Below are 115,343 nucleotides of genomic sequence, written 5' to 3'. Positions count from 1 at the left end.
TGTTCTACAAGTTCTATATAAGCGTTTTCAGGGATTTTTTCATCTGTGCAGCCTTTTACTAAAACCCTTTTGCCAATTAAATTAGAAAAATCATAAGTTTGAATGGCATTGTGCATCAGTAAAACTTCTAAATCTTCACGGTTTCCGAACACTATTTTTTTTGAAACAGCCGTAATTTTTGCTGTAATTAAAAAGTAAGCCCACAAAGGAATTATAGCATCTGTGGAACAAAAAATATTAACATAAGCATCTTTAAAAATAGATAAATCTAAATTTTCCACGTCTGCTCTAAATTCTTTTTCTTTTAAAACCAATCCTTGAAATAAAAAATCTTTCAAATCTATCCCGATTCTTTTTCCTTTGGGTAACAGCGTAGAAATATCAAAATTTACAAGGCCGCTTTCGGCAATTTTATTTTTAATTTGGAATTCTTCTGACATCTTAATAATACTTTTAGCAAATTTAATTTAATTAATTTAACTTTGAAATGCAATAACTCTTTTAAATTTAAAATGATGACAACTTTAGAGCGAAAAAGAAAATTAAAATTTAAGATTGATTTGTCTTGTGAGGAAACTTTAAATTGAAAAAAATTTAGTAGAAGAGGAAGTTTATATTCTCTATGAAGAACAACTTGCCGAAGTAAACGAAGCAAGAGCAAAATATGAAAGAGGAGAAAGTGCTTCCGACAAAGATTTAGAAAAAAAAAATATTAATTCCTGGGATTTAGAGTACACGTCGAAATCCAGAAAATTTAGAAATATAAAAAATTGAAATACTACATTATTGCAGGAGAAGCCTCCGGAGATTTGCACGGCAGCAATCTGATGAAAGCCTTACAAGAAAAAGATCACAACGCAGAATTTAGATTTTGGGGCGGAAATTTGATGCAAAATATCGGCGGAACTTTAGTAAAACATTACAAAGATTTAGCATTTATGGGCTTTTTGGAAGTCGCAAAAAATATTTCAACCATTTTAAAAAACATCAAATTCTGCAAGCAAGATATTTTAGATTATAAACCCGACGTATTAATTTTAGTCGATTATCCCGGTTTTAATCTTAGAATTGCTGAATTTGCAAAAAAAAACCACATAAAAGTCATCTATTACATTTCGCCGCAGCTTTGGGCTTGGAAAGAAGGACGCGTAGAAAAAATTAAAAATTATGTGGACGAAATGCTCGTAATTTTGCCATTTGAAAAAGATTTTTATAAGAAACATTCCGTTAAAACTCACTTTGTAGGACACCCATTGCTAGATGCGATTTCCGACTTACAACCAATTGATCATCAACAATTTAAAATTAAAAATAAACTTAACGAAAAAGAAATAATTGCACTTTTGCCAGGCTCGCGAGAGCAGGAAGTGAAAAAAATGCTAGATATTATGCTTTCTGTGCGTCCGCATTTTAAAGATTATCAATTTGTAATTGCAGGCGCGCCAAGTTTGAGCAAAGAATTTTATCAAAATTTTGTAGATGAAGATGTGCATTTTGTATCCAACAAAACTTACGATTTATTGCGTTGCTCAAAAGCCGCACTCGTTACTTCTGGCACGGCAACTTTAGAAACCGCGCTCTTAAATATACCAGAAATAGTTTGCTATAAAACCAGCCGAATTTCTTATGAAATTGGAAAACGCGTGGTGAAAAATTTGAAATATATTTCTTTAGTTAATTTAATTATGGATCAAGAAATTGTAACCGAATTAATTCAAAATCACCTCAATACAAAAAATTTGGTTAATAATTTAAATGAAATTTTAGAAGGCGAAAAGCGCCAAAAAATGCTTGAAAATTTCGCCATTCTTCGCGACAAATTAGGCGGTAAAGGCGCCAGTAATCATGCTGCCGAAATTATTGTGGATTTTACAAAAAAATAAATGGTGAAAAAGCAACCATTTTCTATATATTTAGTTGCATTAATTCTCGGGATTTTATTTCAAGACCATTTCATCTTGCAAGCAAAATATATCAATATATTGCTCATAATCAGTTTATTTACTCTATTTTTAGTTTTCTTTAAAAATTATTATTCATCAAAATTTAAGGATTTTTTCAGTGTCTTCTTTGTTTTTATTTTAGGTGTATTTTTATTGAATATTACGAAGCAAAAACCACCAAACATTGCTTTAAGTAAGAAAGAAAATATAGTTTTTAGTTTGGATAAAAAATTAAATATTTCCGATAAAAACAGGCGCTATGAAGTTACTTTCTATAAAAATAAAAACAGTTTCAAAAGTATTCTTACCATTCCAAAAAATCATAAACAATTAGATTTCTCTCACTTTTACAAAGCAGAAGTTTATATCAAAAAAACTGAAAAGCCGTATGCAGATTTCGTTTTTAATTATCAAAAATATTTGGCGCGAAAAAATATTTTTTTTGAGGCTTATTTACCACAAAAACTTTACGAAAGTGGTGTAAAAAAACTGACGATTTTAGAACAAATAAAAAATGAGCGTTTAAAACTTTTAAATAAAATTTCAAACAGCAGTCTGGATGAAAAAAGCAGCGCATTCTTGAAAGGCATTATTCTCGCCGACCGCACCAGCATAGATTCTGACACGGTTTCAGATTTTCAAAACAGCGGATTGATTCATCTTTTGGCAATTTCTGGGACGCATATTGGGATTATTTTCGGTCTTATTTACTTGCTTTGTTTAAAAATTTTTCCTATAAAATTTCGCAGTTTTGCTATTATTTTAAGTTTAATATTTATCTGGAGTTTTGCGCTTTTTATTGGTTTAGGAAATTCTGTAGTGCGCGCTTGCATCATGATTTCCGTCTATTTTACTTATATTTTAATAAACAGAAAGCCCGATCTTTTGCATGCAATTTCACTTGCTGGCTTGATGATTTTAATCGTTAATCCACAGCAAATTTTTGATGTTGGATTTCAACTGAGTTTTTGCGCTGTATTTGGGATTTATTGGTTATACGAACCCATTCTCAATCTCATGCCTCGCTCAAAATTGAAAGCCATCAATTTTATAATTGAAATTTTAGCGATTACTTTAACTGCGCAATTAACGACTCTTCCCTTGGTTTTGTTTTATTTTCATCAGTTTTCATTTATTTCCATATTAGCCAATTTAATCGTTATTCCTTTAGCGGAAATTCTTATCGCATTTTCACTATTTTTGAGTGTTATTTTGGGATTTTCAATAAATATTCTTTGGTTTAATACTATTTATGACTTTTTAATTTTAAACCTTTTAAAATTGGTTCATTGGTTTGCAACTTTAGAATTTGCAATGAATAGAAATGTGGCTTTAAATTTTGTGGAAGTTATTTTAATTTTTATTTCGCTCTATTTTTTGAAATTTCTATTAAAACAATTAAACTGGAAAAATCTCTTAAATTTTGGCTTGATTTTCATTATATTTATTGGTTTTAGATTGATTTTTAATTTTCAGCAAACAAGGAAAAATGAAGTTTTAACGCATTTTTACTTTAATAAAAAAATAATTTCAATTAAAAATGCTAAAGACATATGTTTTTTAGTTCCAGAGAAATTAGATCAAAAAAAAGTGGAAAAATATGTAATTAATCCTTATCTAATATCGGTTAGAAATCATCATTACAAAATTAAAACGTTTAATGAAAAAGTGAAATCCGTTACCATAAATAATAAAAATTACCCATTGGAGTAATCTTATTTAGAAAGATTATAAACTAAAAATTTCTGATAATTCTCACTTTCAGTTCCTATTACATTATCTAACTTTGTGGAAATTCAAATTTAATATCTATGGCTGGTTCATCCACATCCTCAATCGGCAGGAAATACGCAATGGCAATTTCAGCTATGCTCTTGCTTTCGTTTCTGATTGTGCACGTTACGCTTAACTCGCTTTCTGTGTTTAGCAAAGCGTCTTTTAATGAAGCGTCCCAATTTATGGGTTACAATCCATTTATACAATTTGTTTTTCAGCCTATTTTGATGATAGGCGTGGTATTTCACTTTGTGATGGGTTTTATTTTAGAAATTAGAAATAACAAAGCAAGGCCGGTAAAATACAGCGTCAATGCAGGATCTGCCAACTCTAGTTGGATGTCTAGAAACATGATTATTACTGGAGCGGTAATTTTGGCATTTTTAGGTTTGCATTTTTATGACTTTTGGCTTCACGAAATGAATTATAAATATATAGAAGTTTTACCAGAGGATCCAAGTAGATATTGGATGGAACTTCATGAAAAATTTTCAGATTTGTGGCGAGTTATCATATATGTCATTTCTTTTATATTATTAGGATTGCATTTATCACATGGCTTTCAATCTAGTTTTCAATCAATTGGAGCGCGTCATCCAAAATATACGCCTTTTATAAAAGGTTTTGGAACTTGGTTTTCTATTTTAGTGCCTTTGGCTTTTATTGCAATCGCTATTTTTCATTTCGTAACTCAGTAATCATCAGTAAATTATGAGCAAATTAGATTCAAAAATTCCTGCAGGTCCGTTAAAAGATAAATGGGAAAATCATAAAGACCACATGAATTTGGTCTCGCCAAATAACCGCGATAAAATTGATGTAATTGTTATTGGAACAGGTTTAGCAGGCGGTTCTGCAGCCGCAACTTTAGCAGAACAAGGTTATAATGTTAAAGCATTTTGTTACCAAGATTCACCTAGAAGAGCACACTCAATCGCAGCACAAGGTGGCATAAATGCTGCGAAAAACTATCAAGGCGATGGCGATTCTATATACAGATTATTTTACGACACTGTAAAAGGTGGAGATTACCGCTCGCGTGAAGCCAATGTTTATCGATTGGCGCAAGTATCTAGAAATATTATTGACCAATGTGTTTCACAAGGCGTTCCATTTGGTAGAGATTATGGCGGCCAACTAGACAATCGCTCTTTTGGAGGTGTTCAAGTAAAAAGAACTTTTTATGCAAAAGGGCAAACCGGACAGCAACTTTTGCTAGGTGCCTATTCTGCTATGAGCAGACAAATCGGTAAAGGAAGAATTAAAATGCACAACCGTCACGAAATGATGGATCTGGTTTTGGTAGATGGAAAAGCGCGCGGAATTATAGCAAGAAATTTAGTAACAGGTGAAATTGAAAGACACTCCGCACACGCAGTTGTAATCGCTTCTGGAGGTTACGGAAATGTTTATTTTCTTTCTACTAATGCAATGGGATCCAATTGCTCTGCCGCTTGGAAAATTCACAAAAAAGGAGCCTATTTTGCAAATCCATGTTTTGTGCAAATCCACCCAACTTGTATCCCAGTTCATGGCACACAGCAATCGAAATTGACTTTAATGTCTGAATCACTCCGAAATTCTGGTAGAATTTGGGTGCCAAAAAATATTGAAGATGCGAAAGCTATCCGCGAAGGAAAATTAAAAGCAAGAGATATTGCACCAGAAAACAGAGACTATTATTTAGAAAGAAGATATCCTGCTTTTGGAAATTTAGTACCGCGTGATGTGGCCTCTAGAGCAGCAAAAGAAAGATGCGACGCGGGTTTTGGAATAGAAAATAATGATACAAAAGAAGGTGTTTATTTAGATTTTCAAACAGAAATTATTAAAAAAGGACACGAAGCGGCTATCGAAAAAAATATTCACAATCCATCAGAACAGCAAATTTATGACCTCGGAAAAGCGTGGATAGAAGAAAAATACGGCAATTTATTTGTGATGTATGAAAAAATTACCGCCGATAATCCTTACGAAACACCAATGAAAATTTATCCCGCAGTGCATTACACAATGGGCGGCGTTTGGGTAGATTACAATTTACAATCCACCATCCCTGGTTGTTTTGTGATTGGTGAAGCCAATTTTTCTGACCACGGAGCCAATAGATTAGGTGCTTCTGCATTAATGCAAGGTTTAGCGGACGGCTATTTTGTATTGCCTTATACCATTGCAAATTATTTAGCAGCAGATATCAGTACAGGGCCAATTCCAACTGAACAAGAAGAATTTGATGCCGCTGAAAATGAAATTAAAGAAAAAATAAATTTCTTTTTAAATAATAATGGAGATCACTCCGTAGATTATTTCCATAAAAAACTTGGAACCATTATGTGGAACAAAGTGGGCATGGCAAGAACAGCGGAAGGTTTAAAAGAAGCCATGAAAGAAATTGAAGAAGTTCGACAAGATTTTTGGAAAAATGTACGCGTACCAGGAAGCGCAGATCAAATGAATGCAGAATTAGAAAAAGCCTTCCGCGTCGCTGATTTCTTAGAACTTGGGCAATTGATGGCCAAAGATGCACTAGAAAGAAATGAAAGTTGTGGCGGACACTTCCGAACAGAATATTCTACACCAGAAGGTGAAGCGAAACGAGACGACGAAAATTATAAATATGTCGCAGCATGGCAATATAACGGAAATGACATCAATTCTGAAATATTGCACAAAGAAGATTTGGAATATGAAAACATTGCAGTGAAAACAAGAAGTTATAAATAATCTCCAAACAATATTATAAGAAAATGAGTACAAAAAAAGGCTTAAACCTGACTCTAAAAATTTGGAGACAGAAAAACAATAAATCAAAAGGACAATTTGAAACCTATAAAATTGCCGACGTTTCTACCGATTCTTCTTTCTTAGAAATGATGGATATGCTCAATGAGCAACTCATCAACGAAGGAAAAGACACCGTTGCTTTCGACCACGATTGTCGCGAAGGCATCTGCGGAAGTTGCGCTATGTATATCAACGGGCGTCCACACGGCCCAGATACAGGCATCACAACTTGCCAATTACACATGCGAAATTTCAAAGATGGCGAAACCATTCATATCGAACCTTGGAGAAGCGCCGCTTTTCCAGTCATCAAAGATTTAGCAGTTGATCGTTCCGCATTCGATAGGATAATGGCAGCTGGCGGATTCATCTCCGTTAACACTTCTGGCAATACGACAGACGCAAACAGTATTCTCGTGAATAAAGAAGATGCAGATCATGCAATGGATGCAGCCGCGTGCATCGGTTGTGGCGCCTGCGTTGCCACTTGCAAAAACGGTTCGGCCATGTTGTTTGTCGGCGCAAAAGTAACACAACTCGCACTATTACCACAAGGCAAAGTAGAAGCCAAACGCCGCGTTTTAAATATGGTAGCCGCGATGGACGAAGAAGGTTTTGGAAACTGCTCAAACACCGGCGCTTGCGAAGTAGAATGCCCAAAAGGAATATCCTTAAGCGTCATCGCAAAAATGAACCGCGAATATTTTTCCGCAAAAATGGATTAATTTTATTTAGAGCCTATTTAAATTTCATTCAATAAATTTTTTATAGCCTTTTCTTAATTTTCTAAATTAAAATAAACTCTGTTTATTCTTAAATTTAACATTAAGAATTTCAGTGAGTTAAGTTTATTCTGATTAAGCAATCAATAAATTGATTTTTATTAAGTTTTTTAAGTGAAAATGGCTTAATTCCTTAATGGTAAAAATAAATTATAAATTTAAACAGGCTCTTAAAATATATTCACAAAGCCTTCCAATTTTTTTGGAAGGCTTTTTCATTATGAAATACGAAAAAATTTTAGAGTTTTGTGACAAATGAGTGTTATACCATCTTATCTTTGAATTTTCCGAAAAATAAAAATGCTCCGTAGGAGCAATATCTGCGTAGAAAAAATGAATAATATTGAAAAGGAACACCTTAGGAGTTCAATCTTTTAAAGTAATTTTAATGACAAAATTATATTACTTTGACAATACATGACTAAACTTTATTAAATTTTTAGAAGCAAGACAAGAATCCATTTTCCGAATACTCGGCGCGCTGTACACTATATCTCGCCAAGGCGAGGATGCCGTTCCCATCGCGGCTAGGTTGAGGCTTGTTTTTTCTGTTTGAAGTGACGCTCACTACCAATAATCAAACGAATCATTTTTAAAAAAATCGAAAAAGAAAACGATAATCTTAAACCTTCTAGCGCCATATATTTCCGAAATGCTAAAATTTCCATAAAATATCTATAAATCTCTCACAATCTAAACTAATTGATTATTTTTGCAAAAATTAAAATCAAATAAATAAAATGATATTTAAAAATTTAAAAAATAAAATTAATTTCTCTACCGCTTTTAAGTTTGTAGCAGTTTTATTTCTCGCACTTTTTATGACTTCTTGCTCCAAAAAAGTAGAAATAAAAGGTCAATTGAAAAATGCAAATCCTTTAGATCGGATAGAATTTATAGAATCTTCTGGCGTTGCCACTTTACCTTTGGTAAATTTGGGTGTAGACAAAAAAGGCAACTTCGAAGGAAGTTTTCAAGCACCAAAAAACGGCATGTACATCATCACTTATGGCGGCAAACAAGGCACCATATATCTTAAAGGTGGCGAAAAAGTAGATATGACTGGCGATGCAACACAGTTCCCTGCCGAATATGCGGTGACCGGTGCAGCGAAAAATAATAACGATTTCCTCAAAAATTGTCAAGTTTTTCTAGAAACTTATGCTACAAAAATCAACATGGGCCAATTAATTTCAAAACCTGAGCCCGATTTTTTAAAACAAGCAAAAAAAATACAAGACGATCTTTTTAAAAACATTGAAGAAAACGCCAAAAAATACAGCGCTGATAAAGACGTCGTGCAGTGGAAAAAAGACGAACTTACCACTAGTTTGCTTGGGCTTTTAAACCAATATGAAGTAAACCATGGCCAATCTGTGCAAGATCCGTCATTTAAAGTTTCTAAAAATTTCACAGAATACCAAACCGAACTCAATAAAAACGTAGATCGATTGGTAGAAAACCATCCACAATACAGAAATTATCTTCTTGGCACGTTGGGTGAAGATTTTCAAAAATATTCAACCGACAAAAATAAAGATCAAAAGCAGACCACTTCGCAAGTATTTAGCGAATTTCTAAAAACAAAAAAAGACCTTTCGCAAACTGCAAAAGATTATTTACTGGCCTATGTAATTGCACAAACCGATCTGAATATGAGTGCAACTAAAGAAGAAAATGAGAAAGTTGACAAATTGATAGAATCCGACATAAAAAATGCAGAAGTAAAAAAAGATCTTAAAAAAATACAATTTGTTCTTGGCGGCCTAAAAGATGGCGACACAGTGCCAGAAAACAGTTTGGTGAAAGCAGACGGCTCAAAGTTTAGCATAAGCGGGTTAAAAGGAAAACCAACTTTAGTGATGTTTTATGCGTCTTGGAACCGAAATGTTTCCACGACTGTTTTACCGATGCTAGAAGAAGAAATTAAATTTTATAAATCTAAAATGAACTTTGTTTACGTGAATTTTGATGATAGCAAAGAGCAATTCGTAAAAACTAGCACAGCAATGTTTAAAGGTTTACCTGGAACAAACGCTTACGCAGAAGGCGGTATGAATTCTGAAGTTGCAAAAAATTTCGGTATTTATGGCTTTAAACTTCCTGGTTTTTTAGTTTTGGATAAAGACGGAAAAATCGCAGGACACTATTATGTGAACCTTGGCGATCCAGAAATTACTGCTACATTAAACAAAGTAACGGGTTTAAATCAAGTAAAAGCGGCTCCACAAATGCCACAACAAATGATGCCGCAAACTGAAAATGCACCAAAACAAGAAGAGGCAAAATAATATTCTTCTTTATAGAAAATAGAAAAACAGGCAAATTTGCCTGTTTTTTTTGTTTAAAGTTTTTGGGAATTGCCAATTATTTTCGAATTAAAATTGCAATCAATTAGCCTATTTGCAACATTTTTTTATTAGAAATCACCTATGATTGGTTAATTCTTTTTATAAATATGATATAATTAAGAAAGAAATTCGTGCACTTTATTCGCACATTGTCGCCCTTCATTTATAGCCCAAACAACTAAAGATTGCCCTCTTCTAGCGTCTCCACAAGAAAAAACTTTTGTTTGGTTGGTTTTATATTCAATGTTATTTCCGATTAAATTTCCGCGCGGATCTAATAAAACTTCCAAATCTTCTACAATTCCTTTTTGTTCTACATGTAAAAATCCCATTGCAAGAAACGCCAAATCGCATTCAATAATAAATTCAGAATCTGGTTTTTCTTGAAAAGATGTATATCTTCCGCTAACTTCATCTTTCGCCCATTCTAATTCTACCAATTTCAGACCTACAAGATTTCCGTTTTCATCTTTCAAAAATTCTTTTGCATTTACGGCCCATTTTCTCTCGCAACCTTCTTCGTGCGAAGTTGTAGTTTTCAGTACCATCGGATACATCGGCCATGGCATAGAATCGTCTCTTGAAACTGGAGGTTTTGGCATAATTTCTATTTGGTAAACTACAGTTGCACCTTGCCTGTTAGAAGTCCCGATACAATCTGAACCTGTATCTCCGCCACCAATCACGAGCACTTTTTTTCCATAAGCGTCGATATTTTCTTCGCTAAAAGGAATATTACTCACTTTTTTATTATTTTGTCTTAAAAATTGCATCGCAAAATAAACGCCTTTTGCATCTCTATTCCGAATCGGCAAATCTCTTGGGATTGTACTTCCCATTGCTAAAACAATGGCGTGAAAATTCCGATTGAGTTCTTCTGCCGAATAATTTTTACCAACTGTAACATTGGTTTTAAAAATCACACCTTCTTGCTCCATTAGGTTTATGCGTCTTTCTACAATGTTTTTTCCTAATTTAAAATCTGGAATCCCAAATCTTAATAAACCACCTACTTTTTCTTCTTTCTCGAAAACGGTCACTTCATGCCCCATTTTGTTTAGTTCGGCGGCGGCTGCCAAACCAGAAGGTCCTGAACCAACGATTGCTATTTTTTTTCCTGTTTTATTCTCTGGGATAGATGGCTTAACGTAGCCATTTTCAAAAGCAATTTCTATGATGTTTTTTTCAATTTCTTCTATTGTTACAGGCAATTCATTGATGCCCAAAACGCAAGAACCTTCACACGGCGCAGGACAAATTCTTCCTGTAAATTCAGGGAAATTATTCGTACTGATTAAAATATCATAAGCTTTTTTCCATTTTTTTTGATAAACAGCATCATTAAATTCTGGGATAATATTCCCGAGCGGGCAGCCACTTTCACAAAATGGAATGCCGCAACTCATACATCTCGCAGATTGCTCATTCAAAACCTCTTCTGTTGGTAAATGTTGAAATTCTTTAAAATTTCTTTTTCTTTCTTCTACCGGATCTTTCGTTGGAAGTTCTCTTTTATATAATAAAAAACCGTCTGTTTTTCCCATTTTTAAATTTTAAAATAAATAATTTTAATTAAAGTTTTCCTTGCAATTGCAGTGCTTTTTTGTAATCTCGTGGAAAAACTTTCTTAAAATATTTCAAATTTTCATCAAAATCTTTGATGAGATATTTGCCTAATTTGCTTTCCGTTTCGTTGATATGCTCATTAATTAAGTTAAAAATTAAATCTCTATCTTGCGCTGTAAGTTCTTCTACATCTGCCATTTCATCGTTAAAATTCTTTTCTAAATCATTCTGAAAATCCCAAATGTAGGCAATTCCTCCGCTCATTCCAGCGCCAAAATTTCTTCCAATTTTTCCTAAAACAAGCACCGTTCCACCTGTCATATATTCACAACCGTGATCTCCAACGCCTTCTACAACGGCAGTTGCCCCAGAATTTCTTACTGCAAATCTTTCTCCTGCCATTCCATTAATAAAAACTTTTCCGCTCGTAGCGCCATAAAGTGCAACATTCCCGATAATGCTATTTTCACTTGCGTTAAAATCTGAATCTTCATCTGGAAAAACGACTAATTTTGCGCCAGAAAGCCCTTTTCCAAAATAATCATTGGCATCGCCTTCCAAAATCATAGAAATACCTTTGTTGCAAAATGCACCAAAACTTTGCCCCGCTGTTCCTCTTAGATGAAATCTCAAAGCATCATCTTTCATACCTTCCGACTTGTATTTTTTCGTCAGTTCATGTGAAAGAATGGTACCAATTGCTCTATCAATATTTTTAATTTTAAAGCAAGATTCTATGGTTTCATTATTCTCAATCGCTTGTTTAGAAACGTCTAGCATTTCCCAAGAAAGCGATGTTTGTAAGCCGTGATCTTGCTCTTCTGATTTAAAAATTGGCAAATCGGTTTCTATTTTTTTAAGAAACTCACTTAAATCTATATTTTGATGTTTCCAATGTTTTAAATCTTCTCGTTTTGTAAGACATTGGTATTGCCCAACCATTTCATTGATGGTTCTGAACCCTAAAACAGCCATTAATTCTCGAACTTCTGTGGCCAAAAATGTAAAATAATTTACCAAATGATCTGCGCTTCCGCTAAATTTTGCTCTTAAATCTGGATTTTGTGTTGCAATCCCAACTGGGCAAGTATTCAGATGGCATTTTCTCATCAAAATACAACCTTGTACAATTAAGGTAGAAGTTGCAACGCCCCATTCTTCTGCACCGAGAAGAGTGGCAATAACAATATCGCGTCCGGTTTTTATTTGTCCGTCCGATTGAATGGTTACTCTTTGTCTTAATTTATTTTTAATTAAAGTTTGATGTGTTTCTACCAAGCCCAATTCCCACGGAAGTCCAGCGTGTCTGATTGAACTTAAAGGCGATGCGCCCGTTCCGCCGTCGTATCCAGAAATTAAAATATGGTCTGCTTTTGCTTTTGCCACGCCAGAAGCAATGGTTCCGACGCCTGCTTTTGAAACCAATTTTACAGAAATTCTTGCGTGCCGATTGGCATTTTTTAAATCAAAAATGAGTTGTGCTAAATCTTCAATAGAGTAAATATCGTGATGCGGCGGCGGTGAGATTAATCCAACTCCTGGTGTTGAATGTCTCGTTTTCCCAATCCAATCATCTACTTTTTCTCCTGGTAATTGCCCGCCTTCTCCAGGTTTTGCGCCTTGCGCCATTTTTATTTGGATTTCGTCCGCTTGAGACAAATAATAACTGGTTACGCCAAATCTTCCAGACGCAACTTGCTTTATTGCAGATCGCATACTGTCTCCGTTTTCTAATAAATTATATCTTTTTTCATCTTCACCGCCTTCTCCGGTATTGCTTTTGGCGCCAATTCGGTTCATTGCAATTGCTAAAGTGGTGTGGGCTTCCCAAGAAATTGATCCAAAAGACATTGCACCAGAAGCGAATCTTTTTAAAATATTTTCTATTGGTTCTACCTCGCTAATGTCGATTGATGGGCGGTCATTTTTTAGTTCCAACAAAGCACGCAGATTTGCAGGTCTATCTGTTCTATTGATGGCTCTAGAATATTTTTTAAATATCTCGTAATCATTTTTCCAAGTTGCTTGTTGCAAAAGATGGACAGTATTTGGATTGTATTGATGGATTTCACCTTTTTTATTCCATTGATATACACCATTTTGTGGTAAAATATCGCTTTCTAAATCGGGATGAAATGCTAAATTATGTTTTGCTAAAACTTCTTCAGCCAATTCATCAAAACCTAAACCATCGATTCTAGAAATTGCACCTGTAAAACAAGTATTTACGACTAATTTATTAATGCCTACAATTTCGAAAACTTGCGAACCTTGGTAAGATGCCAAAGTAGAAATCCCCATTTTAGAGAAGGTTTTCAGCAAACCATCGCCCACAGATTTTATATAATTTTTCTTTAATGTATCTAAATCTGCATTTTCTATTTCTCCAGATTCTACCAAATTTCTAATACTTGCCAAAGCCAAATATGGATTAATCGCTGTAGCGCCAAATGCAAATAAAGTCGCAAAATGATGCACTTCCCAAACATCACCTGCTTCTATTACCAAGCCCACTTTTCTGCGCATTCCTTTTCTAATTAAATGATGGTGCACCGCAGAACAGGCCAAAAGCGAAGGAATTGTGGCATGAAAAGAATCTTCACCTCGGTCTGAAAGTATAATCACATCAAAACCATCTTCTACAGAGTCGGTTGCATATCTGCAAAGACGATCTAAACCAGCTTTCAGACTTCCTGGCTTTCCATCTGCTTTAAAATAAGTATGAAGTGTTTTTGCTTGAAAATTTCCAGAATCTATACTTCGTAATTTTTCTAACTGATTGTTATTTAAAATAGGATTTTTTAAGGTAATTGAATGTGCAAATTTTTTATCTTCCGTTAAGAGATTACCGTTCCCGCCAATAATTGTGGTAAGAGACATCACCAATCTCTCTCGAATTGGGTCAATCGGCGGATTGGTAACTTGCGCAAAAAGTTGTTTAAAGTAATAACTTAAATGTTGTGGTTTTTCACTTAAAACTGCCAAAGGGGAATCAAAACCCATCGATCCGATTGGTTCTTTTCCCGTTATTGCCATTGGTTTTATAATAAAATCAAAATCTTCTCTGGTGTAACCATGCGCTTTTTGATATTTAAAAATATCTTCCGATTGAAGTTTACTGAATCTGATTCTTGGCGGCCCTAATTCTTCAATATTAATTTTATCTTCTAGCCATGTTTTGTAAGGTTGAGAATGGCAAATTTCATTTTTTAATTCATCATCACTTATAATTTTTCCCTTTACTAAATCTACCACAAACATTTTCCCAGATTGCAATCTGCCTTTGCTAATAATTTTTTCGGGGTCAACTGGTAATGCACCAGATTCTGATGCCATAATAACCAAATCATCACTTGTTACACAAAAGCGCGACGGACGAAGGCCATTTCTGTCTAAAGTGGCGCCAATTATCTCACCATCTGTGAAAGAAATTGAAGCCGGGCCGTCCCACGGTTCCATCATACAGGCGTGAAATTCGTAAAAACTTTTCTTGTATTCTTCCATATTTTCGTGCCCATCCCATGCTTCAGGAATAAGCATCATCATTACGTGTGGCAATGATCTTCCAGAGTGGTAGAGTAATTCTACCATATTATCTAAATATGAGGAATCTGATTGGCCGTCTTTCACCAAAGGCAAAAGCATATCCATTTCTAACGGCGTGAAATATGGGCTTTCAAAATTTTTCTGGCTAGATTTTAACCAATTTAGATTTCCTTGCACAGTATTTACTTCGCCATTATGTGCAATAAATCTGAATGGTTGCGCCAAACTCCAAGTGGGAGAAGTATTTGTTGCAAACCGAGAATGAATCATCCCAAAAGCCGATGTAAGCAAAGGGTTTGAAAGGTCTTTAAAATAATTTCTGATTTGCAAACTTCTCAATTGTCCTTTGTAAACCAATTTTTTACACGAAAAAGAAGCAATGTAAAAGCCTATTTTATCATGCTGCACAACATTATGAATTTGATGAGAAGCATAATTTCTTAATACAAATAATTTTCTCTCAAAAGTTTGCTCATCCTCAATATCGAAAGGTCTTTCCACAAAAACCATTTCCATAACAGGCTCTACGCTTTTTGCTAAGTCGCCTATTTCTAAATTATTAACAGGAACTGGTCGGTAACCCAAAATTTTGAGATTCAGTTTTTCTGCAGAATTTTTTAAGGTTCTTTTGCATTCATCGCGAAGTGCACTATTTTGCGGAAAAAAGAGCATTCCAACGCCATAATAATTGGCTTCAGGTAAATCTATTCCGTATATTAGCGCTTCTGCAGCGAGCAATTCGTGTGGGATTTGAATTTGAATTCCGGCACCATCTCCAGTATTGCTTTCGTAGCCAGTTGCGCCACGATGCTCCATGTTTTCTAGCATTGTGATGGCGTCTGAAACTACTTTAAAACTTTTTACGCCTTTTATGTTGGCGACAAACCCTACACCGCAAGAGTCAAATTCAAATTCTGGTCTATATAATCCTTGGTTTTTCATCTATTTTATTCATTTTCAAGAAGCGAAATTACGGATAATATATTCTTTCACAAATTTTAGTTTGAAAAAAATATTTTTTTTAAGAATTTTTTTAACTATTATTAATGATTTTGAAATTTTGTTATTAACTTAATTATTGCAATTTTATTAAAAGATATATTATCCATTATTATAGTATTTTGCTATAATAAATTCGTGTTTATAGCCTTAATTCCGCATAATAATTTTATTTATTGCCTATAACACACTTTTTTTATTAAAATAAATTTTTCAATAAATCCTAAGTTTTTTTACAGAAATTATAAAAAAAATATTAGAGAAAGAATTCTGCAAGTTTTAATTTAATTAATTTTACGCTCTAATTTAGAATGCTTCAAAATTTAAAGTAAATGAAATCGCAGTTAACAAGTTTGCAAACAAAAACTGATGCATTTGGGCGATTGCTTACGACAATTAATAACATTAATTTCATATGAAAAGAAAAAAGCCAAATCCAATTTTAGAAAACATCAGAATATATGGTGCTGGAGCAAAAGGGGTGGCCATCGGGAAAACTGAAGAAGGCAAAACGGTTTTGGTAAAAGGCGCTGTGCCAGGTGATGTGGTAGATGTGCAGGTTAGAAAATCTAAAAGCAAATATTTTGAAGGTGAAGTTTTAAATTTAGTAACGCCTTCAGAATTTCGTGTTCAACCAAAATGCATTCACTTTGGGGTTTGCGGTGGTTGCAAATGGCAAAATCTTTCTTATGAAAAACAGTTAGACATTAAGAACGATGAAGTTTTTAACAATATTAAAAGAATTGGCGGTTTCGATAATTTTGAATCTTTGCCAATTCTTGGTGCAGAAGAGCAATATTGGTACAGAAATAAAATGGAATTTTCTTTTTCTGATGCGAAATGGCTCACTTTAGATGAAATCAATTCTGGCGAAAATATTGAAAATAAAAATGCTTTAGGATTTCATATTCCGGGAATGTGGAGCAAAATTTTAGATTTAAAAGAATGTTGGTTGCAAGAAGATCCTTCTAACCAAATTCGGCTTGCTGTAAAAAAATTCGCGGATGAAAATGGCTTGGATTATTTTGATGTAAAAAATCAATCTGGCTTTTTGCGAACTTTGATGTTACGCCAAAATTCTATGGGTGAATGGATGGTTTTGTTTCAACTTTATCGGGAGGAAAAGGAAAATAGAGAGAAATTATTTAATTTTTTATTAGAAAATTTTGTAGAAATTAAAACCTTGGTTTATGCCATAAACCCGAAACAAAATGATTCTATTTATGATTTAGACATAGAAATTTATCACGGGGACGGTTTTTTAATGGAAGAAATGGATGGTCTCAGATTTAAAATTGGTCCAAAATCTTTCTTTCAAACCAATTATGAGCAAGCCTTAAATCTTTACAGAAAAACTTTAGAATTTGCTGAAATCACGTTAAATGATGTGGTTTATGATTTATACACCGGAACTGGAACTATTGCGCAATATGTTGCTAAAAAAGCAAAACACGTCATAGGAATTGAGTCTGTGCCAGAAGCAATTGCCGCTGCAAAAGAACACGCAAAACTCAATGGTTTAGATAATTGCGAATTTTTCTGTGGCGATATGAAAGATATTTTCACACCAGAATTTTTAGCCAATCATCCAAAAGCAGATGTTTTAATTACCGATCCACCGCGAGACGGCATGCACGCAAAAGTTGTGGAACAAATTTTAAATTTAGCCCCAGAAAAAATTGTTTATGTGAGTTGTAATTCTGCCACACAAGCGCGAGATATGGCGCTTTTAAAAGAAAATTACACTTTAATAAAAATTCTTCCTGTGGATATGTTTCCGCAAACGCATCATGTGGAAAATATTGCATTGCTAATTAAAAAATAAAAAAAATCCCTTTCAAATAATTTGAAAGGGATTTTGCTTTTACTTAAATTTTAAAGCCAAGGTAATATTGTCGGCCGCCAAACCATCGGTTCTTTTATAATGGCTGTAGCGCAAATCTACACTATTAAAAACGCCCCAAGAACCTGGAACAAAGTGAAGATTCACGCCAATATTGTTGCTTTTAAAATCAGATAAATCATAATCTGAAGTATAAAAATCACTCAACGGATTTGCAGTTGCATATTGATTAAAATATTCCGCAGAAGTTTGCTCGTGAAATCTATAAAACGGACTTACGGAAAAGTTAGGGTTTATTTTCACCGGAACTTCTACACTTGCTGTGTTTCCATTTATCTTCCAATCGTCCCAATAATGGCGGTAATAAAATCTAAAAATCACATTATTTCCGGCAAAATAATTGAGCCTCAAACCTACAGGAATTTTCAACCTATTATCTGGCAGTCTTTCACCTCCGACGGTAACATTATTAAAATATACACGGTTATAAGGTGTAGCAAGAATACCTTTTTGGTAAGCAATATCGGCCAAAACTGAAAATTGTAATCTTTGGTTGACGACTTGCGAGTAAGAATTATCTAAACTAAAAGAAGTTTTACTTTGCCAATCTGTTCCTGTATAGTCTGTTGGTCTTACTTCAAACGGTAAAATCATTTCTCTTCTGTCAAAAAAAGCCTGTCCTTTTACGCTGTATTCGCTGTTATTATCTGCTGAAGCTTTTGCGTAAGAAATTTCTGCACCCAAAGAATTATAATCAAATTCATAAGAATAATAAGCGCCCAAACCAAATGTGCTATTATTTTCTAAATTTTTCACACTCCAATTTAATGAAGGATTGAAACGCCATCCGTATAAAGCAGATGCATGAGACTCGGAATCTGAACCGTAATAATTTCCGCCAGACCCAGATGCTCTGGAAGTAGTTGCATATATTGGTTTAGAATTTAATGAATGTACAGATGTTGTTGCGCCATCTGGCGCCTTTTCAATATAAGCGGTGGAAGCGGAAGTTCGGTGTTCCGCAGTTAAACCAAGATCAAATGTATTCACATATTGGTTGTATTTTTTTACGAATTTTAAATCTAATGTATTCGAAAATTCATCTAGTTTCTCCGAACCATTTCCACCCATAATGGCGGAATGATTGCCGTTTTGGTTGTAGTAACCAGAAATAAAATCTGCTTCTTCTAAAGTAAGAGGTTTATTTTCGTATGAACTTGTTGTTTTTTCTTGGCTAAATCCCAAAAAATAGAAAAACAATGCAGCGATGGTAATTTTAACTTTTCTCATTTTAATTAAAATTAATTACAACCACAACCTCCGCCATTTTTCCCACCATTTGCTCCAGAAGTTCCTTCTCTATAAAGCAGAAAATTAGCTTCTGTTTTTTCAACCGTTCGGTTGCCCAAAATCATTTCGCTATCATTAAGATAGGTTTTTTCGTAGGGCTTCACTGCCGTACAACTGGTTACTGAAAGGGAAAGCAACCCAAAAGCGACACACATTTTTTTCATAGTAAATAGTTATTGTTTTTAAAAATCAGATACAATCGCCTCACTTCATTATTGTTGATTTACAAACTTGGTAATAGCGATTTTATAGTAAATTAATGTTTTTTGAGTAGTAGAAATTATTTTGGTCGTCTATAATAATGCAAGAAATATTCTTCATTTGGTTGATCATTCCAAGTCCTGCTTCAATTCCCATTATTGTAACAGGCGTTGCAAGCGCATCTGAAATTTCTGCATTTGGGCAAATTATGGTTACGCTTTTTATGCCTTGCACGGGAAATCCCGTTTTTGGATCGATGGTATGCGAATATTTTTTGCCACCAATCATTACAAATTTTTCATAATTACCAGAAGTTGCCACCGCCAAATCTGCAATTTCTAAATAAGAAAATGGTTCGTCTTTAAAATCTGGATGCACAATTCCTATCGTCCATTTTTCCTTATTTTCGGGTGTTCCCCACGTTGTAAGATCTCCGGAAGCATTTACTATCCCTGCTTTTGCGCCCAAAGATTTCAGCAAAGTTCTACATTTTTCAGCCGCGTAGCCTTTTCCGATGCCACCAAAGCCAATTCTCATTCCTTCATTTTTTAAGAAAACGGTTTTCTTCTCTTCGTTTAGAATGATGTTTTTATAATTAATGAGTCCCACAGATTTTTTCGCCAAATCTTTATCGGGAAGTTTTGTCATTTTGGTGTCAAAATTCCAGAACTTTTTATCTACGGAACCATAAGAAATATCAAAAGCACCTTGTGTGAGATCAGAAATTTTTTTGCTTCTTTCAATTAATCTATATGTTTCTTCCGAGACTTCAACGGCTTGTTTTCCAGCGTTTTCATTAATTCTAAAAGTTTCACTTTCATTATTGAAAGTGGTAAGTTTACTTTCAATTCTTTTGATTTCAGAAATTGCAGTTTCTAGAAAAAAATCGGCTTCGGTTTCATTTTCTGCTTCTACAGTAAAATCAAAACGATTTCCCATCAACTTTTCTATCCGTTTTTTTTGCACTATTAATTGTTGAGATAAGGTTTTATTTGTTGCTCGAAATAGATAGGATCCATTACACCTAATCCTTCCCAATGTTTTAAAACTTTCCCGTTTTCATCCATTAAAACCATTTCGGGAAAAATGCCATCTTTGTTGTACAATTCTGCAAGTTGCCCGTTTATTTTTTGGTTTTCTGGGCTCAATTTATTTTTTTTCAATCTTGGAAAATCTGCTTCCATTAAAACCAAATGCTGATCTGCAAAACTTTGAAATTCTGTGGTATTAATTACTTTTTTCTGAATATTAATACAGGGAATGCACCAATCTGAACCAGAAAATTTTAGCAAAATAAGTTTGTGTTCTGTTTTTGCTTTTTGCTTTGCTTCTTTTAGATTATTAGTAACAGGGCCAATCGCAAAACAATTTACACTTAAGGCTACAAAGGAAATTAGGATGAAATTTTTCATTTTTCTCATTAGAACGCAATAAATATTGTTTAGTATATCAATTAACAAAACTTTAATGTTTTTTAGCAATTTTAACTAATATTTAGCATTCAAACGTCTGCTGCGCAATATTTTTCAACATAATTCTAGTTCCATTTTTAATTAAATAAAAAAACCGACCAAAAATCATAATATAGAAATTATTCTTCTTTTAGTTGGAAAATAAAACACTTTTTTTATCTTTAGCCAAAATAAATTTTATGACTCAATTTAGATTCTTTTTGATTTCACTTTTATTGGTTGCTTTTACGCCATTTTCTGCACAAGAGAAAAAAGCAGCGCCTAAACCCAAAACCGATACTGCGAAAACAAAAACTGCTGACACAAAAGACAAGAAAAAAGAAAAAATAAAACCCTATGCCGAAGTTATAACTGCAAAAGCAGTTACAGACGACGGGATTTTCAAAGTGCATAAAGTGGAAGACAAATATTATTTTGAGATTCCTGATAAAGCGTTAAAAAAAGAATTTTTGTTGGTAAACAGATTATCAAAAGCAGCGGCAGAAATGAGAAGCGGGATGTCGGGCTATGCAGGAGATCAAATCGGGCAAAACGTTATCTCTTTTGAAAAAGGGCCTAACGATAAAATTTTTATCCGCTCTATTTCATTTCAAGATTATGCTAAAGATTCTACGTCGCAAATGTATAATTCTGTGACGCGAAATAATGTGCAGTCTATTGAGGCGTCTTTTGATATAAAAGCTTACGGAAAAGATAAAAAATCTTCAGTAATTGATGTTACAGACCTTTTAAATGGTGATACAGAATTGATTTCGTTTGAACCGTATGCAAAAAAGAATTTTAGAGTTGGGAAATATGATAAAGACAAGTCTTATATTAATTTTATAAAATCTTTCCCCAATAATATTGAAATTAATACCACAAAAACATTTGCAAGAACCTTAGGAAATAGAAAATTTCCACCAGGAATGGATAAGCCAGAAATAAGTGGAAATTATACTGTTGAAATAAATTCTTCTTTGGTTTTATTGCCAGAAAACAAAATGCAAGCACGGTATTTTGATCCAAGAGTGGGCTATTTTACAGTTGGCTACACCGATTTTGATGAAGATCCGCAAGGCATAAAAAAACTAAGACTCATCAAAAGATGGCGATTAGAACCAAAACCCGAAGATTTAGAAAAATATAAAAGAGGTGAACTGGTAGAACCTGCCAAACCAATAGTTTTCTACATTGATCCTGCAACGCCAAAAAAATGGGTGCCTTATTTAATAGAAGGTGTGAATGATTGGCAAAAAGCCTTCGAAAAAGCTGGATTTAAAAATGCAATTATTGCAAAAGTTCCAAACGCAAAAGACGACCCAGAATGGAGCCTAGATGATGCCCGATTTTCTGGAATTGTCTATAAACCATCAGACGTACCAAATGCTTCCGGACCTTCTATTGCCGATCCACGAACAGGTGAAATTTTAGAAAGCCACATCAATTGGTACCATAATGTGATGAGCTTGCTGCGAGATTGGTATTTTATACAAGCCTCACCGAATGATCCTCGTGCAAGAAAAATGGATTTTGATGATGCCTTAATGGGGCAATTAATCCGTTTTGTATCTTCACACGAAGTGGGACATACGCTTGGTTTACGCCATAATTTTGGTTCTAGTTCTACGGTTCCTGTAGAAAAATTAAGAGATAATAATTGGCTAACGAAAAACGGACATACACCTTCTATAATGGATTATGCACGTTTTGATTATGTGGCGCAACCAGAAGATCACATTTCACCCGAAAACCTCATGCCGAGAATAGGCGATTATGATAAATGGGCGATTGATTGGGGCTACAGAAGATTTTACCAATTCAACAGTCCAGATAAAGAAAAAACTTACCTCAACGACTGGGTTATAAAAAATTTAAAAAACCAAAGATTGTGGTTTGGCACCGAAACCAACCCATTTGATCCGCGCTCGCAAAGTGAGCAGGTTGGCGATAATGCAATGTTAGCCAGTTATTATGGGATTAAAAATTTAAAATTAATTGTTAATAATTTACAAGATTGGACGGCAAAACCGAATGAAAATTACGATGGTCTCGCCGATATGTACAAACAACTAATAGGACAATTTTCTAGATATTTAGGGCACGTCTCTAAATATATTGGCGGCGAAATGGAAACCCCAAAAACCATTGAGCAAAAAGGTGATGTGTATGAAGTGGTTTCTACAAAAGACCAAAAAAGCGCTTTGGACTTTTTAGAAAAAAATATCTTTGAAACTCCTGAATGGCTACTGAAAAAAGATATTTTCGAGAAAACGGGTGGCTCGCCAAGTGAAGTGGTAGAAGGACTTCAGAACCGAGTTTTTTCAAGAATTTTGAGCATACCTGTTTTGAAAAAAATGTACCAATCACAATCTGTAGATGCTAAAGCCTACCCTTTAATAGATTATTTAACAGATTTGAAATCTTCAGTTTTTAGAAACAGTACGCCAGATTTATACGAAAGAAATTTGCAAAGAAATTTTGTGGACTCTTTAATTAAAATAAGCACATCTAAAGAATTTACCACCGATCAATCTGATATTGCCGCATTGGTGAGAGGCACGCTGAACGACATCAAAAATGACGAAAAAGCGAAAGGCAATCTTTCAGACAAAGTGCAACAATATCACAACGAAGATTTAGTTTATAGAATAGAAAAAGCCTTAAATCCTGAAAAAAATTAATGAAGATTATCACCTGTTTTGTCGCTTTCTTATTCTGTTTGTCATTAATGAATTGCAGCAATGAAGATGATATTTGCACGAGTGGCGAGGCCACACCGCGCATTAAAATTAAATTCAAATCGCAGGATAATAAATTAAAAACGCTAGATAGTATTTTTGTAAGTGTAGATTTTGGAAGTGGCGCAAAGAATATTCTGTCACAAAAATTTCCTACAGATTCTATACTTATACCGATGCGCGTAGATGATGCGCCGTTTACAGATATTTATGTGAAATTAGCTTCAAAAGCAGATTCCTCAAAAATTAGAATTAATTATACCACAAAATCGCAATATGTTTCGCCTGCTTGTGGTATAAAAAAATTATATGAAAATGTAAATCCCGTGTTAGAAAAAGCCAATCCAGTTTTAAAAATTGAGCAAAACCAAACCCAAATTTTAAATGAAGCAAAAACTTCTCTATATCTTATTTTTTAGCGGTTTGTCATTGTTTGGTTTTAGCCAAAAAAAAACTGACAGTTCTGCGGTAAAATTTCACTATAAACCCAATTTTATGGTGGGTTTTGATGTTGTGAATGCAGGTGTTTCAGCATTTTCTAATCGGAAATTGTTTCAAGGATTTGTTTCTACTAAATACAAAAAACGGCTTTATCTAATTACTGAGGGAGGTTTTGAAAAAAATATTTATCAAAAAAATGGATATGACGTAAAAGTAAGTGGTCCTTTTGCAAAAATAGGTGCCTTTTATATGTTGGCAGCGGATCGAGAAAATGCAGAAAATGGCTTCTACGCTGGCGGAAAATTGGCGGGTAGTTTTTATACCCAACACTATTTTTCTGTGCCCGTTCGTGGTTTTCAAGGTGGCGATATTTCGGTAGCATTTCCCTCGTCTTCACAGTCTTCATATTGGTTGGAAGGCAATATTGGTGGGCGTGTTCAACTTTTTAAATCGCAGTTTTTTATCGATGTAAACCTTCAGCCAAAATATTTAGTATATACTACGAAGCAGGAAGACATCGTACCTTTAATTGTACCCGGTTTTGGGAAAAGTAGCACAAAATTTAATGTTGGTTTTGCTTGGAATTTAGCATATAAGTTTTAATATTTATTTTATACTTTTAAAAACTAAAAGTCTCAATTTTAATTAAATTCACTTTTTATTAATTATTATATTTGCCCTGCAAGGCCAGTCATCATTAACGAAGAAAAATATTTGAATAATTCTAAAAATAAAAAAACATTTTATATGAAAAAATACTTTACCACCTTTTTGCTTAGTGCAATTTTTGCCAATTCATTTGCGCAATGGAGCCCTGTTAAACAAAAAGAAGATAACGCTAAGGCAAATAGTTTGGCTAATTATTATTACACTTTAGATATCAATCAAGTAAAAAGCACCTTAAAAAACGCTGAAGAAACTGGGAAAGGTGCAAAGCCCGTAATCATTAATATGCCCACTTTGGATGGCAAAATTGAGAAATTCGCGGTCTATAGTTTTCCTGTTATGGTAAAATCCTTAGCAGAACAATATCATCTGGGTTCGTATGTTGGCGTAGGGATAGATGATCCTTCAAAATATATTAGATTTTCTGTTGCTCCAAATAATTTTCAATCGATGATTATTCAAAATGGAAAATACCAATTTATTGAGCCTGAAGAAGCCGATAAAACCATCTACCGGGTGCACGCCAAAACTATAAATACTGGCGACAGACCTTTTTTATGTGGCACAAAAGAAACCCCTTTATCTAAAGAACAACTTAATAAATTATTTAAAGAAGGAAATAATTTTAGCAATCAACCTACCAATTTTTCTAAAAGTTCTGACAGAAAGTACCGAACGATGCGTTTGGCAATTTCCGTGACGGGCGAATACACTACGTATTTCGGAAGCGTTGCAAAAGCGTTAGCGCAAATTAATGCAACTATGACACGTGTAAATGCTGTCTTTGAAAATGATTTTGCTTTGCACTTAAATGTCCAAAATTTTCCACAATTAATTTATACCAATCCCGCGACAGACCCTTATTCTCCTGCTAGTTCTGGTGCAAATGGAAATTGGAATGGTGAATTGATGAATACTTTACACTCCACTATCGGCGATGCTGCATTTGATATTGGACATCTTTTTGGTGCGAGTGGCGGCGGTGGAAACGCTGGTTGCATTGGTTGTGTCTGTAACAATACGCTAAAAACTGGCGGCGGCGCTTATGATAGTTACAAAGGTTCTGGTTTTACTTCTCCTGCAGATGGAAAACCACTAGGAGACACTTTTGATATTGATTATGTAGCGCACGAAATGGGGCATCAATTAGGAGGAAATCACACTTTTTCGTATAATATAGAAGGTACAGGTGTAAATATTGAACCAGGATCGGGTTCTACTATTATGGGTTATGCCGGCATCACTGGTCCACTCAATGATGTGCAGCCAAACTCTGACCCTTATTTTAGTATTGCAACGTTAATACAGGTTCAAAATAATTTAGTAAATAAAACTTGTGATGTTGAAACTTCAATACCAAATAATCCACCATTAATAAATGCTTTGGCCTCGGTTACAATTCCTAAACTAACGCCCTTTGTTTTGACAGCAGAAGCAACAGATCCAGAAAGTGATCCTATGACCTACTGTTGGGAAGAATATGATGACGCTCTCGAAGATATTAATATTTCAAATTTAGGAAATACCACCACAGGCGCATCGTTCAGGTCTCTACTTCCAACAACTAATCCGGTAAGATATTTTCCAAGATTATCCACTGTTTTAGCCGGAAATATTAAAAATAGTGCAGATTGGGAGGCGGTTTCTACCGTCCCTAGATTATCAAAATATACTGTAACTGTTCGGGACAACAACAGTTCTTTCCCAGGATATCAGCAAACGCAATACGCGCAGCAAAATGTAACGGTAGGCAATGAAGGTCCTTTTGCCATTTCTTCTACAAAAGTTTATAATAATGCTGCCGCAGGTTTAACTTGGGATGTTGTAAAGACCAATGCCGCACCTTATAATGTTGCCAATGTGAAAATTGATTATACAACCGATAATGGTGCAAACTGGACGGTTATTTCCGCTTCTACACCAAACGATGGCGCCGAAAATTTAAACTTTGCACCATTAGCAACTGGAACAAAAGTTAAAGTAAGAATTTCCGCACTTAACAATGTTTTTTACACCATTAAAGAACTTACAGTAAGTGAAATTGCTGCTTGCACAGGGGTTGCTCCATCCAATATTGTAGTAGGAAACATTAGTACAGAATCCGCAAGAATTTCTTGGGATCCGATTGCTAACGCAACTTATAGCGTGCGATATAGAAAAATTGGAACTGTGAATTGGACTGTTTTAAATAGTAGCAATCCTTTTCAAAATTTAGATAATTTAGACGAAAATACACAATACGAAGTACAGGTTGCAACTTCTTGCTCCGGAACTGTTGGTGCTTACAGCACTTCAAACAACTTTAATACTTTAATGCTTACTTACTGCACTATAAACTCTGGCAGTAGCGCTTCAGAATATATTTCTAATGTAACCGTAACTTCCGAAAATGGAACTGTGATGAATAATACTTCATCAGCATCTACCTATTCAGATTATACCAATAATGCTTCTAAATTAATTAATTTAATTGCGAACACTACAAATAATACTTTGAGTGTTACTAAAACTTGGCAAGGCAGAAAATATGGAGAAGCAATTTTCGCTTGGATTGATTTTAATAGAGATGGTAATTTTGATGCAAGTGAACAAATTATGGCCTCTTCGTTAGATTTATTTACACCCGTTCAAGGCACTTTTTCTGTTCCCGCAAATGCTTACACAGGAAATGGCTTATTAAGAATGCGTGTTATTTTAACCGACAATGCCGTTCAAGCGACTGCTTGCTCCGCTTTTTCTTACGGAGAAGTAGAAGATTATAACGTGAAAATTTCACCAACTCTAGCCGTAAATGAATCTACTAAAAATAACGCTATTGAGGTTTATCCAAACCCAACTTCCAACATTTTAAACATTACCAATAACTCCGAAAACGCTTCCTACTCTGTTTATAATGTGATTGGGCAAATGGTTGCAAAGGGTAAAGTAGTCGATCATAAAGTGAATGTTTCCAACCTTGAAAAAGGTGTTTACATTATTTCTATAGATAATAAAAACACTACCGAAAAGGTGAAATTTATTAAGAAATAAAAACTAAAATCATATAAAAATGAAAAGCCCGAGAATTATTCTCGGGCTTTTTTTTAGTTAAAATAGTAGAAAATTTAAGAAACCATTTCTTTCAAAATTTTATTTAAAACTTCCTCGGTTGCTTCTTGCAAATTTTCCAAAGTCATATTATTATAAATCACATAATCTGCCTTTTTTATTTTATCTTTTTCGGGCATTTGTTTTTCTAAAATGTTTTCTACTTCGCGGTAGGTTTTTCCATCTCTATCCATCACACGTTTAATTCTCATGTTGTCTTCAGCAGTTACAAGGAGGCTTGCATCGCATTCTTTATCTATTCCCAACTCAAAAAGCAAAGCAGTTTCTTTAAAAATCATTGGCGCAGTTTGTAAACTTCTCCAGTTTTCAAAATCTAATTTCACCGCAGGATGAATGGCATTATTTAATTTTTCTAATAATTGAGAATCTGCAAACACCTTCGCAGACACATATTTTGTGTCGTATTTTCCATTTTCATCATAGGCTTTTTCGCCTAAAAAACCCTTAATTTCTTCGCGCAAAAATTCATTTTCATTCACCAAATTTTTCGCCCGAATATCAGAAAAATAAACTGGAAAACCATTGTCTTCGATAATTCTCGCGACCGTCGTTTTCCCCGAGCCAATACCACCCGTTAAACCTATTAATTTTGGCCTTTCTGCTTGTTCTTCCATTTTTTAATATCCAAAAACTTCGTTAAAGGTAAAAATTTCATCCAACTTCACGCCACGATCCGTCATTTTTACACTTGCCAACTCATTATGCGCATCGTGTTCAAAAAACAAAAGATATTCATGATCAACACATTGTTGCAAAAACTTGGCTTTTTCTTCCATAGTTAAAAGTGGCCTTGTGTCATATCCCATCACATAAACTTGCGGAATATGGCCGGCGGTCGGAATTAAATCTGCCGCAAAAACGATGGTTTTATCCTGGTATTTTATCACTGGAAGCATTTGCTTTTCTGTGTGGCCATCCACAAAAATTACGTCCATTTTTAAATCTGTCCCAAATTTATAATTTCCTGTTTTAGGTAAATCTAAAAACTGGAGTTGTCCGCTTTCTTTTATTGGTAAAATATTTTCGGGTAAAAAACTGGCCTTTTCTCTCGCATTTGGTTCGGTTGCCCATTTCCAATGGTCTTCATTACTCCAATAATGTGCATTTTTAAAAGCAGGTTCATAACCAGTTCGGTCTTTGTTCCACTCTATTGCGCCGCCGCAATGATCAAAATGAAGATGTGTTAAAAAAACATCTGTGATGTCGTCTTTCACAAAACCAAATTTTGCCAAATTTTTCTCTAAAGTATCATCGCCCCAAAGCGAATAATGCCCGAAAAATTTCTCATTTTGCTTATCGCCCAAACCACAATCTATCAAGACCAATTTTTTACCGTCTTCAATTAAAAGTGAGCGTGTCCCGAGTTCTATTAAATTATTTTCATCTGCCGGATTTGTCTTTTGCCACAGTGTTTTTGGCACCACGCCAAACATTGCACCGCCGTCTAATTTAAATTTTCCGCATTGTAAAGGATATAGTTTCATTTTTAATTGATATTTATTCAAAGGTCAAATATTATCGCCAACCTAAATAAGTGTTTTCTTGCATGATAAATTACTGACAATTTCGTATATTTTATTTTTATTTTTGGGGCGAACTCGAGATTGAGGACGAAACCCTCAATTCTCTCCCGATCTCACATTGAAATTTACTTTAATGCAGGTCTTGCTGCAAATGTATCTCTTAACCAAAATTAATATTTTTATTTCTATTGAATTTAAAACAGTTCATCTAATCGTCTTGGAATCGAAATTCCCAAATGTTTATAGGCTTTTTCCGTTACTTCTCTTCCTCTCGGCGTTCTAATTATAAAACCTTCCTGAATTAAAAATGGTTCATAAACTTCTTCCAAAGTTTCCGGATTTTCCCCGATGGAAGTTGCCAAAGCAGAAATCCCAACAGGTTTCCCACGGAAATTTTCGATCATCACGCGCATAATTTTATTATCCATATCATCCAAACCAAATTCATCAACATTTAAAGAATCTAAAGCGAATTTTGTGATTTTAATTTCAATTTCACCATTGCCTTTTATTTCAGCAAAATCCCGAACTCTTCGCAATAAAGCATTTGCAATTCGCGGCGTTCCGCGACTTCGTCTCGCGATTTCTATCGCCGCATCTTCGTAAATTTTAGAACCTAGAACTCTCGCGCTTCTTTCAATAATCATTGATAAAAGTTCAACCGTATAATATTCCAATCGAGATTGAATTCCAAATCTTGCGAGCATCGGTTTTGTGAGCATTCCACTTCTTGTGGTTGCGCCAATCAATGTAAAAGGATTTAAAGCAATTTGAACACTTCGCGCATTCGGGCCGCTTTCGAGCATGATATCAATTTTATAATCTTCCATTGCCGAATACAAATATTCTTCTACAATCGGGGAAAGCCGGTGAATTTCATCAATAAAAAGGACATCATTTTCCTCTAAATTTGTAAGCAAACCTGCCAAACTTCCAGGTTTATCTAAAACCGGACCGGAAGTTAATTTGCAACCAACACCGAGTTCATTTGCAATAATATGCGCTAAAGTTGTTTTTCCCAAACCTGGCGGACCGTGCAATAAAACGTGATCCAGCGCGCCACCACGGTTTTTCGCGGCAGCCACAAAAACTTCAATGTTATCTAAAGTTTTTCTTTGTCCAGCAAAATCCCGAAAACTCTGCGGACGAATTTTTTCTTCTTGAAATAATTCTTCCTCACTCAGGTTTTCTTTGTCAGGATGTAAAAAATCGGGCATTTTCTAAAATTTATCCAAAGATAATATTTTAGATTGAGGTTGAGGTTGAGGTTAAGGAAAAATGCAGCGCAAAAATTTTTGATTAAATTTTGATAAAATATTCGTCAAGTTTAATTTTGATTAGAAACAATTTAGTTTTGGACTTATAATATTCTATTTTTGCAGAATTATGATCGCATCCAATCAAAAACAAAGAATTGCACTTTCCGCCTATTTTCTTTTATCCGGAATTTGCTTTTCTTCTTGGGCTTCCAGAATTCCAACAATAAAAGCCAATTTTAATTTCTCAGCAGAAGATTTAGGCAATTTATTAATGATTTTACCTGCAAGCGCGATTATCGGAATTCCCCTTTCGGGTTGGCTCGTAGCAAAATTTGACAGCCGAATTCCTTTACAAATCTCAAGTTTCGCATTTTTATTGTCTTTATTTTTAATTGGTTTTGCAGATTCGTTATTTGTCCTCATTATTGCGCTCGTTTTATTTTCAATTTCTATGAGAATAATTAATATCGCCATCAACACGCAATCCATTTCAGTACAAGAAAAATTTAAAAAAAGAATTGTCGGCTCATTTCACGGCATTTGGAGTATTGGTGGGATTTTAGGCGTGCTTTTTTCCACGATAATGATTAAATATCAAATTTCGATTTTCTGGCATTTGTTGTCAGTTTCCATTTTTGGTTTAATAATTATTCTTTCGATGTTTCCACTTTTAATTAAAAACGACAAAGCGAAAACCGGAAACAGTTTTAAATTAGAAAAACCGAGCAAATACATTGCACTTTTAGGATTTATGGTCTTTTTTGCGGCGATTTGTGAAGGCGGAATGTACGATTGGAACGGCGTTTATCTAAAAGAAATCGTGAAGCAGGAAGTCTTCACTTACGGCTATTTATTGTTTATGGTTTGTATGACGATTTCGCGCTTGACAATCGATCGACTGATGGAAAAATTTAGCATGCAAACCCTTTATTTTGCGGGTTCAATATTGATCATGTTTGGTGTCTCAATTGCCATTATTTTCCCAACTTTATGGACGGTTCTCATTGGTTTTTCGATGGTTGGATTTGGCGTTTCCGGACTTTATCCGATGACATTTATTCTCGCGGCTAAAGCAAAAAAATATTCACTTCCTATTGTGATTTCAATTATTAGCACTTATTCTACCGTCGGAATGTTTTTAGGACCGCCAATTATCGGTTATTTGGCGCATGTATTTGGTTTGCAAAAAGCATTTATTGTGTTCATTATTGGCGGATTTATGTTTATTCCGTTGAGTAAAATGGTTTTTGATCATTTGAAAATGTGGGAAAAAACTTCAACAAATCAAGTCAATTAAATTTCTTATTTTTAAGACCATTTCGTAAGAAAATATTTTAAGAATTAATATGAAATTAATCGGTCCTTTTAAACAAGTTATTACGCTCGCCAATCTTCCTTTGCGCGGAAAATTGTCTGACAATCAATTGGAAATCATTGAAAATGGCGGTATTTTAATTGAAAATAATTTAATTAAAAAAGTCGGAAAATTCGATGATTTTTTAAATGGTGTCATGCTGAGCGAAGCCGAAGCATCTGATTTAGAAATAGAAAAAATCAAAACAGAACAAATCTGTTTGCCTTCTTTCGTAGATTCTCACACGCATATTTTATTTGGTGGAAACCGCGCCAACGATTTCGCGATGCGAAATGCCGGGAAAACCTATCTTGAAATTGCCGAGCAAGGCGGCGGAATTTGGTCTTCGGTTTTGCACACACGCAAAGAATCAAAAAAAGAACTTTTAGAAAAATTATTAGAACGCATCAACTTCCTTTTAAATAACGGCATTTCAACGATTGAAATAAAAAGCGGCTATGGTTTAAATGTTAAAAATGAACTGAAAATGTTGAGAATCATTAAAGAAGCGCAAACAAAAACGCCCGCAACTTTAATTCCTACTTGTCTAGCGGCACATTTAAAACCAAAAGATTTTAACGGAAATAATGAAGATTATCTCAATTATATTTTAAAGGAAATTTTACCAAAAGTAAAGGAAGAAAATTTAGCCAAAAGAGTTGATATTTTTATTGAAAAAACGGCTTTTCAACCTGAAGAAAGCAAAAATTTTCTTTTGAAAGCGAAGGAAATGGGTTTTGAAATTACCGTTCACGCGGACCAATTTACCTCTGGAAGTGGACGTCTTGCTGCAGAAATCGGGGCAAAATCTGCCGATCATTTAGAAGCGACAATTGACGAGGACATTGATTTCATTGCAAAATCTGAAACCGTTGCAACAGCGCTTCCCGGCGCAAGTTTGGGTTTAGGTGAAAAATTCACACCTGCCGGAAAATTATTAAATGCAGGCGCAATTTTAGCGATTGCAAGCGATTGGAATCCTGGTTCTGCGCCTATGGGAAATTTGATTACACAAGCCTCAATTTTAGCAACTTACGAGAAATTAACCACCGCGGAAGTTTTGGCGGGAATCACTTTTAGAGCCGCTCATGCGTTAAGTTTAAACGACATCGGAAAATTAGAAGAAAATTTTAAGGCAAATTTCGTAACTTTCAGAACAGATAATTTTCAAAATATTCTTTACAATCAAGGAAGTTTAAAAATGGAAAATCTTTACATCAACGGAAATAAAATTTAGATAAAATGGCAAATTTAGAAGTGTGGGAAGTTTTTATACAAACAAAACCCGGCTTATCCCATAAACACGCAGGAATTGTGCAGGCGGCAACCGCTGAAATGGCGCTTCAAAACGCGCGTGATGTTTACACAAGAAGAATGGAAGGAACGTCAATTTGGGTCGTTCCAAGTAAATATATCGTCACTTCCGAAGGCGTAGATAAAGAAGCCTTTTTCGATCCGGCGGACGATAAATTGTACAGACATCCAACATTTTATGAGATTCCAAATGATGTGAAAAATATGTAAAATAGTTGACAGTTGTCAGTTTACAGTTGATAGTTTTTACTACATTCTTGCTTTCCGACAACCAACAACCATTAACCAACAACCACCTTATGAATTCACTATATAATTATACTTTAAAATTGGCCGATGACACCTTAATTATGGGTCAAAGATTGGCAGAATGGTGCGGGAAAGGGCCTTATCTGGAAGAAGATATCGCATTGACGAATATTGCGCTGGATTATTTAGGGCAATCTAATAATTTTTACAAATACGCTGCACAACTTCAGGCTGAAGGAAAAACGGAAGACGATTTGGCTTTTCTTCGTGTTGAAAAAGAATATTTAAATGCGCAACTGGTTGAAATGCCAAACGAAGATTATGCACAAACCATCTTGAAAGTTTATTTTTTCTGTGCTTATCAAAAGTTACTTTATGAAAATTTAAGCAATAGTTCGGATGAAATGTTTTCGGCTTTAGCGCAAAAATCTTTAAAAGAGGTAAAATACCATTACACGCATTCAAAAACCTGGATGAATGTTTTTGCCGCCGGAACTGAGGAAAGTTTGCAAAGATTAAATAAGGCTTTAGAAAATATTTGGGAATACACCGGCGGATTATTCGACGAAACTGAAGATGAAGAAAACCTTTTTGAATTGGGAATCATTCCTTCTTCCAAAGCACTTTTCGCGGAATGGAAATCCTTGATTAAAAAAAATTTTGCAGAATTTAATTTAGAAGTTCCGGAATCTGAATTTATGCAGAAAGGTTCTAGAAAAGGTGTTCACACAGAATATTTTGGTTATATTTTATGCGAACTTCAGTATATGCAAAGAACTTATCCGGATTGCACGTGGTAACTAGAGATTTTAAATTATAGATTTTAAATTTTAAATTATTTAAAAATTAAACTTTGGTAAACAGTAAAATAGATCTAATAAAATTGCTCTCAAAAATCCCTGATCCGGAAATTCCGGTTATCAATATTGTTGAATTGGGAATCGTTCGTGGGGCAAAAATGCTGTCGGAAGGTGAAGTGGAAGTCATTATTACGCCCACTTATTCGGCTTGTCCTGCAATGTTTAACATTGAAGAAGATATTATTAAATTATTGAAGGAACATAATTTAAAACCAAAAGTAACGACGCAAATGTTTCCAATTTGGACAACCGATTGGATGACGGATGAAGCGAGAGAAAAGTTGCGCGCCTACGGAATTACACCACCCGAAAAAGGGGAAGGTAAAAATCACTTAAATGTTCCAAAAAAATGCCCGCGATGTGGCTCAGAAAACACAAAAGAATTGAGCAGGTTTGGTTCTACTTTATGTAAATCTTCGTACCAATGCAACGATTGTTTAGAACCTTTTGACTATTTTAAATGTCATTAAGACAAGGTAAAAGTAAAAAGGCAAAAGTAAAAAGTGTTAAAATCATTTATCAATTATCATTCATCAATTATCATTCATCAATTATAAAAAATGTACACACAAATAGATACGCAAACCCTTTTAGACGGCAAACTTCAGATTGCCTATCTCAATCAGCCAGAAACTTACAACAGTTTAAATAAAAAATTGTTGACAGAATTGCGGGATTTTATTCAGGATTGTAATGAAAGTGAAATCGTGCGCTGCATCGCAATTTCTGGACGTGGGAAAGCATTTTGCTCGGGTCAAAATTTGAAAGAAGCGCTTTCAATGGGCGATGATATGGAAGATGAACGATTTATCCAGCGAATGGTGATCGATTATTATAATCCTTTAGTTAAACAAATTTCAAATGCAAAAAAACCAATTATTTCCTTGGTAAATGGTCCTGCAGTTGGCGCTGGCGCAATGCTTGCGTTGATTTGTGATTTCACTTTAGCCACAGAAAGTTCTTATTTTTCTCAGGCTTTTGTGAATATTGGTTTAATTCCAGATACTGGCGGAACTTACTTTTTACCGAAACTTTTAGGAAGACAGCAAGCGAATTATTTGGCTTTTACCGGTAAAAAATTATCAGCCACAGAAGCGAAAAATTTAGGTTTAATTGCCGAAGTTTTTTCTGACGAAACATTTGAAAATGAAGCACTTGAAGTTTTAACACAACTTTCTAATTTGCCGACAACTGCAATCGCTTTAACTAAAAAAGCCTTTAATAAATCTTACGGAAATTCATTAACTGAACAATTAGATATTGAGGGCATTTACCAACAAGACGCCGCAGAAACAGAAGATTTTAAGGAAGGTGTTGCAGCATTTTTAGAAAAAAGAAAACCAAATTATAAGGGAAAATAGATGTGAGACGTTAGACGTTAGACGTTAGAAATATTAATTTTTATTATCATTTTTTATTTAAACCTCATCTTATTATTAAATCAAATTTCCTTTTTTTTAAATCAAAAACAATGTCAGAATCATCTCAAATCTCAAATCTCAAATCTCAAATCTCAGTTGGTATAATAGGCTCTGGAACTATGGGTATCGGCATTGCGCAAGTTGCGGCAACCAATAACTACAAGGTTTTTCTTTACGACCAAAATTCTTCGCAAACTGAAAAATCATTGGAAGGTCTTCAAAAAGTTTTAGACCGTTTGGTTGAAAAAAATAAAATTGGTTTTGAAGAAAGTGAAAATATTTACAACAGAATTAAATTTTGCACGGAATTAAAAGATTTAAAAGACTGCGATTTGGTTATTGAAGCCATTATTGAAAATAAAGAGATCAAGCAAAAAGTCTTTGCAGATTTAGAAGAAATTGTTTCCAATGATTGCGTTTTAGCGACAAATACGTCCTCAATTTCTATTACTTCAATTTCCGCAGATTTAAAAAATTCTGAACGGTTTTTAGGAATTCATTTTTTTAATCCGGCACCTTTGATGCCTTTGGTAGAAATCATTCCAGGACTTTTAACCGCAGAAAATTTACCACAGAAAATTTATGATTTAATGAAATCTTGGGGGAAAATTCCAGTGATTGCACAGGATATTCCAGGGTTTATTGTGAACCGAATTGCGAGACCTTTTTACGGCGAAGCATTGAGAATTGTAGAAGAAAAAATCGCAACGCCTGCGCAAGTTGACGAAGCAATGAGAACAATCGGTAACTTCAAAATGGGACCGTTTGAACTCATGGATTTAATAGGAATTGATATTAATTTTGCCGTCACAGAAACCGTTTACAAAGATTATTTTTACGATCCAAAATACAAACCTTCCCTACTTCAACATAGAATGAGCGAAGCCAAATTGTTGGGCAGAAAAATAGGAAAAGGCTTTTATGATTACTCTGACGCGAGCCAAGATTCGAGAAACAAGAATCAAGATAATAAAGATGAAAAATTGTTTAATGAAATATTTTTAAGAATTATTTCAATGTTAATTAATGAAGCCGTTGAAGCCAAAAGATTAAAATTAGCCAGCGACGAAGATTTAGAACTGGCAATGCAAAAAGGCGTCAATTATCCTAAAGGTTTGCTTGCTTGGGGAAAAGAAATCGGCTACAAAAAAGTCTCTGAAACCTTACAAAATCTTTATGAAACTTATCAAGAAGAACGGTACAGACAAAGTCCATTACTTCGTAAAATGTAACAAGATAGAAATGTAACAGTGTAACAATTATTGGTACATCGCTAAACTGTTACATTGTCAAATTAAAATAACTATGACACCTTTAGAAACCGCAAATTTTCTCTACAAGCAAGACGCTTTTTCACAATGGATGGGCATTGAAATTTTAGAAATAAAAGAAAAATATTGCCTTATAAAAATGCCGATAAAAGCAGAAATGATCAACGGATTAAAAACCGTTCATGGCGGAATTACTTTTGCTTTCGCCGATTCTGCGCTGGCTTTTTCTTCAAATAATGATGGAAATGCGGCGGTTGCTTTGAATTGTGTCATTAATTTCACAAACGCAGTTCGGTTGGGCGATACACTTTTTGCCGAAAGTAAATTAATAACAGAAACCAGAAAAACTGGTATTTACGATATTTTAATTAAAAATCAGCACGAAGAATTGGTCGCAAGTTTCCGCGGAACTGTTTACAAAATCAATAAAAAAGTGGTTGATTTGTAAATGTTTCATTAGAAACAATGCAATTTATAAATTATTTTTAATTTTTTGGGCGCCAATTTCCGCCCTCCGTTCCCGCTTTTTTGTTCCGCTTCGCTACACAAAAAGAGCTCCACTCAGGTCGGGGCGCAAATGATACCGGGATCTCAATTGATGCTAAAGAAACAGAACAATTTACTCAAAATTCAGTATTTGAAAATTTAGAAGATGTATCAAGTTTTTTCGAAGACGGCGAACTCGGTTTTTCACCACACAAAGAAAAATTAGAAGGTTTAAGATTAAAGGCCTATAATTGGAAAGTTTCACCGCTCGATGTCACAGACGTAAAATCAAGTTTCTTCTCTAATGAAATGCTATTTCCAAAAAATTCTATAGTTTTTGATAATGCATTATTGATGAGAAATATCGAACATGAGTGGATTGCAGAACAATCGATGTGAAATTTGAATTTTTCTTGTTTCAAAAAAATTCTACAATTTTTGTATCTTAACTGCGGGGAAACTTTATAGGTTTCTCTAAACATTAAAACGAGCAAAATAAGATATGAAACTAAAAAATTACATCCACGGCGAGTGGATTGAAGGCAATTCCGACGGGACAATTTTATATAATTCTGTAACCGGCGAACAGGTTGCAACAGCCGACACATCAGGTTTAAATTTAAAAGATGCTTTAAATTATGGTCGCGATCTGGGTTATAAAAACCTGTCGTCAATGACATTTTACGACCGCGGACAAATGCTAAAAAATTTAGCACTTTATTTATTAGAAAGAAAGAAAAAATATTACAACATTTCTTATAAAACCGGCGCAACACACGCAGATTCCTGGGTAGATATTGAAGGTGGTTTTGGTACTTTTTTCACTTATTCCGGACTTGCAAAAAAAATGTTACCTAATACACCATTTTGGGTAGATGGTGATACACAAAAACTTTCCGCCAACGGAACTTTGTTAGGAACGCACATTCTCACACCAAGTGAAGGAATTTCTATTCAAATAAATGCGTACAATTTCCCAGTTTGGGGAATGCTGGAAAAATTATCAACTTCACTTTTAGCCGGCGTTCCGAGTTTGGTAAAACCCGCAACACCAACAAGTTATCTCACACATGCTGTTTTTGAAGATATGATTGAAAGCGGAATTTTACCAGAAGGCGCCATTCAATTGATTTGCGGAAGCGCAGGAAATTTATTGGAAAACATGCAAGATGGTGATTCTGTTTTATTTACTGGCTCGGCTTCAACAGGAAAAAAATTAAAATCAATGCCGTCAATTTCTGAAAATGCGGTGCGTTTTAACATGGAAGCAGATTCTTTAAACTGTTCAATTTTAGGTTTAGATGCAAAACCGGGAACCCCAGAATTTAACTTATTCATAAAAGAAGTGCGCAACGAAATGACGACGAAAGCAGGGCAAAAATGCACGGCAATCCGAAGAATTATTGTTCCGGAAAATTTAATTGGTGACGTGCAAAATGCTTTAACTAAATCTTTAGACGAAGTAAAAATCGGGAATCCTTTAAGCCGCGAAACCAGAATGGGCGCTTTGGCGGGAAAAGAGCAGTACAAAGAAGTTTTAGAGAAAATTAATTTATTAAAAACCGAAACAGAATTGGTTTACGACGGGCAACAAAATTTAATTGACGCAGACTACGAAAATGGCGCTTTTATGTCGCCCAAATTGTTTTTAAATGATTCGCCTTTCACCAAAAATATTTCACATAATGTGGAAGCATTTGGTCCGGTTTCGACTTTAATGCCGTACAAAGATTCGGAAGAAGCCGCTGCTTTAGCAAAACGTGGAAAAGGAAGTTTGGTCGGTTCCATTATTTCTCGCGATAATGAATTTATAGCCGAAACATCGTGGAAAATGGCAACAACGCACGGAAGAATTTATGTTTTAAACCGAGACAACGCAAAGGAAAGTACCGGTCATGGTTCACCTTTACCGACAATGATGCACGGCGGACCAGGAAGAGCAGGCGGCGGCGAAGAAATGGGCGGCTTAAACGGACTTCATTTTTTCCTTCAAAAAACTGCGATCCAGGGATCACCGGATGTTTTAACGGCGATCACAAAAATTTATCAAACTGGGGCAGAAAAAAAATATTCCGACAAACATCCTTTCCAAAAATATTTTGAAGAAGTTGAAATCGGCGATGCTTTAGAAACTGCCGGAAGAACCGTTACAGAAGCAGATATTGTTAATTTTGGAAATGTTTCCTGGGATCATTTTTACGCTCATACCGATGCTACAAGTCTGACAGGAACTATTTTTGACAAAACTGTGGCGCATGGCTATTTTATACTTTCTGCGGCGGCAGGATTATTTGTTTCCGGTAAAAAAGGTCCAGTAATCGCGAATTATGGTTTAGAGAATTGTAGTTTTTTCAAACCGGTTTATGCAGGCGACACCATTACGGTTTATCTAACAGCAAAAGAAAAAATCAATAAAGGCGTAAAAGGTAGAAACATTCCGAGTGGTGTGGTAAAATGGTTGGTTGAAGTGATCAATCAAAGAGATGAAGTGGTTTGCGTTGCAACTATTTTAACTTTAGTCGCGAAAAAATCGCCATTTATTTCTTTAAAAATTGAAAGCATCAAAAAAGCCTTAAATAATTTAACTGAAAATACCGAGAAAAAATTTGGCGAAATGTCGCCGCAATTAATGGTAGAACATTTGGAAGATGTCACGAAAAATGGTTTTGGTAATTTAAACGAAAAGGATTTCCCTGAAATTCCAGAAGAAAAATTAGAATTGTTGCAGGATTGGTTATATTCAAATCAAAAAATCAGACCTGGCGCAAAATATCCGCTTCTAAAAGAAGGAGAAGAAATGCAGTTGAAATACAAAAATTTAGATGAAGCAAAAGAACATTTATTGGCAACATTAAAAGAATTTTTAATTTTTTACAGAGAAAATCCTTTGGCAGAAACTTACCATCCGAGATTTGGAAAACTGAATAAAGAAATGATGGAACTCTTTCACAGAAAGCATTATACGCATCATTTTGAACAATTTGGATTGATTTAAAACACTGATTTTATTTATTTAGCGCACGGATTTCACGGATTTTCACGGATTTTCACGGATAATTATTATAATTATAAATGAATACTACACAGATTTGGCACACGGATTTCACGGATTTTCACTGATAATTTTCTTATTAAGATAATCAAATTTAATATGACAGAAAATGATTTAACGTACAAAATTAGGAAAGGTATTTATGAGGTTAGTAATACTTTAGGTTCTGGATTATTGGAAAGTGTTTATGAAAAAGCACTTTTGATTGAATTAGAAGAACAAGGTTTGGTTGTTCAAAGTCAAGTTCCGATTTCTGTTAGTTATAAAGAAAATGATTTAGGATTGGGATTTCGTGCGGACATTTTAGTTGAGGATAAAATTATTATTGAAGTGAAGTCAGTGTCAGAATTAAATCCTATTCATCATAAGCAATTGCTGAATTATTTAAAATTAACAAATCTGCATTTGGGCATTTTAGTTAATTTCAACACAAGTGATATCAATAAAAATATAATTAGAATAGTAAACGGATATTTATAATTAACGATTAAGAAGAAAATAAAATCCGTGAAAATCCGTGAAATCTGTGTGCAAAAAAATTAAAAAAAACAATCAGCGAAAAAAAATCGCAATAAATAAAATAAAAAATGTCTGACGAATTTGTAATTTCAGAAATAGAAAATAATATTTCAACCATCACTTTTGGAACGCCCAAAAGCAACGCTTTACCGGGAAATATTCTGGAAAAATTAGCCAAAACCATTTTAGAGGAAGGTTCTAAAACTAAAGTAAAAGCCATTTTGCTAAAATCGGCAGGTGAAAAATCGTTTTGCGGCGGTGCCAGTTTCGATGAACTTTTAGAGATTAAAGATTTAGAAACATCAAAAAATTTCTTCGGCGGTTTTGCAAAAGTTTTGAACGCGATGCGAACTTGCGGGAAAATTGTTGTCGTAAGAGTTCAAGGGAAAACAACTGGCGGCGGCGTTGGAATTGCGTGCGCTGCAGATTATTGCTTTGCTACAGAAAATGCTGCGCTGGCTTTAACGGAACTCAATTTAGGAATTGGACCTTTCGTGATCGGACCTTTTGTGGAACGTAAAATCGGAATTGCCGCTTTTTCTGCAATGGCTTTAGACGCAGATTTCCGAAGTGCAAAATGGTGTGAAGAGCATAATATTTATAATTCTGTCTCGCCAACTATTGAAGAAATGGATTTTCAATTAGAAGAATTTTTAAAAAAATTAAGTGGCAGAACTACGGAAGCGTTGGCTTTGATAAAAAAAGTGTCTTGGGAAAATTCAGCACATTTCGATAAATTAATGCCAGAAAGAATTGAAATGAGCGCAAGATTAATTTTAGAAGATTCTGCGAAAGAAAATATTGAAAAAATAAAAGAACGGTTGCGAAAAAAATAATCGTTAAAAAGTGCAGAAAATATTTTGCACTTTCATTTTTTAATTTAACTTTGCAATTCAAAGTACTTTAAAATTATGGATAAAAATTATCAAGAAGACTTATCGCACATCAGAACGATGATGGAGAAATCTTCACGTTTCATTTCATTAAGTGGTTTATCTGGTGTTTTTGCAGGAATTGTAGCTTTGGTGGGAGCAGTTTATGTCTATTTCGTTTTTCAGCGAGAAGGCATCAATTATTTTGATGGCAACAGAAATGTGTTTAATCCATCATTGGTAAAGGAATTACTAATCATCGGAACGGTAATTTTAGTTTTAGCGGTTTCGCTAGGCTATATTTTCACTGCCAAAGAAAGCAAGAAAAAAAATCAAAAGATTTGGGATTCTTTAACCAAACGTTTGCTCTTTAATTTTGCAGTTCCACTTTTTACTGGTGGTGTTTTTTGTTTGATTTTATTGAAGCATCATTTATTTGTTTTCATTGCGCCTTCTACTTTAATTTTTTATGGTTTGGCTTTGGTAAATGCAGAAAAATATACTTTAACAGACGTAAAATATTTAGGGATTTTAGAAATTATTCTCGGTTTAATTTCCTTCTATTTTCTTGGTTGGGGTTTGGTTTTTTGGGCAATTGGTTTTGGCGTTTTGCACATTGTTTATGGTTTGGTGATGCATAAAAAGTATAAGTAATAACGCTTACAATGAAAAATCGAAATTTTATGTACGGCGCTTTGGCAATTTTAATGTTTATAATTCTAAAGTTTTGGTATGCAAATTCTACCAATTCTGAAGTGTTTTTTTTACTTAAACCAACTGATTTTTTTATAAATATAATAACAAGTTCAACATCTATTTTTAAACAAGATATTGGATTTTTTAACGAAACATTAAATATCATTATTAATAAATCTTGCTCTGGTTTTAATTTCTTAATGATTGCTTTTTTAATGCTTATTTTTTTGGCTTTAAAATCTAAGAATTTATCTAAATTTACTGTTTTGATTATTCCAATTTCGCTTTTTATATCCTATTTGTTTACCGTTTTTGTAAACACCACAAGAATTCTCTTTTCTATTTATATGAATCATTATGTGGGTAATAAATTTTCTTGGATGCATCAAACTGAAGGCACTTTTGTCTATATGTCTTTCCTAATTATTTTGTATTTACTTGTAAATCAATTTTTAACAAAATTTAGAAATGAAAAATTTGCTTAACCCGAAATGGATTTTTATTATCAATACTCTGCCTGTTTTAGTATTGATGATTATAGGTTTCCAAGAGTTTTTTGTAATCAAAACCTTATTGTCTGCTGAAACTATATGGGAATGGAAAAACCATGCATTTTGGCTTTTGGCTTTTGGACTTATAAATTTTGGATTCTCACTATTTCTAGTTTTAAAAAAAAGAAAAATAAGAGCAGATTTTGCACTTTTTATGTTGCTTTCTACCATTGCATTTATATATTCTTACTATTCAAACATTGACAAAATTATTCCGTCTTCTATTCCAAACTGGATGCTTTCTGGCGAAACGATGTTTTATGTAGGTACTTTTCTAATGCCAACTTTGGCGTACTCGCTCTTTATTATAGTATTTCATTTTACACCGAAAGATAAAAAAGTTTCACCTTGGTTAAATTTTGCTTATGCTCTTTTAGTTACTTTAACTTGGTATATTTTTGCGCAATTGATATTGCCGCTTTGGAAAAATATTGATACTGATTTCAACGTTCATTTTTTAATAATTGCCTCCATTTCTGGTGTACTCATTTTCTTGTTTTTTTTAATTAGAGGTTTATATATCTTGATGCAGAATAAATCTAAATTCTTACAAAAATACCAACTCGTTTGGAAAATTATTTTTAGTTTAATTTTGCCAATTATTGGCTTGCTTGTAAACAATGGTGTATTTAAAAATTCTGACTTTCATACCAATAGTTTTGGCATATTTGGAGATTTCAATTCTCTTTGGTTTTATTTCTTAACTGTTTTTAATGCTATTGTTTTATGTATTCCAAATTTTAAAAATAAAAAATATCGGCTTTTTCAGTTTCTTTTTAGAGCATTTACATTTGCTTTTACATTTTACTTCTTTCTGGTTTTTTTACCATTTTTGCCTTTATCTGTAATTGCAATTGTGGCAATTGGTTTTGGTTTTCTAATGTTATCTCCGCTAATTTTATTTCTATTTCACTCCTTTCAATTGGCGGAAGATTATGCATTTCTAAAAAATTATTTTTCTAACCATCTTTTAACAACAACTTCTACAGTTGCATTTCTAATAATTCCCACAGTAATTACTTTAAAGTATTTGAACGATAAAAGAATCCTTACAAAAACTTTGGAATTTGTTTATACTCCGAATTATTCTAAAAATTATAACATTAACCTAAACTCTTTAGAAAACACTTTAAAAATTGTAAAATCTTACAAAAATAAACGTGGTGATTTTCTGGAAAGTGGAAAAATTCCTTATCTAAGCTCATATTTTAACTGGCTTGTTTTAGATAATTTAACTTTATCAGATGCTAAAATCTCTAAAATAGAAAAAATATTTTTTGGTAAATCTGAAATAGTCTTATTTGATAATAATCCCCCAAAAGACAGCATAAAAATTAAAGACATTTCTACCAAAACAACTTTTGATACAAAACAACGGACTTATAAAACTTGGATTAATTTTGACTTAAAAGATGAAGAAAAACATAGTGGAAATCACGAATTTTCTACCGAATTTAATATACCCGACGGTTGTTTTATTTCAAACTATTATCTAGAAGTTAATGGTAAAAAAGAATTTGGAATTTTAGCCGAGAAAAAATCTGCAATGTGGATTTATAGTCAAATAAGAAATTACCAAAAAGATCCAGGAATTTTGAATTATCTTACAGGAAATAGAATTTCTTTTAGAGTTTTTCCCTTCACAAATAACGAAACAAGAAAAACCGGTATTGAATTTATGCACAAAGAACCTTTAAAATTAAATATCGAAAACCAAGAAATTCAATTGGGAAATGTTTCCGATACGCATAGAAACAGTAGTTTTGAAAATAAAGATATAAAATATATTTCTACTGCCGAAAAGCAAAACATTAAACCTGTTTTTAGAACACCTTATTTATGTTTTTTAATTGATGATTCGCAAGGAAAAGAAAAACAGACCGCAGCACTTTTAAAGAGAGTTAAAAAATTTAAATCAGAATATCCAGAATATGCTAAAAATTCCCAAAATGGCTATGTAGATTATGATTTGAAGCAAAGTTTATATACTAAATCAACCGAATATAAAGGTGGTTTTAATTTAGATCGCGCTATCAAAAAATTATTAATTAAAAATTACAATAGTGGAGAATTTCCAGTTTTCATAGTAGTTACAGACAGTTTGCAAAATGCAATATTGGAGAGTAATTACGCGGATTTACGTTTTACTTTCCCTGATAATGACTTATATTATAATTTAAAATCAGATGGAAATTTACAGTCTTTCTCTTTGTCCCAAAACTCTAAAAAATTGATTGAAAATAATGCAATATTTAATTTTAATCAATCTGTAATTCCTTATAAAATAGCATCAAAAACATATTATTTAGAGAATAATAATCTTCCAAGTTTGATTTTAAAATCTGACCATTTTACAATTTCTAATAATGACATCAAAGAAGGTAGTTGGAACTCCGGGCTATTAATGCAAGGTCAATTTATGGCCCAAACTTTACACCCAGAATTGAAAGAAAAAGAATGGCTAAATTCTGTGAAAAATAGTTTTAAAAGTAAAATTATGACACCTTACACATCTTATTTAGTTGTAGAAAATGAAGCGCAAAAATTAGTTTTAAAAAGAAAACAAGAGCAAGTTTTAAATGGAAATATCTCTTTGGACACGGACGAAGAAACGCAATCTATGCCCGAACCAAATTTGATTATTATTGGTGTCTTAATCGTTTTATTTATTGCGTTTAAAGAATACAAAAACAAAAAATTGCAGCCAAAAAATTTAAAATGCTAAACATCAACAACCTTAATAAACAATTTGAAAGCAGAGTTCGCCTTGGGATTATGTCGGTTTTGATGGTGAATGACTGGATCGATTTTTCTGAAATGAAAGAACTTCTTAACATTACAGACGGCAATTTGGCAAGTCACAGCGCGGCTTTAGAAAAAGCAAATTATATTGAAATTAAAAAAGAATTTGTGGGCAAAAAACCCAAAACTTCCTACAGAGTTACAAATGCTGGAAGACAAGCATTTGAAGAGCATTTGGCACATTTAGAAAAATTAATTAATCCAAAATAAGACACTATTTTTTTTTGAAAATTAACTTTGTATTTCAAAGCGCTTTGTAAAATAAAAAATTAAAATATGAAAAATTCACCCGTTCAAATTATCACAAAAATTACTTTTTGGCTCTCATTTATTCTCGGAAACATCTGCCTTTTCGGCTATTTAATTTCCAAAAATGGATATTTTGCCGTCGGCGGATATCTCTTTCTATTTATCGCCACACTAATTAATGTTTTGGTCATTATTGGATTGCTGATCTACGCATTTTTTAATAGAAATAAAATGCAAATCTGCATAAAATCTATTTCAATTTTACTCATCAATATTCCAATTGCTGCTCTTTACGCATGGATCGGCTTAGAAATTATTTAAAAAAATTAAAACAAAAAATTATGAAACTTCACCAACTCATCTTCGCAACAACCGCCATTTTTACACTTTTATTTTACGATGAAAATATTGGCCTCAACCTCGGAATTCTCGGAATTATTCTTTCAATGCTCGTTTTGTGGCAAACCAAAGAACGAAACCGCGACAAAATTTTTCTACTACTCTTCGTTTTTAGTATTTTATCGTCTGTTGCTTTTGCTTGGTATGCAGATTTCGCTTCATTTTTAGCGGAAATTTCTTCCATTTTGCTTTTGCGTTTTAAATCGAAGAATCGAAATTTAAAATTTATTTTGAGTATTCCTTCATATATTAGTGGCGGATTTACGTTTATTAATGATTTTTTTCAATTTAGCCAATGGTTCCCGAAATCTAAAAACACCAACACTTCTAAAAAAATTGTCGCTTTTGTTCTAATTCCAATACTTTTTGTAAGCGTTTTTTTTGGCGTTTACAGTTTGGGAAGCAATCATTTCTCAGAATTATTTTCGGAATACGAATGGAATCTTAATTTTTTCAACCTCTTTTTTATCAGTATTTTAGGTTTTTTCTTCGCTTTTATTTTTTGGAATTTACTAATCCCAAGAGTTCTATTTAAACAAAATCAACATTTAAAAAATGACTTTTCCGAGGGACAAAAAATTTCAAAACCCACTTACACTTTTCTAGACGTAGATTACGAAAGAACAAGCGGCGTTATTTCATTAATAGCATTAAATATTCTACTATTGGTTTTTATTTCAACATACTCTTATGAGCAATTTTATGAAACCACAAAAAGTGGCGCACAACTAAGTTCTGAAACACACGACGGCGTAAATGCCATAATTTTATCAATCATAATGGCCATTTTGGTAATTTTATTTTACTTCAAATCTGGTTTCAATTTCGATAATAAAGCAAAATATTTAAAACTTTTCGCTAAAATCTGGATAATTTTAAACGTTGTTTTAATATTTTCTACCGTATTTAAAAATACAGAATATATTAGAAACTTCGGCTTTACTTATAAAAGATTGGGCGTTTATGCTTTTTTAATTTTAAGTATTTTAGGATTAATTTTCACTTTCATTAAAATAAAAAATCAGAAAACAAATGCCTATTTATTTAATAAAATGTTTGGCTGCTTTTTTGGGATTATTTTACTTTGTAGCTATATTAACTGGGGCGGAATCATCACTTCAGAAAATATGAAACGACAAGATTTTGCTTTAAATTTTCACAAAAATTCCATCAATTTTAATCAGAAGCAGCTTTTAAATTACGCTAAAAAACATCAAAATAAAACATTAGAAGAGTCTATTAAAAAAAATATAGAGAAAAAACAAAAGACCACGTTTCTCTCTAAAATCTTATACTACGAAAGCATCAATACAAATGAAGAATCGAAATAAAATAGATTGCAGCAAAACTATTTTGGTGCGAAATTTGTTAAAAAAGTAAAAAAATAACTATGAAAAAATTAATTTTTCTGCTTCCACTTCTATTGATGGCATGCAAAAAAGACGCACCAATCAATAACAATGTGGAAAACAAAGATTCTGTTGCCGTTTCTAACACGCCTCCCGCAGAAGTTTCCGCGGATGAAAAAGACTCCATAATCGCCCATTCTAAAGCCGTAGAAAAAGTTTTGGACGAAGGCATAAACAGAGACGTTATTGAAGGTGAAATCGTAAGAACTGCTGATGCGAGTATGCTGCCATTTACTATTGGAGACCAGTTTACAAATGATGGGCAAAAATTTACTTTAAAACTAAAAAATGTATCAAAATCTAACCTTAATATTTCAGTTAAAACAAAAGCGCCAATGAATATTAGAATCAACCAGATTAAATATCCAGATGGCAGTTTTGATGGCCCATACGGACAAACTTTAAACCTTAAAACCCCGCAAAAAGGAGAATATTGGATTATTTTGGGCAAAAACCTAATGGCCGATGGAAATGTAAAAGGCCATTTCAGTATAAAAGTGAACTAAAAAAAACTTGGTACAATTTCTGATTAACATTTCGCATAATAAATAAACATGAAAAACATAATTCTTACAGGCGTCATCGCCTCTGCAACTTTAGTGAGTTGTGGCACCGTTCAATCTTTAGTACAAAACACTTTTCCTTACACGGCAAATGTTTTAGTATCGACAGGTGTTCCTGCAAATCAAGAAGTTTCTTCCTCTACAACGGCATCTAATGTACAAAGTTGGTTTGGCGGAAATAATAATGCACAGATAAAAGATGTGAGAATTTCTGATGCAAAAATAACCGTTGTTACACCTTCTGGCGGTTCTCTTACAGATTTTAAATCTTTCAAAGTTTATATTTCTTCTGATGGTGCTGCAGAAAAATTAGTAGCCTCACGCGCAGACTTCAATAACTCTGGGAGCACTTTGAGTCTAGACTTGAATAATTCTGGCTATCTAGACAGCATTGTAAAAAGCACGAACCTAAAAGTACGAACCGTTTATGAACTAAAAAACAGCACTAGTTCCGATATGAATTTGCGCGTTTCTTTAAATTTTAATAGCGTTCCTGCCAACTAAAATCTAAACAAAATATAAAATTAACCGTTAAATTTTTTATTTGACGGTTTTTTTATTTACAACAATGAAAACATAAATAACTAACTTCGTACTATTACACAACAAAAATATATAATGAAAAAAAAGAACTTCCGCATTTTCACGGTTATATTTGGAAGTGTCTTGCTAATTGTGATTTTGGCAAATTTTGGCATTAATTATTGGCTAAAAAACAATCTACCAAATTACATAAAAAACAATACTTCTTACAACGTGACCTACCAAAAATTAGAGGTCGACTTATTTTCAGGAAATATAGTTGCAGAAGGAATCACCATCAATAATAAAAACCCAAAAGAAACTAAAAAGTTAGGTCTCCAAGGAAGTGTTGAATCTTTAAAAATCTCGCGATTGGGAATTTATAACGCAATTTTCAACAAGCAAATTAGTTTTAAAACCGCTACTTTAACAAAACCAATTTTAAATATTACGCTGCCACAAAAAAAAGATAAAACATCCAAAAACCCCATTGATATTACAAACCTCAACATTAGCGAGGGAAAAATTTCAATTTTTAAAAATAAGCAGAGAAAATTACTAAGCCTATCAAATTTGAATTTGAAAGTTTCTGGCTTGGAACTTTCTAAAGAAAATTTTAACTACAATTTACCTTTGGGATTTGACACCTACTCCATCACTGGGCAAAAATTGTTTTTCCGACCGAATGATTTGTATTTAATTTTAGCAGATCATTTAAATACCAATAATGGCGAACTTAAAATTGATGAGTTTAAACTTTTACCGTTGATGAGTTTTCAACAATTCGCAAAATATTATCCCAATAAACGAAATTTGTTCAATTTGTATTCTGAAGAATTACTCATTAAAGATTTTAAGTTTAAAAATAAAAAAATAGCATTACAAAATCTTCGGATCACGAAACCTGATTTAAAAATTTATACCAAAAATCTTAAAGACAAAAAACCTCAAAAAGATTTCGATTATGATGTAAATCTGGAAAATTTAACATTTAAAAATGCCAAGATTGAAATTTTAAAACCCAACCAAACGCCACTTTTTTTAGCATCTGAATTAAACTTTAATATCAATAAAATTAAAATAAACAGCGAAACGACTAAGGAAAAAATTCCATTTCAATATGGAGATTTTAATATTGATGGCGAAAATTTAGACTATTTCAGCAATTCTGAACATTTGCATTTCACTTCTGCTAAAGCAAATCCCAAAGGTATTTTTCTAAATTCTTCTGCCATAAAAACGACCACAAATGCTTTATCTGAAAATAATTTTGATTTGACACTAAAAAATCTATCCTTGAAAATAAAAAGTTGGAACATAAAAAATTCTAAACTCAAAATGGAGATTGACGATGTTTTGGTGAATGATTTAAAAGGAAAAATAAAAATTGCAGATGCGAAATCCGAAAACGCAACGCCACTTTCTTTTTTGGAATTTCCGATAAAAATTAATAAAATTAATCTAAAAAATTCTGATTTAGAAATTATAAGCAAAGAGAAACCTCTGGCATTAAACGGTTTAAATTTAAACATTAACCAGTTAGAATTATCGCAAAATAAAGCACAAAAACTACTGCTGAAAAGTGTGAATTATGATATTAGTGCGAAAAATTTCACTTATAAACCCAATCGGTTTTATAAAATTTCGGCTAATAATATTTCTGTTTCGTCGGGAAAAGGTTCCCTTTCAAATTTTGAAATGTTGCCATTAGTCAGTCGCGCGCAATTCATAAAAATGATTCCGGAAGAGCGGGATTTGTACGATTTGAAAGCGCAAAACATTTCTTTTGTTGGAACTTGGGGTTTTCTAAATGCTAATCGGTTTTTAAATTTAGACCAAGTTACTTTAAATAAAGTAAATGCTAATATTTTTCGCAGCAAAATTCCGAAAGATGATTTATCGGTAAAATCGCTTTATTCCAAAATGCTGAGATCGGTACAAATACCAATTTTCATCACCAATTTGGATGTAAAAAACTCCGTTTTAATTTATGAGGAAGACATCCCAACCAGTAATGGCCCGGGGAAATTATTGTTCAAACCTTTTAATATGAACATAAAAAACATTAATTCTGCAAAAATGAAGGGAAAGCCAACAGATGTTGCAATTTCGATTGATGCAGGTTTGATGGGAACTTCGCCTTTGCACGTTAATTGGGGATTTGATGTAGCCGATTCTCAAGACCGATTTACAATTTCTGGAACGGCAAAAAATTTATCTGCAGAAAGAATTAATCCTTTTATAGAGCCTTATTTGCGCATAAAAGCAACTGGCATTATCAAGCAATTGAGTTTTAATTTTAACGGAAATCCTGCTGAAATAAGTGGAAATTTGAAAATGCAACACGATAATTTGAAAATTGTAATTTTAAAGAAAGATTCCAAAGAAAAAAATAAATTCTTAAGTGCAATTGCCAATTTATTTATAAAAAGTGATTCTGACAAATTTCCTGCATCTGTGGTTGTGCAACAGGTAAAAAGAGACAATACAAAGTCCTTTTTCAATCTCTTGTGGAAAGGTTTGCAAGATGGATTAGCACAAACTTTAATTGGCATTAATTACAAAAAAAAAGTTGATAACGTGAAAACGACGGTTAAGAGTGCAACTGAGGCCGTAAAGAATGTGAAAACTGATGTGAAAGACGTAAAAGAGGCCGTAAAAAACGTGAAAGAGGCCGTAAAATCTGAACCTGATAAGAAAAAAGAAGAACCAAAAAAGAAAGAAAGTTTCTTTAAAAGAATTTTTGGTTAACTTTTTTGCAATAGAATTTCAATGAATTTTAATTGATTTTAAAAAAATCCGTCCCAACAAAAAACTGCTGGGACGGATTTAAAATCATTTATTTTTTCGTTATTTAACCAAAGATAATTCGCTGATAATATGGCCTGCTCCGGCATACTTATCAATCACCCAAAGTACATATCGCACATCTACATTGATGGTTTTCTGCAATTTAGGCTCGAAAACAATATCGCCAGACAAGGCTTCGCTGTTGCCATCGAAAGCCAAACCGATTAATCTGCCATAGCCATCAATCACTGGTGAGCCAGAATTTCCACCCGTGATGTCGTTATTTGTTAAAAAATTGATTGGCATATAGCCTTCTTTGTCTTTATACATTCCAAAATCTTTCTTTTTGTATAAGTCTAAAACTTTTTGTGGCAAATCAAATTCCTCATCTCCTTTTTTATATTTCGCAATCATTCCCGCCATATTGGTGTAATAATTTACTTTGATGCCTTTGTAATTTCTATCATCTCTTTTGGGCAAAACATCTACTTGGCCGTAAGTGAGGCGCATTGTAGAATTCGCATCTGGATAGAATTTTTTATCTGGGCTTGCCATCATTAATCCAGCCAAATATAGTCGATTATTTTTCTCAAAATTCTCATCTACTTTCACAAAACGTTGACCCAATAATCTATAGTCGGTAACGTAAGAATTTACAAATTGAAATAGTTGGTCGCCGTCAATTTTCAAACGGTCAGGATTATTCAAAAATAATTTTGCCGATTCTTCATTTGCAAAAATAGATGAAGCGGCCATTAATGATAATTCTTTAGCATCTGCTTTTAAGAGTGTTGGTGAGGCAACATCTTTATCCACTCTTTGCTGGTAAAGATTTACCAAGGAATTTAGCATTTCACCTTCCACATTGGCGTGGAAACCATCATATAGTTTTTCAATTGCGGCCTCTACTTTAGGTTTCATTGCAGTTTGCCCCGCTGCATCTTGGTCGGCGTAGGTTTTAAATAAACTTCCCAAAGAATACGCTACCGATACGTATTTTGCATTTCGCTGTAGTTGAGAAGAATAATTTCGCTCCACATTTCTATTTGAAATTTGCTTATAATAGGCTTGGATATCTGCTAAAACACCGCTATAAACTTTTTCATTTTCTGGTAAAAGTGCCCATGCTTGATAATCTGCTTCAGCTTTTTCTTTTTCCCCAATAGTTCCATTTTTTTCTACTGCATCAATGGTTCCTTGGCGGTTTTTCCAATAATTTGCTACACTTGCGTATTGCGAAGCATAATCCAAACGCGTTGCATCATCTTTATCCATATATTTTTTCATCACATCCATAGAAAGTTTGGAGGCTTCTACCCACGCCGGATAATCTTTATCAACCATTTGTTTAATTCCAAAAGAGGTTAAATAACGGTTTGTTCTTCCAGGATAACCGATAATCATTGCAAAATCACCTGGTTTATAACCTTTTAAGGAAATTGGCAAAAAATGCTTTGGTTTCATCGGAACGTTGCTCATTGAATATTCTGCAGGATTATTATTGGCATCTGCATAAACCCGAAAAATAGAAAAATCGGCGGTATGACGTGGCCATTCCCAATTGTCTGTATCGCCACCAAATTTCCCTAAAGACGCTGGCGGAGCACCAACTAAACGAATGTCTTTGTAATCTTGATAAACGAAATAATAAAATTCATTGCCGTTAAAAAAATCTTTTACAACAACTGTATATTTTCCGTTTTCAGAATTTTCTAATTTTATGGCTTTGTATTCCGCATCAATCGCAGCCTGTCTTTCTTCTGGCGACATATCGTTATTCAATTTAGAATTGATGCGTTTTGAAACATCATCCATCCTTACTAAAAATCTTACATAAAGACCTTTAGCATTAAATTCTTGGTCGCGTTTCATTGCCCAATATCCATCTTTCAAATAATCTCTTTCTGGCGTGGAAGCCGCTGCAACAGCATCATATCCGCAATGGTGATTGGTGAAAATTAAACCTTCAGAAGACACAATTTCACCCGTGCAGAAACCACCAAAACTTACAATGGCATCTTTCAAACTAGAATGGTTTACCGAATAAATCTCATCTGGAGTGAGGTGCAAGCCTTCTTTTTGCATATCGGTGCCGTTTAATCTTTTAACGAGCATCATAAGCCACATTCCTTCGTCTGCGCGCATTTGCAAAAAACTAAGGAGAAAGGTGCATAATAAAAATAACTTTTTCATATAATATTTTTTAATTATGCTAATTTACTGAAAAAGCATTTGATAATAGAGGTTTGAGGGAAAAAAGAATATATTCTATTTTTTAGACACAAGTGAGAACATTTTTATTATTTAGATAAAACTTTTTCCCTAAGTGCAATAATTTTACGCCGAAATTCATTCAGATCAGCAATTGCAAAACCATTCTATTTTAAGGTCGTAGAATGGGCGATAAAAGCATTTCCGTATGTGGAATATCATCCTCCAAATATTTTTTGCCAGTATCTTTAAAACCAAAATTTCCGTAGAATTTAATTAAATAATCTTGCGCGGATATACGAACAGATTTGGTTTTGAATTGATTGAGAATTATTTGTAATGAAAAAGAAACCAAGGTTTTCCCTAAATTTTTATTTCGTACAGAAAGCGCCGTCAAAACACGACCGATGCTTGCTTCTTTATATTTAATGTTTTCTGGAAATACTCTTAAATAGGCTAAAATTTCGCCATTTTGTTCTGCCCAAAGGTGAACGGCTTTCTGGTCATAATTATCGGCGTCTAAATAATAGCATTCTTGTTCTACCACAAAAACTTTTTGCCGAATCGCTAATATTTTATATAATTCTTCAGTAGATAATTCTGAAAAACTCTTGATTTTCCAAATTAAACCTTTCATTCAAATTTTATTTTATTTTTACTGAGCATTTCATTTGTAGCGGAAATATAATCTAAAATAAAATCGCCGCCATATTTTTTTTCTGCGGAAGTAACGAATATTTCGGGCAATTCTTCCCAAGTTTTTAGAAGTTCCTCGCGGTAAATGGCGACATTTTTATCTGCTGCGCCCGGTTTTAATTTATCTGCTTTTGTAAACACGATGCTGAAAGGAATATCGCTCTCACCGCACCATTGCATAAAATCTAAATCAATTTTTTGTGGCGTATGGCGTATGTCTATTAAAACAAAAAGATTAACGAGGTTGCTTCTATTTAAAATATAATTGGTAATAATTTTTTCAAAATCTTTCCTGATAGATTTTGAAACGCGCGCGAAACCAAAACCGGGAAGATCGGTTAAAAGCCAATTTTCATTTACCAAAAAATGATTAATTAATTGTGTTTTTCCTGGTGTTTGCGAGGTTTTTGCTAAATCCTTATGGTTCATCATCGCATTAATCAATGAAGATTTCCCCACATTGGAGCGGCCAATAAATGCATATTCTGGCAAATTGGGTTCTGGGCAATCTTGCCACCTGCTGCTGCTTTTTAAAAATTCTGCTGTTTTTATAACCATACTAAAAATGGAGGTTTTATTTCCTCCATTGTTTTTTTATTTCTTTTATTCTGTGCTATATTCAATGATTTTTCAACATTAAGACATTAAGGTTTAAAGTTTATTGCACTTAAAAAACTTAACAAAAATCAATTTTTATGAATGAATTTATTAAATCCTTAATGTTTAAAAATAAGGAATAAACAATGATTTTTCAACATTAAGACATTAAGGTTTAAAGTTTATTGCACTTAAAAAACTTTACAAAAATCAATTTATTGATTTCTTAATCAATTTTTATGAATGAATTTCTTAAGTCCTTAATGTTTAAAAATAAGGAATAAACTTTGTTTATTTATTTTAAGCAAATTAAGAAAATAAAATTAAAATATGTTAGAAATTTATTTAATTTTCAACCAGTTGTAGAGAATTCTATTAAATTCATCTGGTTTTTCCATCATGGCAGCGTGGCCACATTCATCAATCCAAAATAAATCAGAATTGGGTAAAAATTTATCCATATCCACGGCCACTTCTGGTGGCGTTACATTATCTTGCATTCCCCAAATGATACAAACTGGGCATTTTATATTGGGTAAATCATTCAGCATATTGTGTTTGATGGCACTTCTTGCAAGCATCACCGTTTTTATGCCTTTCATTCGGTCATTTACCAAAGCAAAAACTTCTTCCAACAATTCGTCGGTTGCAATTTTCGGATCGTAAAAAACTTCTTCAATCTTTTTCCTTAAATAATTTTTATCACTCTTACGCGGAAAACTATCGCCAAAAGTTCTTTCATATAAACCAGAACTGCCTGTGAGAACTAAATTTTGAACCAAATCTGGCCGAGAAGCAGTTAAAATTAAACCCACGTGGCCACCCATAGAATTCCCCACAATTGTGACGGGTTGCTTTATTTCTTCATCAATAAACCTGGCTACAAATTTTGCAATACTCGTAAGATTGGTATTTAAGACGGGTAAATCATAAATGGGAAGTTCGGGTACAAAAACTTCATAACCTTTTTCGGAAAAAAAATTTATCATTCCTGTGAAGTTACTTAAACCACCCATCAATCCATGCAAAAGCACCATCGGCTTGCCTTCACCTTCTTGGATGAAATTGAATTTTTTTTCCTTTTTAGTTTTAAATCTCATAAATCTCTTTCTGGAGCGCTGCAAAAATACAAATTTAAGAGCAATTTTATCCTATTTTTAGATTAAGTCTGTCTGCGAAAATTCAACTTTAAAAATAAGAAATTTTTTATTAGTAAAGTTTATTTTTTTAAAGTGCTAAAATGTTTGCTATCAATTATTTACTAATTCCAGGCTTTCTTTAAAATTATTTATCCACATTAAGTCAAAAAGTGGGAAAAAGTGGGAGAATCTGGAATTTTTTTATAAATTTGTCCCAAATGAATCAATTCATCGGGACATATGAATGTAAAATAGACGACAAAGGTCGCCTTAAAGTGCCGTCTTCACTTTTGAAGCAAATGGCCACTTTCGCCGATGCCACATTCATCGTGAAACGCTCTGTTTTTCAAGACTGTCTAGAAGTTTATCCGCCAAATGCGTGGGACAAAGTAATGTCTAAAATCAACAAACTGAACCGATTTGTAAAGAAAAATGCAGATTTCATTCGCTTGTTTACTGCAGGTGTAAAAATGGTAGAATTTGATAATGCCGGAAGAATTCAGATTTCAAAAGATTTGATGCAGTTTGCCATGTTGAAAAAAGAAATCGTCATCACAAGTGCGGGAGAAATCTTTGAAATCTGGGATAAAGACGCTTATGAAAAAGTAATTTACAGCAGTGAAATAGACTTTGCAACACTCGCTGAAGACGTTATGGGCTCTCTAAATATGGACGAAGATGTATCATAATCCTGTTTTGCTGCACAAAAGCATAGAAGATTTAATTACCAATCCCGATGGCACTTATGTAGATGTTACTTTCGGCGGCGGTGGTCATTCACGAGAAATTTTAAAAAAATTATCTCCAAAAGGCAGGCTTTTTAGTTTTGATCAGGATTTGGATGCTTTAGAAAATAAGATTGATGATGAGCGTTTTACGTTAATTAATCAAAATTTCAGATTTTTAGAAAACTCACTCTTGAGTTTTGGTGTTTCTGCGGTTGATGGGGTTTTGGCAGATTTGGGTGTCTCATCGCATCAGTTTGATGTTGAAACGCGAGGTTTTTCTACCAGAAGCGACGCGCCTTTGGATATGCGGATGAATGTGAGACAACAATTAGACGCCAAAAAAGTAGTCAATAAATATGAGGAAGAAGATTTAGCAAATCTTTTTTACCAATATGGCGAACTGCGAGATTCGCGGAAAATTGCACGCCAAATCGTGCAACAAAGACTCATTAAACCAATCAAATCAACACAAGAGTTGAAAGATATTTTTCATTACATCCCACCGCCAAAGCGCAATAAATATTTTGCGCAAATTTTTCAGGCCATTCGGATAGAAGTGAATCAAGAATTAGAAGCCTTGAAAGAAATGTTGCAACAATCTTATCGCGTTTTGAAACCTGAAGGCAGATTGGTGGTGATTTCTTACCATTCATTAGAAGATCGGTTGGTAAAAAGATTTCTAAAAAACGGTATGTTCGAAGGCGAGCCGGAACGTGATATTTATGGCAACTTCACAAAAGTATTCACTTTGCTTCAAAATAAAGCGACCGTTCCAGATGAAAAAGAAATTGAAGAAAATAGTAGAGCGAGAAGTGCCAAAATGAGAACAGGTATAAAAAATTAGAAAAATTGGCAAAAAAACCAGCCACATATAAAACCCAGAAGAAACTCACTTTTATAGATATTATAAAAGGAAATTTCCTCAACCGTGATGAAATAAAAATTCATTACAAATATTTTATGCTAATTTTTGTCTTAATGATGATTCTAATTTACAGCAACCATCTTGTAAGCACAAAAATAGAACAAGTAAACGCATTAAAAGAGCAAACTGAAGAATACAAATCGCGAAATGCGTATGCACAAAGCAAATTAATTAAAGTAAAATTAGAATCTGAACTCGGCAAAGAAATGGTGCAAGATTCCCTTATGACATTGCAAAATCACCCACACAAATTACTGATAAAATTAGACCCGAACGATGCAAAACCAAAGTGATTATGACATAAAACGTAAAAAAACATTGCGATGGGGCTACCTTTTCGCTCTGGTTGCTTTGGTGGTTTTTGTAGTTTTCATTGCAAGAATAGTAATTCTGCAAAATACAAATGTAGAAGAAATTCAGGATGATTATATCAATAAAAATTACCGAGAAGCAACTCTCCCTGCCGCACGTGGAAACCTCTATGCATCAGACGGTTCAATTTTAGCAACAACAGTAATGCGCTACGATGTTTTTCTAGATTTTAAAACAATGCGCGATACCATTTATAAAAATAATATTTCTGCACTTTGCGATTCTTTAAGTTTAATGTTTGGTAAACCAAGAAATTATTTCCGAGCAAAATTTGATGCACAGAAAAAAGCAGAAAATCAATATTATCAACTTATTAAAGGCTTAGACTTTGATGAATACGACCGCATTCGCCACTTCCCAATCTTTAATAAAGGGAAAAATAAAGGCGGGTTTATTGTAGATAGAAATTTTAAAAGAGAACTCGCCACTACCGAAATTGGATCTGGCACCATTGGGATGGACAATGGTAAATATTCATCAGGCTTAGAAGGCGCTTTTTCGAAATATTTAACAGGAACAGACGGCAAAAGATTAGAACAAAGAATAAATAGCAGCCAGTGGAAACCAATTGATTACTGGAAAGTGCAAGAACCTGTAGATGGAGACGACGTTTACACCACTTTAGATTTAAGAATTCAAGACATTGCACATTCTGCTTTAGAAAAACAATTAATAAAATTTAATGCAGACCACGGCTGCGTGGTTGTGATGGAGGTAAAAACAGGCAAAGTAAGAGCAATGGTAAACCTTCGCCGCACAAAACCAGGTGTTTATGCGGATGCTTATAATTATATTTTAAAAGACGCCACAGAACCAGGTTCTACTTTTAAAACGGTTTCACTTTTAGCCGCGATGGACGATGGTTTAATTGACGAAAACACACGCGTGCAAACCTCAACAGCTTGGACTTACGAAGGACAAAGAATTACAGACCACAGCAGCGGAAATTACGATGTAAGCGATGTTTTAGCGCACTCTAGCAACGTTGGAGCAGCCAAATTAATTACTGGCGCATATCGTGACAAACCCGAAGTTTTTCTCGACCATTTGCGAAAGTGGAAATTGTTTGATAAAATGGATATTGAAATCCCTGGAGTTGCAAAACCAATCATCGTGACGCCAGAAAATAGACGTTGGAACAAAGCCACTTTAGCCTCTTTGTCGTATGGCTATTCTTCACGATTTAGTTTGCTACAAATGGCCACCTTTTATAACGGAATTGCCAATAAAGGCGTCATGCTAAAACCACTTTTTATAGATAAAATAATTAAAAACGGCCAAGAAATTTTCACGGCAAAGCCAGAAATTATGGTAAAAAAAATGGCATCTGATAAAGCCATTTCTGAAATGACTTCTGCACTCACAAAAGCCGTAGAAAAAGGAACCGCAAAAAGTATTTACACACCAAATTTAAGAATCGCTGGCAAAACCGGAACCGCAAGATTTGAATATTGGAAACCAGGCCCCTATAAATACCAAGCCTCTTTTATGGGCTTTTATCCATCAGATAATCCTAAATATACCTGCGTAGTGATGGTGAACCAGCCAGATCCATCAATCGGATTTTATGGCGCAACTGTTTCGGCTCCCGTATTTAAAGAGATAGCAGGAAAAACATTTTTAAAAACACCATTAAATATTGAAAAAAATATACTAGCAGATAAACCTGTTAATCTTAATCAAATGGTTCACAACCCCATAAAAATTGTGGTAAAGGCCGATTCCATGCCAAATGTAATAGGATTAATCGGGAAAAATGTCATTCCACAATTAGAAAATTTAGGTTACCGAGTCGATTTTAAAGGTGTGGGAAAAATAAAAGGACAATTTCCCTTGAAAGGTGCAGAACTGAAGAAAAACCAAAGAATATATCTCACATTACAAAAGTAAAAAAAAAAAGAGATAAACATAAAAAATTGCTAAATCCCGAAGGGATTTAATTAAAAGAACCGCGCGATCTATACCGTGGAAAAAAATAAAAAATGAATTTAAAAGAACTTTTAAACAAAATCTCAACTTTAGAAACCAACGGTGAAATAAACCGTGAAGTTTCTGAAATTGTTTTTGACAGCCGAAAAGCCGCGAAAAATTCGCTTTATGTGGCAGTAAAAGGCACCGTTTCTGATGGCCATTTGTTTATAAATTCTGCAATAGAAAAAGGAAGTTCGGTTATCGTTTGTGAAGATTTTCCGAGCGAAATTAATGAAAATTGCACTTATATAAAAGTCAAAAATTCTTCTAAAACTTTAGGTAAATTAGCCTCAAATTTTTATGGAAATCCTTCAGAAAAATTAACCTTAATCGGCGTTACAGGAACAAACGGAAAAACTTCTGTTTGCACCTTACTGTTTGATGTTTTTAAAATTTTGGGTTATTCTTCGGCTTTAATTTCTACAGTTGAATATAGAATTGGCGATGAAATTATTCCGTCAACCCACACAACGCCCGATGTTTTAACCATTAATAAAATTTTAGCAAAAGCCCTGGAAAATGGCTGTGAATACGCATTTATGGAAGTTTCTTCTCACGGCATTCACCAAGATAGAATTGAAGGTTTGCATTTTAAAATCGCTGGTTTTACCAATATTACACACGATCATTTAGATTACCATAAAACATTTTTAGAATATCTAAACACGAAGAAAAGATTTTTTGATGAATTAAATTCTTCCGCAATTGCCATTGCAAATGTAGATGACAAAAACGGAAATGTGATGTTGCAAAATACATCAGCCAAGAAAAAATCTTACGCCATGAAAACCATCGCAGATTTCAACGGAAAACTGTTGGAAACTGATTTTAACGGAATGCTTTTAAATTTCAATAATCAAGAATTTTGGACAACAATTACAGGGAAATTTAATGTTTATAATTTGCTATTGGTTTTTGCAATTGCTTCAGAATGTGGATTTGAAGACAATGAAATCTTAACCGCAATTTCACAATTAAAACGTGTAAAAGGTAGATTTGAAACCATAAAATCGCCAAGCGGAATTTTCTTCATTGTGGATTATGCGCACACGCCAGATGCTTTAGAAAATATTTTAGACAGCATTAATGAAATCCGCACGAAAAACGAAAGATTAATCTGCGTATTCGGTTGTGGTGGCGACAGAGACAAAACCAAAAGACCAGAAATGGGTGCAGTTGCCGCAGCGAAATCAACTTTGGCAATTATCACTTCTGACAACCCAAGAACGGAAAATCCACAAGAAATTATTAAAGAAATTGAAGCCGGCGTAAAACCCGAAAATTATAACAAATTTTTAAGCATTCCTGACCGGAAAGATGCCATAAAATCTGCCATAAAATTCGCAGAAGCAAAAGATATTATTTTAGTCGCCGGAAAAGGACACGAAAATTATCAGGAAATAAACGGCGTGAAACATCATTTTGATGACAAAGAAGTGATTGAAGAATTGTTGCAAATTATGGGGAAATAAAATTTGAGAATGAGTTAATTTGAAAATGAAAAAGTCAAGAATCATAAAAGTATCCTTAGGGATTATTGGATTGTGGATTTTGATATTCTTTATTTTCACGTATAAATTTGAAAAAAAATTGAAAATTTTAGATTGTGAAAGCACCTATAGTGAAAAATTATTTGAAAAACCAGAACCTGGTTATTTAAATTTTTCTGAAAGTAATGCGAAAAATATGGTAGCACTTTGTTTATGTGAAAAGTACATTTTGAACAAAAACAAAAATTACAAGAATGAAATTTTAAAATTATATGAGAAACAAGGAATTAAATATGGAAGATTTCAAAACTCAAAAAGTAAAATAGATTCTATTTGTAAGTATAGAAATCAGATTTTTTTTTAAAAGTTTTAATCTTTAATTAAAATAAAAGCAAATGTTATATTATTTATACGAATATCTCACCAACCACGGAATTTACATTCCAGGCATTAATCTTTTAAGATACATATCTTTTAGGGCTGCTTTTGCTGTCCTTTTATCTTTGCTTATCGCAATGGTTTACGGTAAAAAAATCATCAATTATTTGCGTAAAAAACAAATGGGCGAAATGGTTCGAGACCTTGGTTTAGATGGGCAAAAACAGAAAGAAGGGACACCAACAATGGGCGGATTAATCATCATTATTGCGACATTAATTCCCGTGGTTTTATTTACCAGAATCTTTAATATTTATATAGTGCTTCTCATTATTTCTGTGATTTGGATGGGCGCAATTGGCTTTATAGATGATTATCTTAAAAAAGTAAAGAAAAATAAAGACGGACTAAGCGGCAAATTTAAAGTAATTGGGCAGGTTGGTTTAGGTTTAATTATCGGCATTACAATGTATTTTCACCCAGATATTACAGTGAAGAGAAAATATGCAGATGCAACTGTTATTAACAGAAATAATGTAGAACAAAATTTTCAAAAAGCCGAAAAAGCGACTGTTTCTACGGTGCCTTTTATGAAAAATAATGAATTTGATTACAGCGGAATATTATTTTGGATGTCTCCAGAAAAGGCCACAGAATGGTCTTGGCTAGTTTTTATTCCAATTGTGATCTTTATTGTGACCGCCGTTTCTAATGGCGCAAATATCACCGATGGAATTGACGGCCTCGCAGCCGGAACTAGCGTCGTCATACTGCTCACATTAGCATTTTTTGCATACATTTCGGGTAATATTATTTTCGCCGATTATCTTAATATTATGTTTCTTCCCAATATGGGCGAAACCACCATTTTTGCGCTCGCTTTGGTCGGCGCCGTCATCGGATTTTTTTGGTACAATACTTATCCAGCGCAAGTTTTTATGGGCGACACAGGAAGTTTAATGCTTGGCGGCGTCATAGCGGTTTTGGCCATAATTTTAAGAAAAGAATTACTAATACCGGTATTGTGCGGGATATTTTTAGTAGAAAATCTCTCAGTCGTGCTGCAAGTCATTGTATTCAAATATAGAAAGAAAAAATTTGGGTTAGAATATGCGCAAAACAATCGGTTGTTTAAAATGTCGCCACTCCACCATCATTATCAAAAAGAAGGTTACCATGAAAGTAAAATCGTTAATCGCATGATAATCATCGGTGTAATGCTCGCAATTATTTGTTTAATTACTTTAAAAATTCGATAAAATTTTGAAAAATAAAAATTTAAAAATTGTAGTTTTAGGAGGCGGCGAAAGTGGTTTCGGCGCGGCCTTGCTAGCGAAATCTCAAGGTTTGGAAGTATTTCTTTCAGACAAAGGAGAAATTCGTGATAATTACAAACAACTTTTAATAAAAAACAAAATTGAATTTGAAGAGGGGAAACATTCTGAAGAAAGAATTTTAGCCGCAGATTGGGTTATAAAAAGCCCAGGAATTCCCAAAAAAGCAGATATAATTACAAAAATTAATGCTAAAAAAATTCGGCTTTCTTCGGAAATAGAATTTGCATCAGCGTTTACCAATGCCAAAATAATTGCCATCACAGGTAGCAACGGAAAAACAACCACCACTTCTTTAATTTATCATATTTTAAAACAAGCAAACCTAAATGTTGGCTTAGGTGGAAACATCGGGACGAGCTTTGCAAAGCAAGTGGCAGAAGAAAATTTCGACTATTATGTTTTAGAAGTAAGCAGTTTTCAGTTGGATGATGTTCAAAACTTTCGTCCCTATATTTCTTTGCTTTTAAATCTTAGCCCAGATCATTTAGATCAATACAACTACAACTACGAAGAATACGCGCTCGCAAAATTCAAAATCGCCGAAAATCAAGAAAACGACAACTATTTTATCTATAACAAAGACGATGAAATGAGCCAAAAACTCTTGAAAGAATTGGATTTGAAAGTTCGAAAAATTCCCTTTTCATTAAAAGAGAAATTCCACGAAGGTGGGTTTATCGAAAACGGAAATGTCGTTGTAGATTTTCAAGATTCTTTTTCAATGAAAATTGAAGATTTATCGCTTGTAGGAAACCATAATATTGCCAATAGTTTAGCCGCTTCTATAGCCGGTAAAATTTTAAAAATCAGCAATGAAAACATTAGAAATTCTTTGATGACATTTCAAGCAGTAGAACATAGATTAGAAAATGTAGCAGAAATTGACGGTGTAAACTTCATCAACGACAGCAAAGCAACCAACGTGAACGCCACTTATTACGCTTTAGAAAGCATGCAGAGACCCACAATTTGGATTGTTGGTGGAACCGATAAAGGAAACGACTACACGGAAATTGAGAATCTTGTTAAACGAAAAGTGAAAGCCATTGTGTGTTTAGGAGTTGATAATCAAAAAATTATAGATTTTTTCAAAGATAAAAAAGAACAAATTTACAGCACCTCAAGGATGGAAGAAGCGGTAAAAATCTCAAAATCACTGGCACAAAATGGTGATACTGTTTTGCTTTCACCATGCTGCGCAAGTTTTGATTTGTTTAAAAATTATGAAGATCGCGGCAATCAGTTTAAAAAAGAAGTGTTGAAAAATCATAATTAAAAACGGTATTATAAATAAATGGAAAACCAATCAACAGATAATAAAATAGAATATCTAAAAGGCGACAAAGTCCTTTGGATGGTCATTATTGTGATTTCTATTTTCTCTATTTTCCCCGTTTATTCTGCTAGTTCTAATTTGCAATATATTGTTAACAATGGAACCACAACTAGCCACGTGCTGAAACACATGGCATTTGTAGTTGCAGGGCTCATCATAATGCGCGGTGTAGGAATTGTAAAATACGAATATATCGGCAAATTAAGTAGTTTCCTTCTGGGCATCACTATTATCCTTTTAATCCTCACTTTATTTACAGGCCAAACCATTGATGGTGCTTCCGCTTCCCGTTGGCTAAAAATCCCAGGAACACCAATTTCTTTTCAACCTTCCTCATTCGCTTATTTAACTTTAATTATTTATTTGTGTAGATATTTAACCAAAAAAATAACAAGGGATCGACTGCCGATTGAAAATGTTTTATACATATTTGGACCTATTTTACTGGTATTTATTTTAGTAGCAAAAGACAACGGATCTACTGCTTTGATGATTCTAATGGTTTCTATTGCTGTTCTGATAATTGGCCAACTAAACTGGCGATATATTGTTGGTTTTATTTCGACAGCGTTGGTTGCAATGGTTTTATTTATCATAGTTGCTCTAAACACTAACTTACTCGGCGGAAATCGCGTACACACTTGGATGAGCCGGATTGAAACTTTCACAAATTCCAAAAAATCTACCGATGTTGATGATGAGGCCTTAAAAGCCAAAAATTATCAAACGATGCAAGCAAAAGCCGCCATCGTTCACGGCGGAATTACCGGAATGGGCCCAGGAAAAAGTGCATTGAAACAAACTTTGCCGCAATCCGTTTCAGATTTTATTTTTGCAATTGTAGTGGAAGAATACGGCTTAATTGGCGCCATATTTCTAATTTCACTGTATTTGATAATGATTATCCGCATCGTTATTATTGCTAGTAAAATGCCTGCATTTTTCGGGTCTTTACTCGTACTCGCAATCGGAATAATGATTTTTGTGCAAGTGGCTGTAAATATTGCGGTTGCTATAAATTTAATACCGGTCACTGGGCAACCTTTGGCATTAATAAGTTACGGTGGAACTTCAATGTTGGTGACTTATTTTCAATTGGGAATTATTTTAAATGTAAGTTCCAGAATACAGATATATGATGAAGAAGGAATGGGTAAAAAACAAAATATAGAAGAAATAAATGACATCGCGTAGAAACGCGATTTATCGCGTTTAACAAGATTATCGCGTTCAACAAGATTATCGTTTTTAAAATAATATATCGCCTTTCATAAAAAATGATAATTGATAATTAATTAAAAAAATCCCGAAGGGATTAAATTTGAATAACCGCGAGATTCATCTCGTGGAAAAAAGTAAAAAATCCCGAAGGGATTAAATTTGAATAGAGAATTGAATTAAAATACCCATGACATTCATCTCAAGGATTAAAGAAATAAAGAATGAAAAATAATTTAAAAATTCTAATGAGCGGCGGCGGAACCGGAGGACACATCTTCCCGGCAATTGCTATTGCACAAGAAATTCAGAAAAGATTTCCCGACGCAGAATTTTTATTTATCGGCGCCCAAAACAAAATGGAAATGGAAAAAGTGCCACAAGCAGGATTTAAAATTGAAGGCTTAAATATTGCCGGTTTCGATCGCGGAAATTTGTCTAAAAACATTCTTCTTCCTTATAAAATCATTTCAAGTTTATTAAAAGTAAGAAAAATAATTAAAGAATTTAAACCAGATTTCGCTATTGGAACAGGCGGTTTCGCGAGTGCGCCCGCGTTATTGGTCGCATCAAAATTAGGCGTCACAACATTCGTGCAAGAACAAAATTCTTTGCCCGGCAAAACCAATCAGTTTTTAGCTAAAAAAGCAAAAGCTGTTTTCACGGCTTATCCAAAAATGGAGAATTTTTTTCCAAAAAGTCAAACTTTTTATCTTGGAAATCCTGTGAGAGAAAGCGTCATCAATGGTTTAATGGATAGCAAATCGGCAAAAGAGAAATTAGGCTTAAATCCGAAAAAACTCTGCATTTTGTCGGTTGGCGGTTCTTTAGGATCACGAACTTTAAACAATGGCTGGAAATCTAATTTAGAAAATTTAGAAAAATCTGGCTACCAACTAATATGGCAAACCGGGAAAACAGATTATGCTGAAATTGTTGGAAGATGGAAGAATGAAGATAGAGGCAATAATGGCGTCGCAAAGGAAACTTCCAGCATCCAACTTCCATCTTCCATACAAATTAAGGAATTTATTTCAGATATGGCATTGCATTATTCCGCGGCAGATGTTATTGTTTCTCGAGCCGGTGCGATTGCGATTTCTGAATTGGCTATTGCAGGTAAACCACTTTTGCTAGTACCATTACCGACTGCTGCAGAAGATCATCAAACTAAAAACGCATTAACTTTAGTAGAAAAAAATGCGGCAAAAATGGTGAAAGACATAGAAATGAAAGACCAATTTTGGCCAACTTTAATGGAAATTTGCGAAAATGAAAACTTGCGAAAAGTGATGAGCGAAAATCTAAAAATTTTTGCAAAACCAAATGCAACGCAAGAAATTGTTGATAAAATTTCTAACTTAATGGAAATTAATAATTCAAAATTGTAGAAATAAATGGACGATTTCACAACATATCGAAAATTTATTTACAAAGATGATGCTTTGGATTTTATAAATATTTTAGAACAAAATAAGATAGATTATGAACTAAACGATAATTCGTTACGCGTTGATGCTTCTTTTGGCGGAGATATCAATACAAAACAATACGAGTTAAAAATTGAAAAAAATGCCTTTGATAAAGTTGAACAATTAGAAGAAAAACTAGCTGCCGAAGATGTAAAGAACATTAGCGAAGATTATTATTTATATGAATTTTCAGATGAAGAACTCATTGAAATTTTGATGAAAAAAGATGAATGGAGCAAATTCGATTATTTGGCAGCACAAAAAATTTTAAAAGAAAGAGGAAATGAAGTGAAACCTGAATTATTAAATGTAATCAGAAAACAAAGAATTGCAGATTTAACTGTGCAAGAAGAAAGCCCAAAATGGTTGATTTATTTAGGCTACTTTTCGGCTATTTTTGGTGGTTTTCTAGGTGTTTTTATTGGTTTTTATTTAATGAAATATAAAAAATATTTGCCAAATGGAAACAAATTTTACGGATTTTCTCGTGGTGATAGATTACACGGCGAACGTATTTTATACCTCTCGGCAATTGGAATATTATTTTATACTGCATTCACTTTTTTAAAAAATAGATAAAACACAATAACCCTTTAAAAATTTACAATTATGAAAAAGTTTATTTTATTTTTCGCGCTCCTATTGATCGGTACAACGGTATCGGCACAAGATTTTGTGAAAGCAAGTGACGTAACCGTAGAGAATTTTGCTAAATATTTGCAAACCAAAAAATTTAAAATCTTAGAAAAAACTGCAGATTTTTTGAAAATTGAAAGTGAAGATGGCTATCCACTTTATTTAGATTTTGACAAAGATAAAAAGTACATCATGTTCAACATTAACGATGGGCTGAAAGACACTGCTGATGAGCAAAAAAAACAAACTTTACTAGAAAAAATTTCTAAATTAAAAATGATAAAAGCGGTTTATTTCCAAAAAAGCAACACTGTGCAATTTGAATATTATTTTTGGGTAACGGGCGGTTTTTCTTGGGCAAGTTTAGAAGATGCTATTACTGAATTTTACCTCTATGAAGGCGATGCATTTAATTTAGACACAGATAAAATATTCAAATAAATTAGAAAATGAGTCATTTCAGTTCCTATCAAAATTTTTATTTCGTTGGCATTGGCGGCATCGGAATGTCGGCTCTTGCAAGATATTTTCACTCCATCGGTGGGAATGTTTTGGGCTACGATAAAACTGAAACAAAACTCACAAATGCTTTAATTTCTGAAGGCATTAAAATAAATTTCGAAGATAAGGTAAATGATGAAATTTTTAATTTAAAAAGAGAAAACACACTCGTTATTTACACGCCCGCCATAAAAAAACTAGAAATTCTAGACTTTTTTACCGAGTTGAATTTTACAATTTATAAACGTGCAAGAGTTTTAGGAATGATTACCGATCACACGGAATGCATTGCAATTGCAGGCACGCATGGGAAAACGACGACCTCATCTTTGGTTGCACATCTTTGCAAAGTTGCAAACCTCCCATTTTCAGGCTTTTTGGGTGGCATTGCAGAGAATTTTAAATCTAATTTTATTTTTAATGGAAACAAGATTTCCGTTGTAGAAGCCGATGAATACGACCGCTCTTTTATGAATCTGAAACCCAATTGGGCGGTCATTACATCCATTGATGCAGACCATTTGGACATATATGGCGACAAAGAAACCATAGAAAAAAGTTTTCGAGATTTCGCGGCTTTAGTTCCAAATGATAATCAACTATTTGTAAGAAAAGGAATTGAAATTAACCGTGGCGCAAAAACCTACGCGGTGAACGAAGAAGCCGATTTCTATTCCGATAATATGAGAATGGTAAACGATTTAATATATTTCGATTTTCATACCTCAACTGAAACCATTAAAGATTTTGTTTGGGAAATCCCAGGTATTCACAATGTAGAAAATGCCACCGCAGCCATCGCAATTATGCATGAAAAAGGCGTAGATTTTAAAACTATCAAAGAAGGAATCCGAACTTTTAAAGGTATAAAACGCCGTTATACAAAGTATTTTTTTGAAAACGGAAAAAATTATATTGACGATTATGCGCACCACCCTACCGAATTGGATGCGGTGATTGGAAGCATCAAAACGTTTTATCCGAACCGAAAATTATTGGTAGTTTTTCAGCCACATTTATTCAGCAGAACGCGCGATTTTGCAGAAGATTTTGCTAAAAGCTTAGCCAAAGTAGATGAGTTAATTCTTTTAGACATTTATCCAGCAAGAGAATTACAAGAAAACTTTGAAGGCATTACTTCGGAATGGCTTTTAGATAAAATAAATTTAGATAAAAAAGAAGTTTCAACATTAGAAATGGCTTTAGATAAAATAAAACAGAAAGATTTTGATATTTTGCTCACCGTTGGTGCGGGAAATATTGATACACTTTCAGATCAAATAATCAATTGGCAAAATGGAACGCAGAATTAATATAAAAGAGATGAAAAACTCTGAGTTCAATTAAAAGAAATAAATGAAAAACAAGTTCAGAATATTGAAAATTTTTATCACAGTAGTGCTCTTCGGATTTCTACTGAGTTTCTCTTTGAAGCGCTTCAGCAAAGCGCCTTTAGAAAAAATTACGATAAACATGAATGAGAAAACACCTGTTTATTTCGTTGATGAAAAAGAGGTAAAAGATTTAATAAAAAAAGAAAATCCAAGCCTAACGATTGGCAAATTAAATATTCCTGTTTTAGAAAAAACTTTAAACAAAATACCCGCTGTAGATAGCGCAAACGTATATCTGAATTTGAATGGAAATTTAAATTTAGACATCAAACAAAGAGTGCCAATTTTTAGAATCATCAATGGCGATCAAGATTATTATGTAGATGCTAAAGGTGTGGCATTTCCTCTTTCAAGAAATTACTCACATCCTTGTATGCTCGTTACTGGTGATGTGAAAAAATCTGAATATGTAAAACTGGCTTCTTTAATTTCAAAAATAAATGCCGATGATTTTACAAAAAAGTTCTTTATCGGAATTTCTAAAAAGAAAAACAGTTATAGTTTACTCACAAGTGAAGGCAATTATAACGTAGAATTGGGAGATTTGGATAATATTGATTTTAAAATAAATGGATTTAAAGCCTTTGTAACAAAATTTTTGGTGGATGCAGATCCCGAAAAATACAGTCAGATTTCCTTGAAATACAACAACCAAATTGTAACCACATTAAATCCACATTTTGCAGGAAACGATAGTATTTTAAACGCAAATTATAAAGAATTGCAAAGGATTCCTATCACAAACAATAAAAAGATAACTGCAGCTAAAACGGTGAAAACAGCAGCACCGAAAAAAAGTAAACCATAATAAAAGTAGAGTAAAATTAAATAAAATCATAGATGGAAAATAACGAATATTCAGTAGGATTAGACATTGGGACTACAAAAATCGTGGCCATTGTCGGAAGAAGAAATGCACACGGAAAAATAGAAATTTTAGGCGTCGGGAAAGCCAAAAGTTTGGGCGTACACAAAGGTATTGTGAACAATATTTCGCAAACCATAAGTTCTATAAAATCAGCCGTAGAGCAAGCGCAAGCTAGTTCTGGCGTTCAAATTCATAATGTAACTGTGGGCATTGCAGGCAAACACATCCGTTCTTTGCAGCATTCAGATTATATTATGCGCGAACATCCGGAAGAATACATCACAGAAGATGATATAGAAAAACTAAAAGACCAAGTAAAAAAATTGGTGATGCTTCCTGGCGAAGAAATCATCCACGTTTTACCACAAGAATATAAAGTAGATTCTGAAGGCGAAATCCAAGAACCAGTTGGGATGCATGGCAAAAGATTAGAAGCCAATTTCCACGTTGTAGTTGGGCAAATGGGTTCTATCCGAAATATTGCACGATGCGTTCGTGAAGCAGGATTAGAAATGGAAGCGCTTACATTAGAACCTTTAGCATCATCTGAAGCCGTTCTAACAAAAGAAGAAAAAGAAGCCGGCGTTGCAATTGTAGATATCGGCGGCGGAACTACGGATATTGCAATTTTTAAAGACAACATTATCCGTCACACTTGCGTCATTCCTTATGGTGGCGGAATTATTACTGATGATATCAAAGAAGGCTGCTCTATCATAGAAAAACACGCAGAGCAATTAAAAGTAAAATTTGGTTCCGCAGTGCCAGAATTAGAAAAAGATTCCACTTTTGTTACAATCCCAGGTTTGCACGGCAGAAATGATAAAGAAATTTCATTAAAAACTTTAGCACAAATCGTAAATGCAAGAGTTGAAGAAATTCTAGAAATGGTAAATACCGAACTAAAAGCTTATGGCGCATTTGAACAAAAGAAAAAATTAATTGCCGGAATTGTTCTAACAGGCGGCGGCTCTAACTTACGCCATTTGCGACAATTAGCCAATTATACCACCGGCTTAGATAGCAGAATTGGTTTTGCAAATGAATATGTAGCAAATGATAAAAACCAACAGCTAAAAGGTCCAGAATATGCCACTTCAATTGGTTTATTAATGGAAAGTTTAAAAATTCGCGACAAAAAACCATACGAAGCCGAACTAAAAAAACAAGAAGAAGAAGCACAATCTTTAGCTGTTGAAAATAAAATTACACCAGAACCTTCGCCAGAAGTTTTAACAGAACAACGCGAAATTGCGAAAAAAGCAAAACCCACTTTCGGAGAATCTATTTTAAATAAAGTAAAAAAATTCTTTGAAGAAGTAGAATAAAAAGAAATATATAGTGATTGTTAATAAAAGATGTAAAATCTATTTCCAATCATCATCAATAAATAATATCTTTCAATTTTAAAATAAACAACATGGAAAACATAAATAATACCACCGGATTTTCATTTGATTTGCCAAAGGGAAACTCCTCAATCATAAAAGTAATTGGTGTAGGTGGCGGTGGAAACAACGCTTTGAAACACATGTATGAACGCGGCATTCACGGCGTAGATTTCGTGATTTGCAACACAGACGCGCAAACTTTAGACAATAACCCTGTTGCCAACAAAGTGCAATTGGGACTTTCTATTACCGAAGGTCTTGGTGCAGGCGCAGACCCAGAAGTAGGCGAAAAAGCAGCCCTAGAAAGCATAGACGAAATAAAAGCCGCACTCGGGCAAAGCACAAAAATGGTGTTCATCACAGCCGGAATGGGCGGTGGAACCGGAACTGGAGCAGCACCCGTAATTGCAAAAATTGCAAAAGAAATGGGCATTTTAACCATCGGTATTGTGACCGTTCCGTTTAGTTTTGAAGGAAAAAGAAGACTAGACCAAGCCGATAATGGCTTAGAAAAATTACGAAATAACGTTGATTCTTTAATCGTTATTAATAATGATAAACTTCGTCAACAATACGGAAATCTTGGTTTTAAATCTGGCTTTTCTAAAGCCGATGAAGTTTTAACCAATGCTGCAAAAGGAATGGCAGAAGTAATTACCGGCTATTTCGATGTAAATATAGATTTCCGTGATGCAAAATCTGTCTTAGAAAACAGCGGAACAGCACTCATGTCCACTGGCGTTGCAGTTGGTGAAAACAAAGCCGAAGAAGCCGTGAAAAAAGCCTTAGATTCTCCATTGTTAAACGACAATAAAATCACAGGTGCCAAAAACGTGCTCTTACTCATCAGAAGTGGCGAAGAAGAAGCCACAATGGATGAAATTGGGATTATTAATGATTATATCCAAAAAGAAGCAGGCGACACCGCAGATATTATTTTCGGTGTGGGTACAGATGAAGAATTGGGAGATGCCATTTCCGTATTGGTCATAGCGACTGGTTTTGCAAAAGAATACCAAAAACATTCTGGCATCACCGAAAAAGTAAACTATTCTTTGGACGGAAAATCAAGCAGAAAAAGTCATGACAACGAAATATTTAAAAACGACTTCTCAAGCGGTTTTCCTTTAGATAAAAAAATGGTGAGTTTGGATGATGATGAAGAATTCAGCCCAGAAAATAGATTTCAACCCAAAAAAAATGCTGAAACTGTAAAAACTTCAATTTCTACCGAAATAATAGAAAAGCCTTTAGAAATCTGGGAAAGAGAAGATGACAGTTTGCAAAACCAATACAATTTATTTTCTTTTGATGATGACAATCTTACGGATGATTTAGAAGCAGAAGCACTTTCTTTTGAAGTGGAAGATCACCCCAAAAAAAACAATGAATCACAACCCGTTGAGTTCAACTTCATGATAAATGAATCTGAAATTGAAGAAAAATTAAATGAAAAACAATCAAATTCTCAAGAAATAGTTGAGGAAGAAGAAATGATTGCCGAGCCAAAAGCGGAAGCGATTCTTAAGCAGAAAGTTGAAGAAATTTCTGAAACAAAAAACGAGGAAATTTCACATGAAATTGCAGAAGAAAAATCAGAATTATTTGGAGAAAGCCAGTTCACTTTTGTAGATGTGCCTTCTAACAACGATAAAACTACCGAAAGAAGAAATAAATTAAAAGAATTTGATTCTCGCTATCACAAAATTGATAATGAATTACAATTTGAAACAATACCAGCGTTTAGACGTAAAAATATTATTTTGGAAGGCCAAAATCATTCTCAACAAAATATTCAGACTTTTTTAAAAGATGAAAATGGGCGAATGGAAATTCGGGAAAATAGATTTTTGAATAAAGATGTAGATTAAAATTAATATAACAGTGTAGAAATTTACCAATATAACAACCGTGAAGAAGAATTACTCCTCACGAATAAAATTGGTAAACAGTTACATTGATAAATTATTAAATTAAAAAAAATGAGTTTAGAAACAACAATTAGCGACGCAATAAAAGATGCGATGCGCGCAAAAGACAAACTAGCTTTAGATGCATTAAGAGCAGTAAAATCCCAAGTTTTATTATTAAAAACCGAAGCCAAAGATGCAGAAGTTTCTGATGAGCAAGTGATTGCCATTTTACAAAGAATGATCAAACAGCGCAAAGATTCTTACGACCAATTTATGGCGCAAAACCGCACAGATTTAGCGGAAGTGGAAGACGCACAAAGCAAAGTGATTGCAAAATATTTACCTGCACAATTGTCGCCCGAAGAACTAGAAGTGGAACTAAAAAAAATTATTTCTGAAACTGCTGCAGACGGAATGAAAGATTTAGGAAAAGTAATGGGAATTGCAAGCAAAGCACTCGCCGGGAAATCCGACGGAAAAAGTATTTCTACCATGGCAAAACAATTGCTTTCGTAGAAATTTCAGTATCATTATCGCACTATCATAGAATTTTAAAAGTGTTGTTTTCGCTTAAAACGCATGCAACACTTACCAAATTTAGAAAAACAAAATAAAAAAGACAATTATATTAAATTATAACTGTCTTTTTTTTATATTTGAGTTTGATAAAAACAAAAAGTGTAACGCCTTTCCACTTATTATGAGGTTTTGCAATAATATTACGTGCCATAGCGTTTAACCTTTTAACTTTTAAATTACATCCACGAATAATAAAATCATCCAAAAAATTATGAAAAACCAAGCAATTCAAAAACTCTTTTTTATCCTCTTCTTCTGCTTAAGTACATTCACTTTTGCACAATGGGGCACAGGTACTTATTGGTCTTTAGACGGCAATAATATTATGGAAGTAGAAAACGGTGAAATTGTGTCCAAAAATGCAATGGACGAATCTAAATCCACCGTAATAATTTCTAAAGAAATGCTCACACCAATGGGACAATCCCCATTAAATGTGGTGCGTTTTGCTTTTTCTGAAGACAACCAAAAAGTATTAATCGCAACCAATACCAAGAAAGTTTGGCGCTATGATACACGTGGCGATTCTTGGGTTTATGATTTAAAAACAAAAACTTTAAAACAAATTGGTAAAGACAGACCAGAATCTTCTTTAATGTTTGCAAAATTTTCCCCAGACGGAAAAAAAGTGGCTTACGTAAGTGAACATAATATTTATGTGGAAGATTTAGCAAGTGGCGAAACAAAAGCCTTAACAACAGACGGTACTTTACGCTTAATCAACGGGACTTTTGATTGGGTTTACGAAGAAGAACTAGATTGTAGAGACGGTTTCCGTTGGTCGCCAGACAGTAAATCAATTGCTTATTGGCAAATTGACGCAAGAAATATTAAAAATTACTTGATGCTCAACACGACTGATAAATTGTATCCTTTTACCGTTCCAGTGGAATATCCTGTAGTAGGTGAAGATCCAAGCGCTTGCAAAATTGGCGTTGTCGATATTTCATCAGCAAAAACTACTTGGATGAACGTGCCGGGAGATGCCGTTCAACATTACATCCCAAGAATGGAATGGGCAAACAATTCTTCAGAATTAATTTTACAACAATTAAATAGAAGACAAAACGAGTCTAAAATTATTTTGGTAAATGTGCCAAATAATTCTACAAAAACAGTTTACGACGAAACCGACAAAGCGTGGATCGACGCCAAGGAAGAAGCAACCGGTTGGGATTGGATCGACGGTGGCAAAAAATTTATTTGGCTTAGTCAAAAGACGGATGGCGACACATTTATGCCATCGGTTTAGACGGCAAAGAAACTTTATTAACGCCTGGAAATTATGATGTGATTGGATTAAACAGAGTTGATGAAAAATCTGGAAAAATTTATTTTATGGCATCTCCAGATAATGCCACGCAAAGCTATTTGTATGAAGTTTCTTTAAAAGGCGGCAAAGCAAACAGATTAACACCAGCCAACGAAAGCGGAACACATAATTACGATATTTCTCCAAACGGAAAATTGGCGTTTCACAATTATTCTAACGCAAATATGTTCCCAATAAGCGATGTTGTTTCTTTGCCAAATCATAAACTTTTAAGTGGCGGTGAAGTGAATCCAAGAGCGAAAAACTACAAAATTCCGAAAGTAGAATTCTTTAAAGTAAAAACTTCAGAAGGCATTGAAATGGACGGATGGATGGTAAAACCAACTAATTTTGATCCAGCAAAAAAATACCCAATTGTATTTTATGTCTATGGCGAGCCGGCTTCCCAAACTGTAGTTGACCGTTTTGGTGCAGGTTTCAACAGATTATACAAAGGAAGCATGGCAGATGATGGCTATATTTATATTTCTGTTGATGGCCGTGGTTCACCTGCACCAAAAGGTAGAGAATGGAGAAAATCTATTTACCACAGAATTGGTGATATTAACATTAAAGACCAAGCAATGGCTGCAAAAGAAATTTTAAAATGGCCTTATGTGGATGCAAACCGCGTTGCAGTTTGGGGCTGGAGCGGCGGCGGTTCTTCTACTTTAAATTTAATGATGCAATATCCTGAAATTTACAAAACAGGAATTTCCATTGCTGCGGTAGATAACCAGTTGAATTATGACAATATTTACCAAGAACGTTACATGGGATTATTGCCAGAAGACAAGCATTATTTTGTAGATAATTCACCTTTGGCGCACGCAAAAAATTTACAGGGAAATCTACTTTTAATCCACGGAACCGGCGATGACAACGTGCATTACAACAATGCAGAACAAATGATCAATCAGTTAATTAAATATGACAAAACTTTTCAGTTGATGATTTACCCAAACAGAACGCACGCTATTTCTGAAGGGGAAGGAACGGGTGCACATTTGGCTTCCACCTACACTAAATTTTTGAGAGAAAATTGTCCGCCAGGCGGGAAGTAAAATTCTTTAATTATTACTTTTTAATTTAAATTCTATTAAATTTTTAAACCTCAAAACCCCATCCGTTTTGAGGTTTTATTTTTCCGTACTTTTGCAAAAAATATCAAATGCAGATTTATAACTATTTCACCATCATCATTATTCTAGCCGCGGCTTTCGGTTATTTTAATAAAAGATTTCTGAAACTTCCCAGAACAATCGGTGTGATGATTATTGCGCTTCTCACCTCTTTGGGAATTGTTTTGGCGGGATCTTATTTTCCAGATGTTTTTGGGCAAACAAAAAAAATGATTCTTTCTGTAGATTTCTACACCATTTTAATGAAAATTATGCTGAGTTTTCTGCTTTTTGCAGGCTCCATTCATATTAAATTAAAAGATATAAAATCTGAAAGAGCACCCATCATTGCATTTTCTACAATTGGCGTTCTACTTTCTACCGTAATTGTGGGCGGTTTGATGTACTATTTACTTCAGGCTTTTAATTTAGACATTCCATTTATTAACTGTCTGCTTTTTGGCGCACTAATTTCCCCAACAGATCCAATCGCCGTAATGGGAATTTTAAAAACAGCCAATATTCCGAAATCTTTAGAAACAAAAATATCAGGCGAAAGTTTATTTAACGACGGCGTTGCGGTGGTGGTTTTCGTTTCAATCTATGAAATTTCGCAAGTTGGCTTGGCCAATATGGGGATTTCCGATATTGCACTTTTATTTTTAAAAGAAGCAGGTGGCGGTATTTTATTAGGAACCATTTTGGGAAGTTTAGGCACTTATGTTTTAAAAACAATTGATGATTATTCCGTAGAAGTAATGGTTACTTTAGCAATGGTAATGGGCGGTTATATGATGGCTTCATTTCTCCATATTTCTGGTCCGCTAGCGATGGTTGTTGCCGGTATTTTTATTGGAAATCGCGGCAGAGACGTCGGGATGAGTAATCTTACCGAAGAATATATTGATAAATTCTGGGAAATGCTGGATGAGATTTTAAATGCCGTTTTGTTCCTTTTAATTGGTTTAGAATTATTGGTCATCAATTTTGAACATATTTATATCTTAATTGGCATCATTGCCATTTTTGTGGTCTTGTTTGCAAGATTTGTTTCCGTGGGAATTCCTTTTTTAATCTTAAAAAGAAAAGTGAAGTTTGAAAAAAATTCTTTCCCGATATTAGTTTGGGGCGGGATTCGCGGCGGGATTTCTGTGGCGTTGGCTTTGGCGCTTCCACGGCATAGTTCGGGCGATATGTTTGTTGCTATCACTTATATTATCGTTTTATTTTCAATTATCTTTCAAGGTTTAACGATTGGCAAATTGGCGAAAAGACTGACAGCAAAATCCGCCAAAAAGTCGCAATAGATTTTTGGTATTATTTTAATAGGTTGTAATGTGAAATATTTAAAATTAAATAAATTAATTTTGCACTCAGATTTTAACTTTAAAAATATAAAATTATGTATCCAGAAGATTTAGTAATGCCAATGAAAGCAGAACTTACAGATAAAGGTTTTGAAGATCTAACGACACCAGAAAAAGTTGATGCTGCCGTAAAACAAAATGGAACTACACTATTAGTTATTAATTCAGTTTGTGGTTGCGCCGCAGGAGCAGCAAGACCAGGCGTTGTTTTCTCTTTAACAGGCGATAAAAAACCAGATCATTTAGCCACCGCTTTCGCAGGTTTTGATGTTGATGCCGTGAATGAAGCCAGAAAATTATTAGCACCTTTCCCACCAAGTTCACCTTGTGTAGCGCTTTTCAAAGATGGCGAATTGGTTCACATGTTAGAAAGACACCACATTGAAGGAAATCCGGCAGGCGCAATTGCTGCTAATTTGCAAGCCGCTTATAATGAGTATTGCTAAAATTTAGTTTTAATTAAATAAAATTAAAACCACATTTTTCTTAAGAAGAATGTGGTTTTTTGGTATTCGTAACTTAGCATTTTCTCGCTAAGATTCTTATTGTGCGAAATTTAGCGCATTTTTCTTTGAAGTCTAAATAGCAATTATTGAAACTTTAAATCCAAAAAAAAATCTTGTTCCTTTTGTGGTTTAATACGTATTTTTGCAAAAAAAAGATAAATTGATTCGCATTGCAGAACATAATGATTGGGTGATTTTCACATTGCTGGGCTGCATAATTTCGCTCTCTTTGATGCTAATTTCATTGCAACGTGAAGCCTCAATAAAAGAATATTTGAGCCAAAGTTTTGAAGATTCTAGCAATATTTTTTTAAGTTGGTTTATCGTTTCTGCGGTTTATATCATTTCAATTTCAGTTTTAATTTCACAATTCATCCCAATTGTTCCTTCGTTTTTAAGAAAAATTTCAATTTTCGGACTTCAATTGAATAAGTTTGGGTTTACATTTGTGAGTATTTCATTATTTTATTTAATTAAAACTACACTTAGCTATTTCTACTTTTATGCGGTTCGCAATAATAAAAGCTGGCAGAAATTTTATTTCACTGCAACAAGATTTTACTTTGTATTAGCAATTTTAATCATTTTAGGCTGCTTGCAGCAATTTTATTTCCCAATCAAAAGACTAGAAATTTTTCAACTATACCTCCTATTCTTTACTATTATTTTTGTCTTTAAAAATATTTTTTATCTATTTCATAATTACAAAATTTTGCCACAAACTTGGTATTATAAAATTTTGTATATTTGCACCCTCCAAATAATACCACTTTTGGTGCTTTGGAAATTTTTATTTTATTAATTTAAAGGATTATACAAGTTTTATGAAAATAAAATCTATTTTGGTGTCACAGCCTGCTCCAAATGAATCTTCTCCCTATACGGAGATTGCGAAAAAAGCAAAAATAAAAATAGACTTCAGACCTTTTATACACGTAGCATCTGTAGATGCGAAAGAATTAAGAACGCAAAAAATTGATCTTTCTCAATTTACTGGTATTATTTTCACGAGCAAAAACGCCATCGATCATTATTTTAGAATCGCTGAAGAAATGCGCTTTTCTGTGCCAGATTCTATGCGCTACATTTGCCAATCTGAGGCGATCGCAAATTATTTGCAAAAACACATTATCTACAGAAAAAGAAAAATCAGTTACGGCGAGAAAAATTTTGCCGATCTTTTACCTTTATTTAAAAAATATCCCGCAGAAAAATACCTTTTGCCTTCTTCTGATGTAATTAATGAAGAAATGGTAAAAACATTAGAATCTTCTAATATAGATTGGACGAGAGCCACCATGTATAGAACGGTTTGCAGCGATTTGAAAGATATTGCAATTGATGAATATGATATGCTTGTTTTTTTTAGTCCGCAAGGCATAAAATCACTAATCGAAAATTTTCCTAATTTTAAACAAAACGGAACTGTGGTGGCTGTTTTCGGTTCTACAACGCAAGCGGCTGCAGAAGAATTTGGTTTAACTGTAAATCTAACAGCGCCAAACAAAGAAACGCCTTCTATGACGATGGCAATAGAAAAATACGTAAGAGATTCTTACAAATAAATTTTAATAAAATATTTAAAAACCATCTTTTCCATGCGGATAAAGATGGTTTTTATTTTAAATAAAGTAAATATGCAAGCGCCGAAAGCAAAAAAAATAGATAAAACTTTAGAAATTCACCAAGATAAAAGAGTCGATCCTTATTTTTGGCTAAACGATAAAGAAAACCCCGAAGTCATTCAATATTTAAAAGAAGAAAATAAATATTGTGATTTTGAAATGCGTGATACAGAAGATTTTCAGAATTTCTTGTACGAAGAAATGAAATCGCGCTACAATAAAGATGATGAGAGTCTGCCCTATTTTTTTAATGAATATTGGTACATCGTGCGCTACGAAAATGGAAAAGAACATCCCATTTTTTGCAGAAAACATTTAAAATTAGAAAATCCTGAAGAAATTTTACTTGATGTTAATATTTTAGCAGAAGGAAAAGATTTTTTTGAAGTCGGAAGTATGTCCGTAAGCCCAAACAATCAACTGGGAAGTTTTTCTACCGATGAACAAGGCCGAAGAATTTATACCATTAAATTTAAAAATATTTTTACCGGAGAAATTTTAAAAGATACCATCACAAACACCACTGGAAAAGCAGTTTGGGCAAATGATAACGAACATATTTTCTATATCAGAAAAGATAAAAGTTTGCGCGCTTACAAAGTTTTTCGGCACAAATTGGGAACTTCAGAAAAAGAAGACGTTTTAGTTTTTCACGAAAAAGATGACACTTTTGATGTTAATGTATTTAAAACCAAATCATTAGAATACATTTTTATTGCTTCATCAAGTTCAACTTCAGACGAACATCATTTTATTCCTTCAGATAATGTTTTTGCCGAGTGGAAAATAATTCAACCAAGAACCGAAGATTTAGAATATGCTGTAGAACATTATCAGGATTTATTTTACATCATCACCAATGCAGATAATGCAACCAATTTTAAATTAGTTACAGCGCCAGTTTCAAATCCAGGTTTAGAAAATTGGGTAGATTTAGTCCCGCATCGCAAAGAAGTTTTGCTGGAAGGTTTTGAGATTTTCAAAAATTTCTTGGTTTTAGAAGAAAGAAAAGAAGGTTTATTGCAAATCCGGATTTTTAATTATTTATCTAAAGAAGATTATTATTTAGAATTTAATGATCCCACTTATTCTGCTTTTATTGGTTTAAATATAGAATTTGATACTGATAAACTGCGCTATATTTACACTTCACTCACGCAACCAAGCACAACAATTGAGTTTGATATGGCGATGAAAACGTCATTAGTTTTAAAACAACAAGAAGTTTTAGGTGGCGTTTTTAAACAAGAAAATTATATTTCCGAAAGAATTTGGGCCAATGCAAGAGACGGAAAAAAAGTCCTGATTTCTTTGGTTTATCATAAAAACACCAAAAAATCTTCGGAAACACCTTTGCTTTTATACGGTTATGGAAGTTACGGACACACCGTTGATGCAAGTTTTTCTAATGTGAGATTATCCATTTTAGATCGCGGATTTATTTTCGCCATCGCGCATATTCGCGGTGGAGAATATCTCGGTAGAGATTGGTACGACGATGGAAAAATGCTGCAAAAGAAAAATACTTTTTTTGATTTTATTGATGCTGCAAAGTATTTAATTAAAGAAAATTACACCTCAGAAAAACACCTTTACGCAATGGGCGGAAGCGCAGGTGGACTTTTGGTCGGTGCTGCGATGAACTATAATCCTGAATTATTTAACGGAATTATTGCGCAGGTTCCTTTTGTAGATGTTGTAACGACAATGTTAGACGAAGAAATTCCTTTAACAACGGGAGAATATGACGAATGGGGAAACCCGAATGACGAAGAATTTTATCATTATATGAAATCATACTCGCCTTACGATAATGTGGAAGCGAAAAATTATCCAAATATTTTAATCACCACAGGTTTGCACGACGGACAAGTTCAATATTGGGAGCCTGCAAAATGGGTCGCAAAATTGCGGGATTTAAAAACCGATGACAATATTTTAATTTTTAAAACAGACATGAGTTCGGGTCACGGCGGAGCAAGTGGAAGATTTGAAAGTTTAAAAGAAGATGCTTTGGAATATGCGTTTCTTTGTAAATTAGAAGGGAAATTAATTAAAATTTAAAAATTTACCATTAAGAATTTATGAAGAGATTAAGGGCATTAAGTATTTTTTGAATAGTTTAAAAACGCAACATTTACTTAAATTTCTTTATCCCTTCATAAAACTTAACGGTTAAAAAAAAACTTATTTTTAAAATAAAAAAATGACAGAAATAGAAATTTGGCAAAAAATAGGAGAATTTTTTGTTGAACATTTTGATACAGAAAAAAATCCGACGATTGAGACGATGCTATTTTTAATCGGCGTGCAAGAATTGGGCAGCGGGAAACAAAAATATTCTAAAGACGATAAATTAAATTTATTGCACGTTGCTGTTTGCCGGCTTTTAGAACCTTTTGGTTATTACAAATTCACGGAATATGATGCCGATGGATGGCCACAATTTGAAACCGTTGAAAATCTTCCAGAACTCAAACCAAACGAGCAAAGTATTTTGATGAAAAAAGCAATTATTCAATATTTTATTGATGAAGAGTTAATTCAGGAATAGATTCACAAAGTTTTTTCAGTTTAATTCCGTTGAAATTCCCAAACTTTTGTTAAAAAACTAAATTTTAACAAACTTTATATAATATTTTGGCGTATTTTTTGTTTTTATATTGTTAAAAGAAGTAATTTTAACACTTCAAATTGAAAACAATAAAAGTGAATAATAAATTCATTCCCATTATCTCGGTCTTTATGACCATTTCTCTCGTGGTTTTTACGGCGCTTCAATTTTATTGGCTAAAAGGTTATTATAGCGCTTTAGAGCAAGAGTTTTCTAACAAAGTATATAGTGCGTTAGAATCTTCCACCACAAAAATCAATGCCATAGAAGTCAATAAATATATGAATATTGACTATAAAGATCTCGGCAAAAATATTTTGGCGGAAAAAGATCAACCGTCATCAACTATTATTCAACAAGTAGAAGATTCTGGCAGCAGAAAATTAATTACTTACGCTCGAAATCTGATTGAAAAGAAAGATTTCCCTATCTCAAAAAATGGTGACAGCCTAAAGATTGCTACTGTTTATAGCGATAAAAATTTAATCCGAATAAAAAAAGACCCTCAAAATCTCGAACCACTTACCTCAGACTTAAGCCGCTCTTTAGAAAATGGAGATTACACGATAAAAGATTTTGTGCGAGTTGCAGGGACTAATTTACCAATTAAAAAACGGGTAAGCGAGAAAGTTTTGGATTCTGTAGTAACGAAAGAATTAAAATTAAGAGGTATAAATACACCTTTAGGTTTTGCCGTCTATGATAAAAACGAAAAGCCTACAAGCATCATAAATGCACTTTTTAAAAAGAATGATAAAGATATTTATAAATATCCGCTTTTTTTAGATGCTAAATTTAAAACATTATACACTTTAAATATCATGTTTCCACGCAAAGATTATTCTTTGGCGAGGAACAATTTACCAATGCTATTGGGCACATTCATGTCGCTTTTAACGATTCTCGGCATTTATATTATTTCTATTAATTACATGATGCGTCAGAAAAAAATTGCGGAAGTGAAGACAGATTTCATTAATAATATGTCACACGAGTTCAAAACACCTTTGGCGACCATTTCTGTGGCAACAGACTCTTTGGCTAATGATAAAATTGCAACGCATCCTGAAAAAGTGAAATATTATTCGGCGCTCATAAAGCAAGAAAACCTACGGATGAAAAAACAGGTAGAAAATGTGCTGAATATGTCAAAATTGGAGCGCAATGAAATGCAATTATTTTTAAAAGAAACTGATGTACGCGCACTTATCCAAAAAATGGCCGATTCTTTCAAATTAATCGTAGAAAAACGAGGGGGCGAAATTACTTTGGATTTGGTAGCAGCAAAACATCAGTTTAAAATTGATGAATTTCATATTTCGAATGCGTTAATTAACCTTTTGGATAACGCCAATAAATATTCTCCCGAAGCACCAGAAATAAATATTAAAACTGAAAATGAGGGAAATTGGTATGTAATAAAAATAAAAGACCACGGAATGGGAATGGAAACGCATAATAAAACAAAGATTTTTGAGAAATTTTTCAGAGAAGAAACAGGAAATATCCACAACGTGAAGGGCCAAGGTTTGGGGCTTTCGTATGTGAAAAAAATTGTAGATCTGCACAAAGGCCAAGTCATTGTAGAATCTACAAAAGACATTGGAAGCACCTTTACGATAAAATTACCAATGACTTAAAATGAATCGAAGTGCAGAAAATCATTTATATAAAACCGAATATCAATTGCATTAAACCAAATACTAAAATTAAAAAATAAAAATTATGAGCAACAGAATATTATTAGTAGAAGACGACCAAAGTTTTGGCGCTGTTTTGAAAGATTATTTAAGCATAAATGATTTTGAAGTTACACTTGCCACAGATGGCGAAATGGGGCTAAAACAATTTACAGAAAATGAATTCGATATTTGCATTTTTGATGTAATGATGCCTAAGAAAGACGGTTTTTCTTTAGCGGAAGACGTAAAAAAAATCGATAAAAACACGCCGATTATTTTCCTTACCGCAAGAAATATGCGCGAAGATATTTTGAAAGGCTACCAATTAGGTGCCGACGATTACATCACTAAACCTTTTGATACTGAACTTTTGCTTTACAAAATTAAAGCAATTTTGCAGCGCAGCGCCACTTTAGAAGATGATACGCAAGAACAATTTAAAATTAGTAATATTTATTTTGATTCTATGTTGCGACAATTAAAAGTAGGCGATGAAGATTATAAATTATCCCCGAAAGAAAATGAATTATTAAAATTGCTGTGCTTGCACCGAAATGATTTTATGCCAAGAGATTTAGCATTAAGAAAAATCTGGAAAAAGGAAAACTATTTCACAGCGAGAAGTATGGATGTTTACATCGCTAAACTCCGAAAATTGCTAAAAGGCGATGATGGAATGGAAATCATTAATGTGCATGGCGAAGGCTTTAGACTTTTAGTTAAAAACCCTTAAAATAAAAATCCGTCCCGAATTTACTCGCGACGGATTTTTTTTACTTTATTTAAAGATTTTATATTAGGTAAGCATTTATTAATCTTTTCCTTCTACACAAAAAATATAATATTTCACCGGCACTGCCTCTTTAAAAGTCCCTTTAATTCTCGCTAAATCTTTTTGCGCAGCCTCTTTAGAAAAATAACTTCCCACCAAAACCTTATAATTTGGTCTTAAAGAAGCATCTCTAATCGCTTTCAAATCTGGAAATTTACTTCTAAAATAGGTAATTACTTTATTGGCTTCATCATTACTTTTCACTACTACTATTTGAATCTTATAACCCATTATTCTTGGGTATTTTCTACAAATTTCTGCTCTCGACATTGTTCGTTCTGGTACTGCAATTTTTGTAGACGTCGTATAATTATCTTCACCTGAATCTGGGCTTTCTCCAGCCATACTACATTTATCTTCAGCACTTTGAAGCAAATCATTAATTTTTTGATCCATTGTGATTGTAAGTGGATTTCCAGAAAGCGTATCTGTTTTTACAACTTGCTGTGCCGACAATCCTGCAAAACAAAAAAGACCTATGAATAAGACAACTTGCTTTAAAATTTTCATTAACATCATATTTACTGCAAATTTAAAACAATTTAAAAATATACACACCATCTCTATTTAGAATAATTATAAATTACTAAATACTGCATTTTTATAGGGTTAAGATTATCCTAATTTTCTGTTAAAATAGTACTTTTGCCCTACGAAATATATACTTAACTATATTTACTAACTCAAGATTACTTAAATGATAAGTTGGAGAAAGCATTACAAAACTCTGTTGATTAGTGTAGGGTTACTACTATCAGCAAGTGCTTCTGTTCACGCCCAAGACGGCGATCCTGTAAATGGCGAAAAACTTTTTAAAGCAAACTGTACTGCTTGTCACGCTTTAGACAAGCAAATAGTAGGTCCTGCTTTAGGAGGAATTGTAGCAAAGGTAAAAGCAGAGCAAAATTTAGGCCCAGATTGGTTGCACAAATGGATAAAAGACAACAAGGCGCTTAGAGCTTCAGGCGACAAATATGCCAATGAAATTTTTCTAAAATTTAACAAAACCGAAATGCTTCAGTTTCCGAATCTAACAGATAAGGATATTGATGATATTTTGGCGTACACCACTAATCCACCTGCAGCACCTGCGGCAGATGCAACAGCAGCAAATGGCGCCGCTGGAGCAGATGCAAATTCTGTGGCTGCGTTGGAAGCGGCAAAAAATAGCGCTGCAACTTCTAAAATTATTTTAACAAGTTTAGTGGTAATCGCAGGGCTTCTACTTTGGTTGCTTCTAAAATTACGACAACTGGTAAAAATTCAGCAATCACAAGAATTAACCGATCTTGAATCTTCCAAAGCATTTTCTTTTGCAGAAACCTACGAGAAATACAGGTATGTTGGCACAGGACTTTTAACTGTTCTCGCAATATTTGCCGCATATGGAGTATGGAACTGGCTCATGTGGGTTGGTGTTTATAAAGGATATAAACCAGAACAACCTATTTATTTTTCCCACAGAATACATGCAGGTGTAAATAAAATAGATTGCCAACTTTGCCACTCTTCAGCCAAGTATGGAAAAGTTTCAGAAATACCTTCATTAAATGTTTGTATGAACTGTCATAAAATGATTCCTGAATACAAAGGAAAATACATCGAACCTGGAAAAGACAGAGATTTCTATACTGGTGAGATAAAAAAATTATACGAACACGTTGGTTGGGATAGCGATAAAATGAGCTACACAGGTAAGACTTCGCCTGTTCAATGGACTAGAATTCACAATATGCCAGATTTTGTTTATTTCAACCACGCACAACACGTTGTTGCTGGGGAGAAAGCAATTATAAAATCTTTCAACGAGAAACATCCTAACGATAAAATAGATGTAGTCTGTAAAGCTTGCCACGGAAAAATCGACACTATGAACGTGGTGCAAATGGCAAATGATTTCACAATGGGATGGTGTATTGAATGTCACAGAACGACAGAGATCGACATGACAAACGGATACAATAAGGTTTATTTTAAAAACTTACACGAGAAACTCAAAAAGCAATATGGCTCTGGCGCAAAAATCACTGTAAGTGCAATAGGAGGTATAGAGTGTGGTAAATGTCATTATTAATAACGAAAAATTAGAAGTATAAATGGCTTCAAATAAAATACAATTCAGAAGTATTCACGAACTAAAAGACCCGACGCTAAATGCGAAGTTGGCTTTGAAAGAATTTCAAAATGAAATTCCTGTTGATGAATTTCTAGGCGATGCCGAAAAAATGAACCAATCGGGAACATCCCGTAGAGATTTTCTTAAAATTTTGGGCTTTTCTACAGCAGCGGTAACTCTTGCCGCCTGTGAAGCACCAGTTATTAAAAGTATTCCTTATGTGGTAAAACCGCATAATATTATACCTGGTATTCCAAATTATTTTGCAACATCTTATTTTAATGGATCAGATTTCGCAAGTGTTTTAGTAAAAACAAGAGAAGGACGGCCGATTAAAATTGAAGCAAATACAATTGCTGGTGATTTGGGTAAAACTTCTGCAAGAGCACAAGCATCTGTTTTATCCTTATATGATAACGATAAAATTAAACAGCCAAAATTAGATGGTAAAGATGATACATTTGATAGTGTAGATTCTTACGTTTTAAAAAGTTTAAAAGAAACTGCGGCTACAGGAAAAAAAATAGTAGTTTTATCTCACTCTTTTCCAAGCCCAACATTTAAAAAGTTATTCGGGGATTTTAAAGCAAAATACCCAACCGCTGAACTTGTAACTTACGATGCTATACCTTATAACGCAGCATTAGACGCATCGCAAGAAGTTTTCGGACAACGGGCTCTACCGGTTTATGATTTAACTAATACAGAATTAGTTGTTTCATTTCATGCAGATTTCTTAGAAACCTATTTAGCAGCAAATCTTCAAAGTACCTATTCGAAAGCAAGAAAACCGGGACCAAATATGCTTCGTCATATTCAGATAGAATCTAATATGTCTTTAACTGGTGCAAATGCTGACTCAAGAATTAGACTAAAACCAAGCGACGCAAATAAACTTTTAGTAGAAGTTTACAACGGTCTAAATGGTGGAACTTCAAACAAACAAGCAGCAGAGATTGTAAAAGAATTACAAGCAAAAGGCTCTAAAGCAGTCGTATTTGCAGATGGTTCAAAAGCAGCGATAGTTTTATCTTATTTAATAAATCAAAAACTTGGCTCTAACGCTTTCACAGGAAAAGCCAATTTATTAAAAGAATTTGATGGTGCTAGATATCAAGAATTTTTAACTTGGTTAAACAATGGGCAAGTTGGTACTTTAATTACCAATAACGTCAACCCAGTTTATTCTTCATCAAAAGCACAAAGCGATTCTTTCAAGAAATTAGTTAAAAAAGTACCGAACGTTATTTCATTTTCAGAGAAAAAAGATGAAATGTACCAATTGGCGAAAGCAGTAATACCTGTGGCACACTGGTTAGAATCTTGGGGAGATATTATGCCAAGAACAGGTGTATATTCTTTGATGCAGCCAACTATTCAAAAAGTCTATAAACCGCGCCAATTAGAAGAATCCCTTTTGGTTTGGATTAATGGAAAAAATAGCCCAAAAAATAATTATTACAATTATTTAAAAGCGAACGCAACACCAATTCTAGGTTCAGTTTCTTTTAATAAAGGGCTATATGGTGGCTATAATGAAGTTGCCGCTGGTTCAGGATTATCTTATACTGGTGGAAATGCAACACAAGCCATTGCTGAACTTGGTAATTTTAAAGCAGCAAATTTAGAATTAGTTTTATACACAAAAGCAGCAATAGGTGATGGCGCTCAAGCAAATAACCCGTGGTTGCAAGAACTTCCAGATGGTATTTCTAGATTATCTTGGGATAACTATTTAACAATGTCTCCTAAAGACGCAAAAGCCTTAGGTTTTGAAAATACTCTTAATGCTCGAATGCAATTGGATGGATCGTTAGTAGATTTAACTGCGAATGGAGTGACCATAGAAAACGTACCAATTTTTATACAACCAGGACAAGCAGATGGTTCCGTAGGTTTAGCATTAGGTTATGGAAAAAAATTCTGTGGAAAATCTGCAGAAACAGGTGTAAATGCCTACCCATTGTTCGACGGATCTAACTTAACAATATCAAATGTAAGTTTAAAAAGTAGAGACAAAATGTATGAATTTGCAGGTATGCAACTTCAAAATACATTGATGGGAAGATATGAAATTGCAAAAGAAGTACCTCTCGAAAAATTTTTAACCGTAAAATTTGATGATACATCTAAAGATGCAGAAGGTAACGTAAAAGGATGGAATGTACCTTTAGAAATGCACACTATAAATGAAACTCTTCCACTAGGAAAAGTAGATTTGTGGGATGCATTTGATGATACAGATGGTCCACACTTTAATCTTTCAATAGATTTAAATTCTTGCACGGGATGCGGCGCTTGCGTAGTAGCTTGTCAGGCAGAAAATAATGTTCCTGTCGTTGGAAAAGAAGAAGTGAGAATGTCTCGTGATATGTATTGGTTAAGAATTGACCGTTACTATACCGCAATTGAAAAAATAGAAACTAAAGAGTTTGTAGATAGAGGTCTAAATGCGGCGGAACTTTACGGAGGTCCATTCACAGATGGAATACTTAATCATCCAGCAGACAATCCGGATGTGATATTTCAGCCGGTAATGTGCCAACATTGTAATCATGCTCCTTGCGAAACAGTTTGCCCTGTTGCAGCAACCTCACATGGTAAAGAAGGCCAAAATATGATGGCTTACAATAGATGTATTGGTACCAGATATTGCGCAAACAACTGTCCATATAAAGTAAGAAGATTTAATTGGTTTACTTATAATTTGAATGATAAATTCGATTATAATATGAACAATGATCTTGGCAGAATGGTTCTAAATCCTGATGTAGCAGTAAGAACAAGAGGTGTAATGGAAAAATGCTCTATGTGTATCCAACTTACACAAGTCACAATTTTAGAAGCTAAAAAAGCCAATCGAGTTGTAAAGGATGGGGAGTTTCATATTGCTTGTGCAAGCGCCTGTCCAACTGAAGCTATCAAATTTGGTGATATGAATGATAAAGCATCAGAAGTTAGATCATTATATAATGATGATCGCAAATATGTGCTTTTGGAAGAAATAGGCACAAAACCAAATGTATTTTACCATACAAAGGTTAGAAATAGAAAAGAAAACAACGTTTAAAAAATAAATAGGTAAAAAATGTCAGGACATTACGAAGCTCCGATAAGAGAACCTTTAATAGTTGGTCACAAAACTTATCACGATATTTCAAATGATATCGCTAGACCCATAGAAGAAAGAGCCGGCAAACTTTGGTGGTATTCAATCTACGCCGCTCTTGCACTATTCATTTACGGTTTTGGCTGTATTGCATATACCATTGGGACTGGTATAGGTGCTTGGGGATTAAACAGAACCATAAACTGGGGCTGGGATATTACCAACTTTGTTTGGTGGGTCGGTATCGGGCACGCCGGAACTTTAATTTCTGCCGTACTTCTATTATTTAGACAACGATGGAGAATGTCCGTAAACCGCTCCGCGGAAGCAATGACTATCTTCGCAGTTGTGCAAGCAGCAATTTTCCCAGTGATACACATGGGTAGAGTTTGGGTAGGCTATTGGGTATTTCCATTACCAAATCAATTTGGATCTGTATGGCCAAACTTTAACTCGCCTTTACTTTGGGATGTATTTGCAATTTCAACCTATTTTTCTGTTTCCACAGTATTTTGGTTTATGGGCTTAATTCCTGATTTTGCTATGATTCGAGATAGAGCGAAAACACCATGGACAAAAAAAATATACACGTTTCTTTCCTTCGGATGGGGTGGAAAAGCAAAACATTGGCAAAGGTTTGAAGAATTATCATTAGTTCTTGCTGGTTTAGCAACACCACTTGTATTCTCGGTTCATACCACGGTATCTTTTGACTTTGCAACGTCAGTAATAAAAGGATGGCACTCTACAATATACCCACCTTATTTCGTAGCAGGTGCAATTTTTTCTGGATTTGCAATGGTACAAACGCTACTATTGGTTGCCAGAAAAGTATGTCATCTAGAAGAATATATTACAATTTATCATATAGAAATAATGAATATTGTAATTATACTAACTGGCGGTATGGTAACTGTCGCTTATGCCACAGAATATTTTATTGGCTGGTATTCAGGTTCAAGATTTGAAGATTTTACTTATCTTTCTCCAGGTGCAGCAACCGGGCCATATTGGTGGGCATTCTGGGCATTGATTACTTGTAATTTAATAGTACCTGCGGCTTTCTGGTTTAAAAAAGTTAGAACCAATATTATAGCAACATTCATTATTGCATTAATTATTAACATAGGAATGTGGTTTGAAAGATTTGATATTATCGTAATCAATCTATCACGTGATTACCTACCATCTTCTTGGACGATGTTTAAACCAACAATTATAGATGTAGGTGTATATTTAGGAACAATAGGGTTTTTCTCTACTTTATTCCTACTTTATGCAAGAACGTTCCCTGTTATTGCACAGGCTGAACTTAAAACAATTTTGAAAATATCAGGTGAAACTTATAAAGCAAAAGAAGGAGATGAGCACCATTAAAAAAATATTTGGCCTTTATGGCGACGATGACGATTTGATGAACGGCGTAAAAGCCTTCAACGAAAAAGGAATCGCAATTGCGGAAGTATACACACCTTTTCCCGTGCATGGTTTAGACAAAGCACTTGGCTTAAAGAAAACTAGAATTTCCGATGCTGCTTATATTTATGCAGTTTATGGATTAACAATCGGAATTTTAGTAACTTACTACATTATGAATCATGATTGGCCGCAAGATATCGGTGGCAAACCATCTTTCGATTGGGCTCATAACATGCCCGCTTTTGTAGTTCCGATGTTTGAATTAACGGTTTTTTGTTCAGCACACATGATGTCTCTTACGTTTTTAATAAGAAACAAAATGTATCCTTTTTGCCCCCCTCAAAACCCTGATCCAAGAACGACGGATGATAAATTTATGATAGAACTATTATCCGATGATGTGGAATCTATAAAGCAATTACTTGTAGAAACAGGTGTAGAAGAAATTACTATAAAAGATGCTTAATTGAATTACAGTAGAATCATTAAGTAAATAAATAATTAAATTTCAAATGAAAAAGAAATTTTTAAAAATAATAGCCACTTTAAGTATAGGAAGTATTTTACTAACTTCTTGTGGTCCAAAAGATCAACCACCATTGGTTTATTTTCCAGATATGTATTTCCCTGTAGCGTATGATCCTTTGCAAAAAGCAGACATTGCATATTCGGATCACGAAAACGAAATCCCTTTATTTGTAGCCAATGATGGCGCCACAGGTTTAGGTCCAGTTACCGGGACTGTTTCTCAAAATGAAGATCATATTGTAGAATCCAATAACGATGTTCCACAAACTCCTGATGAATATAACAGCGGATACGATGCATCCAAAACTTATACAGTTTCACCGTTAGATCCAGCAAATAAAGAAAAAGATTTAGCAAGAGGTAAAATACTTTTTGAGCATACTTGTTCTGCTTGTCATGGAGTAAATGGTGATGGACAAGGCCCAATTGTAATGAGTGGTGCCTACCAAGGTGTACCAAAATATGCAGATAGAGACATAACAGTAGGATCAGTACATTATGTATTGACACACGGCAGAAACGCAATGGGCTCTTACGCAGGGATGCTAAATGTTGGCGATAGATGGAGAGTCGCAATGTATGTGATGAATGCATTTAAATCTACACCCACAATGGCTGCTGCAAAACCAGCCAAAACTACAGCAACTACAAAATAATAAAAGAAATAAAAATGTATAATTTTTCACCAAAATTAAGATTATATTCAATTATACTTATCGCTTTAGGATTAGTACTTTTCGGAGTTGGGTATTTTATGAATCACAATATAGATTCTGTTCGTATAGAAAATATGATGGAAACTGTTCATGAAAATGGCAAAAATTTACCTAGTAATTCCAGCGAATTAGTAGGCCCACAAGACCATGCTGCTCACCTAGAACATGCTACATTACAAGTGCACAATCAGCCATTGGCAGCCATACACCTTGTCGCAGTATTTTTATTTGCTTTAAGTTGTTGCGCCCTTTTCTTCTACTCCATGCAAACTGCTGCCCACGCGGGATGGTCTATAATAATACTAAGAGTGATGGAAGCCATTTCCACCTATATCCCTTATGGAGGTGTAATTTTGCTTATAATAGTTGGTATCAATATATCTCATTATGGTCATATTTTTCATTGGATGGATCCTTCTTTAACAGATCCCCATTCTCAAAATTTTGATTCTATTTTATACGAAAAGAAAAAATTCTTAAATATTCCATGGTACGCAGTTCGAACATTAATATATGTAGGAGGTGCTTCGTTTTTCGCTTGGAAATTAAAAGCAATGTCTAAAAAAGTAGATGAAACTAAATCTAAAGAAGATTATCAAACTTTTTATAAATGGAATGTTGGCTATATCGCATTCTTCGGCTTTGCATCTGCTGCTTGGGCTTGGGATTGGTTGATGTCAATAGATCCACACTGGTATTCTACCATGTATATTTGGTATGCTATGGTAAGTGCTTGGGTAAGCGCAATAGCGACAATCATTTTAATTTCTGTTTACTTAAAGAAAAAAGGCGCTTTACCACAATTTAATGACAACCATTTACACGATTTAGGCGTATTCTTGTTTGCACTAAGTATGCTGTGGACTTACACCTGGTTCGCTCAATTTATGCTTTATTGGTACGCAAATATTCCAGAAGAAGTAAATTATTTCTTCGGAAGATTTGAATACTACGGAATAACATACTTGCCAATGCTCATTTTAAATTTCTTACTACCATTATTAATTTTAGTAAGTAGCAGTATCAAAAGAAACTATAAAGTACTAGTAATCACATCAATAATAGTTCTTGTCGGTCATTGGGCAGATTATTTTAATATGGTAATGCCTGGTACAGTTGGCCCTTATTGGAGAACGCCAGAAGTATTTCTACTCGTTTTCGGCGCGATGTTCTTTGTAGTAGGTTTATTTATTTTAGTTGTAATGACAAGACTTTCAAAAGAAAAACTTATTCCTGTAGGCAACCCATTCTTACATGAATCAGAAATTTACGAATATCCTTTTTAAGATTCAATAAATTTTTAATTATAAAAAAATCCCGACATTTCGTTGGGATTTTTTTATTTAAATATACCACCTCTCTATTCTATATTTTACTAAATTTGTATAAAACATAGCATTATGAAAAAAGGTTATTATTTCTTGTTTTTAGCACTGCTCCTTTTGAGCGCTTGCAAAAAAACCGCAGTAGATTCTACTTCAATCAAAACTTTTCAAAACAGTATCAATGATTTAGAATCTAGTTTACCGACCATTAAACAAATCAAATTCAATGAAGCACTTTATATTTTAAAGAAATTTGGTGTAGAAGGAAATGATGATATTTCAGAATTAAAAGCATTATCAAAACTTTTAAACGGTAAAAAAGTTCCTGAAATATTCGCAATGGCTGACAAAATAGCACAAGAAAATAATATTGATTGGACGAGTACTGGTCCTCCTTCTCTAGGCGAAATGAATATTTTCGGCACCGAAAGCGCCACCGAAAAAGATCCTAATGAGATCAACGCAGATGCGCTTACAATTACCACAACTCCAATTGCAGTTGATAGTATCGTGGGTGCAAAAGCTTTGCAAATTATTCCACGACTTGTAGATAACTCCGGTAAACCTATTTCTTTTGATGGCGCTGGTTTAGAAACCATCTTAGAAGTTTCTAGCAATGGTACTCGGCTTCTAACATCAAGAAATTTAATGCAAAATAATAACTTCAAAGGCTTTACCTTAAAATTCGCCTCTTTACCAACAGATAAAATTTTTGATGATAAAATTGACATCAAAATATCGGTAAAAAGTTCGAAAAAAACATACCAAATGATTAAAACTGGTGTTTCAGTAAACAGTAAAGCACTGTCAATTCCTGTTACAATAGATCCAGATAACGCAGTTTCAGATTCTACAAACACCAATTCTACAAATCCCGAAAATCCTGATATCGCAAAAGTAGCAGTAGAAAATCCTAAAACCACAGTCACAAAATTTTTAAATTATATAAGTACTCAAAACCTTAAAGGTGCTTATGATGCATCAAACAATCCCAATTGGGGAAATTTTGAGCAATTTTCAAATCCAAATTCAGGTTTCGGGTCTGTGAAAAATTTGAACGTATCAAATATTTCTACAAAAACGGTAACCGACAACGCTGCTTCTGTAAACGCTGATTATGATGTAACCGATAAAAGCGGCAATACAGTGATCTTGAATGTAACCTATGGTTTAAAAAATACAAATGGCACCTGGAAAATTACAAGTTACAAAATCAATTCGTCTAAAAAGAAATAACCTATAATTACTAAAATTTCTATTCTGAAAATAATAGAAATTGTTTGATTGCCTTTACTGAAAACTACGTCTATTCTACATTAGCTATGTTGAACTAAATTTATTTGAAAATCAGTTTGCGATCTTAAAATTATAAAATGTAAACCTTTAGGTCATTTTATCTTGAAGGCTTTTAAGCAAGCGAAAATGCCCCAATTATTTTCCAAGAAAACTTAATTACAAGAAAACTGTAATTAAATTATAAAATTTTTAAATTCTATTAACTATTTTGTAAATCCCTTAGAAACAATTAAATTTGCAACTCTATTCTAAAAAATTATGGCAAACAAGCAAAACAATAAAAAAGCACTTCGTAAAAATGAAGGTAAAGAAACGGTAGAGTTTTTTAAAGATTTAGATAAAGATGCGTTAAATACCGAGCGCTTTATTGAGCGCTATACAAAACAAATAAGCATTTTATTTGGCGTTTTAATATTAGGTATTTTAGGCTATTTCGCTTACCAACAATTTATTGTAGCACCCAAAAACCTTGAAGCAACTAAAAGTTATCTCATTGCACAAAAAAATTTAGCAGAAGGTAAAGATGATTTGGCTTTAGGTGGAAAATCTGCTGCAAACCCTGGTTTTACGGGCACATACAAAGAATATCCTTCCACAGATGCTGGCAAATTATCAGCATACAATGCAGGTCTTTTAGAATTTAAAAAAGGGAATTATCAAAAAGCCTACGATTTGTTAGACGATTTCGACTCTGATAACAAAACATTAGTCGCTATGAAATATGGCGCAATGGCAGATTGCCAATCTAATTTGAATAAAAATGATGATGCACTTTCTCTTTTAGATAAAGCCGCATCTGCATCAGACGATCCTTACACAAGTTACTATTTTACTAGAAAAGCTGGGCTTTTGGCTTTAGCTTTGAACAAAAAAGACGCCGCCAAAAAATATTTTTCAACCATCGACGAAAAATATAAAGATTATGACAACGGCCAATCTGATGCACAAATAGAAATGACAAAATATTATTAAAAAATGGCAACCGTAAATCTTTCAGATTATAAGCCTTTAAATATTACAAATGCCGATGAATACAACATCGGCATTGTGTTTTCGGAGTGGAATGATTTCGTTACTTTTAATCTACGAGACGCCGCTTTAGAAATTTTACAAAAAGAAGGCGTACAAAAAGAAAATATTAAAATGTTTCCCGTTCCGGGTGCTTTTGAATTAAATTATGCAACCATGCAACTTTGCAAACAAGGTAATTTTGATGCAGTAATCGCCATTGGATGCGTCATACGTGGCGAGACACCTCATTTTGATTTTATCTGTGAAGCAGTTGCACACGGCATAAAAGATTGTAATGTTTTTACGGAAATCCCTGCTATTTTTTGTGTTTTAACCGACAATACAAAAGAACAATCTATCGCCAGAAGTGGCGGCGATTTGGGAAACAAAGGTGTAGAAGCTGCAGTTACTGCATTGAAGATGATAGATTTTAAAAGAAAACTAGATAATAAACCAAGCCATATCGGTTTTGGAAAATAATAATTTTCACTTCTAAAGTAGCGCTCGAATTCAACAAAAGTTTATAAATTGAGAATTATTAAACAACTTTGACAGTATAAATCTGAAACAAAAAAATAGCATGAATAAAAATATTATTGATAATTTCTCAAAACTCAATCGATCTCTATTTTTCTTACCACTCGTTTTTTTACTTATAATTGTTTTTTTTCTTTATAGCCAAAATGCTCTAAATGTGGCGCAATATGTGCAAATTCAGAAAAGTTATTTCATATTAATTAATTCAAAATTATCGCAATTTCCTACTCTGATTTATAATCTCACGCAAATTGGCGATGCGCTCATTTTCCTATCAATTCTTACCGTTTTTTTTATAAATGCACCAAAAATGTGGGAGGCTCTAATATCCGCATCTTTAGTTTCTTTAATCTTATCGCGAGCACTAAAAAGTATTTTTTCTGTCCCAAGACCTGCGGAAATTTTAGATCATCACAGCTTTGTAATTGTAGGGAAAACCTTAAAGGGATTTAGCAGTTTGCCTTCCGGCCATTCTATCACAATTTTTACCGTACTCACTGTTTTGCTTTATGCTTTAATGCCAGAAAAATTACCTAAAAAAATATTTTGGACTTTACTCCTATTTTTTATCGGAATTACACTGATTTCCACACGTGTTGGGTTGGGCGCGCATTATCCGCTAGATGTTATTACAGGCAGCGCAATTGGCTATTTTTGCGGACTTTCTGGTATTTTCATTAGCAGAAAATATAAAATCTGGAATTGGATTGCGCTAAAAAAATATTATCCCTTTTTCATCGCGTTATTTCTGGTCTGCAGTATCATAATTATCATTAAAATTATTAACGAAAATTTAATTATCTTCTATTTTCCATTAGCAGGTTTAATTTTTTCACTTTTTAAAATTACACAAGAATATGTTAAAAAATAATTTAAAATTAATCCATTTTGCACTCTTGATGAGCGCGCTTAATTTTCTATTCTTTCATCTGCCTTTTTTTACTTTTGTTTTTAAAAATCTTGATTATAAAAGTTTTAATGGCATTATGATTATTATAAGTTTAATAATTGCAATGTTGGTGGCAAATGCTTTCGTATTTTATTTGTTCTTTTTTCTAAGCCGCATCGTTGGGAAGTTTCTACTATCACTTACCTTTATCATCAGTGCAATCGCAGTTTATTTCATCAATACCTATGGCGTTATAATAGATGAAAGTATGATTGGCAACGTTCTCAACACCAATTATGCAGAATCTAGCAGTTTTTTTTCCTTTAAATTAGTTTTGTACGTTATTCTATTTGGTATTCTTCCAAGTATTTTTATTATTAAAGTTAAAATCATCAATGTAAGTTTGAAAAAATTTTTAATGACCATTGGTTTTACTTTACTCTTTTTGCTAACGTTAGTATTTGCAAATGCTAGTAATTGGCTTTGGATAGATAAAAATTCTAAAACATTGGGTGGCTTGGCAATGCCGTGGTCTTATTCGGTAAACCTTTCGCTTTTTTTTATTCATAAATCCCAAAAAAATCAAAAAGAAATTTTATTGCCAAATGCAACTATAAAAGACAATCAAAAGTCTGTCGTGGTCTTAGTGATAGGCGAATCTGCACGAAGAGCCAATTTTTCTTTGTATGGCTACAGCAAAAATACAAATCCATTACTTTCCAAAATACCGAACGTTTATCATTTTGATGCTACATCTAGCGCTACATACACTACAGCGGGCGTAAAAAGTATTTTAGAATCTAATGATTCAGATCAATTAACAGAAATTTTGCCCAATTATCTCTATAGAAACAATGCTGAAGTTATATGGCGAACCACAAACTGGGGAGAACCGCCCGTGCATATAAAACATTATGAAAACAGAGAAGCCTTAATGCCAAACTGCAAAGGCGAAGGCTGCAACTACGACGAAATTCTTTTATCTGGCTTAAAAGAAGAAATATTGGCCAGCAAAAAAAATAAAATTTTAGTGATTTTGCATACCAGCACAAGCCACGGCCCTACTTATAGTAAGAAATATCCACCAAAATTTGAAACTTTCAAACCTGTTTGCAACAGCGTAGAATTAGGAAATTGCTCACACACAGAACTCGTGAATGCCTACGACAATACTATTGTTTATACCGATTATATTTTAGCCAATGTCATCAAAGATTTAAAACAATTGAAAGGTTACAAAAGCACTATGATTTTTGTATCAGACCACGGTGAATCTTTAGGAGAAAACAACTTGTATATGCACGGAATTCCGCGAAGTATTGCACCAAAAGAGCAATATGAAATCCCGTTTATTGTTTGGGTATCCGATAATTCTAAACAACTCAAATCGTTTAAAACTTTGGATCAACACTACGTATTTCACAGCGTTTTAAATTTTTTAAATATAGGAAGTCCTATTTATAATGAGAAATTGAATATTTATAAATAATCTGATTTATTTTTTTTGTATTTAAAAAAATTCAACTCTTTTTACTTAAAAATAATTTTAAAATTACCCCATCTCTCTTCTCATAAAAATTTTTATTTTTAATAATGTTTAATTTTGTATTTTTAAAATCTAAATTTAAACTATGAGATGGACAAACGACAGTAGCGACAACGTAGACGACAGACGCGGCAGACGAAGCGGTGGCGGCGCAATAGTAGGCGGCGGAATCGGAACTATAATAATTGCTGCAATTGTTTTTTTCCTTGGCGGCGATCCTTCTGCAATTTTAAGTTCGGGGATGCACCAGCAATCTTCGCCAACTGAACAACGCGATTTGACTCCACAAGAATTGAAAATGCGCCAATTCGTAAAAATGGTGACGGGCGAAACCGAACAAACCTGGACGGCAGAATTCCAAAAAATGGGTATGACTTACAGAAAACCGCACGTTGTGATGTTTGAAGGCCAAACCAATTCAGGTTGCGGAACAGCACAAGCCGCAATGGGACCATTTTATTGCCCCGCAGACGAAACCGTTTATATGGATATGAGTTTCTTTAATGAAATGCAACAAAAATTTGGCGCAAGAGTAACAGAGTTTACCATCGCTTATGTAATGGCACACGAAATCGGGCATCACGTACAAACCCTTTTGGGAACTACGCAAAAAGTTGATCAACTTAGAAATAGCGGAAGATATTCTGAGGCCGACATGAACCGTGTTTCCGTCGCTACAGAACTTCAGGCAGATTTTTATGCCGGCGTTTGGGCAAAATTAACAGATGAAAGAGAACATATTTTAGAACCTGGCGATATTCAAAGTGCCATGGAAGCCGCCGCCGCAGTGGGTGATGATAATATACAACGTAGAAGTTCTGGCTATGTAAATCAGGAAGCTTTTACACACGGAAGTTCTGCGCAACGGCAAGAATGGTTTATGAAAGGTTACACAACCGGAGACATAAAGCAGGGCGACACTTTTAACGCGCTTTTGAAATAAAATTTTCGGATGAAAAATTATCCACTTTTAATTCCCAAAAAAATTGCCCTGTTAATTTCTATTACTGGTTTCTTCGCTATATTTTTCGGTATATTATTGAAAATAAGCCACTGGTATTTTGGTTTAGTAACAGGAGATATTTTGATACCATTTGGTGTGATTCTCACTTACTCAATCTGGTTCGTAGTTTTAAACGATTTATTGAATAACTATGTAAAAAACAAAAACTTATGGTTAATAGGGATGTTTCTTTTTAGTGGAGCGATTGCAAATTTTTATTTATATTTTAGAGAATCTATTTTGAAAGATTCATAAAATCCTACAATTTTGAAGATTCTTTCATTTCAAATTTTTAAAAAACTCCCAAATTACAATTCCGCCGCAAACGCTAACATTTAAAGAATGCTTCGTTCCCATTTGCGGAATTTCTAAAAAAGTATCATAAAGCGGAAGTGCATTTTCACTTAAACCATCGACTTCATTTCCTAAAACCACGGCATATTTTTCGTCTTTTTTAATTTCAAATTTCTCTAAAGAAACGCTGCATGTAGTTTGTTCAATACCAATAATTTGATAATTTTCTTGCTTTAAGTTTTTTAAAGCCGTTTCAATCGATTCTTCATAAATCCAATCTACACTATCCGTCGCACCCAAAGCGGCTTTGTGAATTTCCCGATGTGGCGGTTTTGGCGTGATGCCGCACAAAACTATTTTTTCTACAATAAATGCATCAGAAATTCTAAAAACCGCGCCTACATTGTGCATACTTCTCACATCATCTAAAACGACTACAAGTGGAATTTTTTTAATTTCTTTAAAAGTTTCCACATTTATCCTTCCAAGTTCTTCTAATTTCAATTTCTGCGTAGGCTGCATTTTTCGTATTTTTGACAAAATTAAGATTTTTAAACCTAAAATAATTCCCAAAATTTAATGGCAAAAAAAGAAACACCTTTAATGAAGCAATATAACAGCATCAAAGGAAAATATCCTGATGCTTTGTTGCTATTTCGTGTTGGTGACTTCTACGAAACCTTTGGCGCAGATGCCATTCGCGCTTCAAAAATTCTAGGAATTACGCTCACAAAAAGAGGTTTGGGCGAAGTAAATACAGAATTGGCGGGTTTTCCGCACCATTCTATTGATACTTATTTACCAAAATTAGTTCGCGCCGGATTGCGCGTCGCAATTTGTGATCAATTAGAAGATCCAAAATCTGTGAAAGGCATCGTGAAAAGAGGCGTTACAGAACTGGTGACGCCGGGCGTAACTTTTAATGACCAGGTTTTAAATTCAAAAAAAAATAATTTTCTTCTGTCTCTTCATAAAGAAAAAGAAAAATACGGAATGGCTTTCGTAGATATTTCTACGGGCGAATTTTTGATTGCAGAAGGAAATTTAGAAAAATTATTACACCTCGTTTCCACTTTTGATCCCAGTGAAATTATTTACCAAAGAAATTCAGAAATTCCTTCTCAATTAAAAAATAAAAATTGTTTTAAACTCGAAGATTGGGCATTTCAACATTCTTATGCTTACGAAAAACTAACGGCGCATTTTAAAACAAATTCTTTAAAAGGTTTTGGTGTTGATGATTTAAAACTCGGAATTACCGCAGCCGGCGCAATTTTCGCCTATTTGGTAGAAGACACGCATCACGCTCTTTTACAGCACATTACCAAAATAAATAAAATTCCGCAGGAAGATTATTTAATGATGGACGGTTTCACTTTAAGAAATTTAGAAATCGTTTATCCCAATCACCAAGAAGGAAAAAGTCTGCTTGATATTATTGACAAAACCATCACACCGATGGGCGGAAGATTATTGCGACGTCGTTTAATTTTGCCTTTAAAATCAGTAAATGAAATCAACAGAAGATTAAATTTAATAGAATTTTTTAATAAGGAAGACCATTTAAAATTTGAAGTTTTAGACCAATTAAAATTGATTTCAGATTTGGATCGTTTAATGGGAAAACTGGCCGCAGAAAAAATTTCACCGAAAGAACTCGGTTATCTTCGGCAAAGTTTAATCAGTATTCAAAAAACACGAAAATTATTGCACCAATTTCCAGATATTTTGGCGTGGATGCAGCCTTTAAACGAGCAGAACAATTTAATTAATTATTTAGAAAATCATTTAAATCAAGAATTGCCCGTTAATTTAAACAAAGGAAATGTCATAAAATCGGGCGTTTCAGAAGAGTTGGATTATCTGCGAAGTTTACAAAGCAAAGGCAAAAATTTCTTAGACGAAATGTGCGAAAGAGAAATTTCACGCACGGGAATTTCAAGTTTAAAAATAAATTTCAACAATGTTTTTGGCTATTTTATCGAAGTTAGAAACTCACATAAAGACAAAGTTCCCGAAGAATGGATTCGAAAACAGACTTTGGTAAATGCAGAACGCTACATCACGGCGGAATTAAAAGAATACGAAGATCAAATTCTGGGCGCGGAAGAAAAAATTTCTAAATTAGAATTTTCACTGTATAGAAAGGTTTGCGAAGAAACGATGATTTACATCGACAGAATTCAGGAAAATTCAAAATTAATTGCTAAAATTGATGTTTCAATTGCTTTGTCAGAATTAGCGATTACGGAAAGTTATACCAAACCGATTTTAAACGAAAGTTTTGAAATCAATCTGAAAGAAGCGCGACATCCGATTATTGAAAATGCTTTGCCTTTAGGCGAAAAATATATTCCTAATGATGTTTTTTTAGATAAAGATTCCCAACAAATTATTATGGTCACCGGACCAAATATGGCGGGAAAATCGGCGATTCTTCGGCAAACTGCGATTATTTGTTTAATGGCGCAAATCGGAAGTTATGTTCCGGCAAAACACGCTGAAGTTGGAATTTTAGATAAAATTTTCACCAGAGTTGGCGCGACAGATAATATTTCTTCCGGCGAATCTACTTTTATGGTAGAAATGAACGAAGCCGCGAATATTTTAAATAATATTTCTGACCGAAGTTTGATACTTTTAGATGAAATCGGGCGCGGAACTTCCACTTACGACGGTGTTTCCATCGCGTGGGCGATTGCGGAATATCTGCATCAACATCCAACTAAAGCCAAAACTTTGTTTGCCACGCATTACCATGAATTAAATGAAATGACTTTAAGTTTTGAACGCATCAAAAACTTTCACGTTTCAATTCAGGAAAATAAAGGCAATATCATATTTTTAAGAAAATTAATTTCTGGTGGAAGCGAGCACAGTTTCGGAATTCACGTCGCGAAAATCGCAGGAATGCCTGCAAAAGTGGTGAATCGCGCAAGTGAAATTTTAAAAACTTTGGAAGAATCTCGCAGCAGCAAGGGAAATTCTGAAAAAATAAAGCGCGTAACGGAAGAAAATTTGCAACTCTCTTTTTTCCAATTAGATGATCCAGTTTTAGAAAATATCCGTGAAGAATTGACGAAAATGGATATTAATACATTAACGCCGATTGAGGCGCTGATGAAGTTGAATTCTATTAAAAAAATGATTGGGAAATGATTAGTTAAAATTGATGTTTAATGGAACTCTGTAACGAGAGCAAACTTTTTGACCATTTATTTCAGCGGGAATCCATTTGTCTTTAATTTTACTAACTGCTCTTATTGCTTCTTTATTAAAATCTTCATCATTCCCTTTCGCTTTAATATTCGAAATTGTTCCATCTCTTTCAACTATAAATGTAATTTCGCAAAAAATATTTTTATGAGAATTAATTTTTCTCATTCTGAAATTATCCGAAATCATTTTTCGAAAGACTTCTGTTCCTTTGGGAAATATTGATGGTTTATCATTTAATATTTTCTCATTATTAGAGTCTTTAGCAACTGCGTTTTGGGTTTGCGAAAAGGCAAATCCGGAAATTAATAATAGAATTAAAAAAATAAATTTCTTCATAAAATATTATTAAAGTTTAATTAAAATCCATTGTTAAAGGAAGTCGATATCGACTACGAACTTTTTCGCCATTTACTATTGCTGGTTTCCAAATATCTTTAATCTTTGAAACAGCACTCTTCGCCTCTTTATTAAATGATCTATTTTTGCCAACCGCCTTAATAAATGAGATTTCACCTTCCCTATCGACTATAAATGTAATTACTGTTCGGCTTATTCCGGACCCCTTAACTTTATCTACATTAAAATTATGTGCAATCTTTGCCCTTAAAGCATTTATTCCACCCGGAAATTCAGAAGCCTGATCAACTTTGTCATTAAATTCAGATTCTGCTTTGATCGATTCTTTAACTTGCGAAAAAGCAAATCCAGAAATTAATAATAGAATAAAAAAGATAAATTTCTTCATAAATTGTTATTTTAGCAAAGATAAATTAAAAATGAAATTCAACCTCAAATATTTCCTTCTCACCATTTTAATCTTCATTGCTGAAGTTTTAATTGCAACTACCTATAAAAATATTGTTTTTCTGAGATCTTATTTCGGTGATGTTTTGGTGGTGATTTTAATCTATACTTTTATTTTAAGTATCTTTAAACTTCAAAAAAGCAGATTAATTTTCTGGATTTTTATATTTTCCTGCGTGGTAGAGTTTCTACAATATTTTCATTTCGCAGAACTTTTAGGCTTGGGGAAAAATCAATTAGCATTAATTGTTTTAGGAAATTCTTTCAGTTGGATTGATATTGCTTGTTATGCAATTGGTTGTGTATCTATTTGGTTATTAGATGTTAAACTAAAAAACATGTTTATTAAATCGGCACAAAAATAACTGCTGCAATCGCCGCAACCGCAATACCAACAGAAGCCAAAATATCTAATTTTTTCACTTGCCGAATATTGCTTTTTTCTATTTCTACAGATTCGCCTTTTCGTGTTTTGCCATAGATTTTGGTATCATCTATTTTTAAAACTTTCATAGAAACTATTTTTGCATCTTGGGTTTGGATGGTATATTTCTGATAAAGATCAAAACTATTGTCTTTCAATGGTTTTTGTTGCGAAACTACAAGCGTTTGGCAAGAGGTTAAAAAAAGCATCAGAACTAAAGCGAATAAAGGAAATAATTTTTTCATTTTATTTTTTATCAAATATAAAAGTTTTTAAAATGGCGTGCAATTGTTTCTCTTTTAAAATTTTTGATTTAAAGATTCTGCAATAATCCACGCTTCGCTCCAACACGCTTGAAAATTAAAACCGCCCGTTACGGCATCAATATTCAAAACTTCGCCCGCCAAATAAAAGTTTTTGTGCTTTTTGCTTTCCATGGTTTTAAAATTAATTTCCTTTAAATATACGCCGCCTGCAGTTACAAATTCATCTTTGTAAGTCGATTTGCCAGTCACTTTCATTGTTCTTCCACAAAGATTTTGAATTAGATTTTGAACCTCAACTTTACTGATTTGCGAAATGTTTTTATCTAAATTTATTTTGCTCAACCACAAAACCCGATGCCAAAAACGGGTTGTAATTTCAAATATTTTCGATGTTCCGATGGCTTTTTTGGGATTATTTTCTTTAAAATTTTTAAAAACATTTTCGGCAGTTTCTTCATCTATTCCTAAAAAATTAACGCAAATTTCAAACTGATATTTTAATTTTGCTAACTCAAGTGCTTTCCAAGCAGATATTTTTAAAATTGCGGGTCCAGAAAGTCCCCAATGTGTAATCAACATCGGTCCCGATTCTTCCATTTTTAAAGCAGGAATAGAGACTTCTGCGTTTAAAAATGAAGTTCCCATTAAATCTTTCAGCGCCTCATCTTTAATATTAAAAGTAAAAAGTGACGGAACTGGCGGAATAATTTTAAAATTAAGTTCTTCTAAAATTTTCAAAGATTTTGGCGCACTTCCCGAGGTAAAAACCAGAAAATCAGCCTTAAATTCGTTAGTTTTTGTTTTAATTAAAAACTGTTCATTTTCAAAAATAATTTTCTGAACACTTTGCTGGGTTTTTACTTCAAATTTTTTATTTTGAATTTCATTGATGAAACAATTGATGATGCTTGAAGAAGAATTACTCATCGGAAAAATGCGATTATCTTCTTCAATTTTGAGTTCCACATTTTTATTTTGAAGCCATTCCATCATATCTCCTGGCTGAAACCTGCTGAAAACACTTCGCAATTCTTTATTCCCACGTGGATAAAAACCAACCAATTCTTGCGGATCGAAACACGCGTGCGACACGTTGCATCTGCCGCCTCCAGAAATTTTTACTTTTTGTAAAACGTCAGAATTTTGTTCTAAAATAAGAACTTCAAATTTTTCTTCATCTAAATTGGCGGCACAAAAAAAACCTGCCGCACCACCGCCAATAATTATTACTTTCTTTCTCGATCGTTCTTGCATTTCTAAAAATTATTTCGTTAAAATTACAATTTTTCTACGCCACTCGAAATGCGTAAATTTGGGCTAAAATTTAATTAAAATTATGTCTATTTTTCATTATAAATTCGAGGTTCGCTGGAGCGATATTGATGCGAACCGACACCTCGCCAATTCCAGTTATGTAGAATATTGCGCCCAAACCAGAATGGCTTTTATGAACCAACAAAAGATTGGTTTAGTGCAACTTTCACGTTGGGGCATTGGGCCGGTAATTCTGCATGAACGTTATTCTTTTTTTAAGGAAATTTTCGCAGACCAAACGGTGTTTGTGAGTTTAGAAGTTTCTGGCTCTTCCGAAGACGCAAGTATTTACCAATTTCTACATAAATTTTATTTACCAGACGGAACACATTGCGCCACCGCCGAAGCCACTGGTGTTTGGATAGATACAATGCTGCGAAAGGCGACCACACCACCCGATGATATTTTAGAAGTAATGGATGCTTTCAAAGATGAAAATTGCAAAATTTTAACCAAAGAAGATTTAAGAAATTTACCGTTTAAACCAGAAAACGTGGAAGCGTTTCATAAAAGAAACACTTTCACTTGGCGAAAAAACAAAGAAGTAGATTCTGAATAATTAAAAATAAAGAAAAATGTTAGAAGACCAATCAACACAATTAACGCCGATTTCGAAATATGGAGAATTTGGCCTCATAAAACATCTTACCGAAAATTTTAGTTTTAAAAATGAATCTACCGAAATTTCTGTTGGAGACGATGCTGCGGTGATTAACCCTGATGGTAAAAAAGTAGTGATTTCTACCGATACTTTGGCAGAAGGTGTTCATTTTAATTTAGGATATGTGCCGCTGAAACATTTGGGTTACAAAGCAGTTGTTGTAAATTTAAGTGATATTGCTGCGATGAACGCCGTTCCCACGCAGATTTTAGTTTCATTAGCTGTTTCCAATCGTTTTCCTGTAGAGGCTTTAGAAGAAATTTATTTGGGCATTTCTTTGGCGTGCAAAAAATATAAAGTAGATTTAGTCGGCGGCGATACCACAAGTTCGCAAGCGGGCTTGGTGCTTACAATTACTGCAATTGGTCTGGAAAATTCAGAAAATATTGTGCAAAGAAATGGAGCCAAAGCCAATGATTTACTAGTTGTAACGGGTGATTTAGGCGGCGCATACACTGGCTTGCAAATTTTAGAAAGAGAACATGCCGTTTTTCTTGCTGATCCAAATATGCAGCCAGAAATGGAAGGTTATGATTATATTTTGGAACGCCAATTAAAACCTGAAGCCAGAACAGACATCAAGACAATTTTAGAAGATTTAGATATTAAACCGACTTCTATGATTGATATTTCTGATGGTTTAGCGTCTGAAATTTTACATTTATCAGAAAAAAGCCAAGTGGGATTTCATGTGTATGAAAATAAATTACCGCTCGATCCTTTAACGATTACAACTGCTAATGAACTTAATCTGAACCCAACAATGTGCGCTTTAAACGGCGGTGAAGATTACGAATTATTGTTCACAATCTCTCCTGCAGATTTTGAAAAAATTAAAAATAATCCAGATTTCTCAATTATTGGTCACGCTGTAGATTTAGAGCAAGGTAACTTTTTGGTCGCTAGCGGAAGCAATGAATTGGTTGCTTTAACAGCACAAGGTTGGAAGGCGTTTTAAAATAATTTTTTTAAAACTTTGACAAAAGTTTTTTCAATCAAACCTTCAAGGTTTTAAAAACCTTGAAGGTTTAATATTATTTCAGACTAGATAAAAAATTAATTCTGCTTTTTCTTCGCCTGCGCAATATTTAAAATCACTTTCACCGCTTTCACCATACTTTCTACAGAAACAAATTCGTATGGTCCGTGAAAATTAAGGCCGCCTGCAAAAATATTTGGACAAGGTAATCCCATATAAGACAATTGTGCACCGTCGGTTCCGCCGCGAATGGCTTTAATTAAAGGTTTAATTTCTGCATCTTTCATCGCCTGTTCCGCAATATCAACAATGTGCATTTTACCTTCAAATTGCTGTTTCATGTTTCTGTATTGTTCTTTAATCTCAATTTCAGCGGTATTCTCTCCGTATTTTTGATTAAATTCTTTTACTTTTTCAGCAATTAATGTTTTACGATTTTCAAATTTATCAGCATCGTGATCTCGAATAATGTATTGAATTTTAGCTTCCGAAACATCAGATTTTAAATCTGTTAAATGGAAAAATCCGTCAAAACCTTTTGTGGTTGCAGGCGTTTCATTTTCAGGAAGCATTTGAACAAATTCTGCCGCCAAAAGACTTGCATTTACCATTTTACCAAAAGCATAACCGGGATGAACACTCAATCCGTGAATATTTACGACCGCTTGTGCAGCATTGAAATTTTCAAATTCTAACTCGCCCACTTCGCTTCCATCCATTGTGTAAGCCCATTCTGCGCCAAATTTTTTCACATCAAATTTATGTGCGCCACGCCCAATTTCTTCATCTGGTGTAAAACCAATAGCAATTCTGCTTCTTTTAATTTCGGGATGTGCTAATAAAAATTCTGCTGCGGTTACAATTTCTGCTAAACCCGCTTTGTCATCTGCACCTAAAAGTGTTGTTCCGTCGGTTGTGATTAAAGTTTCGCCGATGTATTGTTTCAAAATCGGAAATTTTTCGGGCGATAAAGTAAAATTTGTATTCTTATTTAAAACTAAATTTCCACCCTCATAATTTGTCCAAATTTGTGGGTTCACATTTTCCCCACTAAAATCTGGAGAAGTGTCGTAATGCGCTATAAAACCAACAGTTGGCTCGTCATCATTTTCTAAATTTGATGGCACATAAGCATAAATGTATCCGTTTTCATCCAAAGAAACATCTTCTAAACCTAAGTCTTTCAATTCTTTAAAAATATAGTTTGCAATCTCCCACTGCCTTTCTGTGGAAGGCGTGCTCTCACTTTCTGGGTCGCTTGTAGAAAATATTTTTACATAATTTAGAAATCTGGTTTGAAGTTTTTCTTGCCATTCGGCGCTGAAATTTGGAGTCATATTTTAGAAATTAATTTTAATAATTTTATCTTATTTACAAATTTAAGGTTAATTTTTCGCTTTTAATTTTTCCAAAAAGTCTGCAATTTTTCTATCATTTGCCAAACGCGGAATTTTATTTTGCCCGCCTAATTTGCCTTCAGATTTTGCGTAATCTTGGAAGGCGTTTTTATTTAATTTAATGATTTTCAGAGGTTGCAAAATATTACCAGAAATTAAATCGTCGTAATAAGAATTGCGTTTTCGCATTTCTTCGTCTAAAGTTTTTTTAAATAATTCGGGGTTTTCTGGTTCTTTTTCAAATTCTACAAACCATTCGTGAAACGGCAACTCACCGTTTTTTGGCGTGACTTGTGGTGCTAAATGAAACTCTGTAATCTGCGCAGAATGTTTTTCCACCGTTGCTTTCATCGCTTCTTCTACTTCAAACGCAATCACATGTTCACCAAAAGCAGAAGTGTAATGTTTGGTTCTGCCGCTCACTAAAATACGATACGGATTTTTTGAAATAAATCTTACCACATCACCAATAGAATATGCCCACAAACCAGAATTTGTACTTAAAATTAAAGCATAATCTTTATTAAGTTCAATGTCTTTTAAAGTCAATCTGGGTGCATCTTTTTTGCCGTAAAATTCTAAAGGAATAAATTCGTAAAAAATCCCGTGATTGGTTTGGAGCAATAAACCATCTTTTTTAAAGTCGTCTTGGAAGGCGAAAAAACCTTCACTTGCGGGAAATGTTTGTAAAATATCTACTTTTCCACCGAGAAGATTTTCCATTTTTTCGCGGTAAGGTTCATAATTGACGCCGCCGGTAATGATTAGTTGTAAATTAGGAAAAAGTTGAGTAATTTTTTTACCGTTTCTTTCTATTAATTTTTCAAAATACATAATGAGCCACGGCGGAATTCCCGAAATTAAAGTCATATTTTCTTTTTCGGTTTCCTTTACTATTTCATCAACTTTAGTTTCCCAATCTTCAATTTCATTGGTTTTAAATGTTGGAAGGCGGTTTTTCTGCAAATAATTTGGAATATGATGTGCCACAATTCCCGAAAGTCTGCCAGTTTTTATACCGAATTTTTCTTCTAATTTTGGGCTTCCTTGCAAGAAAATCATTTTTCCGTTTACAAAATCTGCATTATTTTTTTGAGCGATATAATGAAAGAGCATACTTTTCGCCGCGCCAGTTTGATACGGCATTCCTTCTTTTGAAATCGGGATATATTTGCTGCCAGAAGTGGTACCAGAAGTTTTTGCAAAATATTCCGGATTTCCCGTCCACAAAATATTGGCTTGTCCTTTTTTAATTCTTTCTATGTAAGGTTTTAAATCTTCGTAATCTGCGATTGGAACTTGGTTTTGAAAATCTTGAATGTTTTTTATATTTTCAAATTGGTGTTCTCGCCCGAAAAGTGTTTTTTCTGCGGTTTTTATTAAATTTAAAAGCAATTTTTCTTGGTTTTCAACAGCATTTAATTTAAAATCTTGCGATTTTTTTACTTGGTTTTTTGCCCAAATTATTGCTAAATATTTTTTAATACTTTCACCTATCATTATACAAAAATACGGTGTTTAGATTAAAATATTTTAATATTTGAGAAACAAAATTATTTTGTTTTGATAAAAATTTTGTTTGATGCGATACTTTGCAGCCCGTGCTGAGTGGAGCTCTTTTTGTGAGGAGGAACGACGAGCAAAAAAGCGGGAACGGAGCGCGGAAATGCTGCCCAAAATTTTTTAAAAATTAAACCGATAACCCAAAATAAGAGAGCCAAAATAGGCGCGTGAGAAAAACCTTTGGATTTCTGGGTTTTCATTAATGATTTTAGCATTATAAAAATTAAATTTTCCACCAATAAAAGCCTGTTGCTTGCCTTCTGGATCTAAATTGTAAACCAAGTTTGAGCCAAAATTGAACCCTGTATTTCCTTGAGAATAATTTTTTGAAGTGTAAATAAAACTACTGTTTACGCGATAAACGCTAACGCCTGCAAATTCTTCTACTAAAAAATCTTCGCCTAATTTGTTTTGATGAAAAAGATCAATCTCATAAAGATTCATTTGCGGTGCAGACAAACTTCCATAAATATTAGTTTGATCATATTTCCCAGTCGCTTTTAGAAAATAATAGTTAAAGCTTAAACCAAAATCCTTGACATTGGTGAGAAAATTTAAGCCAAAACCAAATCCCACCAAAGGTTGCAATGTTTTGTTATAAAAATTATTGCCAAAAGATTTCATAATTAAAACTTTGGCGTCTAAAGAGCCATAAATTTTAAATTCTTTCTTCTTTTGACTGAAAAAAGTTAATGGAAAAAAAATTAGAAATAAATAGAAATTTTTCATTTAACTAATTTTAATTCTAATGCGTTCTCATAATTAGCACCTTTGGGAAACTCGATAGACAAAGAATCTTCGGTTATTTTTAAGTCACTTCTACCAGTAAAAGATTTAATTTTAAAGTTGGATTTTAAAGAAAAATCTTCACCAGGAATTGGTCCGGAAAGTGTAAAAGTCTTATCTGAATTTAAAATTGTTTCAGAAATAATAATGTTCTTACTTTCAAGCTGAATTTTAACATTTGTGGCGGGAAGATTTGTAAGCACTTTACCTTCTACGTACGCGCGCGATTGCTCTTCGCCAGTTGTTGTGCAAGAGACTACTACAATGAGTAAAATTAAATATAAAATCTTCATCAGCGACAAATTTAAAGAAAAAACCTTACGTTTTTGGCGTAAGGTTTAATATTCAGTTTTTATTTTTTGTATCTCTTGTCTGGCGTTCCATCTTTTTTTAGATGTTTTGCATTTTTATAGCGTTTATCTGGCGTTCCGTCTTTTTTCAATTTTACTCCAGCCGTTGTTGCTGGCCTTGCTGGCTTCGCTTTTTTGGCAGATTTGGCGGATTTTGCAGGTGTTTTTGCAGCCGTAGTTTGCTTTTTAGAAGCAGACGGCGTTGTTTGTTGCGCACTTGCGAATCCTATAGCTAAAACAAGAGAAAGTGCGGTTAATAATTTTTTCATTTTTAAAAAAATTTATTGGTTAATTGTAAAGTAAAGTTAAAATAAAAAACAACTCAAAATATTGGTTTTCAAACTTTAACAAATTTTATAATTACAATTTATTGAATTTTGTTCTTTGAGCGTTTTATGCCATTGTCAATATTATATGCTATGCCAATTCCCAAAGTTTGTTTCACTTGTGTTTTTTGGATTTGGTTATGGTCATACATCACATCCACAGTAACTACAGAAGAAATATATTTATTAATTTTCATATTAAGAATGCCGCCATAAGATAAAACTAATCGATCTGGATGGTCTAAATAATTCGAGAAAACAGATACGTTGTTTATCAAACTAATATTTTCCATTAATTTTAATTTATATTGAGCTGTTCCCAAAAATCCAAACTGAAAAAGCGAAGAATCGCCATTGTTTTTTAGTCCATAATTTCCTGCCTGTTGCAAATCTTTATCTAAAACGAAAGTCCATCTCGCATTTGCTGGGCGAAGTGAAACGGTTAAATTTTCATTTGGTTTGTAAGTAAAGCCAACGCCAAAATTCACATAACCGGGTGCCATAAAATTTGAAATTTTTGCGGCTGCAGGATCATTTCCGTTTTCATAGCCGGCGGCAAATTGCGTTTTCAAACTTGCGCCCACGGAATAATACCAATTACTTTCTGCAATTTTTCTTCCGTAATTTGTAGAAAGATCAATCACGTCTTGCGTTTTGCGCGTTCCGATGCCTTTTGTATTATTTTGTCCGTAGCCAAGATTGATGATGTTTTCCCAAAGATCTTTGTCTTTTTCGTAGGTTAAATTATAATTTGCGCCTACAATCCAGCCGACGTTATTTGCGCCGCCGCCAATCCAATTAGAAAATGCGGCTTGGTTGAGCATTAAAGTATTTTGCCCTTGAATGGACCACGCAGAATCTTTTGGTTTTTCTTGTGAGAAAGCAGTAATTCCTACAAAAAGTAGGAAAAGAGCGATAATTTTTTTCATTTTTTTGATGTTTTTTTTTGCAAAGGAAAGTATTTTTTGAAAAATATCAAAAAAGTGGGCTACTTGGCATTTAAAGGTTTTTTAAATTTAATTGATTAATTTAGCATTACTATTTGAAAGAATTTTTTTCATTTAAAATAGTATTAAAATAAAATAAGTTTGCTATGATTTCTTACAGCGTTCAAATACCCGACGAAAAACAATCTTTTTTTCAAGAATTTTTAGATGTTATTGGCGCGGATTATAAAAAAGAAAATTCAGTTTCTGAAAAGGAAAAAAGCCAAGAAAATGTTGAAATACCAGAATGGCATAACAAAATTGTAGAAGAACGTTTGGCAGATTACCGCGAAAATCCGAAAAATAATATGAATTTTGATGATTTGCTAAAAGATTTAAGAAAAAAATATAGTTTATGACTTTTGTCTTTGAAAACAGACCGAGAGTTGAGGATGATATTTTAGAAGCGCTGGATTATTATTTTCTCATAAATCCTAAATTAGCAGAAGATTTTTTAAACAGATTAGAAGAAGCAAAACTAACAATTCTAAACTCTCCAGAAGGTTTTGAGACAAAATATAAATCCGCGAAAACAATTTTACAAAAACAATTTCCCTAT

Annotated in this window: 103 protein-coding genes and 1 pseudogene (2 of these 104 running past the window's edge); 78 read left to right on the top strand and 26 right to left on the bottom strand. The window is 33.7% G+C overall.

The features are described from left to right. Positions 1-440: the 5' portion of a DUF2480 family protein gene (locus C4S29_RS05990; RefSeq protein WP_103913235.1), read on the bottom strand. 70 nt of this gene lie to the left of the window's left edge; only the first 440 of its 510 coding nucleotides appear in the window; it begins with the start codon at positions 438-440; the stop codon falls past the left edge of the window. 330 nt (positions 441-770) lie between these two features. Between C4S29_RS05990 and lpxB the strand changes: the two genes are divergently transcribed. The 6 genes from lpxB (at position 771) to C4S29_RS05960 (ending at position 9,576) form a co-directional block, all read left to right on the top strand. After that, complete coding sequence (gene lpxB, locus C4S29_RS05985; RefSeq protein ID WP_103913234.1) at positions 771-1,883, top strand: lipid-A-disaccharide synthase; 1,113 nt, start codon at positions 771-773, stop codon at positions 1,881-1,883. Next, complete coding sequence (locus C4S29_RS05980) at positions 1,884-3,656, top strand: ComEC/Rec2 family competence protein (RefSeq protein WP_103913233.1); 1,773 nt, start codon at positions 1,884-1,886, stop codon at positions 3,654-3,656. A gap of 98 nt (positions 3,657-3,754) precedes the next feature. Continuing rightward, a complete protein-coding gene (locus tag C4S29_RS05975) occupies positions 3,755-4,417 on the top strand; it encodes a succinate dehydrogenase cytochrome b subunit (RefSeq protein WP_103913232.1) in 663 nt (220 codons plus the stop codon). Between the two features lie 13 nt (positions 4,418-4,430). After that, positions 4,431-6,443, top strand: coding sequence for a fumarate reductase/succinate dehydrogenase flavoprotein subunit (locus tag C4S29_RS05970; protein ID WP_103913231.1), 2,013 nt, complete (start codon positions 4,431-4,433; stop codon positions 6,441-6,443). 23 nt (positions 6,444-6,466) lie between these two features. After that, positions 6,467-7,228, top strand: coding sequence for a succinate dehydrogenase/fumarate reductase iron-sulfur subunit (locus C4S29_RS05965; RefSeq protein ID WP_103913230.1), 762 nt, complete (start codon positions 6,467-6,469; stop codon positions 7,226-7,228). Positions 7,229-8,025: 797 nt separating this feature from the next. Then, complete coding sequence (locus C4S29_RS05960) at positions 8,026-9,576, top strand: TlpA family protein disulfide reductase (protein WP_103913229.1); 1,551 nt, start codon at positions 8,026-8,028, stop codon at positions 9,574-9,576. Positions 9,577-9,752: 176 nt separating this feature from the next. On the opposite strand, the gene C4S29_RS05955 is transcribed toward C4S29_RS05960, so the two are convergent. Both C4S29_RS05955 and gltB read right to left on the bottom strand, forming a co-directional pair. Continuing rightward, on the bottom strand, positions 9,753-11,180 hold the full coding sequence (locus C4S29_RS05955) for a glutamate synthase subunit beta (RefSeq protein ID WP_103913228.1): 1,428 nt from the start codon (positions 11,178-11,180) through the stop codon (positions 9,753-9,755). Between the two features lie 28 nt (positions 11,181-11,208). Further along, the gene (gene gltB / locus C4S29_RS05950) at positions 11,209-15,690 is read right to left on the bottom strand and encodes a glutamate synthase large subunit (protein WP_103913227.1); all 4,482 of its coding nucleotides are present in this window, start codon (positions 15,688-15,690) and stop codon (positions 11,209-11,211) included. Positions 15,691-16,162: 472 nt separating this feature from the next. Between gltB and rlmD the strand changes: the two genes are divergently transcribed. Further along, positions 16,163-17,572, top strand: coding sequence for a 23S rRNA (uracil(1939)-C(5))-methyltransferase RlmD (gene rlmD / locus C4S29_RS05945; RefSeq protein WP_103913226.1), 1,410 nt, complete (start codon positions 16,163-16,165; stop codon positions 17,570-17,572). Between the two features lie 39 nt (positions 17,573-17,611). Here the strand turns inward: rlmD and C4S29_RS05940 are convergent, their stop codons facing one another. From C4S29_RS05940 to C4S29_RS05925, 4 genes are all read right to left on the bottom strand, one after another. Further along, positions 17,612-18,880, bottom strand: a complete 1,269-nt coding sequence (locus tag C4S29_RS05940; protein ID WP_103913225.1) for a DUF3570 domain-containing protein — start codon at positions 18,878-18,880, stop codon at positions 17,612-17,614. Positions 18,881-18,891: 11 nt separating this feature from the next. Next, positions 18,892-19,104 (bottom strand): DUF4266 domain-containing protein, encoded by a 213-nt coding sequence (locus C4S29_RS05935; protein WP_103913224.1) that lies wholly within the window; start codon positions 19,102-19,104, stop codon positions 18,892-18,894. An 82-nt stretch (positions 19,105-19,186) separates the two neighbouring features. Beyond that, a complete protein-coding gene (locus tag C4S29_RS05930; protein ID WP_317045068.1) occupies positions 19,187-20,107 on the bottom strand; it encodes an FAD:protein FMN transferase in 921 nt (306 codons plus the stop codon). A gap of 2 nt (positions 20,108-20,109) precedes the next feature. After that, positions 20,110-20,553 (bottom strand): thioredoxin family protein, encoded by a 444-nt coding sequence (locus C4S29_RS05925; protein WP_221405521.1) that lies wholly within the window; start codon positions 20,551-20,553, stop codon positions 20,110-20,112. 239 nt (positions 20,554-20,792) lie between these two features. Here C4S29_RS05925 and C4S29_RS05920 point away from each other — a divergent pair, with 239 nt between their 5' ends. The 4 genes from C4S29_RS05920 to C4S29_RS05905 all read left to right on the top strand — a co-directional run bounded on the left by C4S29_RS05920 (position 20,793) and on the right by C4S29_RS05905 (position 27,470). Further along, positions 20,793-23,276: a zinc-dependent metalloprotease gene (locus C4S29_RS05920; protein ID WP_103913436.1), complete on the top strand. Its 2,484-nt coding sequence runs from the start codon at positions 20,793-20,795 to the stop codon at positions 23,274-23,276. Next, entirely contained in the window at positions 23,276-23,752 is a 477-nt protein-coding gene (locus tag C4S29_RS05915; protein ID WP_103913222.1) for a DUF6452 family protein, read from the top strand. The genes C4S29_RS05920 and C4S29_RS05915 overlap by 1 nt, the downstream gene beginning before the upstream one ends. Further along, a complete protein-coding gene (locus C4S29_RS05910) occupies positions 23,718-24,377 on the top strand; it encodes a DUF6048 family protein (RefSeq protein ID WP_103913221.1) in 660 nt (219 codons plus the stop codon). The genes C4S29_RS05915 and C4S29_RS05910 overlap by 35 nt, the downstream gene beginning before the upstream one ends. Positions 24,378-24,521: 144 nt before the next feature. Continuing rightward, positions 24,522-27,470 (top strand): reprolysin-like metallopeptidase, encoded by a 2,949-nt coding sequence (locus C4S29_RS05905; RefSeq protein WP_103913220.1) that lies wholly within the window; start codon positions 24,522-24,524, stop codon positions 27,468-27,470. Between the two features lie 74 nt (positions 27,471-27,544). Here the strand turns inward: C4S29_RS05905 and coaE are convergent, their stop codons facing one another. From coaE to ruvB, 3 genes are all read right to left on the bottom strand, one after another. Continuing rightward, the gene (gene coaE / locus C4S29_RS05900; RefSeq protein ID WP_103913219.1) at positions 27,545-28,162 is read right to left on the bottom strand and encodes a dephospho-CoA kinase; all 618 of its coding nucleotides are present in this window, start codon (positions 28,160-28,162) and stop codon (positions 27,545-27,547) included. Between the two features lie 3 nt (positions 28,163-28,165). Next, entirely contained in the window at positions 28,166-29,032 is an 867-nt protein-coding gene (locus C4S29_RS05895) for an MBL fold metallo-hydrolase (protein ID WP_103913218.1), read from the bottom strand. 233 nt (positions 29,033-29,265) lie between these two features. Continuing rightward, a complete protein-coding gene (gene ruvB, locus C4S29_RS05890; RefSeq protein ID WP_103913217.1) occupies positions 29,266-30,288 on the bottom strand; it encodes a Holliday junction branch migration DNA helicase RuvB in 1,023 nt (340 codons plus the stop codon). Positions 30,289-30,457: 169 nt separating this feature from the next. On the opposite strand from ruvB, the gene C4S29_RS05885 reads away from it, so the two are divergent. The 21 genes from C4S29_RS05885 (at position 30,458) to C4S29_RS05785 (ending at position 51,670) form a co-directional block, all read left to right on the top strand. After that, complete coding sequence (locus tag C4S29_RS05885) at positions 30,458-31,627, top strand: MFS transporter (RefSeq protein WP_103913216.1); 1,170 nt, start codon at positions 30,458-30,460, stop codon at positions 31,625-31,627. A gap of 49 nt (positions 31,628-31,676) precedes the next feature. Next, positions 31,677-32,921, top strand: coding sequence for an imidazolonepropionase (gene hutI, locus C4S29_RS05880; protein WP_103913215.1), 1,245 nt, complete (start codon positions 31,677-31,679; stop codon positions 32,919-32,921). 5 nt (positions 32,922-32,926) lie between these two features. Further along, positions 32,927-33,208 carry a 1,2-phenylacetyl-CoA epoxidase subunit PaaB gene (gene paaB, locus C4S29_RS05875; protein WP_103913214.1) on the top strand — a complete coding sequence of 94 codons (282 nt, stop codon included), beginning with the start codon at positions 32,927-32,929 and terminating at the stop codon, positions 33,206-33,208. Positions 33,209-33,297: 89 nt separating this feature from the next. Further along, on the top strand, positions 33,298-34,047 hold the full coding sequence (gene paaC, locus C4S29_RS05870; protein ID WP_103913213.1) for a 1,2-phenylacetyl-CoA epoxidase subunit PaaC: 750 nt from the start codon (positions 33,298-33,300) through the stop codon (positions 34,045-34,047). Between the two features lie 53 nt (positions 34,048-34,100). Further along, positions 34,101-34,577: a 1,2-phenylacetyl-CoA epoxidase subunit PaaD gene (gene paaD / locus C4S29_RS05865; protein ID WP_103913212.1), complete on the top strand. Its 477-nt coding sequence runs from the start codon at positions 34,101-34,103 to the stop codon at positions 34,575-34,577. Positions 34,578-34,667: 90 nt separating this feature from the next. After that, positions 34,668-35,468 carry an enoyl-CoA hydratase/isomerase family protein gene (locus tag C4S29_RS05860; RefSeq protein ID WP_103913211.1) on the top strand — a complete coding sequence of 267 codons (801 nt, stop codon included), beginning with the start codon at positions 34,668-34,670 and terminating at the stop codon, positions 35,466-35,468. A 149-nt stretch (positions 35,469-35,617) separates the two neighbouring features. Next, a complete protein-coding gene (locus tag C4S29_RS05855) occupies positions 35,618-36,760 on the top strand; it encodes a 3-hydroxyacyl-CoA dehydrogenase NAD-binding domain-containing protein (RefSeq protein WP_103913435.1) in 1,143 nt (380 codons plus the stop codon). Positions 36,761-36,833: 73 nt separating this feature from the next. Continuing rightward, positions 36,834-37,247: a PaaI family thioesterase gene (locus tag C4S29_RS05850; RefSeq protein WP_103913210.1), complete on the top strand. Its 414-nt coding sequence runs from the start codon at positions 36,834-36,836 to the stop codon at positions 37,245-37,247. An 80-nt stretch (positions 37,248-37,327) separates the two neighbouring features. Beyond that, complete coding sequence (locus tag C4S29_RS05845; RefSeq protein WP_103913209.1) at positions 37,328-37,684, top strand: hypothetical protein; 357 nt, start codon at positions 37,328-37,330, stop codon at positions 37,682-37,684. Between the two features lie 103 nt (positions 37,685-37,787). Beyond that, positions 37,788-40,280 (top strand): phenylacetic acid degradation bifunctional protein PaaZ, encoded by a 2,493-nt coding sequence (gene paaZ, locus C4S29_RS05840; protein WP_103913208.1) that lies wholly within the window; start codon positions 37,788-37,790, stop codon positions 40,278-40,280. A 156-nt stretch (positions 40,281-40,436) separates the two neighbouring features. Then, the gene (locus C4S29_RS05835) at positions 40,437-40,817 is read left to right on the top strand and encodes a GxxExxY protein (RefSeq protein WP_103913207.1); all 381 of its coding nucleotides are present in this window, start codon (positions 40,437-40,439) and stop codon (positions 40,815-40,817) included. Between the two features lie 107 nt (positions 40,818-40,924). Next, positions 40,925-41,692, top strand: coding sequence for an enoyl-CoA hydratase/isomerase family protein (locus C4S29_RS05830; RefSeq protein WP_103913206.1), 768 nt, complete (start codon positions 40,925-40,927; stop codon positions 41,690-41,692). A 75-nt stretch (positions 41,693-41,767) separates the two neighbouring features. Beyond that, a complete protein-coding gene (locus C4S29_RS05825) occupies positions 41,768-42,382 on the top strand; it encodes a hypothetical protein (protein ID WP_103913205.1) in 615 nt (204 codons plus the stop codon). Between the two features lie 11 nt (positions 42,383-42,393). Then, positions 42,394-42,909: an exosortase K gene (gene xrtK, locus C4S29_RS05820; protein WP_103913204.1), complete on the top strand. Its 516-nt coding sequence runs from the start codon at positions 42,394-42,396 to the stop codon at positions 42,907-42,909. Further along, a complete protein-coding gene (locus tag C4S29_RS05815) occupies positions 42,893-45,700 on the top strand; it encodes an MSEP-CTERM sorting domain-containing protein (RefSeq protein ID WP_103913203.1) in 2,808 nt (935 codons plus the stop codon). The genes xrtK and C4S29_RS05815 overlap by 17 nt, the downstream gene beginning before the upstream one ends. Further along, a complete protein-coding gene (locus tag C4S29_RS05810; RefSeq protein ID WP_103913202.1) occupies positions 45,694-45,987 on the top strand; it encodes a winged helix-turn-helix domain-containing protein in 294 nt (97 codons plus the stop codon). Before C4S29_RS05815 ends, C4S29_RS05810 begins: the two co-directional genes overlap by 7 nt. 66 nt (positions 45,988-46,053) lie before the next feature. Then, positions 46,054-46,347 (top strand): hypothetical protein, encoded by a 294-nt coding sequence (locus C4S29_RS05805; protein WP_103913201.1) that lies wholly within the window; start codon positions 46,054-46,056, stop codon positions 46,345-46,347. A 20-nt stretch (positions 46,348-46,367) separates the two neighbouring features. Continuing rightward, the gene (locus C4S29_RS05800; protein ID WP_103913434.1) at positions 46,368-47,756 is read left to right on the top strand and encodes a DUF4153 domain-containing protein; all 1,389 of its coding nucleotides are present in this window, start codon (positions 46,368-46,370) and stop codon (positions 47,754-47,756) included. A gap of 59 nt (positions 47,757-47,815) precedes the next feature. After that, the gene (locus tag C4S29_RS05795) at positions 47,816-48,340 is read left to right on the top strand and encodes a hypothetical protein (protein WP_103913200.1); all 525 of its coding nucleotides are present in this window, start codon (positions 47,816-47,818) and stop codon (positions 48,338-48,340) included. 48 nt (positions 48,341-48,388) lie between these two features. After that, entirely contained in the window at positions 48,389-48,901 is a 513-nt protein-coding gene (locus C4S29_RS05790; RefSeq protein ID WP_103913199.1) for a hypothetical protein, read from the top strand. A 114-nt stretch (positions 48,902-49,015) separates the two neighbouring features. After that, positions 49,016-51,670, top strand: a complete 2,655-nt coding sequence (locus C4S29_RS05785) for a hypothetical protein (RefSeq protein ID WP_103913198.1) — start codon at positions 49,016-49,018, stop codon at positions 51,668-51,670. Between the two features lie 99 nt (positions 51,671-51,769). Here C4S29_RS05785 and C4S29_RS05780 read toward each other — a convergent pair whose 3' ends face one another. The 4 genes from C4S29_RS05780 to C4S29_RS05765 form a co-directional block, all read right to left on the bottom strand. Beyond that, positions 51,770-53,902 carry a S46 family peptidase gene (locus C4S29_RS05780; protein WP_103913197.1) on the bottom strand — a complete coding sequence of 711 codons (2,133 nt, stop codon included), beginning with the start codon at positions 53,900-53,902 and terminating at the stop codon, positions 51,770-51,772. 190 nt (positions 53,903-54,092) lie between these two features. Then, entirely contained in the window at positions 54,093-54,557 is a 465-nt protein-coding gene (locus tag C4S29_RS05775; protein WP_103913196.1) for a GNAT family N-acetyltransferase, read from the bottom strand. After that, positions 54,554-55,174 (bottom strand): ribosome biogenesis GTP-binding protein YihA/YsxC, encoded by a 621-nt coding sequence (gene yihA / locus C4S29_RS05770; RefSeq protein ID WP_103913195.1) that lies wholly within the window; start codon positions 55,172-55,174, stop codon positions 54,554-54,556. The genes C4S29_RS05775 and yihA overlap by 4 nt, the downstream gene beginning before the upstream one ends. Before the next feature lie 380 nt (positions 55,175-55,554). After that, a complete protein-coding gene (locus C4S29_RS05765; RefSeq protein WP_103913194.1) occupies positions 55,555-56,313 on the bottom strand; it encodes an alpha/beta fold hydrolase in 759 nt (252 codons plus the stop codon). A gap of 257 nt (positions 56,314-56,570) precedes the next feature. Between C4S29_RS05765 and mraZ the strand changes: the two genes are divergently transcribed. The 27 genes and pseudogenes from mraZ to C4S29_RS05635 all read left to right on the top strand — a co-directional run bounded on the left by mraZ (position 56,571) and on the right by C4S29_RS05635 (position 85,821). Then, the gene (gene mraZ, locus C4S29_RS05760; protein WP_103913193.1) at positions 56,571-57,041 is read left to right on the top strand and encodes a division/cell wall cluster transcriptional repressor MraZ; all 471 of its coding nucleotides are present in this window, start codon (positions 56,571-56,573) and stop codon (positions 57,039-57,041) included. After that, positions 57,031-57,924, top strand: coding sequence for a 16S rRNA (cytosine(1402)-N(4))-methyltransferase RsmH (gene rsmH / locus C4S29_RS05755; RefSeq protein ID WP_103913192.1), 894 nt, complete (start codon positions 57,031-57,033; stop codon positions 57,922-57,924). Before mraZ ends, rsmH begins: the two co-directional genes overlap by 11 nt. Positions 57,925-57,929: 5 nt before the next feature. Beyond that, on the top strand, positions 57,930-58,298 hold the full coding sequence (locus C4S29_RS05750) for an FtsL-like putative cell division protein (RefSeq protein ID WP_103913191.1): 369 nt from the start codon (positions 57,930-57,932) through the stop codon (positions 58,296-58,298). Continuing rightward, on the top strand, positions 58,282-60,267 hold the full coding sequence (locus tag C4S29_RS05745) for a penicillin-binding transpeptidase domain-containing protein (RefSeq protein WP_103913190.1): 1,986 nt from the start codon (positions 58,282-58,284) through the stop codon (positions 60,265-60,267). The genes C4S29_RS05750 and C4S29_RS05745 overlap by 17 nt, the downstream gene beginning before the upstream one ends. A gap of 92 nt (positions 60,268-60,359) precedes the next feature. Beyond that, positions 60,360-61,820, top strand: a complete 1,461-nt coding sequence (locus tag C4S29_RS05740; protein ID WP_103913189.1) for a UDP-N-acetylmuramoyl-L-alanyl-D-glutamate--2,6-diaminopimelate ligase — start codon at positions 60,360-60,362, stop codon at positions 61,818-61,820. A gap of 25 nt (positions 61,821-61,845) precedes the next feature. Continuing rightward, complete coding sequence (locus C4S29_RS05735; RefSeq protein WP_103913188.1) at positions 61,846-62,202, top strand: hypothetical protein; 357 nt, start codon at positions 61,846-61,848, stop codon at positions 62,200-62,202. Positions 62,203-62,233: 31 nt separating this feature from the next. Beyond that, the gene (gene mraY / locus C4S29_RS05730) at positions 62,234-63,475 is read left to right on the top strand and encodes a phospho-N-acetylmuramoyl-pentapeptide-transferase (protein WP_103913187.1); all 1,242 of its coding nucleotides are present in this window, start codon (positions 62,234-62,236) and stop codon (positions 63,473-63,475) included. 4 nt (positions 63,476-63,479) lie between these two features. Further along, entirely contained in the window at positions 63,480-64,829 is a 1,350-nt protein-coding gene (gene murD, locus C4S29_RS05725) for a UDP-N-acetylmuramoyl-L-alanine--D-glutamate ligase (protein WP_103913186.1), read from the top strand. 18 nt (positions 64,830-64,847) lie between these two features. Beyond that, positions 64,848-66,083 carry an FtsW/RodA/SpoVE family cell cycle protein gene (locus C4S29_RS05720; RefSeq protein WP_103913185.1) on the top strand — a complete coding sequence of 412 codons (1,236 nt, stop codon included), beginning with the start codon at positions 64,848-64,850 and terminating at the stop codon, positions 66,081-66,083. A 248-nt stretch (positions 66,084-66,331) separates the two neighbouring features. Then, the gene (gene murG, locus C4S29_RS05715) at positions 66,332-67,498 is read left to right on the top strand and encodes an undecaprenyldiphospho-muramoylpentapeptide beta-N-acetylglucosaminyltransferase (RefSeq protein ID WP_103913184.1); all 1,167 of its coding nucleotides are present in this window, start codon (positions 66,332-66,334) and stop codon (positions 67,496-67,498) included. A 6-nt stretch (positions 67,499-67,504) separates the two neighbouring features. Then, positions 67,505-68,158 carry a hypothetical protein gene (locus C4S29_RS05710; protein WP_103913183.1) on the top strand — a complete coding sequence of 218 codons (654 nt, stop codon included), beginning with the start codon at positions 67,505-67,507 and terminating at the stop codon, positions 68,156-68,158. A gap of 30 nt (positions 68,159-68,188) precedes the next feature. Beyond that, complete coding sequence (locus C4S29_RS05705) at positions 68,189-68,656, top strand: hypothetical protein (protein WP_103913182.1); 468 nt, start codon at positions 68,189-68,191, stop codon at positions 68,654-68,656. Between the two features lie 8 nt (positions 68,657-68,664). Next, complete coding sequence (gene murC, locus C4S29_RS05700; RefSeq protein ID WP_103913181.1) at positions 68,665-70,029, top strand: UDP-N-acetylmuramate--L-alanine ligase; 1,365 nt, start codon at positions 68,665-68,667, stop codon at positions 70,027-70,029. A 43-nt stretch (positions 70,030-70,072) separates the two neighbouring features. Continuing rightward, a complete protein-coding gene (locus C4S29_RS05695) occupies positions 70,073-70,918 on the top strand; it encodes a cell division protein FtsQ/DivIB (protein WP_233740495.1) in 846 nt (281 codons plus the stop codon). 32 nt (positions 70,919-70,950) lie between these two features. After that, the gene (gene ftsA / locus C4S29_RS05690; protein ID WP_103913180.1) at positions 70,951-72,306 is read left to right on the top strand and encodes a cell division protein FtsA; all 1,356 of its coding nucleotides are present in this window, start codon (positions 70,951-70,953) and stop codon (positions 72,304-72,306) included. A gap of 92 nt (positions 72,307-72,398) precedes the next feature. Beyond that, positions 72,399-74,240, top strand: a complete 1,842-nt coding sequence (ftsZ, locus tag C4S29_RS05685) for a cell division protein FtsZ (RefSeq protein WP_103913179.1) — start codon at positions 72,399-72,401, stop codon at positions 74,238-74,240. Between the two features lie 111 nt (positions 74,241-74,351). Next, positions 74,352-74,798, top strand: a complete 447-nt coding sequence (locus C4S29_RS05680) for a GatB/YqeY domain-containing protein (RefSeq protein ID WP_103913178.1) — start codon at positions 74,352-74,354, stop codon at positions 74,796-74,798. Positions 74,799-75,072: 274 nt separating this feature from the next. Then, a pseudogene (locus C4S29_RS14920) lies at positions 75,073-76,298 on the top strand (DPP IV N-terminal domain-containing protein); the annotation flags it as partial. A gap of 60 nt (positions 76,299-76,358) precedes the next feature. After that, on the top strand, positions 76,359-77,237 hold the full coding sequence (locus C4S29_RS14915; RefSeq protein ID WP_394338663.1) for an alpha/beta hydrolase family protein: 879 nt from the start codon (positions 76,359-76,361) through the stop codon (positions 77,235-77,237). Between the two features lie 107 nt (positions 77,238-77,344). Then, complete coding sequence (locus C4S29_RS05670) at positions 77,345-78,601, top strand: cation:proton antiporter (RefSeq protein WP_103913177.1); 1,257 nt, start codon at positions 77,345-77,347, stop codon at positions 78,599-78,601. A 95-nt stretch (positions 78,602-78,696) separates the two neighbouring features. After that, the gene (locus C4S29_RS05665) at positions 78,697-79,107 is read left to right on the top strand and encodes a BrxA/BrxB family bacilliredoxin (RefSeq protein WP_103913176.1); all 411 of its coding nucleotides are present in this window, start codon (positions 78,697-78,699) and stop codon (positions 79,105-79,107) included. A 202-nt stretch (positions 79,108-79,309) separates the two neighbouring features. Next, positions 79,310-79,969, top strand: coding sequence for a DUF4271 domain-containing protein (locus tag C4S29_RS05660; protein WP_233740493.1), 660 nt, complete (start codon positions 79,310-79,312; stop codon positions 79,967-79,969). Positions 79,970-79,991: 22 nt separating this feature from the next. After that, positions 79,992-80,732: a uroporphyrinogen-III synthase gene (locus C4S29_RS05655; protein ID WP_103913175.1), complete on the top strand. Its 741-nt coding sequence runs from the start codon at positions 79,992-79,994 to the stop codon at positions 80,730-80,732. Positions 80,733-80,804: 72 nt separating this feature from the next. Beyond that, positions 80,805-82,856 (top strand): S9 family peptidase, encoded by a 2,052-nt coding sequence (locus C4S29_RS05650; RefSeq protein WP_103913432.1) that lies wholly within the window; start codon positions 80,805-80,807, stop codon positions 82,854-82,856. A 142-nt stretch (positions 82,857-82,998) separates the two neighbouring features. After that, on the top strand, positions 82,999-83,346 hold the full coding sequence (locus C4S29_RS05645; RefSeq protein WP_103913174.1) for a hypothetical protein: 348 nt from the start codon (positions 82,999-83,001) through the stop codon (positions 83,344-83,346). Between the two features lie 155 nt (positions 83,347-83,501). Continuing rightward, positions 83,502-85,046 carry a sensor histidine kinase gene (locus C4S29_RS05640; RefSeq protein ID WP_103913431.1) on the top strand — a complete coding sequence of 515 codons (1,545 nt, stop codon included), beginning with the start codon at positions 83,502-83,504 and terminating at the stop codon, positions 85,044-85,046. An 85-nt stretch (positions 85,047-85,131) separates the two neighbouring features. Further along, positions 85,132-85,821, top strand: a complete 690-nt coding sequence (locus C4S29_RS05635) for a response regulator transcription factor (RefSeq protein WP_103913173.1) — start codon at positions 85,132-85,134, stop codon at positions 85,819-85,821. Positions 85,822-85,899: 78 nt separating this feature from the next. Here C4S29_RS05635 and C4S29_RS05630 read toward each other — a convergent pair whose 3' ends face one another. Next, positions 85,900-86,430 (bottom strand): SPOR domain-containing protein, encoded by a 531-nt coding sequence (locus C4S29_RS05630; RefSeq protein ID WP_103913172.1) that lies wholly within the window; start codon positions 86,428-86,430, stop codon positions 85,900-85,902. Positions 86,431-86,617: 187 nt separating this feature from the next. On the opposite strand from C4S29_RS05630, the gene C4S29_RS05625 reads away from it, so the two are divergent. From C4S29_RS05625 to C4S29_RS05565, 13 genes are all read left to right on the top strand, one after another. Next, positions 86,618-87,994, top strand: coding sequence for a c-type cytochrome (locus C4S29_RS05625; protein ID WP_103913171.1), 1,377 nt, complete (start codon positions 86,618-86,620; stop codon positions 87,992-87,994). A gap of 22 nt (positions 87,995-88,016) precedes the next feature. Continuing rightward, complete coding sequence (locus C4S29_RS05620; protein WP_103913170.1) at positions 88,017-91,106, top strand: TAT-variant-translocated molybdopterin oxidoreductase; 3,090 nt, start codon at positions 88,017-88,019, stop codon at positions 91,104-91,106. 18 nt (positions 91,107-91,124) lie between these two features. Further along, entirely contained in the window at positions 91,125-92,522 is a 1,398-nt protein-coding gene (nrfD, locus tag C4S29_RS05615; RefSeq protein WP_103913169.1) for an NrfD/PsrC family molybdoenzyme membrane anchor subunit, read from the top strand. After that, positions 92,509-93,030 (top strand): DUF3341 domain-containing protein, encoded by a 522-nt coding sequence (locus tag C4S29_RS05610; protein ID WP_103913168.1) that lies wholly within the window; start codon positions 92,509-92,511, stop codon positions 93,028-93,030. The genes nrfD and C4S29_RS05610 overlap by 14 nt, the downstream gene beginning before the upstream one ends. A 46-nt stretch (positions 93,031-93,076) precedes the next feature. Next, positions 93,077-93,748 (top strand): c-type cytochrome, encoded by a 672-nt coding sequence (locus C4S29_RS05605; protein WP_103913167.1) that lies wholly within the window; start codon positions 93,077-93,079, stop codon positions 93,746-93,748. Positions 93,749-93,762: 14 nt separating this feature from the next. Further along, complete coding sequence (locus C4S29_RS05600) at positions 93,763-95,094, top strand: quinol:cytochrome C oxidoreductase (protein ID WP_103913166.1); 1,332 nt, start codon at positions 93,763-93,765, stop codon at positions 95,092-95,094. Positions 95,095-95,208: 114 nt separating this feature from the next. Next, a complete protein-coding gene (locus C4S29_RS05595) occupies positions 95,209-96,369 on the top strand; it encodes a hypothetical protein (RefSeq protein ID WP_103913165.1) in 1,161 nt (386 codons plus the stop codon). Between the two features lie 318 nt (positions 96,370-96,687). Continuing rightward, positions 96,688-97,401, top strand: a complete 714-nt coding sequence (locus C4S29_RS05590; RefSeq protein WP_103913164.1) for a YfgM family protein — start codon at positions 96,688-96,690, stop codon at positions 97,399-97,401. 3 nt (positions 97,402-97,404) lie between these two features. After that, positions 97,405-97,920, top strand: coding sequence for a 6,7-dimethyl-8-ribityllumazine synthase (ribH, locus tag C4S29_RS05585; RefSeq protein WP_103913163.1), 516 nt, complete (start codon positions 97,405-97,407; stop codon positions 97,918-97,920). A 100-nt stretch (positions 97,921-98,020) separates the two neighbouring features. Next, complete coding sequence (locus C4S29_RS05580; RefSeq protein WP_103913162.1) at positions 98,021-98,848, top strand: phosphatase PAP2 family protein; 828 nt, start codon at positions 98,021-98,023, stop codon at positions 98,846-98,848. Further along, positions 98,835-100,355 (top strand): phosphoethanolamine--lipid A transferase EptA, encoded by a 1,521-nt coding sequence (gene eptA, locus C4S29_RS05575; RefSeq protein WP_103913161.1) that lies wholly within the window; start codon positions 98,835-98,837, stop codon positions 100,353-100,355. Before C4S29_RS05580 ends, eptA begins: the two co-directional genes overlap by 14 nt. A 142-nt stretch (positions 100,356-100,497) precedes the next feature. Then, positions 100,498-101,355 (top strand): KPN_02809 family neutral zinc metallopeptidase, encoded by an 858-nt coding sequence (gene ypfJ / locus C4S29_RS05570; RefSeq protein ID WP_103913160.1) that lies wholly within the window; start codon positions 100,498-100,500, stop codon positions 101,353-101,355. Between the two features lie 9 nt (positions 101,356-101,364). Further along, the gene (locus tag C4S29_RS05565) at positions 101,365-101,670 is read left to right on the top strand and encodes a hypothetical protein (protein WP_103913159.1); all 306 of its coding nucleotides are present in this window, start codon (positions 101,365-101,367) and stop codon (positions 101,668-101,670) included. A 24-nt stretch (positions 101,671-101,694) separates the two neighbouring features. Here the strand turns inward: C4S29_RS05565 and C4S29_RS05560 are convergent, their stop codons facing one another. Beyond that, positions 101,695-102,231 (bottom strand): RNA methyltransferase, encoded by a 537-nt coding sequence (locus C4S29_RS05560; RefSeq protein WP_103913430.1) that lies wholly within the window; start codon positions 102,229-102,231, stop codon positions 101,695-101,697. A 57-nt stretch (positions 102,232-102,288) separates the two neighbouring features. Between C4S29_RS05560 and mutS the strand changes: the two genes are divergently transcribed. Next, entirely contained in the window at positions 102,289-104,868 is a 2,580-nt protein-coding gene (gene mutS, locus C4S29_RS05555) for a DNA mismatch repair protein MutS (RefSeq protein ID WP_103913158.1), read from the top strand. Here mutS and C4S29_RS05550 read toward each other — a convergent pair whose 3' ends face one another. Continuing rightward, positions 104,869-105,264, bottom strand: coding sequence for an energy transducer TonB (locus C4S29_RS05550; RefSeq protein WP_103913157.1), 396 nt, complete (start codon positions 105,262-105,264; stop codon positions 104,869-104,871). A 16-nt stretch (positions 105,265-105,280) separates the two neighbouring features. Further along, complete coding sequence (locus C4S29_RS05545) at positions 105,281-105,673, bottom strand: energy transducer TonB (protein WP_103913156.1); 393 nt, start codon at positions 105,671-105,673, stop codon at positions 105,281-105,283. A 31-nt stretch (positions 105,674-105,704) separates the two neighbouring features. Between C4S29_RS05545 and C4S29_RS05540 the strand changes: the two genes are divergently transcribed. Continuing rightward, complete coding sequence (locus C4S29_RS05540; RefSeq protein WP_103913429.1) at positions 105,705-106,097, top strand: ribosomal maturation YjgA family protein; 393 nt, start codon at positions 105,705-105,707, stop codon at positions 106,095-106,097. On the opposite strand, the gene C4S29_RS05535 is transcribed toward C4S29_RS05540, so the two are convergent. Both C4S29_RS05535 and C4S29_RS05530 read right to left on the bottom strand, forming a co-directional pair. Continuing rightward, entirely contained in the window at positions 106,078-106,401 is a 324-nt protein-coding gene (locus C4S29_RS05535; protein WP_103913155.1) for a bacteriophage spanin2 family protein, read from the bottom strand. The two genes, C4S29_RS05540 and C4S29_RS05535, sit on opposite strands and share 20 nt — an antisense overlap. 54 nt (positions 106,402-106,455) lie before the next feature. Then, complete coding sequence (locus C4S29_RS05530) at positions 106,456-107,676, bottom strand: BaiN/RdsA family NAD(P)/FAD-dependent oxidoreductase (protein WP_103913154.1); 1,221 nt, start codon at positions 107,674-107,676, stop codon at positions 106,456-106,458. 82 nt (positions 107,677-107,758) lie between these two features. On the opposite strand from C4S29_RS05530, the gene C4S29_RS05525 reads away from it, so the two are divergent. Further along, positions 107,759-108,295, top strand: coding sequence for an acyl-CoA thioesterase (locus tag C4S29_RS05525; RefSeq protein ID WP_103913153.1), 537 nt, complete (start codon positions 107,759-107,761; stop codon positions 108,293-108,295). Between the two features lie 16 nt (positions 108,296-108,311). Beyond that, positions 108,312-109,355 carry a thiamine-phosphate kinase gene (gene thiL / locus C4S29_RS05520; protein ID WP_103913152.1) on the top strand — a complete coding sequence of 348 codons (1,044 nt, stop codon included), beginning with the start codon at positions 108,312-108,314 and terminating at the stop codon, positions 109,353-109,355. 98 nt (positions 109,356-109,453) lie between these two features. Here thiL and pepT read toward each other — a convergent pair whose 3' ends face one another. From pepT to C4S29_RS05490, 6 genes are all read right to left on the bottom strand, one after another. Continuing rightward, the gene (gene pepT / locus C4S29_RS05515) at positions 109,454-110,713 is read right to left on the bottom strand and encodes a peptidase T (RefSeq protein ID WP_103913151.1); all 1,260 of its coding nucleotides are present in this window, start codon (positions 110,711-110,713) and stop codon (positions 109,454-109,456) included. Between the two features lie 48 nt (positions 110,714-110,761). Then, positions 110,762-112,273 carry a GH3 auxin-responsive promoter family protein gene (locus C4S29_RS05510; protein WP_394338660.1) on the bottom strand — a complete coding sequence of 504 codons (1,512 nt, stop codon included), beginning with the start codon at positions 112,271-112,273 and terminating at the stop codon, positions 110,762-110,764. Positions 112,274-112,456: 183 nt separating this feature from the next. After that, the gene (locus C4S29_RS05505; RefSeq protein WP_103913150.1) at positions 112,457-113,065 is read right to left on the bottom strand and encodes a hypothetical protein; all 609 of its coding nucleotides are present in this window, start codon (positions 113,063-113,065) and stop codon (positions 112,457-112,459) included. Next, positions 113,062-113,415, bottom strand: coding sequence for a hypothetical protein (locus tag C4S29_RS05500; protein ID WP_103913149.1), 354 nt, complete (start codon positions 113,413-113,415; stop codon positions 113,062-113,064). Before C4S29_RS05500 ends, C4S29_RS05505 begins: the two co-directional genes overlap by 4 nt. 59 nt (positions 113,416-113,474) lie before the next feature. Continuing rightward, positions 113,475-113,741 carry a hypothetical protein gene (locus C4S29_RS05495; protein ID WP_103913148.1) on the bottom strand — a complete coding sequence of 89 codons (267 nt, stop codon included), beginning with the start codon at positions 113,739-113,741 and terminating at the stop codon, positions 113,475-113,477. A 98-nt stretch (positions 113,742-113,839) separates the two neighbouring features. Beyond that, entirely contained in the window at positions 113,840-114,727 is an 888-nt protein-coding gene (locus C4S29_RS05490; protein WP_103913147.1) for a DUF3078 domain-containing protein, read from the bottom strand. A gap of 164 nt (positions 114,728-114,891) precedes the next feature. Here C4S29_RS05490 and C4S29_RS05485 point away from each other — a divergent pair, with 164 nt between their 5' ends. Together C4S29_RS05485 and C4S29_RS05480 are read left to right on the top strand one after the other, a co-directional pair. Then, positions 114,892-115,143 (top strand): addiction module protein, encoded by a 252-nt coding sequence (locus C4S29_RS05485; RefSeq protein ID WP_103913146.1) that lies wholly within the window; start codon positions 114,892-114,894, stop codon positions 115,141-115,143. Then, on the top strand, positions 115,140-115,343 hold the 5' portion of the coding sequence (locus tag C4S29_RS05480) for a type II toxin-antitoxin system RelE/ParE family toxin (protein ID WP_103913145.1). Its footprint extends 90 nt past the window's final position; 204 of the gene's 294 nt are visible here — the first part of the coding sequence; it begins with the start codon at positions 115,140-115,142; the stop codon falls past the right edge of the window. The genes C4S29_RS05485 and C4S29_RS05480 overlap by 4 nt, the downstream gene beginning before the upstream one ends.

It is taken from the genome of Halpernia humi (genome assembly GCF_900108025.1).
Lineage (GTDB): Bacteria > Bacteroidota > Bacteroidia > Flavobacteriales > Weeksellaceae > Halpernia > Halpernia humi.
The sequence above is the reverse complement of the archived record's forward strand: the minus strand, read 5'-3'. Positions and strand labels throughout refer to the sequence as shown.

What these genes read in the sequence shown, in the direction of transcription:
- C4S29_RS05980 (WP_103913233.1), top strand. Translation starts at nt 1,884, where the DNA reads ATGGTGAAAAAGCAACCATTTTCTATATATTTAGTTGCATTAATTCTC.
- C4S29_RS05975 (WP_103913232.1), top strand. Translation starts at nt 3,755, where the DNA reads ATGGCTGGTTCATCCACATCCTCAATCGGCAGGAAATACGCAATGGCA.
- C4S29_RS05970 (WP_103913231.1), top strand. Translation starts at nt 4,431, where the DNA reads ATGAGCAAATTAGATTCAAAAATTCCTGCAGGTCCGTTAAAAGATAAA.
- C4S29_RS05965 (WP_103913230.1), top strand. Translation starts at nt 6,467, where the DNA reads ATGAGTACAAAAAAAGGCTTAAACCTGACTCTAAAAATTTGGAGACAG.
- C4S29_RS05960 (WP_103913229.1), top strand. Translation starts at nt 8,026, where the DNA reads ATGATATTTAAAAATTTAAAAAATAAAATTAATTTCTCTACCGCTTTT.
- C4S29_RS05955 (WP_103913228.1), bottom strand. Translation starts at nt 11,180, where the DNA reads ATGGGAAAAACAGACGGTTTTTTATTATATAAAAGAGAACTTCCAACG.
- gltB (WP_103913227.1), bottom strand. Translation starts at nt 15,690, where the DNA reads ATGAAAAACCAAGGATTATATAGACCAGAATTTGAATTTGACTCTTGC.
- rlmD (WP_103913226.1), top strand. Translation starts at nt 16,163, where the DNA reads ATGAAAAGAAAAAAGCCAAATCCAATTTTAGAAAACATCAGAATATAT.
- C4S29_RS05940 (WP_103913225.1), bottom strand. Translation starts at nt 18,880, where the DNA reads ATGAGAAAAGTTAAAATTACCATCGCTGCATTGTTTTTCTATTTTTTG.
- C4S29_RS05935 (WP_103913224.1), bottom strand. Translation starts at nt 19,104, where the DNA reads ATGAAAAAAATGTGTGTCGCTTTTGGGTTGCTTTCCCTTTCAGTAACC.
- C4S29_RS05925 (WP_221405521.1), bottom strand. Translation starts at nt 20,553, where the DNA reads ATGAAAAATTTCATCCTAATTTCCTTTGTAGCCTTAAGTGTAAATTGT.
- C4S29_RS05920 (WP_103913436.1), top strand. Translation starts at nt 20,793, where the DNA reads ATGACTCAATTTAGATTCTTTTTGATTTCACTTTTATTGGTTGCTTTT.
- C4S29_RS05915 (WP_103913222.1), top strand. Translation starts at nt 23,276, where the DNA reads ATGAAGATTATCACCTGTTTTGTCGCTTTCTTATTCTGTTTGTCATTA.
- C4S29_RS05910 (WP_103913221.1), top strand. Translation starts at nt 23,718, where the DNA reads ATGAAGCAAAAACTTCTCTATATCTTATTTTTTAGCGGTTTGTCATTG.
- C4S29_RS05905 (WP_103913220.1), top strand. Translation starts at nt 24,522, where the DNA reads ATGAAAAAATACTTTACCACCTTTTTGCTTAGTGCAATTTTTGCCAAT.
- coaE (WP_103913219.1), bottom strand. Translation starts at nt 28,162, where the DNA reads ATGGAAGAACAAGCAGAAAGGCCAAAATTAATAGGTTTAACGGGTGGT.
- C4S29_RS05895 (WP_103913218.1), bottom strand. Translation starts at nt 29,032, where the DNA reads ATGAAACTATATCCTTTACAATGCGGAAAATTTAAATTAGACGGCGGT.
- ruvB (WP_103913217.1), bottom strand. Translation starts at nt 30,288, where the DNA reads ATGCCCGATTTTTTACATCCTGACAAAGAAAACCTGAGTGAGGAAGAA.
- C4S29_RS05885 (WP_103913216.1), top strand. Translation starts at nt 30,458, where the DNA reads ATGATCGCATCCAATCAAAAACAAAGAATTGCACTTTCCGCCTATTTT.
- hutI (WP_103913215.1), top strand. Translation starts at nt 31,677, where the DNA reads ATGAAATTAATCGGTCCTTTTAAACAAGTTATTACGCTCGCCAATCTT.
- paaB (WP_103913214.1), top strand. Translation starts at nt 32,927, where the DNA reads ATGGCAAATTTAGAAGTGTGGGAAGTTTTTATACAAACAAAACCCGGC.
- paaC (WP_103913213.1), top strand. Translation starts at nt 33,298, where the DNA reads ATGAATTCACTATATAATTATACTTTAAAATTGGCCGATGACACCTTA.
- C4S29_RS05860 (WP_103913211.1), top strand. Translation starts at nt 34,668, where the DNA reads ATGTACACACAAATAGATACGCAAACCCTTTTAGACGGCAAACTTCAG.
- C4S29_RS05850 (WP_103913210.1), top strand. Translation starts at nt 36,834, where the DNA reads ATGACACCTTTAGAAACCGCAAATTTTCTCTACAAGCAAGACGCTTTT.
- paaZ (WP_103913208.1), top strand. Translation starts at nt 37,788, where the DNA reads ATGAAACTAAAAAATTACATCCACGGCGAGTGGATTGAAGGCAATTCC.
- C4S29_RS05835 (WP_103913207.1), top strand. Translation starts at nt 40,437, where the DNA reads ATGACAGAAAATGATTTAACGTACAAAATTAGGAAAGGTATTTATGAG.
- C4S29_RS05830 (WP_103913206.1), top strand. Translation starts at nt 40,925, where the DNA reads ATGTCTGACGAATTTGTAATTTCAGAAATAGAAAATAATATTTCAACC.
- C4S29_RS05825 (WP_103913205.1), top strand. Translation starts at nt 41,768, where the DNA reads ATGGATAAAAATTATCAAGAAGACTTATCGCACATCAGAACGATGATG.
- xrtK (WP_103913204.1), top strand. Translation starts at nt 42,394, where the DNA reads ATGAAAAATCGAAATTTTATGTACGGCGCTTTGGCAATTTTAATGTTT.
- C4S29_RS05815 (WP_103913203.1), top strand. Translation starts at nt 42,893, where the DNA reads ATGAAAAATTTGCTTAACCCGAAATGGATTTTTATTATCAATACTCTG.
- C4S29_RS05810 (WP_103913202.1), top strand. Translation starts at nt 45,694, where the DNA reads ATGCTAAACATCAACAACCTTAATAAACAATTTGAAAGCAGAGTTCGC.
- C4S29_RS05805 (WP_103913201.1), top strand. Translation starts at nt 46,054, where the DNA reads ATGAAAAATTCACCCGTTCAAATTATCACAAAAATTACTTTTTGGCTC.
- C4S29_RS05800 (WP_103913434.1), top strand. Translation starts at nt 46,368, where the DNA reads ATGAAACTTCACCAACTCATCTTCGCAACAACCGCCATTTTTACACTT.
- C4S29_RS05795 (WP_103913200.1), top strand. Translation starts at nt 47,816, where the DNA reads ATGAAAAAATTAATTTTTCTGCTTCCACTTCTATTGATGGCATGCAAA.
- C4S29_RS05790 (WP_103913199.1), top strand. Translation starts at nt 48,389, where the DNA reads ATGAAAAACATAATTCTTACAGGCGTCATCGCCTCTGCAACTTTAGTG.
- C4S29_RS05785 (WP_103913198.1), top strand. Translation starts at nt 49,016, where the DNA reads ATGAAAAAAAAGAACTTCCGCATTTTCACGGTTATATTTGGAAGTGTC.
- C4S29_RS05780 (WP_103913197.1), bottom strand. Translation starts at nt 53,902, where the DNA reads ATGAAAAAGTTATTTTTATTATGCACCTTTCTCCTTAGTTTTTTGCAA.
- C4S29_RS05775 (WP_103913196.1), bottom strand. Translation starts at nt 54,557, where the DNA reads ATGAAAGGTTTAATTTGGAAAATCAAGAGTTTTTCAGAATTATCTACT.
- yihA (WP_103913195.1), bottom strand. Translation starts at nt 55,174, where the DNA reads ATGGTTATAAAAACAGCAGAATTTTTAAAAAGCAGCAGCAGGTGGCAA.
- C4S29_RS05765 (WP_103913194.1), bottom strand. Translation starts at nt 56,313, where the DNA reads ATGAGATTTAAAACTAAAAAGGAAAAAAAATTCAATTTCATCCAAGAA.
- mraZ (WP_103913193.1), top strand. Translation starts at nt 56,571, where the DNA reads ATGAATCAATTCATCGGGACATATGAATGTAAAATAGACGACAAAGGT.
- rsmH (WP_103913192.1), top strand. Translation starts at nt 57,031, where the DNA reads ATGTATCATAATCCTGTTTTGCTGCACAAAAGCATAGAAGATTTAATT.
- C4S29_RS05745 (WP_103913190.1), top strand. Translation starts at nt 58,282, where the DNA reads ATGCAAAACCAAAGTGATTATGACATAAAACGTAAAAAAACATTGCGA.
- C4S29_RS05740 (WP_103913189.1), top strand. Translation starts at nt 60,360, where the DNA reads ATGAATTTAAAAGAACTTTTAAACAAAATCTCAACTTTAGAAACCAAC.
- C4S29_RS05735 (WP_103913188.1), top strand. Translation starts at nt 61,846, where the DNA reads ATGAAAAAGTCAAGAATCATAAAAGTATCCTTAGGGATTATTGGATTG.
- mraY (WP_103913187.1), top strand. Translation starts at nt 62,234, where the DNA reads ATGTTATATTATTTATACGAATATCTCACCAACCACGGAATTTACATT.
- C4S29_RS05720 (WP_103913185.1), top strand. Translation starts at nt 64,848, where the DNA reads ATGGAAAACCAATCAACAGATAATAAAATAGAATATCTAAAAGGCGAC.
- murG (WP_103913184.1), top strand. Translation starts at nt 66,332, where the DNA reads ATGAAAAATAATTTAAAAATTCTAATGAGCGGCGGCGGAACCGGAGGA.
- C4S29_RS05710 (WP_103913183.1), top strand. Translation starts at nt 67,505, where the DNA reads ATGGACGATTTCACAACATATCGAAAATTTATTTACAAAGATGATGCT.
- C4S29_RS05705 (WP_103913182.1), top strand. Translation starts at nt 68,189, where the DNA reads ATGAAAAAGTTTATTTTATTTTTCGCGCTCCTATTGATCGGTACAACG.
- murC (WP_103913181.1), top strand. Translation starts at nt 68,665, where the DNA reads ATGAGTCATTTCAGTTCCTATCAAAATTTTTATTTCGTTGGCATTGGC.
- C4S29_RS05695 (WP_233740495.1), top strand. Translation starts at nt 70,073, where the DNA reads ATGAAAAACAAGTTCAGAATATTGAAAATTTTTATCACAGTAGTGCTC.
- ftsA (WP_103913180.1), top strand. Translation starts at nt 70,951, where the DNA reads ATGGAAAATAACGAATATTCAGTAGGATTAGACATTGGGACTACAAAA.
- ftsZ (WP_103913179.1), top strand. Translation starts at nt 72,399, where the DNA reads ATGGAAAACATAAATAATACCACCGGATTTTCATTTGATTTGCCAAAG.
- C4S29_RS05680 (WP_103913178.1), top strand. Translation starts at nt 74,352, where the DNA reads ATGAGTTTAGAAACAACAATTAGCGACGCAATAAAAGATGCGATGCGC.
- C4S29_RS14915 (WP_394338663.1), top strand. Translation starts at nt 76,359, where the DNA reads ATGTTCCCAATAAGCGATGTTGTTTCTTTGCCAAATCATAAACTTTTA.
- C4S29_RS05670 (WP_103913177.1), top strand. Translation starts at nt 77,345, where the DNA reads ATGCAGATTTATAACTATTTCACCATCATCATTATTCTAGCCGCGGCT.
- C4S29_RS05665 (WP_103913176.1), top strand. Translation starts at nt 78,697, where the DNA reads ATGTATCCAGAAGATTTAGTAATGCCAATGAAAGCAGAACTTACAGAT.
- C4S29_RS05655 (WP_103913175.1), top strand. Translation starts at nt 79,992, where the DNA reads ATGAAAATAAAATCTATTTTGGTGTCACAGCCTGCTCCAAATGAATCT.
- C4S29_RS05650 (WP_103913432.1), top strand. Translation starts at nt 80,805, where the DNA reads ATGCAAGCGCCGAAAGCAAAAAAAATAGATAAAACTTTAGAAATTCAC.
- C4S29_RS05645 (WP_103913174.1), top strand. Translation starts at nt 82,999, where the DNA reads ATGACAGAAATAGAAATTTGGCAAAAAATAGGAGAATTTTTTGTTGAA.
- C4S29_RS05635 (WP_103913173.1), top strand. Translation starts at nt 85,132, where the DNA reads ATGAGCAACAGAATATTATTAGTAGAAGACGACCAAAGTTTTGGCGCT.
- C4S29_RS05630 (WP_103913172.1), bottom strand. Translation starts at nt 86,430, where the DNA reads ATGAAAATTTTAAAGCAAGTTGTCTTATTCATAGGTCTTTTTTGTTTT.
- C4S29_RS05625 (WP_103913171.1), top strand. Translation starts at nt 86,618, where the DNA reads ATGATAAGTTGGAGAAAGCATTACAAAACTCTGTTGATTAGTGTAGGG.
- C4S29_RS05620 (WP_103913170.1), top strand. Translation starts at nt 88,017, where the DNA reads ATGGCTTCAAATAAAATACAATTCAGAAGTATTCACGAACTAAAAGAC.
- nrfD (WP_103913169.1), top strand. Translation starts at nt 91,125, where the DNA reads ATGTCAGGACATTACGAAGCTCCGATAAGAGAACCTTTAATAGTTGGT.
- C4S29_RS05610 (WP_103913168.1), top strand. Translation starts at nt 92,509, where the DNA reads ATGAGCACCATTAAAAAAATATTTGGCCTTTATGGCGACGATGACGAT.
- C4S29_RS05605 (WP_103913167.1), top strand. Translation starts at nt 93,077, where the DNA reads ATGAAAAAGAAATTTTTAAAAATAATAGCCACTTTAAGTATAGGAAGT.
- C4S29_RS05600 (WP_103913166.1), top strand. Translation starts at nt 93,763, where the DNA reads ATGTATAATTTTTCACCAAAATTAAGATTATATTCAATTATACTTATC.
- C4S29_RS05595 (WP_103913165.1), top strand. Translation starts at nt 95,209, where the DNA reads ATGAAAAAAGGTTATTATTTCTTGTTTTTAGCACTGCTCCTTTTGAGC.
- C4S29_RS05590 (WP_103913164.1), top strand. Translation starts at nt 96,688, where the DNA reads ATGGCAAACAAGCAAAACAATAAAAAAGCACTTCGTAAAAATGAAGGT.
- ribH (WP_103913163.1), top strand. Translation starts at nt 97,405, where the DNA reads ATGGCAACCGTAAATCTTTCAGATTATAAGCCTTTAAATATTACAAAT.
- C4S29_RS05580 (WP_103913162.1), top strand. Translation starts at nt 98,021, where the DNA reads ATGAATAAAAATATTATTGATAATTTCTCAAAACTCAATCGATCTCTA.
- eptA (WP_103913161.1), top strand. Translation starts at nt 98,835, where the DNA reads ATGTTAAAAAATAATTTAAAATTAATCCATTTTGCACTCTTGATGAGC.
- ypfJ (WP_103913160.1), top strand. Translation starts at nt 100,498, where the DNA reads ATGAGATGGACAAACGACAGTAGCGACAACGTAGACGACAGACGCGGC.
- C4S29_RS05565 (WP_103913159.1), top strand. Translation starts at nt 101,365, where the DNA reads ATGAAAAATTATCCACTTTTAATTCCCAAAAAAATTGCCCTGTTAATT.
- C4S29_RS05560 (WP_103913430.1), bottom strand. Translation starts at nt 102,231, where the DNA reads ATGCAGCCTACGCAGAAATTGAAATTAGAAGAACTTGGAAGGATAAAT.
- mutS (WP_103913158.1), top strand. Translation starts at nt 102,289, where the DNA reads ATGGCAAAAAAAGAAACACCTTTAATGAAGCAATATAACAGCATCAAA.
- C4S29_RS05550 (WP_103913157.1), bottom strand. Translation starts at nt 105,264, where the DNA reads ATGAAGAAATTTATTTTTTTAATTCTATTATTAATTTCCGGATTTGCC.
- C4S29_RS05545 (WP_103913156.1), bottom strand. Translation starts at nt 105,673, where the DNA reads ATGAAGAAATTTATCTTTTTTATTCTATTATTAATTTCTGGATTTGCT.
- C4S29_RS05540 (WP_103913429.1), top strand. Translation starts at nt 105,705, where the DNA reads ATGAAATTCAACCTCAAATATTTCCTTCTCACCATTTTAATCTTCATT.
- C4S29_RS05535 (WP_103913155.1), bottom strand. Translation starts at nt 106,401, where the DNA reads ATGAAAAAATTATTTCCTTTATTCGCTTTAGTTCTGATGCTTTTTTTA.
- C4S29_RS05530 (WP_103913154.1), bottom strand. Translation starts at nt 107,676, where the DNA reads ATGCAAGAACGATCGAGAAAGAAAGTAATAATTATTGGCGGTGGTGCG.
- C4S29_RS05525 (WP_103913153.1), top strand. Translation starts at nt 107,759, where the DNA reads ATGTCTATTTTTCATTATAAATTCGAGGTTCGCTGGAGCGATATTGAT.
- thiL (WP_103913152.1), top strand. Translation starts at nt 108,312, where the DNA reads ATGTTAGAAGACCAATCAACACAATTAACGCCGATTTCGAAATATGGA.
- pepT (WP_103913151.1), bottom strand. Translation starts at nt 110,713, where the DNA reads ATGACTCCAAATTTCAGCGCCGAATGGCAAGAAAAACTTCAAACCAGA.
- C4S29_RS05510 (WP_394338660.1), bottom strand. Translation starts at nt 112,273, where the DNA reads ATGATAGGTGAAAGTATTAAAAAATATTTAGCAATAATTTGGGCAAAA.
- C4S29_RS05505 (WP_103913150.1), bottom strand. Translation starts at nt 113,065, where the DNA reads ATGAAAAATTTCTATTTATTTCTAATTTTTTTTCCATTAACTTTTTTC.
- C4S29_RS05500 (WP_103913149.1), bottom strand. Translation starts at nt 113,415, where the DNA reads ATGAAGATTTTATATTTAATTTTACTCATTGTAGTAGTCTCTTGCACA.
- C4S29_RS05495 (WP_103913148.1), bottom strand. Translation starts at nt 113,741, where the DNA reads ATGAAAAAATTATTAACCGCACTTTCTCTTGTTTTAGCTATAGGATTC.
- C4S29_RS05490 (WP_103913147.1), bottom strand. Translation starts at nt 114,727, where the DNA reads ATGAAAAAAATTATCGCTCTTTTCCTACTTTTTGTAGGAATTACTGCT.
- C4S29_RS05485 (WP_103913146.1), top strand. Translation starts at nt 114,892, where the DNA reads ATGATTTCTTACAGCGTTCAAATACCCGACGAAAAACAATCTTTTTTT.